Raw genomic sequence first — 115,343 nt, 5'->3', positions numbered from 1 at the left:
TCATTTTTATAAAACGAGTGATCTGCCCGGACAGCTGAATGAAATTAGCAGAATGTTTCCAGGTGAAGAGCAAGGATTCTTACGGTACGTAACGGATATGTACGAGCGTTTTCATCAAGGGAAAACAGCATTCTTAGATCGTTCTTTCGTAAACCGAAGGGACTTTTGGACACCTAAAAACCTGCACACACTCACAAAACTAAAAGCTTATCAATCTGTAAAAAAATTAGCAGAAGCGTATTTCAGCCATCCTAGAATGCAGGAAGCTTTTTCGTTTCAGACCTTGTATATCGGAGGATCCCCTGAAAACTCCCCTGCCATGTATTCACTCGTGCCGTTTAGTGAACACGCTCATGGTATCTGGTATGTAAAAGGCGGATATGGAAGTGTTGTAGACTTGCTGCAAAGAAAGTTAGTTGAGCAAGGGGTGAAGATCCGGTTGAGTACCCCTGTAGAAGCATTGTCATTACAAGGCAATTTGTGTAACGGGGTGGTGACAGAAAAAGGAACTCATCTGCATGATATGGTCATTTATAATGGTGATTTTCCTGGCATTCATAATCTCATTCCAGGACCAAAGCCAGTCAAGAAAAACTACGAATCTTCTTCAGGGTGTTTCCTGCTGTATCTGGGTCTAGACAGAATGTTCGATGAAGCGGACGTTCATCAGTTCTTTATGACGGATCATTTCGATGAACATATGCGAGAAGTGTTTTTACGAAAGAAGCTGCCTCGTGATCCGGCCATTTACACGTTCTATCCTTCAAAAATAGACCCGTCACTTGCGCCAGAAGGAAAAAGCGTATTATACGTACTTGTTCCGGTTCCTTCAGGAGATACAGTAGATTGGGAGTCAGAGAAACAAAGTTATGCAGATTTTATTATTGATTCATTGGAAAAAAGAGGCTATCCAGGGCTGAAGGATTCTATCGTGTGGAGCGAGATCCGCACTCCTAATGACGCACTCACTGATGGACTGTACCAAGGCGGCAGTTTTGGTATTGCGCCAACTTTAAAACAATCTGGTGTGTTTCGGCCTCAAATCAAACCTCTTCCATACGAAAATCTGTACGCGGTCGGTGCATCCATCCATCCAGGTGGTGGCGTTCCCATCGTTATGCAGAGTGCAAAACATCTAGCCAAATATCTTGAAAGGGCGTGAAACAGTTGGTAACGGTTCAGGAATCGTATTCTCATTGTGAAGAGATCATTAAAGTTCATTCTAAAACCTTTTATAAAGCATTTTCATTTTTACCAGAAGATAAGCGACGTGCCGTTTGGGCAGTGTACTCATTTTGCAGAACGGTAGATGACATTGTAGATGAGGGAGATAGCCCGAAGGAAGAGCTAGCTGTCTTTAAGGAAGAGTTCAATCAGTTTCTTAAAGGTGAAATACCTGCAGCCGAGCCAACGTGGATCGCACTGCAGGATGTTTTTCAAAACTTTGAGATGGATCATCAATCTTTTTTAGATATGATCAAAGGCCAAGAAATGGATCTGTATAAGACGCATTATGAAACGGTGGAAGAGCTTCAGTATTATTCTTATCACGTTGCCAGTACAGTCGGATTGATGCTGCTGCCTATTTTAGCTCCTGAACAAAAAGATCTGCTTCGTGAAGGAGCGATCTCATTAGGGATTGGCATGCAGTTTACGAATGTATTGCGAGATATCGCAGAAGATTTGGATCGTGACAGAGTATATCTTCCATCAACAGTGATGGCTGAACATGGATATACAGAGGATGATTTGAAAAAAGAAGTGGTGGATGATCGTTTTATTGCGGCATGGGAGAGTATAGCGATTCGTGCGGAAGTCTTCTATGCAAAATTTAATGAAACACTAGAACATTATCCGATTGAATCACGAATGCCTGTTCAACTAGCGGCGATCTATTACCGAGAGATTCTGAACAAAGTTCGTAAGCAGAATTATAAAGTGTTTAACGGAAGAGCATTTGTATCAAGTGCTGAAAAAGGAGATCTGTTGAAGCAGATTGCTGTGAAATAACTTGATACTAGTAAAAGAGCTGATAAACAGGTCGTTGCCTGTGTTGTCAGCTCTTTTTGTATGCTATTTTGCTTTTAGTTTCTATTTCAGCCGCTCGGGTTTCTGGGTAGAGGGGTATAGAGCTAAGTGTTAGGAGTCGAATAATGTCGACTCGCCGATATATGTGCAAAAATCGCCGTATTCTGGCTGAATCTCGCCGTATTCATTAGGTAATTTGCATACCCCAGTTGGTATACCCTATACAGCCCATATAGCTGTTACAAGTGCAAAAACAGTTCACAATTAAGGAACCAAAGTGACGAAGACAGGTTAATTCTTTGAAAAAGCACTCTAAAAAGGGAAAGCCCTTGAAAATTACTATAAAAACAACACCATGTGTTCTTCGTCGTGAAATTGACCATCTACTTTGAGTGCTTTTTCTTCGTACCCGTATGTCTTGAAACCGAGTGAAGTGTAAAGGTTCTTTGCTTTTTCATTTTTAGCTTCTACCGTTAAGTTCAGTTTTTCAAGAACTGGTATGGTTTTTGCGTGTTGGATAACTGCTTGCATGAGGGAGCGGCCGACGCCAGATTTACGGTTCTCAGCGCTCACATACATGGCATATATGTTGCCGCGGTGCTGCATCTTTAATGCTTTTTCTTGGACTAACGTAACATTGCCAATTAACTTATCTTCATCAAACATACCGAATGTATAACTGCCTTCTTCTTGAAATCTGGTCGATATTTCCTTTATTGGATCTTTTCTTTGGACTGCTTCTTCGTAGCTTGAAGCAAATGCTTCTGGGTTTGATTTTAATGCCTCTAGTCGAAGCTCCCAATACGCTTTTGCGTCTTCAGGTTTTAAGAGTCGGACTTTCATGTGATATCCCCCAATGTTTTTAAAAATTAGTGTACCACAAAATGGAAAGAGTATGAAAGACGGATTGAAAAACGAGCAATCGCCCAGGGTGATTGCTTGTTTTTAGCGATTTATGATAATTGTTTGGGGACTGACCCCTTCAGCAGTTCGCGGGCGACATTGCGGCCGCTCATGATGACCATTGGAGAACCCCCACCAGGATGCGTTGTACCTCCAGCGAAATACAAATTACGGATGTCTTTAGAGCGGTTAGAAGGGCGTAGAAACGTGTTTTTGCGTTCATTCGCTGATATACCATACAATGCTCCTCGAAATGCACCGAACTTAGCTTGTATGTCGTGAGGCGTTATCATCTTCTCATGAAGGATATGTGGCCTTATATGTTGGCCGAACATTTCAAGACGGTCATAAATTAAATTTTTATAACGCTCATAGTCAATCGTGCTTTTTGCTTCACGCCCAGCTCGTATAGGCGGTGCGTTTACCAATATGAACAGGTTGTCTCCGTCAGGGGAGACGGATGGATCGGTTACAGAAGAATTTGAAATATAGATAGTTGGATCATCGGGATATTCTCCGTTGAATAACGTTTCGAATTCTCGTTTGTAATCGCTCGAGAAATACACTTGATGATGCAACAGATTATCTAACCGCTTGTTTAGTCCCACTAAAAGAACGAACGCAGAAATTGAAGGAGAGTAGCTCTCCACTTTTTTGTTCTTCATAGAAGGTCTGTAGCGTTCTTCTACGAGCTTAGGATATGCTTCGAGCAGATCTCCGTTCATCACTACAGCATCGAACTCCACTTCTTCTCCATTTGAAAGGTTCAGAGATTTTGCTTCGGCGTTACTAACGTTAATTTTTTTCACTTCAACACCTGAATGCATATGAACACCAAGCTTCTCTGCTAGACGTACCATACTTTCGGCAATCTTCACGTTACCGCCTTTTACGTAATAAACGCCCTGGATCATCTCTAGATAAGCGATTAGAGAGAATGTAGCAGGTGCTTGAAAAGGGGATGATCCTATGTAGGTGGCATATCGGTTAAAGGTTTGCAGCAATAGCGGGTGCTTGAAGTATTTACGATGAAAGCTGTCCATGGATTGCAGTGGTCTCACTTTTGTAAAAGCATTAAAAAGTGAAGGAGAAAGATAATCTTTCATACTCGTAAAAGTCCTAGGAAAAAATTCTTTTTCTGCTAGATGATATAAACGAGTCACTTCTGCAAGGTAATCTGAATATCGTTGTGCAGCATAGGGATCGAGTTTCTTTAATTGATTCATCACATGATCTGCATCCGTCGACATCTCAAAAACTTCCCCAGTGCTGCTAACATTTCGAGTATGCGTATCTAATTTGATCCACTCAAAATAGTCTCTAGGATCTTCGCCGGCATCTAGAAATACTTCGTCAAATATTTGAGGCATCGTTATGGTGTTCGGTCCGAAATCAAACGTGTGAGAACCTAAAGCTACAGGCATCAATTTACCGCCAAAATGCTCATTTTTTTCATATACGTGAACGTCACAACCATTACTAGCAAGTGAGATGCTTGCAGATAATCCGCCAAGGCCGCCCCCGACAATCGCGATTTTTCTCATTGATAAGAACGTCCTTTCCATTCGAAGCCCTGCTTTTTTAGTGCTTTCCACATAGAGGCATTCACAAGTACGACCAAACCTATTGCAGATAACGGCATAGCTAAGGCAAGATAAACTTTTTGCCCCGTTAAAAGGTCGACATATGCCTTTTGGATGACTGTGATAAAGTAAGGCAGCATCCATAACAGTTGTTCAGTGAATATGCTATATATGAAAAAAAACAAAGGTGCTATGTAAAATCCGGTATAAAAAATAGATAAAAAAACAACGAGAAAGATGGAACGACCCAACCCAGGAAACAGGTTCTTAGTAAATCCGTTCCATACTTCTTTATTGGTATGATACATATAACAAGAAACATAGTTCGTTACGTTAGCGAGGACAACCTCATAACGCGCTCGTTTCATGGCTTTGGCTAAGTCGACATCATCAACTAAAGAGTTCTTAATGCTAGCATGACCACCAATGGCATGGTAATCCTTACTTTTAAACAACATGAACGCACCATGTGCAGCTGTTGCTGGGGGCCATTTTGTAAAGTTTGCAAAAAGAAGCGGAAGATGAAATAAAATAACAAAATGCTGTAACGGTACAATCAGTTTTTCAAAAAATAAGGTTACAGGAAACTTCGGAAACCCAGATAATAGACTAGCTTTTCGCTTCTTCAATAATGCGAGTGAAGTCTCAATCGTATGGGGATGAAGTCGAACATCCGCATCAATAAACAAAAGATAATCACCTGTTGCACTTTGACTAAGCTGGTGACAGGCATGGACTTTTCCTGCCCAGCCAGAAGGAAGCTCCTTTCCTTGTAAAACGCTGAAACGGCTATCGTTATCGATGTGTTTCAACAGAGAGTTATATGTATCATCATCTGAATGATCATCTAGGATGGTAAAGGATATAGAACGATACGTCAGTCCTTTTAAAGTGGCAACGAGACCGGCTACGTTTTTCTCTTCATTCCGCATCGGTACAAAAACAGCAACCCTCTCCGAATGAGAAGCCCCTAAAGAGGGCTTTTTTAGAGAGGGTAAAAAGAGACTATTGATTATGGTAGCTGCTAAAAAGAGAAGGGCAGCTGCAATACATATGAGCACCATGAATATCACCTTTTCCCCGGGCTGTATGCTATATCACGATTTAGAGAAATTGGTTTATTGTTTATACGATATAAACTTAACAGGATGATGCTAGCGAAAGTCACACCAAATGAAGCCAGATACAGCTCTGATGTTAATCCTAGTAAAACAAACATGCTCGTGACCATTAAAAACACAGCGATCGTGCGAAAATGCCAATAGGGGTGCTGAGTTGCCGTCGTTTTTTTCGTTATGTTCAATCCTGTAACTAAAGTGATATGAAAGAAGCTAGCCAAAAGAAACCAGCCAACAAAGTTTTGCAATGGTATTCCATAATATATACCTGTTCCATCCCAGAACCAGTAACCTTTAACAAGGTAAGCGACAGGATCAATAATCCCATCCATTACAACAGCAATCAGACCACCTGTAACGACGTATAGTGGCACTTTTATAGCTGTTTGACCTTTAAATGGTTTAACGATTCCGCCAGCTATTGCGTGAGAGACGGCTAAAATCATCACCCACGCGAATCCGATGGCAACAGGTACGCCTAACCATTGTAAGCCGAGCTGATCGCTATAATTATAGTGACCAAAAATCAGGCCAGTCTTGACGCCAATACTCTCTGCTACGATACTGCCAAACAGAACGAATAAAGTAAAAATTGCGCCAAAGTTACCATAAGTGCGATAAAAATAAAATCCTCCAAGAACACCGCATGCGATTAAAAACACACTGTTTGCCCACTCAAGAGCAGGAGGGAGAATATTAAAAACAAGAAGTATTAGTCCTACGCTATACCAAAAGATAAAGAACCGAAAAAGTACTTTATCGATGGTGCCATGCTGCTGTACTGGTTGCAATATTACCCGATCTCCTTTGAAACATTTTTTATATCTTCACCTATTAAATCGGCTGTCAGCTGTCCTGATAGAGTTACCATTGGAACGCCGCCGCCAGGGTGAGTAGAGCCGCCAACAAAATAAAGATTTGTAAACTGATTGCTTCTGCTCGGAATCTTAAATCCGCCGTTCATCTTGCGGTCAGTTCGAATACCGTAGATGGATCCGCCGTTCGGTCCGTACAGTTCTTTTAAAGTGTCAGGTGTAAACGTGTATTCCCATTCCACATGCTGACGAAGATCTTTAGCTCCCATGCGCTCAAGTTTGTTTAAGACGAGCTCACGATAGCTTTCAAGGTTGCCTTCCCACGTTTCGCCTTCTTTAAGCGGAGGTACATGTGTCAGGACAAACCAGTTGTCTTTGCCTTCGGGTGCTTGAGTTGGATCGGTTTTTGAAGAGATTCCCACATATACAGTAGGATCATCTGCAAGAATGCCAGTGTTAAAGATTTGATCAAATTCTCTTTCCCCACTTTGAGAGAAGAAGAAGTTGTGATGAGCAAACTCATCGTACTCCTTATCAACTCCAAGCAATAAGACGAGACCTGAAACAGTAGGTTCGAATTTACTTAAATCTTCAGCCGCTTTTTTAGCTTGCGGATGATTAGAAAGAAGAGTCTTGTATGCTGGGATGGCTTCTAAGTTAGAAACAACGATATCTGCATACATCTCTTCGCCGTTCTCAAGTTTTACCCCTTTAGCCGTAGTACCTTCTGTTAAGATTCCTACTACTTTTTGATTCGTTCGAACATCAACGTTATATTCGTTTAAAACACTTAAGATCGATTCAGCAATTTTGTACATACCGCCTTCCACATAATAGATACCAAGGCCAAGCTGAACGTGAATCAACTGAGAAAGAACAGCTGGTGCCTGATAAGGGGAGGAACCGATATACATGATGAAGAAATTAAATAGTTGTTGAAGGTGTTTGTCTTTAATGAACTTTTTCGTTGCTTGGTCCATTGATTTCACAGGATCCATCGCAAGAAGTTCTTTGAAGCTGTGAAGAGTGCGCAAATCGTTTAATCCAGATAAACTTTTCTTGTAGAAACTCTTCATGCTTAGTTCGTACATTTGGCTGCAATAATCCAGATACTTAAAGAATGAAGCAGCATCTTGCGGATTCACTTTACTGATCTCTTTTAACATTTCTGGCAGATCGCTCGTCACATCAATAACCGTGCCATCTTCAAAGAACGTTCGCCACTGTGGTTCGATACGCTGGATGTTTATGTAATCGTGGATGTTCTTTCCAGCAGATTCAAACAGCTGTTCAAGTACCCATGGCATCGTTAAGATGGAAGGCCCCGTATCAAATGTATAGCCTTTTCCAGAACGCTGATTCAGTTTACCGCCGATACGTTCATTTTTTTCGAGTACAGTTACTTCGTGTCCATCAGCTGCTAATCGAAGAGCTGCTGATAGGCCTCCAAGTCCGCCGCCTACAACTAACACTTTTTTCTTCATCAAAATCCTCCTCGGTATTGGGAATGAAAGGTTAAGGTTGTTTCTTAGCTGTTGCTGTACGACTGTTCCTCTGTATTGTATAGTTTATGTACAACCATTGTAAAATTATTGAACGCTTTTTCAACATATTCAGAAAGTCATTCTTTATTTTCAGTTCTTGACTGAATATAAAAATTCCTCTTTTTTAAAGAATTGTTTGAAAAAAGAATACAAAGCCCAAGCTGTAACATATAACTTTTTATTCTAAAGGAGACAGTCGACATGTTCTCTACCATTTTGTACCTATCAATCATGTGGCTTTGTGGATGGTTCATGCTATGGAATATAAGAACTCTAAGTTCTAGAGGTCCTCATGAACCACGTTCTGTTTCAGTTATTATTCCCGCAAGGAATGAGGAAGCAAACTTAAAAAATTTATTGCCGACGTTGAGTAACCAAAGTATGAAGCTTCATGAAGTAATTGTTGTTAACGATGATTCTGAGGATCGAACAGAAGAAGTCGCTCGGGAGTTCGGAGTTACCGTTGTAAAGCCAGAACGTCTTCCAATCGGTTGGCTAGGAAAACCATGGGCATGCTGGAATGGAGCCAAACATGCGACAGGCTCTTTATTGTTATTTTTGGATGCCGATCTAGAAATAGAGCAAGACGGAATTGAACGTTTGTGCGGTGAATGGGAAAGAAACAGGGGATTGATTAGTGTTCAGCCGTTTCATCAGATGAAGAGTGCCTCAGAGAAATTTTCTTCTTTATTTAACATAATCGTAATGGCCGCTATGCAATGCTTTACGATTTTTCGTAAAAAACCTGCTGGTGCGTTTGGTCCGTGCCTAATGATCGATCGAGTAACCTATACAGAGATAGGTGGCCATGAAGGGATTAAGCACCAAGTTCTTGAACATATGGAAATGGGAAGAGTGGCTATGAATCAAGATATGAATGTTACTTGTTTCTCAGGATACAAGGCGGTTTATTTCCGAATGTATTCAGAAGGTCTAACAGCATTATTCTTCGGATGGTGTAAAAGCTTCGCACTTGGTTCAGCGAAAACGCCTCTCATGCCCTTAGTACTGACAGTAGCTTGGATTACAGGAGGAATAAGTCTAGCTATTCAGCTTCCTTTCTTATTGGTTCAAGAATTCAACGAGGTTATGATGTGGGGAATCTTCTATCTGCTTTATGCGATTCAGATTAAGGCCTTAATGAAGAAGGTTGGAACGAATTCGATTCTTTCAGCTTTATCACACCCTGCGCACTTCTTGTTTTTTTCTGTGGTGTACATCTGGTCTTTTATTTTGAGTGTAATCAAAAAAGAAGTAAAGTGGAAAGGTAGAGAAATCTCGGTTTCTGAAAAAGGGGATGCGTAAATGCTGATTGAACTTTCACCGTTTTGGACGGTAGTGATCAATATACTTGCCTGGCTCATCTTTCATTTAACTGTAGCTTATATCATTCACCGTATTCCTTTTTCCAACTTTACAAAAGAGGGCAGATGGGATACAGCTTTTGGTTGGGAAAACAGTGGACAATGGTATGAAAAAATAGGAATCCGCAAATGGAAAACCATACTGCCTGATGGTGGTGATTTTTATCGGGGAGGATTTGCTAAGAAAACATTAGAAGGTGATTCTCTAGAGTATTTAGCACGTTTTTTAGCAGAAACACGTCGTGCAGAATTGACGCATTGGCTTTCTATGCCGCCTGCACTATTGTTTTTCTTATGGAACCCTGTATGGATTGGCAACATCATGATTGGGTATGCCGTTTTGTTTAATCTACCGTTTATATTTATCCAGAGATATAACAGGTTCAGGCTGATTCGAATCCTGAATCTTAAAAATAAGACGCTTAAACGAAAGAGGAGGAAAGTTGTTGGATATTTCGAAGGACCTTACGGAAAAGCGGAAAACTGAACATATCCGAATTAGTCTGAATGAAGACGTTGAAGGTAAGAACATTACGACAGGGCTTGAGAATTATCGATTCATACCCAACGCATTACCTGAATTATCATTTGATGAAATTTCGCTTTCAACCACATTTTTAAATAAACAGATGCGGACACCTTTTTTAATCTCTTCTATGACAGGTGGAACTGATACCGCTTATCAAATTAATCAGCATTTAGCATTAGCTGCTCAAGAAAAAGGATGGGCGATCGGGCTAGGTTCGATGAGAGCTGCGGTAGAGAATGAGGATCTTGGCTATACGTTTCAGATACGGAAATGGGCTCCTGATATTCCAATCATTGCGAACATAGGAGCGGTTCAGCTCAACTATGATTTTGGGGTCGATCAGTGTAAACAGGCGGTTGAGATGGCTGAAGCTGATATGCTGGTTCTGCACTTAAACACGTTACAAGAAGTGTTCCAGCCAGAAGGAGATACAAATTTCTCAAATTTGCTTTCTAAGATTGAAGGAATCGCGAATTCCCTTGATGTGCCAGTCGGTGTAAAAGAGGTAGGAATGGGGATTGACGAAAAAACGGCAGATCGACTTACTTCGGCAGGTGTTCAGTTCATTGATGTAGCTGGAGCAGGTGGAACGTCATGGATTCAAGTAGAAAGCTATCGTTCGAACGATAACATCCGGAAAGAAGCAGCGGAGGCTTTTCTAGATTGGGGGCTTCCGACTGCTGAAAGTATCTTCGCGGTCAGGAAGAATAATTTTTCTATCCCGTTGATTGCAAGTGGAGGCCTTAAAAACGGTGTGGATGCCGCAAAGTCGATTGCCTTAGGAGCTGATCTTGCCGGTTTTGGTAGACTGCTTCTGGCATCAGCTGTAGAAAAGGACGTTGAGGCTCTAATTTTACAGATGGAACGAATCGAATTTGAGATGCGCGCAACCATGTTTGGTATAGGTGCTGGTCATATAGAAGAACTTGCACATTCTGAACGACTTGTTAAAAAGGCATAAAAAGCGCTCCTGCTAGTCAGGAACGCTTTTTGTTCACATTATTTTAATTCTTCAAGAGTTTCTTCCATGTTATCAAATTGGTTTTGAACCTTTTTAGATGGATCCTTCGTTATTAAGCTTACAATAATAATTGCGATTAAGCTTAAGAAGAATCCAGGAATCATCTCATACACTTGTTCTTTTAAATCTGGGAACTGAACCCATGTAAGAACGGTAACGGCACCAACGATGATACCAGCTAAAGCTCCCCATTTCGTCATCTTCTTCCAGAATAGACTTAACAGAATAAGTGGTCCGAATGCCGAACCAAATCCTGCCCATGCGTAACCTACAAGGCTAAGAATGGTGTCACTAGGATTCAATGATAGTAAAATGGCGATAACGGCAATAACTAATACTGACATTCTGCTAATAAAAACAAGTTGTTTTTGTGAAGCATCTTTTTTAATAAATTGCTTATAAAAGTCTTCTGTAATAGAAGATGAAGTTACGAGCAGCTGAGATGAGATGGTACTCATGATCGCCGCAAGTATTGCTGCTAGTAAGAAACCTGTAATAAGCGGGTGGAACAGAAGATTCGCAAATTCGATGAATACAGTTTCCGGGTCAGCGAGCTCTCGACCTTCTCTAGCAAACCAAGCAACACCGATCAGACCTGTAAGTGATGCACCAATTAGAGAAATAATCATCCAGCTCATACCGATTCTTCTAGCTGTTTTAATGTCCTTAACAGATGTAATCGCCATAAATCGAACGATAATATGTGGTTGACCGAAATAGCCAAGCCCCCAAGCTAAGAAAGATAACAAACTTAACGTAGTAAGTCCTTTTGTTACTTGAAGCAGTGACGGATCAACACCGCGAACGGTATCAATGACTGTTTGTGTATCACCAATATCTGTAAAAGCCACAATGGGTACTAAAATCAGTGCGATAAACATGATACAACCCTGAACAAAGTCTGTCCAGCTCACAGCAAGGAATCCACCGAATAGCGTATATGCTACTACGACTGCACCTGTTAAAAGCATTCCTGTTGTATAGTCCAATCCAAAGGCGCTATCAAATAGCTTACCACCTGATACAAGACCAGCAGAACAATACAAAGTGAAGAAAATAATGATTACGAGTGCTGAAACGATACGCAAAATTTTCTTTGTATCGTTAAAACGGTTCTCTAAGTAGTCAGGAATCGTAATGGAATCATCTGCGACTTCCGTATAAGTACGAAGTCGAGGTGCCACTAGAATATAGTTCAGAAAGGCACCAATCGTTAACCCCACTGAAATCCAAATACTACTGATTCCGTCAGTAAACATCGCACCGGGTATACCCATCATCATCCAACCACTCATATCAGAGGCACCGGCAGACAATGCAGTAACTGCAGGGCCTAACCCTCTGCCACCTAACATGTAGTCACTTAGATCAGATGTTTTTTTGTAAGCCCAGTATCCGATATATAGCATACCGGCCATGTAAATAACTAATGAAATAATAACTCCTGTTTGCATGTAAAAATTTCTCTCCTTTTCTTTTTTCATGAAATGGGTCATGTTAGTTTGCTCAACGGATGACTTGTTTATGAAAAAGTTGGCAGGTTGTTTCTTAGAGCTTTTTATTTGCAAAAAGAGCTTGCGAGGAATAACAGAAAAAAACTTGAAGTCAAAAGCGCGGTCGATAAACGCATTAAATATCTTGCCGGATTAAATGAACCCAGCAACAACTACAAGAAAAAAGCAAAGCCGATGTGTGTGAATTGAAAATAGGTGGCATCCGTTTTGAGCAAAAAACGTGCCCACTTCTTTTCAGAACATGTTTTACACTATAACAAATATTCCAAAAAGAATGCAAATCATAACCGAAAGATGCTATTCTGACAGGGTTGAGCTACAATAGAATGCAAAGACATTAGCCTAAGGAATGATATGGTTTTGAGTATTTTATTAGTTGAAAATCTATATAAAACATACGGTGAAAAAACGCTGTTTGACGATATCACTTTTTCGATCAGCGACAAGCAAAGAATTGGACTCATCGGACCGAATGGAACGGGGAAGTCCTCGTTATTAAAAGCTATTGCAGGGTTCGAACCAGCAGAACGCGGTACGTTATCGCATGCGAACACGTTCCAAATCGAATATGTGGCCCAAGAGCCCGAACTTGATGAGGATTTATCCGTTTTAGATCAAATCTATTACGGAGATTCTCTCATCATGAAAACGATGCGTGAATATGAACAAGCCCTACTAGATCTAGAATCTGACCCGTCGAACGAAAAGAAGCTGAAGCGTTTGATGAATAGTCAGCAAAAGATGGATGAAAATGAGGCATGGGAAGCAAATACCATCGCTAAAACGGTGCTCACAAAGCTTGGTCTTCGCGACTTTTCTCGTCAAGTGAAGCATTTAAGCGGTGGGCAAAAGAAGCGTGTGGCGATTGCAAAAGCACTCATTCAACCTGCAGATCTGCTGATTTTGGACGAGCCTACAAACCATCTTGATAATGAAACGGTTGAATGGCTAGAAACGTTCTTAGGAAACTATAAAGGGGCCTTATTGATGGTTACCCATGACCGATATTTCCTAAACCGCGTAACAAACAATATCTTTGAGCTCGATAATGGAAAACTTTATGTTTATGAGGGAAATTACGAAAGGTACTTGGAGAAAAAGGCAGAACGTGAAGAGATTGCACTTCAGAACGAAGATAAGCGTCAAAACACTCTTCGCCGCGAATTAGCGTGGTTACGCCGTGGTGCGAAAGCGCGGACTACGAAACAAAAAGCTCGAATTCAACGCGTAGAAAATTTGCAAGAAGAAACAGGACCTACAGTAAAAGGATCTGTTGAGTTTGCGATCGGATCACAACGACTTGGCAAAAAAGTGATTGAAGTTGAAGGGTTGAGTAAAAGTTTAGATGGGAAAGAGCTTGTGAAAAATCTTGACTATCTAATTGTTCCTGGTGAACGACTTGGAATCATCGGGCCAAACGGAAGCGGGAAAACCACTTTATTAAATATGTTAGCCGGCAGAATGGCACCTGATTCAGGTTCTGTTGAAGTAGGGGAAACGGTTAAGATCGGCTACTATACACAAGATCACGAAGAGCTCGACGGAAACTTGCGCGTAGTTGATTATATAAAGGAAACGGCACAGGTCATCACGACGGTAGATGGTCAGACGATCACGGCTGAACAGATGCTCGAACGTTTCCTGTTTCCGCGCTATATGCAGTATACGTATATTCGTAAGTTATCTGGTGGAGAGAAACGCCGCTTGTACATGCTAAAAGTGTTAATGGAAGAGCCGAACGTTCTGTTTTTGGATGAACCCACAAATGACTTGGACATTCAAACGTTAGGGATTTTAGAAGAGTATCTAGAAAATTTTCCTGGCGTAGTGTTGACAGTTTCCCATGACCGCTACTTTTTAGATCGTGTCGTTGATCATCTTCTTGCATTCGAAGGGAACGCAAACATTGTAAGGTTCCAAGGCAGCTATTCTGACTACATGGATGAGAAAAAAGAGCGTGATGAAATGACTGCTGCGGTGAAGAAAGAGGCCTCGTCTGTAGAAGTGACGGAACCTTCTACACAGCATCGTAAAGAAAAGAAGAAAAAGCTTTCGTACAAAGATCAGCAAGATTGGGATACGATTGAAGAGCGAATCATGAACCTTGAAGAGAAAAAAGAGCAATATGAAGCAGAAATTGTTGCTGCAGGAAGCGATTTTGGCAAGATCAGCGAGCTTATGGCTGAGCAGAAAAAAGTGGAGAGTGAGCTTGAAGCTGCGATGGAGCGATGGGAAGAGCTTTCGTTGCTTGTGGAAGAGCTGAATAGTTGATTGGGTGGGCACCTCTTGCTGATAGCAGGAGGTGTTTTTTACGCTAAAAAGTGGAGAATTGGGCTGAAGACTTATAAAAATTTTTGAGGACTTATAAAATCTTTTGAGGACTTATAAATTTTTTTGAAGACTTATAAACCTTTACGAGGACTTATAAAAAAATTCTGCTTTTTCATGAAAGGAAAATTAGTGGCAATTGTTGAATTTTTATAAGGAAATTAAGTGTGAGGTGATGATTTGATAGTAAAAGAAAGAACAAAACTGTTAACACTTTTCAAACTAGATTCATTATTAGAAAGAATGCCTCTGAATTTCTCCAAAAAACCGGATATTTTAAGTGATAGGGCAAAATTTAATGCTGGGTTTAATGGAGAGAAGTCCCTTGATTATCATTTAAGTGATTTACCTGTAGAAAACTATTATATTTTCCACGATTTAAGGCTCCCAAGAGATAAAACGCAAAAACAATACTTCCAGCTTGATTCTCTCATCATAACTCCACACTATTGTTTAATCATTGAAGTTAAGAATTTAATAGGAAACCTGTATTTTGACAATCAATTTAACCAAGTGATTCGCACCAGAAACGGTATTGAAGAAGCGTTTCCAGATCCAATCATACAAGTTGAATTTCAAGCTTCATGTTTTAAGGAATGGCTCTCCTCTCATAAGTTTGCTGGCATACCTATCTTTTATTTAGTAGTGATAACTAATATTCACTCAGTAATTAAAATTTCTCCTTCATATAAGAAAAGTCTTAATAAAATTGTTAGAGGCAAAGACTTGATTCGGGCGATTCATCGTTTAACGCAAAATTATACACACCATCATTTATCTCAAAAAGATATAAAGAAATTGAGTAAACTTTTAATAAAGAATCATAAACAGATAAATAATGATATTTTAAAACAATATGAGATAAAAAAAGAGGATTTAGCCACAGGAGTTATTTGCCCTAATTGTGGTAACTTACCGATGAAAAGAGCAATGAGACACTGGCTTTGTTTAACTTGTTCTAATAAGAATGCTGATGCACATATAAAAGCTATTCATGATTATGGACTCTTGATAAATCCTCAAGTTAAAAATGAAGAATTACGAAACTTCTTGCATCTTAATTCCTCTACTAGCATGTATAAAATTCTCCGTGCTATGGATTTAAAACCAAAGGGCTCAAGAAAAGCCGCAACCTATACCATCCCATTACCAAAATAACTCCCAAATAAAAAACCCCCATCCAAAGATGAGGGCTAGCAAACAGATTTACTTAAAACACTTTCGTCGTCCAGCTTTCACAGTTCCAGACGTCATTTGCAACTTCTTTATAAAATTCAGGTTCATGGGAGATTAACAGCACACTACCTTTGAAGGCCTTCAATGCACGCATTAATTCATCTTTCGCCTCAACGTCTAAATGGTTGGTCGGCTCATCGAGTACAAGAACGTTGTTTTCATGGTTGATCAATTTACATAGACGAACCTTCGCTTTTTCTCCACCGCTCAGCACTTCTACTTTACTCTCGATATGTTTTGTAGTTAGACCACACTTCGCAAGGGCAGCACGAACTTCATGATGAGAGAAACCAGGGAACTCGCTCCAGATTTCGTCGATACATGTATTATAGTTCGCTGACTTTACTTCTTGTTCGAAGTAACCGATCTCTAGGTTTTCACCGCGCTCAACGGAGCCTGATACAGGTGTGATCTCACCTAGTATGCTGCGGAGCAACGTTGTTTTACCGATACCGTTCGCACCGACTAAAGCAATTTTTTGACCGCGTTCCATACGCAGATTCAGCGGCTTAGAAAGTGGCTCGTCATATCCGATTACAAGGTCTTTTGTTTCAAAGATCAGCTTGCTTGGCGTACGCGCCTCTTTAAAGTTGAACTCTGGCTTTGGTTTTTCTTTAGCGAGCTCAATAACATCCATTTTATCGAGTTTCTTTTGTCGAGACATTGCCATGTTTCGAGTCGAAACACGTGCTTTATTACGGGCAACGAAATCCTTCAATCCGGCAATCTCCTGCTGTTGACGCTTAAACGCTGCTTCTAACTGAGATTTTTTCATCTCATGAACGGATTTGAAGTGATCGTAATCCCCAACATAACGGTTTAATTCTTGATTTTCCATGTGATAGATCAAGTTAATGACGCTGTTTAAGAATGGAATATCATGCGAGATTAAGATAAACGCATTTTCGTACTCCTGCAGATAACGCTTCAGCCACTCGATATGCTGCTCATCCAGATAGTTTGTCGGCTCATCAAGTAAGAGAATTTCTGGCTTTTCTAATAAAAGCTTAGCAAGCAATACCTTTGTACGCTGCCCACCACTTAGATCGTGTACGTCACGGTCTAAACCGATATCATCAAGACCAAGTCCACGCGCGATTTCTTCAACTTTAGCATCAATTACGTAAAAGTCGTTGTTTGTTAACGTATCTTGAATAACGCCAACATCTTCAAGCATCTTTTCAAGCTCTTCAGGTGTCGCTTCACCCATCTTTTCGTACATGCTGTTCATTTCATTTTCCATGTCGAGCAAATATTGAAACGCGCTCTTCAACACGTCGCGAATAGACATGCCTTTTTGGAGAACCGTGTGCTGATCTAGATAGCCGACACGTACCTTTTTTGCCCATTCTACTTTACCTTCATCAGGCTTTAATTTGCCTGTAATAATATTCATAAACGTTGACTTCCCCTCACCGTTTGCACCGATTAAACCGATGTGCTCACCTTTAAGCAGGCGGAAGGAAACATCATTAAATATGGCACGATCGCCAAAACCATGGCTTAAGCCTTGCACCGTTAAAATACTCATCTATATAACACCTTTTCTGTCAGTAATTTGTACCCTCTTGATTATAGTATTGAATGGGGAAGGAACTCAATAGGTGCATACGTAATCTTAAAAAAGAAAAAGCACCCATGGAAGATTTTCCAAGAGTGCTATGAATGTCATCTATTCTTGCTCACCCGTTCGGTTCTTGAACGCTTCTTTTGTTGCAAGGTTCACTGAATCTGTTTCATCCGACTTTTCAACCAATCGATTTTGAAGGGTATTATCAGGAAATCTTCCCGGATGACCTTGTTTTTTATGTTCGAACGATTTTCCGCGTGCCATATTTTTCACTCCTCATCTCTTTACAACGTATTGTGTCCAAGAGAAGAGGGAATTATGAAGGTTAAAAAGGTTTCACTACCATTAAAATTATTATAACAACAGCTAAACCATGTAGAGAATAAATATAAGGATCCAGCTGTCTATCAACCGTACGGTAAGATTGAGGAAGGTCATCACCTTCATGCGAATTCAGAATGTTACTCATCTGCTTCTGTTTTTTTGGAATGATGCCAATAACAAGAACTTGTGCAAGGACATAAATAACTAATGAAGAGATATACCAAAATTCACTAAATAGTGAAGTATTTAAATAACCTAATAAAAGTCCAGTTGCAAGAAGTGTTAAACTGCCAATCTTCGGTAGAGTTTCTATATTAGCGTTAACTTGAAGTGCAAAGCGAGCTTGGTTTGTAGTTTTAGCAAATTTAGTAACGACTGGCATCGCGAAGCTTGCGCCGAGTCCAACTATTGCTGCTAAGATGTGCAAAAGTACGATTGATCCGTAAAACGTCATTAAATTTCCCCCTTAAATATGTAAGAATGATTACTCATCTACAATTTATTATGATATGCAGGAAAATAGTCCTTCTTTTAGATGGTTACTTTTATCCTGTTTTCGCATTCGTTAGAGGTTTGGAAATTCATTTATTTTTGATTCAGTGCGACGTTTTATAGTGTGAAACCTGTTGCTCATGTGCTTAGCCACCAGTTTAAAATATCCTCTAGCCAAACTTTAGTACCAAGTCATAAGGATTTGTTACAAAAACAAGCATATCTTAGTTTTAAGTTGAATATATCTGTATCACAACTAAATATTTCACCTGTGACTACGGCATAAACACACTAATGATGGGCTTACTCTTATTAAAAGCTTGTCTTTTTTTGTGTGAGGAGGTGGCGGCTAAAAAACATCCTGCTGGTAATCCTTACTTGACAGATGGGTTTAATTGTATTAATTTTACTTTAGTTAACTAAAGGGGGGCTTGTAGGTGACTACTGGTTTAGTTTTATCGAATATAGCAATTATGCTTATACTATTGGGTGTTTTGTATTACATGCAAAAAAAGCACGTCTCATTCTCAAAGCGTGTGTTTACGGGGCTTGGTCTAGGGATTTTGTTTGGACTGGGACTTCAGTACGGATATGGAGCAGACTCTGAGGTTGCTGCTAAGTCGACTGACTGGTTCAATCTAGTCGGCGGCGGTTATGTGACGTTCTTAAAAATGATCGTTGTTCCACTCGTGTTCATTTCAATCCTTTCAGCGTTTACGCGTCTGAACTTAAAAGGAAACATCGGAAAACTTAGTGGATTGATTATCGGAATATTAATAGGTACGACTGCAATTGCTGCGGTTGTCGGAATTGCAACTTCTACTGTTTTTGATCTTGAAGCTGTACAAATCGAGCAAGGGGATGCAGAAACTGCTCGTGGTGAAGAGATGGAAGGTACATTTGCCGAGGTAAAAGATCTGACACTTCCGCAACAGGTTCTTTCATTATTACCAGCTAACCCATTCTTAGATTTTACTGGAGCTCGTCCGACTTCAACGATCGCTGTAGTAATATTTGCTGCATTCCTAGGCGTGGCTTATCTAGGAGTCAAACGTAAGCAAGAAGAGCAGGCAGAGCTTTTTGCTAAGATTGTTGATGCGTTTTATGCGGTAATCATGCGTGTAGTAACGTTGATTCTTCGACTAACTCCTTATGGGGTTCTCGCGTTGATGACCAAAACAGTTGCACTGAGCAATATGGATGCAATCGCGAAACTAGGTAAGTTCGTAATTGCTTCATATGTCGCCTTACTGATCATGTTCGGAATTCACTTATTGCTTTTAACATTTGCAGGTTTAAACCCGATTACTTATATGAAAAAATCTTTCCCTGTACTATCTTTTGCTTTCACTTCACGTACGAGTGCAGGAGCGCTTCCATTAAATATTCGTACGCAAAAGAGCATGGGTGTACCTGACGGAATTGCAAACTTCTCAGGTTCGTTTGGTCTTTCTATCGGGCAAAATGGATGTGCGGGAATCTACCCTGCAATGCTAGCCGTTATGATCGCTCCAACGGTGGGAATCGATCCGTTGTCACCATCATTCTTGTTGACATTGATTGTAGTTGTAGCGCTAAGTTCGTTCGGTGTAGCAGGTGTTGGTGGTGGAGCAACGTTTGCGGCAATACTTGTACTTTCTGCAATGGATCTTCCTATCGCATTAGCAGGTCTATTGATCTCTGTTGAGCCATTAATCGATATGGGTCGTACGGCTGTTAACGTAAGTGGTGCGATGACATCAGGATTGTTAACAAGTAAGGTTCAAAATCAGCTTGATACAAGTGTATACAATGACACTGAAAATCAAGTTGAAGTAAGTGCATAAAAGTTTAAGAAATAGCGATCTTGTCTTAATCAGGCAAGGTCGTTTTTTATTTGTAAAATTTACATAGGCAGGTGTATGTTGGGTGTAAATAGGGTAAAAAGTAAAAACTGAACTTTTAAAAAGCTCAAGATTGTTTTCCATTGAAAGAAGTCTCTTCCAAAAACGTGAACATTCTATGTCAAAACTGTGATAAAGTTGTGAGCTTTATTTGAAGTAATCGTGACATTTGTTGTGGATAGAGTCACATTTATTAGGATTCTGGTACTATGAAAGCAAAGGTTTTTTGTCATTTAAAATTTGCCTATGTTTTACATTGTGATTTAATTCACAATGCTCTATAATCACTCTTGGTTCGTTTTTTATTAGGCAAAAGTAAATGCTTGTAAATAGAGAAAGGAAGGTGGACCTGGTGATGCGACGGTTGAAGCCGTTTTTTACATTCGGGTTATTGATGGCCGTATTTATGCTTAGCGGCTGCAGCGATATGATTGTTTTAGATCCAAAAGGACCTGTAGGAGCAGAACAGAGGGATCTGATCATGTATTCCATCTGGTTTATGTTATTTATCCTACTAGTTGTTTACGCACTTACTGCTTTTATTGTTTATAAATATCGTGATCGCAAAAACCATAAAGGATATGATCCTGATAATGAAGGAAGTCATCTTCTTGAGACGATTTGGTGGATCATTCCTATTATTATCGTTATCGCATTATCGATTCCAACGGTAAAGAGTATCTATTCTCTTGAAGGACCTCCTGAAGAGTCGAAAGATCAAAAGCCGTTGGTGATTCATGCAACGTCTGTAAACTGGAAATGGGTATTCTCCTATCCAGAGCAAGATATTGAAACAGTTAACTATCTTCACATTCCTGAAGATCGACCTGTATTGTTCAAACTGACTTCAGCTGATTCGATGGCATCGTTCTGGGTACCTCAGTTAGGTGGTCAGAAATATGCGATGGCTGGCATGGAGACAGAGCTTTATCTGCAAGCTGACGAGCAAGGGACTTATGAAGGACGTAACTCTAACTTTACAGGAGAAGGATTTACTAACCATACGTTTGATGTGTTGGCTATGTCTGATGCAGAGTTTGATAAGTGGGCGAGTGAAACAAAAGCTGATGCTCCTGAGCTTTCGAAGGGTCAGTATGACAAGCTTATGCTTCCTGGTCACGTGAAACAAATGACTTTCTCTTCTACTCACTTAGATTGGGTAGATCATGCTAAAAACCCTGAATACGCGTTAGATGCTCGCGAACGTTTAGGTTATGAAGAGAAGCTTCCTCACTCCAAAGCAGGTAAGGAAGAAAAGAAGAAGCGTGAAGAAGAGATGAAGAAGCTTGAAGAATCAGAGTCTCATGGGGATTCTCATGCCCATTAACAGAGGAGGCATTTCAATATGAAATGGGATGAATTTTTCGTAACAGGCGACCCGATGATATATGGTGCTGACGTATCCATCGTACTTACGATGGTGGGTATCCTGTTCTATCTTACTAAATATAAAAAATGGAAATGGTTGTGGGACGAATGGCTTACAACGGTTGACCATAAAAAACTCGGTATCATGTATATCGTATCCGCTGTCTTAATGCTGTTCCGCGGTGGGGTAGATGCCCTCTTAATGCGTACACAGCTAGCGGTTCCAGAGGCTAAGTTCCTCGATTCACAGCACTATAACGAAATCTTTACAACACACGGTACAATCATGATCATCTTCATGGCGATGCCGTTCTTGATCGGTTTGATTAACGTCGTTGTTCCCTTACAAATTGGAGCTCGCGACGTAGCTTATCCTTATTTAAACGCAGTTAGTTTCTGGACGTTCTTTATTGGTGCGATGTTGTTCAACATCTCATTCGTTATCGGTGGATCTCCATCAGCAGGTTGGACGAGTTACATGCCACTTGCAAGTAACGAGCTCAGTCCAGGACCTGGACAGAACTATTATCTGCTCGGTCTACAGATCGCAGGTATTGGTACGCTCTTAACGGGTATTAACTTCTTAGTAACGATCCTTAAGATGCGTGCACCGGGAATGACATTGTTCCGTATGCCGATGTTCACTTGGTCATCTCTTGTAACAATGGTTATCATTATTTTCGCTTTCCCGATTCTTACAGTAGCTCTAGCACTTATGACATTTGACCGTTTATTCGGCAGCCATTTCTTCACTCTGCAAGGAGCAGGAATGGATATGCTTTGGGCGAACCTTTTCTGGTTATGGGGTCACCCAGAGGTTTATATCGTAATTCTACCGGCATTCGGTATGTTCTCAGAGATCATCTCTACGTTCTCTAGAAAAACGCTATTTGGTTACAAAGCCATGATCTGGTCTATGCTTTTAATCGCAGGATACAGTTTCTTGGTATGGGTCCATCACTTCTTTACGATGGGTTCAGGAGCACTTGTTAACTCTGTATTCTCTATCACAACGATGGCGATCGGTATTCCGACCGGGGTTAAGATCTTTAACTGGTTGTTTACCATGTACAGAGGTAAGATTCAATTTACGACGCCGATGCTTTGGTCACTCGGATTTATCGTGAACTTTGTAATCGGTGGGGTTACGGGTGTCATGCTTGCCATGGCAGCTGCTGACTATCAGTACCACAACACATACTTCCTAGTATCTCACTTCCACTATGTGTTGATCGCGGGTACAGTATTTGCTTGTTTCGCTGGTTTAATCTACTGGTATCCGAAGATGTTTGGTTACAAACTGAACGAACGTATCGGTAAATGGGTATTCTGGGTATTTACAATCGGATTTAACGTATGTTTCTTCCCACAATACTTCCTTGGTCTAGACGGTATGCCTCGTCGTGTTTACACGTACAGCGAAGAGTCTGGCTGGGGTCCATTGAACATGGTATCTACAATTGGTGGATTCATGATGGGTATCGCGTTCTTAATCCTTGTTTACAACATGTACTACAGCTTCCGTTACGCGAAGCGCGAAACAACTGGAGATGCTTGGGATGGCCGTACTTTAGAATGGTCTACTCCTACAGCAATGCCTCCATTCTATAACTTTGCTAAGATTCCAGAAGTAACAGGTCTTGATCACTTCTGGAGACAGAAGCAAGCAGGAAAAGTTGAGAAGCTAAAAGCTGAAGATATTAAACCGATTCATATGCCAAGTAACTCTGGTGTTCCGTTCATCATGGCATCCTTCTTCTTTGTTGCCGGATTCGGAATGGTATTCGATTGGATGTGGATGGCGATCGCTGGAATAATCGGTGTATTTGCAACATTGTTCTATCGTTCGTTTGAGTATGATGATGGTTATTATGTAAGTGTTGAAGAAGTAATCGAAACAGAAAAGATTTCTAAATAAGGAGGCGTGAAAAAATGGCACATGCAGAAACACACGACCCCAACACGCCTTTAGAGTATCGTTCGGAGACTGGGCGTTTAAATATACTCGGTTTCTGGATTTTCCTAGGGGCAGAAATTGCGTTGTTCGCGACATTATTTGCAACGTATATGGTTTTATCTCACCGTATCGCTGATGGTCCGGCTCTTGGTGAACTGTTTGAGGTAAAGAGTTTATTAATCCAAACGTTCTTGCTTTTAACAAGTAGTTTCACTTGTGGACTAGCGGTGCATGAGATGCGTCGTCACAATGTAAAAGGTTTGATCACATGGATGGCTATTACACTTGGTCTTGGACTAGGATTCCTTTACTTCGAGATTCAAGAGTTCTTACACTTCATTCATGAAGGTGCAAACATCGGTACAAGTGCAGCATGGTCAGGATTCTTCGTTCTGGTTGGTACCCACGGTGCCCACGTAACATTCGGTATCTTCTGGGTAACGATGGTCTTGATTCAAGTAGCAAAACGTGGATTGACCCCAGCTACTTCTGCAAAAGTTTTCATCACCAGTCTATACTGGCACTTCTTAGACGTAGTGTGGATCTTTATCTTCACAGCCGTTTATCTGATGGGGATGGTGACGCATAATGGCTAATAAAACTGTAGCTAATGAACACCACGGCTTCCCGTGGAAGCATTTAATCGGTTTCGTTTTATCCATCGTGCTCACATTATTCGCACTTTGGATCGCACTAGGAACAGATCTATCATTGACTTGGATCTTAATTATCATTTTTGGTTTTGCGTTCTTACAAGCTGCTCTTCAGCTCTTGATGTTCATGCACGTAACAGAGAACTCGACTAAGAGTAACCTGACGAGCCGTGTACAGATCGGTAACATCCTATTCGCAGCATTCGTTGCGATTGTTATCGTAATCGGTTCTGTTTGGGTAATGACAGCTGGTCACGCGAAGCACGATAAAGATCAGCATGCACCGAAGACTGAAAACCATGAGAATCATGGTGGAGGTAGTGAGCATGATTCGGGTGAACATGGGAGTCATGAATAAGGAATAGTATTTATTTAAAAATGATTTTGAAAGCCTCTTGCTAGGGATGGAATATCCTTTTAGCAAGGGGTTTTTTGTTTCTCGAAGTAAGTATTAAGCATAATTTTATGGCGCGAGTATGAAATCCGAGCACCATATGGTTATACGAGATGAGGGGGGACGAGAATGTGTTATGAAAGAGTATATCAGGATATTTGAATGAGAAAAAATACCAAAGAATGCAAAAACCCCTCTAATAATAGAGGGGATTAAAGTTTGAATTAATATTTTGCTTTTTCCATCTTGCGCTTCGCCAGATATGGACGACCCCATACGATGTATGCTGCATAATGAGCAAAAACGACGTTTGCGATGAATACGGTGATGAAGAAACTGTGTACGAATAAGCTTAAGCTGTCATTAGCCATGAATAACACAACGTAAGTCCATAAAAGGGCGATGAACGGCGTTTGCCATAAGGCTAACTTACGACTATCATTCCATAAAAATAATGGTGTGGCAGTCGCTACAAATAAGTAAACCATAAAAACATCCATTACTAATCAACCCCTTGAAGTATTGTTTACGCTTACAATTTTGACGAATTAGCGTCTAAATTGTGAACGATTTGTTACAATTAGTATACCACAATATTAGGAAAATGCTACATGGATTTGTACATTTTTTTGAAAATTCAAGTATTTACGCATAAAAAATAACCCGAAGCCTAGTTAGGCCAACGGGTTAATTACACCATAATTCTTTATAATGGATAACGCCAAAATCTTTCATTTTTTACCCAAGCCAGCATAGCAGGATCTTTATCAACGCTTTCCACTAGCCATTGTGTTTGAGATCGATGTGCTTTAATGCAGTTCATTTTTTCTTCAAAAACATCGGAGATATCTGTTACAACATGTGGAGCTCCTAAATCTTCCTCAGAATTTTTTGCAAAAGCCACACATAATAACTCCGGACGATCCATCTCAGGCATGCTTCCTACTGCACGCACGACGGCTCTTGCTGTAGCTTCATGGTCAGGGTGTACGCTATACCCTGGATAAAAAGTAATTAGACGTGTTGGTTTAACCTCTTCAATGACAGCTAAGAATTGATCAGCTAAAAACTTCTCATCTTCAAATTCTACAGTTTTGTCACGGAACCCAAATTGCCGCAGATCTTGAATGCCAACTGCGGCACAGGCATCCTCAAGCTCTTTTTGGCGAATCAGAGGAAGCGATTCACGAGTAGCGAATGGCGGGTTTCCCATATTTCTACCCATCTGACCGAGCGTTAAGCAGATATAAGTAACGGGTAAGCCTTTTTTTGTATGTTGAGCAATCGTCCCGGACACCCCGAATGCTTCATCATCTGGGTGGGGGAATATTACGAGTAAATGATCATCCATGAATGTAACCTCCTTATACGTCGAATGGGGAAGAGCTAAGCTGAAGAGCTACTGCAAGGCGACCTTCCGCGTCATGACCGGCCATCAGTAACCTTCCTTCAGTGTCAATTTCCCAATGTGTTAAGCCTTCTGCATAAATCCATCCTAGCTCAATTTTCAAGCCAACACGGTATGGGCCGTTTCCCATAATTTTTCCTGATAAGGGTGTTACTTTACCGTTTCGAATATATGCGTTAACGGTTAGAACACTCTCGTTATTATGATTGGCATATGCGCCATTGGTTGTTTCTAAATGTAGATAAAGTTCTTTTCCAATAAGCTGATCCAGTGTTTTCTGGACTTCGTTGGTTTGTATGAGCTGCATATCTTCACACTCCAGTGCTGAATAGATGTACTTATTATAATTCAAATTCGTAAATAACGTGTATGATATGCCTATCATTTTAAAAGCGGATTGTGAATGTCTGTGAAAGTAGTTGATTTCCGCTCCAGGTGCTCGCTTTCCGTGGGGCAGGCGATGAGCCACATTCGTACGTTTCACGTATAAGTGTCTCACCTGCCCGCCTGTCCCACAGGAGTCTCACACCCTGCGCTCCAATCAACTTGTCATTGAAGCAAAATAAAAGTATAAATCACTATAAAGATTTGTTTTCAAGACTTGAAAGTAGTTGGTCGGAGTAGTCACAAAGATTTTTTTAGAGAACAAAAAAGACCGATCTAAAATGATCAGTCTTCACTAATAATTATTTGTTTAATTTATCACGGTAAGCACCATGCCAAGTTGGTCCTACGTATTGGTTGATTTCAAATCCTGCTGCGATAGCTTCTGTAATGAAATCTTTTGCTGTTAAGATAGCTTCGCGTACTGGCTTTCCTTTAGCAAGTTCTGCTGTAATCGCTGCGGAGAACGTGCAGCCTGCGCCGTGCGTCCACGTTGTTTCAATTCTTTCAGATTCTAAAACTTCAAACTCTTGTCCATCATAAAGAACGTCAACGGCATTTTCGTGTTCAAGTTTTGCGCCGCCTTTAACGATTACATATTTAGCTCCATTTGCTTGAATCTTATGAGCAGCTTCCATCATCTGTTCAACTGTCGTGATCGGTTCCATACCCGCTAGTTGAGCAGCTTCGAATAGGTTTGGTGTTACGACAGTCGCTTTAGGGACCAATACATTTTGAAGGGTGCTAGCAAGTTCAGGGTGTAGAGGTTCTGCTCCTTTACAAACCATAACAGGGTCTACTACCACGTTTTGAAGATCGTGCTTTTCAATAAGATCTGCTGTTATTTGTATAGCTTCTACGGAAGCAAGCATGCCAGTTTTGAGTGCATCAACACCAATTCCGGAAACAACCGTTTCTAATTGAGCTTTGAAAAGATCATTAGGAAGTAAGAACACTTCATGAAACCATTCTCGATGTGGGTCTTGGGCAACCACAACATTTAGAGCAGTCATACCGTAAACGCCTAGCTCTTGAAAAGTTTTTAAATCAGCTTGAATACCAGCTCCACCGCTTGTATCTGATCCTGCAATCGTAAGTGCTTTTTTAGGTGACATCATAAAATCTCCTTTATTCTCGTTTCTCTATATGTAACAGATTATAGCAAAAAATAAGGAGAAAAGAAAAAGTAGCTCACTGCGGTAAATTTCTCCAAGTAATCAAAGCGATTGACATATTTGTATATACAGGTTAAATTAATTTTGTAAGATGTATATACAAGTTTCGTTTTATGAAAACGCTTAGACACATTATAGGAATGAACCAGTTTTCATCAACTGATAGGTAAGGGTATAGAGTTATATAACTTTTTTTTAGGTGAAATGGAAACGGTTTCTAGGAGGGAACAGAATGAGCAAAATACGCGAATCAGCTGAACAAATCGTCGAGGCACTTGGCGGTAAAGAAAATATATCAGCAGCTACTCACTGTGTGACGCGCCTTCGTCTTGCTCTTAAAGATGAAGGAAAAGTAGACGAGAAGGCTCTAGAGAATATTGATCTCGTTAAAGGATCGTTTTCAACAAACGGCCAATTCCAAGTCGTAATTGGGCAAGGAACGGTCGACAAAGTGTACAACGAGTTCATTGATATCACAGGTACAGGCCGTGCGTCTAAAGAAGACATTAAGGATGAGGCGAGTAAGAAGCTCAATCCACTACAACGAGCGATCAAAGCGTTAGCAGATATTTTTATCCCAATTCTTCCTGCGATCGTAACAGCAGGTCTATTGATGGGGATCAACAATATTCTGACTGGCCCAGATATTTTTTATGATAAGAAATCATTCATTGATGTTCATCAGAACTGGGCTGATCTAGCTGGAATGATCAACTTGATCGCGAATACGGCTTTCGTGTTTTTACCAGGTCTGATCGGTTGGTCAGCGGTTAAAAAGTTTGGTGGAAGTCCGTTACTTGGTATCGTTCTTGGACTGATGCTTGTCCATCCAGATCTTTTAAACGCATGGGATTACGGAAAGACAAAAGATATTCCAACGTGGAACTTATTTGGTCTACCGATTGAAAAAGTAGGTTATCAAGGTCAAGTATTGCCTGTTCTAATCGCATCTTACTTTTTAGCGAAAATAGAACTTTTCTTGAAAAAACGCATACCAGATGCGTTACAGCTCTTATTGGTAGCACCAATCACATTATTAGTAACAGGATTTTTAGCGTTTATCGTTATCGGACCGATCACGTTTACGATCGGTAACAGCATTACAGACTTTTTCGTATCAATCTTTGATAACTTTGCCTGGTTAGGCGGATTGATCTATGGTGGGTTCTACTCATTGCTTGTTGTTACAGGTATGCACCATACGTTCTTAGCGGTCGACTTACAACTCATTTCAAATACTGGTGGTACATTCTTATGGCCGATGCTTGCTCTATCAAATATTGCACAAGGATCTGCTGCACTTGCGATGTTTGTAGCATCACGAGATGAAAAGCTTAAAGGACTTGCTGGAACCTCAGCGTTATCAGCATACCTCGGAATCACTGAGCCAGCGATGTTCGGAGTGAACTTACGCTTCCGTTATCCATTTATCTTCGCGATGATTGGTTCAGCGATCGCTGGAATCGTGATTACAGTTGCTGGGGTTCGTGCGTCATCTATTGGAGTAGGTGGTATTCCGGGATTCCTTTCCATCTTGCCAGGAAGCTGGGGTTCATTCTTTATTGGAATGGGAATCGCACTTGTCGTACCGTTTGTATTAACGTACCTTTATGCAAAAGTGAAAAAATCGAAGTAAGACAATTAAACAAAAACGACCGGAATCGCAATAATTTTTTCCGGTTGTTTTCATTACTAAAATATATTTGGCGGTGAAAGTATGAAGAAGGAACCTTGGTGGAAACGATCCGTTGTGTATCAGATCTATCCAAAGAGCTTTAACGATACGACTGGGAACGGAACAGGCGATATCGACGGAATCATTGAGAAGTTAGATTATCTAAAAGATTTAGGAGTAGACGTTTTATGGCTTACTCCGATCTATGACTCTCCTCAACGAGACAATGGATATGATATTCGGGACTATTATAAAATCTTTGAAGATTATGGAACGATGGAAGATTTTGATCGTTTGCTTCATGAGGCACACAAAAGAGATTTGAAGATCATTATGGATATCGTTGTAAATCACACAAGTACAGAGCATGAATGGTTTCAACAGTCGCGACTGTCAAAAGATAATCCATATCGTGATTTTTATATTTGGAAAGATCCTGTTGAAGGTGAGGAGCCCTCAAATTGGGTTTCAAAATTTGGTGGTTCAGCTTGGAAGCTTGATGAGAAAACCGGTCAATACTACCTCCACTTATTTGATGTGACACAAGCTGATCTGAACTGGGAAAACACAGAAGTTCGCCAACGCGTTTACGAGATGATGAACTATTGGTTTGAAAAAGGGGTAGACGGCTTTCGTTTAGATGTGATCAATTTAATCTCAAAAAATCAAGATTTCCCTACTGACGATGGCTCTATAGCACCAGGAGACGGACGGAAATTCTACACAGATGGCCCACGTGTGCATGAATTTATGCAAGAGATGAACAAGGAAGTATTCTCAAAATATGATGTCCTCACAGTAGGTGAGATGTCATCCACAACGATCGATAATTGCATCAAGTATACGAATCCTGAGCGGAACGAATTGAGCATGACGTTCAACTTTCACCATCTAAAAGTCGATTATCCGAACGGTGAAAAATGGAGTATTGCCGACTTTGATTTTCAAAAATTAAAGCAAATTCTTTCGACATGGCAAGTGGAGATGCATAAAGGTGGAGGGTGGAACGCATTATTCTGGTGTAACCACGACCAACCGCGCATCGTATCCCGTTACGGCGATGACGGTGAATACCGTGTACAATCCGCAAAGATGCTGGCGACTACGATTCATATGATGCAAGGAACACCTTATATTTATCAAGGCGAAGAGTTTGGGATGACCAACCCTAAATTTACAACAATCGATCAGTATCGTGATGTAGAGTCGTTGAACATGTTCAATCTTTTAAAAGAAGAGGGTTATTCCGAAGAAGAAGTACTCGAGATTCTTAAGCATAAATCACGTGACAATTCTCGCACTCCTGTTCAGTGGAATGGTAGTGAAAATGCTGGGTTTACGACAGGGGAACCTTGGATACCAGTTGCGTCAAACTTTAAAGAAATAAATGCTGAGGCAGCCGTAAATGATGAAAACTCTATTTTCTATCATTACCAAAAGCTCAATAAATTAAGAAAAGAACTAGATGTTATCACATATGGTGATTATCAACTAATCTTAGAGGACCACCCTGAAATATTTGCTTATGTTCGTAAAGCTAATAACGGTGAGAAACTTCTTGTCGTGAATAATTTCTATGGTAAGAACACAGATTTTGAATTGCCAAGATCCATTGATCTTACAGGGCTTTCTGCAGAAGTTTTAATCAGCAACTATGAAGGAACACCAGAAGATTTTTCTTCCTTCTCCTTACGGCCGTACGAATCTGTCGTTTTTCACTTAAAAAAATAATGCTACACTATATATGGTGAGTAATGATGAGAAAAAATAAATTTCAAGAAATCTATCAGGAAATATCTACTCAAATTCAAGAAGGTGTCATAAAAGCTAATACTCAGCTTCCATCCGAACATGATTTAGCAAACCAATACGAGACCTCTAGGGAAACGGTCAGAAAGGCACTAAACCTTTTATCGCAAAATGGTTTTATTCAAAAAATCCGTGGTAGAGGATCAATCGTCCTTGAGACAAACAAATTTAGTTTTCCTGTCTCGGGATTAGTAAGTTTTCAAGAGTTGTCAGAGACCATGGGGAAAAACAGTGTAACGACTGTTCATGAGTTTGGTTTGATTGAGCCTGATGAGTTTCTTCAACAGCAGCTTCAGTCAGAGCCTGAAGAGCTTACTTGGAAAGTGATTCGATCACGACAGATTGATGGAGAGACCATCATTTTGGACAAGGATTACTTTTTGAAAAAATACGTACCAAAGCTCACGAAAGAAATTGCTGAACAGTCCATCTACTCATATTTAGAGGATGAGTTAGGACTGAAGATCAGTTTTGCAAAAAAGGAAATTGTCGTTGTAGATTGTACAGAAGAAGATAAAGAGTTGTTGGATCTTGGTACTTTTGAACATATTGTCGTTGTAAAAAACTATGTATACCTTGAAGATGCTAGTCTCTTTCAATACACAGAATCGCGCCATCGGTTAGATCGATTCCGATTTGTGGATTTTGCAAGGCGGGGAAGATGAATATTTGAAGCAGTAAAAAACACACGAAAACGCAGAGGAAATGAATATCCCTCTGCGTTTTTATTTTCTACAACCCATTTGGACCATCACCGCTATTCCAATTGCTACCTACTTCCCCTTGCCTTACGCTAGGGTCGACACTACGGGTATGGTTATCACTTCTTTTCTTTCTTCTGTAATCTATGCTAAAAGATAATACTAAAATTAGGATGATAAAAAGCAGCAGCCACCACAAAGCAAACTCCCCCTTATAAAGTTTTTTTCTTAATTTCTAATTTATATCTCCAACATAAGTAAGTTTACTGTGTTTCAAATGGCTCATCTCTTTAATCAATGGAATGATCTCTTTGGGATAGTAATTATAATCTGATAGTCGATCAATAGGGAGCCATTCGATTTCTAGTTGAGTAGAATCTGGAGAAAGCGGTTGAAAGTGTTTCGGGACCTTCTCTAAGGAAGCTTCAAAGATGTGCTCTACAATATGTATTCGGTCCTCTTCTTTTTGATTCTCAACGTGATTTTTGCTGATGAATTCCCGAACCCACAACAATGGACCAACTTCTACCTGTACGCCAAGCTCTTCCAAGCATTCTCTGATCACGGCGTCAGTTAAAGTTTCATTAAACTCCTGTCCTCCACCCGGTATAACATATTTCATTTCTTCTTTATTACCCTTTTTTATTGTTAACACATGATGATTATGAATGATTAATACTTTTACTGAACTTCTAATCTTTTTCAAATGTCTCAGCCTCCAAAAGGTTCTCTTCTTTAATTTACCATGTCTGTAATGTTGACAGCTTCTGTTAAGTTCGTTAGTATAAGAACAGTCACCAACACGCTTCAACGCGTAAAAGCGTTTAAGTGAATAAGTGGAAGAAGATGAACGGAGAGATTTACATGAAAAAACAAATAAGTTTACCGGTGGCTCTTGGATTGTTTACAATGATTTTTGCTGTTATGTTCACGAGTCTCGTATATATAAAAGTAGAACCGCATATTCCATTGTTAGCCTGCTTGATCTTATTAGGAGCAGTTGGTGCTGTTTTTGGAGCACCGTGGAAGACGATTGAAAAAGGAATATTAAATGGTATCATAGCTGGATTGCAGCCGATTATGATTCTTTTAACAGTAGGACTTGTTATAGCAAGCTGGATGTTAAGTGGAACGGTTCCTACATTATTATTTTATGGAATGGATATTATTCAGCCTGAATGGTTTGCAGTAAGTGCACTCATTATTACTGTCCTTGTTTCATCTTTTACAGGAAGTTCTTTTACAACGGTTGGTACAGTGGGTATAGCATTGATGGGGATTAGTCACGTGCTTGGCGTTAACCCTGCATTAGCTGCAGGAGCTATTGTCTCTGGCGCTTGTTTCGGAGACAAGATGTCGCCTTTGTCTGACTCAACGAATTTCGCACCAGGTGTAGTGGGAGTAAATATGTTTGAACATATTCGACACATGATGTGGACAACGGTCCCGGCATTCATCCTAACTGCAATTGCTTTTTTCGTTCTTGGTGGAAGTGGAGGTAATGCCAACCTTCAAGAAATCAAAGAGATTCAATCAGTGCTTTCAAGTGAGTTCCCAATCCATCTATTAACGCTAATATCGCCAGTTGTAGTACTTGTTCTGGCGTTTCGTAAACTGCCAATCATACCTATTCTTTTAGCTGGTGTGACAGTGTCAATCATCGTTGGATTTTTCTTAGTACCTGACCTTACTCTGCAAAAAGTAGTTAATACCATGCAGAATGGTCTGCAAACACAGACAGGGAATGAAACAGTTGATACCATCGTTAATAAAGGTGGATTAATGTCTATGATGTGGTCGATCTCTCTTGTCCTGATTGCACTAGGATTAGGCGGAGTCATCCAAGCCTTAGGAATGTTTGATCTATTGTTTGGGGCTATAAAGAACACCACTCAAAAAGCGAGTAAGCTAATTGCAACTACTCTAGCATCTTCTGTAGGAATCAATTTACTAGCAGGAGAAATGTACCTTTCTATCCTGTTGCCAGGTCAGGCGTTAAAGGACGCATATATTAAATCTGGGGTTCCACTAAAGAACTTATCTAGAACGGTAGAAGATGGAGGTACACTTGTGAACCCACTCGTTCCTTGGAGCGTGAGCGGTGCATTCTTTACATCAACACTTGGTGTATCGGTTATTGACTATATTCCTTACGCTTTATTCTTATGGCTGTCCCCAATGTTTACTCTCCTTCTTGCTTATACAGGTTGGAGCATCGGTCAAAAGACAGATTCATTTGAAAATGATACTGCAGCATAATGATATAGAGGGCGTTAAAGAAGCATCTTTATGGGGTGCTTCTTTTTATTTTGACAAATTTAAGATATAACATTATCATTATCGATAACAATAATAAAAAAAGGATGATTCTGTACCATGCAAAGCAAAGCAGATTTTATCTTACATCCTGTTCGAATGAAAATTATACAGCAGCTTTCCAAAGGTCCCGCTACCGTAATGGAATTAAAAGAATGGGTAACTGAAGTTCCTCAAGCCACACTATACAGGCATTTAAATCTACTTAGTAAAAATGAGATCATTTATGTGATTGAAGAAAAAAAAGTCCGTGGTGCTGTAGAGCGTACGTATGCTATGAATCAAAATTCAACATACATTACCGCTGAAGAGGCAGCAAACTTATCAAAAGAAGAACATATGAAAATGTTTATGACGTTTGTATCAAATGTTACGGGCGAAGTGGAAGCATACTTGAACGGGAATACGAATCTTAAAACAGACATTTTTGGATATAACCAGTTGGATATTTATTTAAATGATGAAGAGTGGGAAGAACTGAGTCGGGGAATGCAAGAAATCATCGGTAAATATGTGCCAAACAGACCTTCACAAGATAAGAAGAAGGTTAAACTCGTTCAGATGTTAGTACCTGAACCTAAGAAGAACGGTTGAGGAAAGGTAACGCTGATATATTTTGTAGAATGCTTTATACTGTATTTATAACAAAATAATCCCAAATATAATAACCGTTATCAATAATGATAACATTCATATTAAATAAAAGTTAGGTGATAGAGTATGAACATGACCAAATTTTATAGAAATCTATTTGAATTGAACGGCCATCCAGTCGTGGCGCGTTCATTAAAAAAATTTGCACAATCTAAAGCAAGTAAACCTTTCATTCCTTCATTCGTGAAACTTTATAAAATAAACATTAACGAAGCAACTCGCGAGTTAAAAGAATACCATTCACTTCACGATGTGTTTATTCGTGATTTAAGAGCTGATGCTCGCCCAGTTCCATCAGAAGCTAATGCATTTGTGAGTCCTTGTGACGCTGTGTTATCAGTAGTGGATCACCTTACTGAAGAGAGCCGTTTTACTGTAAAAGGACAGGAATATACGGTGGCTGAGTTGTTAGGCTCTGAAACGGAAGCAAAAAAATACAGTGGAGGACAAGTATTTGTTTTCTATTTAAGTCCTACTGATTACCATCAAGTCCATGTTCCAGTGGATGCTGAGGTTGAGTCTGTTTACAAACTAGGACGAGAAGCAGCCCCAGTCAACGAACTTGGACTGCGTCATGGACTGCGCCCTTTAACACGTAATTACAGACTAGTTACTCAAATGAATGCAGGTGGTCAACCTCTTGCACATGTTATGGTCGGTGCTTTAAATGTAAACACGATTGAACGTACGAATCATGAGTCTGTTGTAAAAAGAGGAGATTCGTTTGGGTATTTCTCGTTTGGCTCTACTGTTGTTTTATGTATTCCAAAAGGTGCTTTGAAGTTTACAGGTAAAAAAGGCAAAGTTAAAATGGGTGAGCTTCTTGGAGAATGGATACCGAGAGAAGTTAAATAACATTGCAAGTAGGTTGATCTCCGCTCCAGGTTGCTCGCTTTCCATGGTGGAGTCAGCAACCTTACGCTCCAATCAACTTGCATGGGATGAAAAAAAGAGCTATTTCAAGCTTAGAAGCTACCAAAAAAGGATAAAACTTCTCGTCATCGCGAGTTGGTTTTATCCTTTTTTGTTTCATTTATTTGTTCTCACATCAAGCTGCGAGTTCTTTTTTGTCTTCTTGAACTTCTTTTTTCAGCATACCAGCAATAAATGCGGTTACGATTGAACCGATCAGGATCGCTAGTACATATAGCAGTGGATTTCCGTTTACGATTGGAATAACGAACGCGCCTCCATGAGGAGCTGGAAGTCCGATACCGAATACCATAGATAAAGCACCCGCTACAGCGGAACCAATGACAGCTGCTGGAATTACACGACCAGGATCGGCAGCTGCAAATGGAATAGCTCCTTCAGTAATAAAGGAAGCTCCCATAATGTAATTTGTCTTACCTGCTTCTTGCTCGGCTTTTGTATATTTCTTTTTAAATAATGTTGTTGATAGTGCGAGTCCGAGCGGTGGAACCATACCACCGGCCATAATGGCTGCATGAGGTGCAAAGTTACCTGCATCGATCATCGCAATACCAAATGTAAATGCTGCTTTATTGATAGGTCCACCCATATCAACAGCCATCATTCCGCCTAAAATTAAACCTAAGAATACGAGATTTCCAGTTCCCATGCCTTTTAACCACAACGTTAATGCGTCGTTCAATGCTTTAACGGGTTCAATCACAATGAACATCATAATCAGACCGGTTAGAAGAATGCCGAATAACGGATAAAGAAGAACAGGTTTGATTCCTTCTAATGATTGAGGTAAGCTGCTAAACAACTTTTTTAAACCAACAACAAGATAACCTGCTAAGAAACCAGCGATCAGTCCACCAAGGAAACCAGCTCCGCCTGAAGCGGCCATAAATCCTCCGACCATACCAGGTGCAAATCCTGGCCGGTCCGCAATGCTCATCGCAATAAAACCTGCTAAAACTGGGATCATAAGTGCAAACGCGTTCCCGCCACCTATCGTGCTCAGTGCTTCAGCGATCGGATGGTAAGAAGGATCTTTCGGATCAGCCGCATTAATGCCGAAAATAAACGAAATAGCGATTAGAATTCCTCCACCAACAACGAAAGGAAGCATGTTGGACACACCGCTCATCAAGTGTTTATAAAAGCCAGATCTTCCTGGTGAATCGGATTTCTTATTATCAACAGTGGTATCTCCGTTACTTCTATAGATCGGAGCATCTTGATCCAATGCTTGCTGAATGAGCTGTTGAGGCTTTCGGATTCCTTGAGCAACTGGAACTTGAATTACGTGTTTGCCGTTAAAACGCTCCATCTCAACTTGTTTATCTGCAGCGACTATAATCGCATCAGCTTCTTCAATTTCCTCTTTCGTAAGAGCGTTTTTAATTCCACTCGAACCGTTTGTTTCAACTTTTAAATGAACGTCCATTTCCTTCGCTTTTGCTTTTAATGCATCAGCGGCCATATACGTATGAGCAATTCCTGTAGGACAGGCTGTAACTGCTAGTATTTTTCGTTTAGAAGAAGAGGAGGTTGGAGCTTCATCTTTTTCCATCTCTTTTTCTTTAACATCAATCGCATCTAAGATCTCTTTTTCTGTTCTAGCAGATTCAAGTTTCGATCTGAAATTAGGATCCATTAAAAAGCTAGAAAGTCTAGAGAGTGTTTCTAAATGGTCGTTGTTAGCGCCTTCATAAGCGGCGATCATAAAGAACAGATGCGCGTTTTGACCGTCTAGAGATTCATAGTCGATACCGTCTGTTGAACGGCCGAAAGCGATAGCAGGTTCACTTACAGCATTCGTTTTTGCGTGTGGTATGGCGATTCCTTCACCGATCCCCGTGGTACTTTGACTTTCTCTCGCTAAGATCGCTTCTTTATAAGCTTCTTTATCATTTAGTTTTCCAGCTGTATTCAATTTCCCAATTAATTCATCTATTACGGCTTCTTTGGATTGAGACTGTAAGTTTAATAAGATTGTATCTTTTGTTAATAAATCCGTGATTTTCATCATCATTCCTCCTCGTTATCGTGTTACTTCTTCTATAACGATCTGTCTAAGTAAAGATTCCACCTGTTCCAACGTGCACAAGTCTTCTGAAAATGCAGTGGCACTGCCTGAGGCAACTCCGTATTGAAATGCGGTCGAGAAGTCACGCTCCTGAATGATCTGAGAAAGAAATCCTGCTACAACCGAATCACCAGCACCTACTGAATTTTTAACGGTTCCGACCGGTACGTTTGATAAGAGAACGGTGTCTTTGTTGAGAAAGATAGCTCCGTCTCCAGCCATAGAAACGATGACATTCTGTACACCGGCTTCTAACAACTTTTTGCCATAAAAAATAGCATCTTCTTTTCTGGTAATGTTTGCTTGAAAAAGTTCTCCCAGTTCATGGTGATTTGGTTTGATCAAAAAGGGCTGAAACGATAACGTCTTGCGCAGTGCTTCTCCAGCTGTATCAATGACGGCATGTATCCCTTTTTCATTACATTTTTCAGCAATCACTGCATAAAAATCATCTGAGATCGATGGTGGAATGCTTCCTGCAAGAAGGAGGAAATCACCTTCGCTCATGTTGTCGATCTTTTGAAGTAATTTCTGTTGATTTTCTATAGAGATAGAAGGTCCTAGACCATTAATCTCTGTTTCTTTATGAGACTTCAGTTTCACATTAATTCTTGTAACTTCTGAAACATTTATAAAATCATGAAGAATTTGCTCTTCTGTTAAGAAGTCTTTTATAAAAGAACCAGTAAAGCCACCTGTGTAACCGAGTGCAGTACTTTCGATTCCAAGATGCTTCAGGACGCGTGAAACGTTAATGCCTTTTCCGCCTGGATACACAAAAGTATCTGATGTGCGGTTTAAATGTCCTTCTTTAAAATCCTCAACTCGAGCCACATAATCGATGGATGGATTGAGTGTGCAAGTATAAATCATGGTGTCACAACCTTTATTTCTGTCTTGTCTTGAAAGTCATAGATGACGTCTTCATCATTTTCGTTCGTTATAATGATAGCCTCACTCAGTTCAGCTACTTTAGAGAACGAAGTCTCATTAAACTTAGTATGATCAGCTAATATGAATGCTTTTTGTGAAAGGGAGATTGCCAACTCTTTTACTGCTGCCTCTTCAGGATCTGGTGTAGTGAAACCAGCCTCGATGTGAATTCCGTTCATTCCAAGAAACACCTTGTCAAACCGATAGGAACTCAAACTTTTAATCGCGCTGCTTCCGACAAGTGCTTTCGTTTTAGACTTAACGAGTCCACCTATTAAGTACGTTTTAATATTGTGCTCACTCAAGGCTTCAAGGTGAGAGATGGCATTCGTTACAACTGTGATATCTCTGTCCTTTAGATGAGGAATCATCTTTAGTGTTGTCGTACCTGCATCAAGATAGATACAATCTCCAGTCTCGACTAAATCACAAGCATATTGAGCAATTCGTTCTTTTTCTAAAGAGTTTCTATCTGATTTTTCAATTACGCTCAATTCTTCGCTTTTTTGGTGAGTAAGGGAGGCACCACCATGTACACGTTTTAACTTCTTTTCTTTCTGCAACTGACTGAGATCTCTGCGTATTGTAGATTCAGAGGACGCTGTTGCTTCAACAAGTTCTTGTATGGTTACTACTGATTTTTCGCCTAATACTTCAATGATCTTACGATGTCTTTCAGGTGTAAGCATCCTGACACCTCCAAGTGTTCTCTATCTTTGACAACATTGTAACGTAAGCCCTTACATTTTTCAATCAAAAACAACCAAAAGTAATCAAAATCAATCGTAACCAAAGTATTCCATCTTGGTTTGGTATAATGAAGATACATATAAATCTGAAGGTGTGACAAACATGAGTAGTCCAGAATTACATACAGATTATCCGAAAACGAGGGTGTCTTTGGCAGAGGATCTTCGGCTACTAGGACTGAAAAAAGGAATGACCGTTATCGTTCACTCTAGTTTGAAGTCACTAGGTTGGGTAGTAGGAGGACCTGTGGCAGTTGTGCAAGCGTTAATGGACGTTATAACAGAAGAAGGAACATTGATTATGCCTTCCCATACGGCTCATTATTCTGATCCAGCAGGATGGCTGAACCCTCCAGTACCAAAGGATTGGTGGCCAACAATAATAGAAGAGATGCCTGCATTTGATCCAGCTGTAACACCAACATATTTTATGGGAGCGATTGTAGAAGCATTTCGCACGTTTCCGGGTGTTTTAAGGAGCAATCATCCAACAGAATCTTTTGCTGCATGGGGTAAAAATAAAGAAACGATCATAAACGATCATTCAGTGGATTTCGGTTTAGGGGAACAATCACCTCTTGGGAAAATATATGAACTTCAGGGTCATGTTCTTCTGCTAGGTGTAGGCTATGATTCGAATACCTCCATGCACCTTGCTGAACATCGTATCCCGTCACCGAAGACAGAACAAAATGCAGGTCCTTATTTTAGCAATGGACAACGAGTATGGAAGTCGTTCACTCAAATTTCTTACCGAGAAGAATTGTTCGAAGAGATTGGGGAGGTTTACGAGCGAAATAGTTATCCTGTCAAAAAAGGAAAAGTAGGGATGGCTGATTGTCAATTGATTCCACAGAAAGAACTGGTGGATTTTACGGAGAAATGGCTATGTCAGTATGATCAAAGTAATAAACCGATTGAGCATGCTTAATGTTGTGAAAAGAAGGGTATGTTTAGTAGCAAATCCAATGAAATGAGGGAATTGCGATGAGGCGTTCCGTTCCAGCCACAATTATTTCATTCATAGTCGGTATCATTCAGCTAATCTTAATTTTACGTTTTATTTTTCAACTGTTTAATGCAAATGAAGGAGCAGCTTTCGCACAGCTCATATACGGACTGAGCCAACCGCTTCTTTTACCATTTGCAGCGATTTTTCCAAACATCGAACTAGCCAATGGATTTCTGATCGAATTGTCTACGATTGTTGCAATCATTGTGTATGGTGTAGTCGGCATGCTGCTGAAAAGGCTATTCTCAGTAAGAAAGGCAGATCACGTTCATCGTGAAACGGTTATTAGAGAACAACCAGTATTACGAGACGAGGCAACGACTAGAGAAAAGAGAATCATACGAGAAGAAAAAAGATAACACTAGAAAACGTACACCTGCAAGTTAGGTGTACGCTTTTTTAATGCCTCGAAAATTTGTAGAAAAAAGAAGATGGAAAGTAGATACTCTTCTTTTTTTCTTAAGGATTGGGCTATTGAATCTTTTACCCACTGCAAGTTGATTGGAGCGGAAGGTTGCCGACTCCTGCGGGACAAGCGGTCAGGTGAGACCCTTAAGGGCGCAAAGCGGCAAGGGGCTCACCGCCTGCCCCGCGGAAAGCGAGCAACCTGGAGCGGAAATCAACCACATTCAAAACCCACGATAAACACTAAAAAGGAAGTTTGAAAACTTTTATATTATGCAATCGTAATAACTTCATATGTAGCAGAAAGCTCTACAAAGTGTGCCATGCCTGAAATTTCTCCAGCAGCAAGCTCAGTTTCTACGTTATAGTGATCCACACAAGTTTTGCAGGCGAATACTTTAACGCCTTTTTCTTCAATTTCTTTAAGATGCAACGAACATAGAGACTGTTCTGTGAGGCAATATACGCCACGATTCATGAAAAAAATCGCAGCTGGAAGATCGGATTGCTGTTTTAAAACAGTAAAATACGTTTCCATTACGTTTTCTCCAAGAGCAGGATCATTGCCAGTACCAAATGAGTCAGTTGTTACAAGAATGATTTTATTTTGCACGTCTAATCACGCCTCTCTCTTATTCTTTTGGCGTTAGCCAATATCTTTGTGTGAATTATACCACGCTTTGTTTAAACAAAGTCAGAGTTTGTTATGCTAGGAAGAGGAGGATGATGGTTATGAATGAATCTCTTTTTAACGTTATTGAAAAAGAAGAAGGACGTCGAGCAACATTTGAAGTCCTTGAATATAAGCAGTTGCCTGTTACAAGTGCAGGTTCAAGTTCTTCGTACTACGCCAAAGAAACGGGAATATCGTTAAAACAAGTTCGGATCACATTGCGCCAAGGAGCTGTTCAAGCTGAGGCGGGAGCATTGCAGTTTATGAAAGGTGATCTAGGACTAAAAAGCAATGCAGGTGGAGTTGGAGGATTCATGAAGAAGATGGCTTCCAATATATTAACGGAAGAATCTCTGTTTAAACCTTTGTATGAAGGAACGGGAGAAATCTATTTAGAGCCGTCATATGGTCATTATTTATTGTTGAACTTAAATGACGAAGAAGTTGTTGCTGATCGCGGAATGTTTTATGCAGCAGAACCATCTGTGCAATTAGGAGTAGCCAGGCAAAAACTAACTTCTTCTATAAAAGGAGAAGACGGACTGTTTCAAACGAGATTAAGAGGCTCTGGCTTTTGTGTGCTTCAAAGTCCTGTTCCGCTTCAACAGATTATGAAGATACAGCTTCATGATGAAAAACTGCAAGTGGATGGCAATTTTGCGCTATTAAGAAAAGGGGATATCGATTTTTCTGTAAAACGAGCTTCCTCTTCAATCATCGGATCTGCGACAAGTGGAGAGGGTTACCTGCACGTTTTTGAAGGAACTGGCGAGGTTTGGATAGCACCTACATTAGGAAGATAAACGAAAAGCTGACAGGAAAGGTTGAACACATCATCCTTTTCTGTCAGCATTTTTTATTGAAGTAAAAGTACATAACGAAAACGAAATGCTGCATCTATTCTTCAAACTGCCCGTCGTTCGTTGTTACATCAGCTGTGTTGGTGACGTTCATGCTGTTCTCAGCACTATTGCCACTCTGGTTAGTAACGACTTCTATAGGCACAGTCGGATTCATCACTTCTCCGCCATTTTTGTTAACGGATATGGTTAAGATGCCATTCGTATATTGAGCCTTAACATCTTCATTTCGAAACATAAAAGGCAATTGTACGAACCTCTCCGTTCGTTTCATGGACTTTCTTTGTTGAAAATGCCCCGTTCGTTTGTTTTTTGTTGACCGTATTTCTTCGCGCTGTGCTTTAATCTGAAGTCCTTGATTGAGGATTTCAATCTGAAGGTCTTCTGGGTTATAGTCTTTTAGATTTGCACGAATCTTGTAATCGTCTGTTGTCTCTTCTGTATCCACTTCAAACGACATCTGGTCTGCAAATTTCTCAAACTGATTGAGCCCTTTGTTGACGTATTGATCAAAAGAATTTAGCCAGTCATCCATAGAACGGTTATTAAAAAAAGGCATCAATGGACCTTTGCCTAACATCTTTATACCTCCTAAGCATTGCCGGCATTATTAGAATCGAAAATATCAGGATCTAAAGTGTTTGTTGCGTTAACTACGTTTGTTGTTTGTATAAAATTCCCTGTGTTTCCTCCGCCAGAGCCGTTGTATCCTTTGCCTGTTGATTTGGGATTGATGACGAGCGTATCGCCAAAATTCACTACCCCTTCTGCCGCATTAATATTAATAGGAGCTACAATTAAACAGGGCACTTTTAGCACCTCCCTTTTTCTAAAAAGTTACGATTGTGACGTCGTCCTTTACAAATAAGTTATGTAGGTAGAAGCCTAAAGGTGAATGAGACCGTTTAGGCACAAAAGAATGGGCGGATGCATATCATGTGAGAAGTACTTGAAAGTGGGGATGAACGTATATGCCAGCAATTGTGGGATCTGTATCAGTAAACTCCATATCGAGCGGTAGCGTTTTTCATGTGGGAGACGTCCAGACCATATGCCCCGTCAGTTACGCAAAAACGTATGCAGGGGCGGGATCTTTCAATACAGGGGATAATCTTCGTCTAGAGAACGGCTATAATGTAACGTTTACACAAGATCCTGATGTAAATGACAGTAACGCAGCAGCAAATTTTTAAACGACAAGCAAATTCCTTAGGTAGTAGGCATACATCTAACTAAGGAGTTGATTGTATGAATGAAGAGAGCAACTATTACTTGAGCAAGCTACAACAGATGATTCTCGATCAAAATGATAAGATAAGAGACTTAGAAGATCAGATAAAAGCATTAAAGAAACAAGTGAGTGATCTATCGTCCCAACCTCAAAATGTAGAATATAAGTTTGATCAATTAAAGATAGAAAAACTTGAAGGTACCCTACACATTGGGCTCGGGTCTTCGGCTGATAGTAAAGACTTGATCGAACAGTTCAATATTGGTCAGAACACCCTTCAGATGCCAGGAAAGATGGAACGAAGTACGATCGAAAATCCAAACTACCGAGAGATGATTCAAGTGATGGATGGCTTTTTCGAGAAAGAAGCTCCCGTTTATTTACAATCACTTGAAAGTAAAATGAACATTCCGTTAGATGAACCTTATCGAATCTTCATATTAGAAGATGTACAGCGTCAAGTTCCAGGAAGAATCAAACACTATCTCACCAAATATGAGCCTAAAGACGAACGGGGCAGAAGAGATATCATTCAAAAAACAAAAGAGGACATCTATCGTGGCATCGAAACTTTTATCGTGCATTTGAGAGATTCTAAGTCTACTGGAGGGGATGAGAGTGAAATTTTGCGTAACCAATCATGAGTTATATGTCGGAGAGATTCATATCATTGGCGTGGGGCTGTCATCAGTCGTATTAATTGGAGATACAGATTGCATCAGCTTGGGTTCTGCCTTTGACACACCTCCTGAATCGTTGGTTTTAGGCACATCACTCGTTCCCCTATAAGAGGTGAATTATGTATCGTACATCTGTCGTAGACTGTGTCAACTTAAACTCTCTTGCAAACTCAGGTGTACTGCAAACAGGAGATACTGACAAGATCAATAGCTTTTCTGCAGCACTAGCGATTCAGAGAGAAAGTACAAAGTTTGGAACGTTCAATGTTCCATACAGCAAATACAAAGTGTTTTCACAGCCGGTATTAGTTCCTGTGTGTCCCATGTATAAGGTAAAACACACGTATCATGCGAACCCCTACATTAGAGTTGGGAATATAGATATTCTTGGGGTGTCCAGTTCATCGATTCTTCATATTGGATCGGTTAATGATATAAAGCTTCAATCTCGTGTTAAGCATGTTCGAAATTTTTTAACTAATCCTAATCCGGAAAGTGAGGAGGAGGAATCATGAACCTTTTCGTTAGTCAAACGATCGTTATTCAACAGATAAGAGTGGATGGCATACAAAACTCATCTGTGCTCCAAATAGGAAGCGCCGGGGTTATACAGCCGATATCGCAATTATTTAACACAGGCGGTTTTACAGGTCCTGCCCCTCAGATTCCGGATCCGGATACTGCTCCTTCTGTTCCTTTAGGGCCGCCTTCATAAGAGGTGATTGAATTGGACACTTGGAAACAAATGATGGACTGGAAAAGGATGGCCGAAGAATATTTTGGTGATCAGTTCTTTACACCGAATCAAAATCAAAGATCGAACAACAATCAAAACAATGAAAGTCCTCTTTGCAACATTTATGACACACCACAGGAAATTTGCTGTGTATTGGCTCTTCCTGGTCTGAATCGTACAGAGGATGTTGAAGTTATGGTCGATCCGTTTAAGCTGACTGTACGAGGAAAGTTATCGCTTACGTTAGATTCCTATCATTTAAGTTCGGAGGAATTCCAACTCGGTGCGTTTAATCGAGAGATTCATTTACCGGAAAAAGTTCTTCAAGAGCCCGTTCAGGCTTTTTATCGAAAAGGGTTATTATTCATTCGCTTATTAAAAGATACACGACCTGGAGCAAATCAGCGAAAGGTGAATTTAAACTGGGTGCAGGAGTAGCGAGTGGATTCTTGACGACCGGCTATAACTACCTTACAATATAGAAAAACAACGGAAGGAACAGGTGTATACGTCCAATGCGCAATTAATCTGATTTTAGCCATTTACTTGAAGAAAAAAAGTAGAACGCTAGATAGGATTTCTCTGCCCATTTTTAGGACTTCATTACAAGCCTGTTTTTTTGTTGCAAAAAAACTTATTCCTACGTGTTTTTTGTGCTACTTATTTTGGCTTGGGCAGACCTCTCTAGTTAATAGGGGAGGTTTTTTTATGCTTTTATTAGAAGCGAAGCATTTAGAAAAATCATATAACGGAAAATTAATTTTAAAACAAACAGAACCGTTTCAGCTTTTTGCTAACGACCGAGTAGGTCTTGTTGGTTTGAACGGCACTGGAAAGTCAACATTTCTCAAATTACTTGCAGAAACAGAGGATAGAGATGCTGGAACCGTCCAGCATTATGGAACACTAGCGATCGTAAGCCAGTTTGAACAGGAAGAGCAGAGCATAACTTCGAAAAGTGAGGCCGCTTGGAATCTGCAGGGCAAACAGTATGACATGATGAGTGGTGGTGAAAGAACGCGTACTCAAATCGCTGCTGCTCTAGAACAAGATCCAGATATCCTTGTCTTAGATGAACCTACTTCTCATCTCGATGTTGACGGAATGGATCAGCTCGCCGCTGTCCTTCAACATTTTAAAGGAGCGGTATTGCTCGTCTCTCATGACCGAGTATTTTTAGATATGGTTTGTACAAAAATTATCGAACTGGATCAACAAACGTTTACATCCTTTCCAGGCAATTATTCAGATTATCTAGTCCAAAAAGAACAGCAACTCAAGCGAAAACATTTTGAATATGAACAATATGTTAAAGAAAAGACAAGGCTAGAGAAAACGGCTATTGAAAAAGCGGTTAAAGCAAAAGACATGAAAAACAAACCATCACGCATGTCTTATAGTGAAGCAAAGTTAGGCAAAGGAAAACTTCAAAATGCAAAGCGTTCACTTGAGAAAAAATCAAAAGTAATCGAAAAAAGAATTGAAATGCTCGATAAAAAAGAAAAGCCAAAGAAACAGCAAAATGTTGAATTCGACATACAACGATTTTCTAGAATTCATGGAAAACAAGCATTAGCTGTAAAAGATCTCACTCTAGGATTTAATGGGAAGCAGCTGATTAACAATCTTACGTTCTCCGTAAAACCGGGAATGAAGATTGTATTGACAGGCAAGAATGGAACAGGAAAATCAACCTTGCTACAAGAGATCTATAATGGAAATGATACGATTGATAAATCCAATCAGCTTAAAATAGGTTACTTTCATCAGCATCTTAATATCTTAGATCCACAAAAAAGTATTCTTCAGAACGTGATGGAACATAGTTTGTACGATGAAACATGGGTTAGAACAGTCTTAGCTAGATTGTTGTTTAAACGTGAGGATGTATACAAAAGAGTAGAAGTATTAAGTGGTGGCGAAAAAATGAAAACCGCTTTAGCCAAACTTTTTTTAAGTGACTACAATTTATTGTTGTTAGATGAGCCTTCAAATTACTTGGATTTGTTTACAAGAGAAGCGTTAGAAGAAGTCTTGGTAGCCTATCCTGGTACGTTTATCTTGGCTACACACGACAGACGTTTGATGGAAAAGACAGCTACACACATTCTAGAGCTGCAGCCGCCAAAGGCATTTTGGTTCGAAGGGAACTATACAGAGTTTAAGAAGCGAAGCGGAAAGCAGAGCAAGAACGATCACGATGAAGATGAGTTGCTCAAGCTGCAGTTTGAGATGACAGAACTGATCAGTCAGCTTTCCCTCTGTTCAGATATCAGTAAAAAAGGAGAGCTCGATCGGCGATATAATGAGGTACTGCATAGAATGAATAAGTTAAGATCTTAAAAGGAAAAAGCCGTTCAAAATGAGCGGCTCTACTTGTTTTTATCTACTTTTATTGGCGGTTCTTCTTGGGTTTCGATTCCAGAATCATAGCCGATCTGATTTAGATCTTTTTCGTCTGCCACTGTACCCCCGGCCATTCCTTCGTTCATCATTCGGTCAACGTCTAAGTACAGATCTTTTTTACCTTCAATCTCTTTATCTTTTTTTGCCATCATAAATCAGCCTTTCTGTTTTGAACTAGTATTAGATTGTCCCATTTTGAAACTTAATTGCAGCCAACTCGTATAAAAATAAGTGAAAACCAAAGAAATTAGATTCAAATATAGAAGACAAAATAGAAATGAGGAGATCATATGAAAAAAACATTACTGGCTGTTCTTTTATCGTTCAGTGTCCTTACAGGGTGTTCAGCAGTTGAAGACGTAACGAACGGTATTAATTATGTACCAGAAGCAACTGAATACATTAACGATGTACAACAATTTTCAAAAGAAATCCCTTCGTTAGCGGAGAAAGCTGTCTCCGATCAGAATGCACGTGTTGAGCTAGAGAAGGCACTCCAAGATATGAATACAACTATTGAAGAGTTTAATGAACTATCACCACCATCTGTTTTCGAAGATATTCATAATCAGGTGATGGAACAGAATCAAACGTTCCAAGAGGGAATAGATAAATATTTAACTGCGGTAGAGAACGGAGAACTAACTCCTGATATTTTGGAGAAGAGTGGTTTGTTAGATGATGTCAAAGTATACACGGACTTATTGAACGATATTAAGCAATTAGGCCAGTAATACTTTTTTCTTACTTTTACTCATTTTTTATAAAAATTCATGTTACATTTCGACTAAATTCGGGAATATGACAATGAGATAATTGGTGAGGGTGGGTAAAAGAATGAATGACTATCATATTAAGATTGAAGATTATATGCAGCTATTGAAGAAGAGATACAAAAAAGGCAGGCTTCAGGCGAAACAATATCGAAAACGATTAGAGCTCATTCATCTCTGGCACATGCGCGGTGTGATCAAAGTGCCAAAGGAATAACTTGAAAATAACCAGTCTTTGACGATAAATGTATAAACACGACAAGTCTTGGCAGGTGCAACATGATTTTAATAAATAACACGTTAAAAAAAGCTAGGCATACAAAATATGATTATTTCTATCATATTGCGTTTGCCGTTCTTTTCTGTTTATACAGTTTCCTTATGCTTTTTTCCAGCAAACTGCTGGGTTTTTTGTTTTTTATTTATGGCCTTCTCTTATTAGGGCATACCGTATGGAAGGGAATTCGAACTCTCTATTCCATACCTTATATCTTATTCGGCCTAACCATTCTTTTTTTTAGCAGATTGTTTTGGTTGGACGCATTTTCTGTACTACCTGTTTTCTTCTATGAAATCTTTCAAATCTGCTTTTTTCTCGGTGTAGTTATTGGGATTTGTTTGCTTTACGTAGTAATGATTAAAGGAGCACCTTTAACTAACAAATTGCAAACTCACGGTGTCCATGGCATGTACTTTATAACTGGATTCCTTTTGCTTCCATATACATGGATCTTCAGCTATGGAGCAGTCATGCAAGGAAATGATAGCAGCCTCATATGGGCATTGCTGATTCTCATCCTATGGGGAACGTTATATTTTGTGCAGCTGGTTACTCATGATAACAAAGTCATGCTAGCGGCATTATATGCAGTAAATATTGGTATAGGATGCTGGACGATTTATAGATGGATTAACATTCTAACGTAAGAAAAGAGAAGCCTTTTTGCGGGCTTCTCTTTTTTAGTTTCTTCGTAATTTTGCAAGCAGATGCAATATTTCAAAGTACAACCAGACCAACGTGACCATGAGTCCAAAAGCACCGTACCATTCCATATATTTAGGAGCTCCGCGATCTGCTCCATATTCAATAAAATCAAAATCTAAAACTAAATTTAGTGCAGCGATCACAACGATAAACAGTGAAATTCCGATCCCGATCGGACCTGTGCTGTGTAAGTAAGGTACGCTCATACCGAAAAAACCTAAGATAAAGCTAGTGAGATAAACAAGCATGATTCCCATAGTCGCTGAGAAAACAATCAATCGGAAATTCTGAGTCACTTTAATGATCCTGAACATATAAGCGAGCAATAAGGCGAACAACGTTCCAAAAGTTAAAGCGACAGCTTGCAATGTAATGCCATTAAATTGAGCTTCAAAATTAGCGGATATTCCCCCAACAGCAAGTCCTTCTAGTGCGGCATATACCGGTGCAAGTAATGGTGCTGTCTTAGGCACAAATGCAACGATTAATGCTGTCACAAGACCTCCAATCAAACCGATCACAATAAAATGACCAACAGGGTTACCTAGATTGTATTGATACCATGTAAATATAGCAGATGCCATCAAGATAAGAAGCAGAATAAACGTTTTGTTTACTGTACCTGATAAAGTCATTTTCTTGCTAAAAGACGTCCCTCTGAACTTATCAAAAGTGGAGCCTTTTAAAGCAGGATTCGCACTTCTCATGAAAATTCCTCCCTTCATTCCATACTAAAAATACGTGCAATCATCATTAAAGTTTCATTCATTAAAATAATATGCACAACCATCCATCTTTATAAAGGCAGTTTGTAATAATCAATTAACGAATTAGGGAATTATGACTATTTTAGACAAAGACCGACAAAAATTAAATGATATGGAAGTAATATATAAAGGAAAGAAGGGAGGTGAATTTATGCGAATATCAAACCTCATTATGCAGAGTTTAATCGCGGGTGCCGTCCTTTTTATTCCTGTAGAAGTCTTTGCAGAGAAAGAAGATGTAGAGAAACGGAATCAAACAACTGAACGAAGCAATCAGAAAATTGTACAGCAAGGTAAAACAACAGATCGTGTTCCAGTGCGAGCAACAAAACAATTAGGAACAGAATTGAAAACAAAGCCTTCAGAAGTTAAGGATAAGAAACCTGAGATTAAGGGTTCTGAAAAACGATCTGAAACAAAGCTGTCAAAACAAGTTTTGATTTCTAAACAGAAAAATTCTCAGAATGCAAACGACCGAAGCAGGGTAAAAAAACCAGTTCCTCAGAGACAGACTAAAGAACATGTCCCGATGAAGCAGACTGAACGCGTTAATCAAGATCGTTCACATTTGAAAAAAGCTGAATCATCAATTGCTATACATAGAAAAACAGTGATACACAAATCTTTATCACTAAAAGAAACAGAAAAGGTACTTAAAATGAAGCCTATTCCATTGAAGGAGAATGGTAGTCGTCCACATGTGAAAAAGGATGCTTCTCCGTTATCAAATAATGGGTCTTCAAAAGTACCAACACATCCTGTTTCAAAGGTAATCCCTGCAACAACAGGACAAGGATCTAGTCCACCAACGAACCAGACTGATGGTGGGGCGGGAACAGCGTCATTAGCTAACTTTAAAGCTAGCTTAGTGTTGCCGATTATTTTTGAAGAAGGGGAAAAGATATCTGTGTATTTTAGCAGAATGGACCTCTTAAGAAGTCAATGGGTGAACGCACCGCCTGCACGGCCACCGGAAAACGCTCTTTATTTTTTCAAAAAGATTGTGGTGTAACCAACTATCTGAAAATTTAAGGAGCGAATTAAAATGAAAAAAGTCAACCGTACATTCGTAAAATCAATCGTATTTGCTGGAACAATAACTCTTGCAGCTGTCGTAGGTACAGGGGCTGCTGAAGCGGCTGGGCACCAATCAGAAAAGGCTATTGCTGCTCAAAGTACAAAGGGATCTCATGGTAACGTACAAGCTAAGGATGAAAAGTTTGAAAAACCAGCTAAAGTTACTGTGAAAATTCAAAAGCCAGTAAAAGCTGAAAAGCCAGTCAAGTCTGAGAAAGCCGCTAAGCCAGTAAAAGCTGAAAAGCCTGCAAAAGATAAAACTCATTCACAAGCTGCTGAACATGCAAGTGAAACAGCAAAGAAACACGCTGCTCCAAATGCAGCGGTTCATGCTGTTCCGACTAAAACGGATGAGCCTGTTGCAAAACCTGTTACTGAAGAACCTACAGAAGTTGTAATTCCTGTTGAGGAAGAAAAAACGGAAGTCATTGAGATTGAAGTTCCTGTTACAACAAATCCTGAAGAAGGTAAAAAAGAAGATTCAGTGACTGAAGATGAGGATGCCACTCGTAAAGAGGATCTTGACGTTGTTTCTGATGAAGACGCAGTTAAAGAAGACGATGAAGATTCTGAAGGTGAAGCAGTTCAAGAGGAAAATGAAGATAACCCAGTCAAAGAAGAAGAGAAAACAGATGTTATTGCTGACGATGATGCAGTAAAAGAGGACGATGATACTGAGAATGAAGAAGATCATTCTCACGAAGAAGATTCTGAAGACGCAGAAGAAGTTCAAGAAAACAAATCTCTTCAAAATAAAATCAACTCTAATGCATTTGAGCGTTCAAGTGAAAATGCGAAATTGCATGCTGCACCAAGCGCTGCTGTACATGCTGATGTAGAAGTAACTGAAGAAGCACCAGTAACTGAGGAAACTACGACTGAAGAAGAAGTAACGGAAGAAGCTCCGGCAACTGAAGAAACTACGACTGAAGAAGAAGTAACGGAAGAAGCTCCGGCAACTGAAGAGACTACGACTGAAGAAGAAGTGACAGAAGAAGCTCCGGCAGCTGAAGAGGCTACGACTGAAGAAGAAGTGACAGAAGAAGCTCCGGCAACTGAAGAAACTACGACTGAAGAAGAAGTTTCTGCTCTTTTGAACAAAATTCGTTCATTAGCAGTTGAGCACGCTTCTGAAAATGCAAAGCTTCATGCAGCAATCAACGCGGCAATTTTAGCAGTTGAAGATGTTTTAGAAGAAGATGCTTCAAAAGTTGTTGAAGTACCTGCAACTCAAGAAGATAAAACTGAAAACACAGTTGAAATCACAGTAGAAACTGAAACAAAATAGTGAAAATGAAGTCAGGGATTCGCGGTCCCTGGCTTTTTTGTACTGAAATTTTCTTTTATAAGTCTTCGGAAAAATTTATACGTCTTCAAACATTTTTATAAGTCCTCAAAAAAATTTATAAGTCTTGAAATGGTTTTTATAAGTCTTCAGCTTTTTTAGACATCACCATGCAATGACTATATATTCCAACGTTTTCTTTTATATGTTCAGGGAAGTATATTCATAAAGACGCAAGGAGGTGGGATAGTTGCTACAAAAAGGTGATTTTGCACCCGATTTTACGTTACCGTCTACATTAAAAAAAGATATTTCGCTATCAGACTTTAAAGGGAAAAAGAATGTCCTTGTGGCTTTTTATCCGCTAGATTTTACACCTGGTTGAATTAAGGAAATAACCTCTTGGAAAGAGGATTATAAACGCTTTGAAGATGCAAATACAGAAGTACTTGCGATCAGTGTTGATCACATTTACTCACACAATGTATTTGCAGCTGCTTTAGGAACTTTGCCATATCCGCTTCTAGCTGATTGGCATAAAAAAGTAACGCAGAAGTTTGGTGTTCTTAACGAAAAGGATGGAACTGCCATTCGATCCTGTTTTGTTATCGATCAAGAAGGAATTGTCCAATTCAGCAATCATACGTTTGATGCGAATGAAAAGCTTCAGTATGAAGAAGTATTTAAAGCTTGTGAATCATGTGGAAAAGGAGAGTAACTGTGGACAAGGAACATAAGAACCAACAACCTATTGAAGATCCGACTGCTCACGCAGAACAAGAGATCAACGCTTATTTTTATGACCAGAATGAACAAACAGATGGCCATCCTACTGATTACATGAATAGTGAGATGCCTGCTGTTAATATTGCGAAACCTGATGATGAAAAATAAGGCTGCTTTTTAGCAGCTTTTTTATTTTGTGGCTTAATTTAGCACAGCTATTGAAACCGGCAACATACAAGTAATGTTGTGGTACTATATAAGCAGAAGTATGGTGATATAGGAATAGGAAGGAACAGCTCAATGAAAATATTTTTAACCGGAGCAACTGGTTTTCTAGGTGGTCGCTTAATTCAAAACTTGGCGCGTGAAGGTCATACACTTTATGTGTTAGCGCGAAACTTACAAAAAGCGGAACAGCTTCTTCACAAGACAGCTGATTTGAATGGCGTTATTCATATTATTCAAGGGGATATTACCGCTCCTCACTTAGGAATGACGAAGGAAGCGGAGCAAGAGCTTTCAGATAAAATTGATGTATTTTATCACATGGCTGCCCTTGTTAAATTTGACTTGGACCTTAAAGACGAACTTTTTCAAATAAATTATACAGGTACACAACATGCACTTCATGCTGCAAAGAAAATGGGTGTATCGCATTTTTATTATGTAAGCACAGCCTATACTCTTGGCAAAGGCGAATTTGCTAAAGAAGAATTACACAGTGTGAACAATGTCTTTAACAATCCATATGAAGAAAGTAAGTGTAAAGCAGAGCACTTATGTATGGAGTTTACAGATAGTTTTAACGTAAGTATTTTAAGACCGGCAATCATTATTGGCGACTCTAAAACAGGGGAAGCAGATTCAAAGTTTACGCTGTATGGATTACTCCGAAGCCTTGAAGTTTTTAAGAGAAGATTCCAGAGAAAAGGAATGGGAGATCGCGTATTCCACTTATTGTGTGAAGAAGGCAGTACACAGAATCTTGTTCCTGTTGATTATGTAGCAGATGTTTTATCTGGTGTTCTACAAAAGGGAAGAGAAACGAAGATCTATCATATTACAAATAACAATCCACCTCTTAGTGCAGATGTTTTTCAAGTAATGAGGGAAAAAGCTGGACTTGAACTGTTTAAGCTTGCTCCGTATGATTACGAGCCGTCTCTAAATGAAGAAGAACAGCTTCTCAACAGCGTGATTGATGTTTATAAAAATTACTTGAACAGAAACATCACGTTCGATGACAGCAACACTCAACAAATGCTCAAAGAAATAGAAGCAGCACCCCTTCACATGGATATGCCTATGATCAAACGGATCATTGAAGGTTATCAGAATGCTTCTGTTCAAAAATAAAAATATGCATCTATTTACATATTATGCATATACTGCTATAGTGTAGATGTAAAGTAACTAATCTAAATGAAACCCAAGGAGGTATGTATCATGAGACAACTTAATGGATTGACTTCAGAGAGTGTAAATTATGTACAGCCTATTGGGACGATGAAGAAGCGCAAGTAGTTTATTTGCGTATGTAATATCTTCGCTTAAATTTGTCATGTAACCATGGGCTGTACAACAGTGCCATGGTTTTTTATATGAAGAGGGGTATTTGTGTACCCTTCTTTCGGTAAAGAACCTAAGTATATTTAGGTTCTTTTTCTATTTTGTAAACGCTAAAAGGTTGTTGCTTTTAACTCTTGACACCTTTGACAGTTGATTGGAGTGGAAGGTGCGAGACTCCTACGGGACAGGCGGGCAGGTGAGACACTTAAATGTGAAACATTCGAATGTGGCTCACCACCTGCCCCGTGGAAAGCGAGCAACCTGGAACGGAAATCAACACTTTCAGAAGCAACATCATTTGCGGAAAAAAGACTTTTATAAAATGACAACATTTATTCGGAGGGTATTACATTGAATTTAAAATCACTAGGTTGGAATCAAACATTTGAAGAATCGTTTAAATCATATGAAAATCAAGATCTTGTTCCAGGAAGAATTAGCGTAGAGCATAAGGGACTCTATAGTGTTCTGACGGAGCATGGTGAATTATTAGGGGAAATCACAGGGAAGATTCGCTTTCATGCAACAGGACGTCATGATTTCCCAGCAGTTGGAGATTGGGTCGCTGTTCAGGCTATTCCGCAAGAGGGAAAAGCTTACGTCCACGGAATACTGCCGCGCAAAAGTAAGTTTTCTCGAAAAGCAGCCGGCTTAACAACGGATGAACAAATTGTTGCGACAAATGTAGATACGGTCTTTTTAGTCAATGCTCTAAATCAAGACTTTAACCTTCGCAGACTTGAGCGCTATTTGTTAATGGCTTGGGAAAGCGGAGCGACTCCAGTTATTGTTTTAAGCAAGGCTGATCTTTGTGACGATGTTCAAAAGTTTATAGATGAAGTGGAAACCATCGCGTTTGGAGTTCCTACTTTTGCAGTTAGTGCAGAAACAGGCTCGGGTCTTGAAGATCTAGCTGCCTATATTTCAGAAGGTGAAACCGTTGCTCTATTAGGTTCCTCTGGTGTTGGAAAATCAACACTGGCAAACAAGCTTTTCGGGTCAGAGGTATTGAAAACAAACGTTATTCGTGAAGAAGACGGAAAAGGAAAGCATACGACCACTCATCGTGAGCTGCTTGTTCTGGAAAGTGGTGGGATCTTAATCGATACTCCAGGAATGAGAGAGCTTCAATTGTGGGAAGGCGACAGCAGCTTAGGTCAAAGTTTTCAAGATGTTGAAGGGTATGCGGAACTATGCCGTTTTCGCGATTGTACGCATCAAAACGAACCAGGGTGCAAGGTGCAGGAAGCGATTGAAACAGGTGAGTTAAAGGAAGATCGCTATAACAGTTATGTAAAACTTCAGCGTGAATTAGCTTACTTCGCACGTAAGGAAGATCAAAAGCTAGCGAATGCAGAAAGAGCAAAATGGAAAAAGATCGCTGGTGACCGCACACGCGTTCATCGTAAATAAGTGAAATGGAAGAGGAATGGTTTTATGACCACTCCTCTCTTTTTTTTGGCTAACGAAATCTTAAAGTGGCTAACTTCAAGTATTAAAAAGGATTTTCATAGGGAATCATCAAAATAAGAAGGAAGAGGAGGGATAAAATTGGCACAAGTATTTACGATACAAACGCATCAAAGAGATGAGATGTATGAGATTACAAGTACACTGGAGGCTTATCTAGAAGAGCAGCGTGTGAACGATGGGGTCATGTACATATACTGTCCGCACACGACAGCAGGAATTACGATTAATGAAAATGCAGATCCGGATGTTGTCCATGATATGCTCATGCGATTGGACGAGGTATATCCATGGGAACACCCGAAGTATCGCCATGCTGAAGGTAACTCCGCTTCACACCTTAAAGCAAGTACAGTCGGTTCATCTCAAGTTGTATTTATTCAAAACGGCAAGCTTTTGTTAGGAACTTGGCAAGGTGTTTACTTTTGCGAGTTTGATGGTCCACGAACACGAAAGTACCATGTGAAAATTTTAAATAAATGAAAATAAGATTAAAGGTTCACTGGCTATTTCGGTGGAACCTTTTTTTATTTCCTACTAAAGTTCTAGACATCGAACGACAAAGAAATATGTTGAATATTGGGGAAAACTTTTAAATTTAACATAAAAATTCTCTTTTTCCAAAAATTTAGTTGTCTAATCTCTTTTCTTCATGTACTATTTTTTTAAATAGTGGAAATTATCATAATATTCAAAACAAGGGGGATTTTAGGTGGGGATTAAGAGAGGGTTAAAAGTATTAGCGGTTTCTGCATTATCACTAGGACTTTTGGCAGGTTGTAATTCTTCTGGCGGTTCAGAAGGAAGCAATGGAGGGGGCGGAAGCGGAAAAGTAATCAAGATCGCAACGCAAACTCCTTTATCTGGCGGTAGTGCAACACTTGGGGAATCTATTAAGCTTGGTGCACAACTGGCACTAGAAGAAAACAAGAAGAAGTTTGAAGACTTAGGGTACAAGCTTCAGCTTCAGCCGTATGATGATCAGGCCGATCCTAAAAAAGGTGTAGCAAACGCACAGCTAATTGGTTCAGATAAATCAATCCTTGGGGTTGTGGGTCACTTGAATTCAGGCGTATCCATCCCATCATCTGAAGTTTATGAAAAGTATAAAGTGCCAATGGTATCTCCAGCTAATACTGCCACAGAGGTAACGGACCGTGGACTTAAAACAGTTAACCGTATCGTAGCACGTGACGATTTCCAAGGTCCTGCAGGGGCAGATTTTGCGATCAATAAATTAGGAGCGAAGAAAATCTTCGTTATCCAAGACAAGACAGCGTACGGAACAGGTCTTGCTGATGCATTTAAGAAAGCAGCTGAAGATGCTGGAGCTGAAATACTTGGATATGAAGGGATTACCGTTGGTGAGAAAGACTTTAACGGTGTACTTACACAAGTATTATCAAAGAAACCTGATTTAGTGTTCTTCGGTGGATTGTACACAGAAGGCGGTCAATTAATCAGACAAGCTCGTGACAAAGGGATTAAGATTCCGTTCATGGGCGGAGATGGAATGGACTCATCTACTTTAGTTGAAATCGCAGGCGATGCTGTAACAGACGTTTATTATACTTCGGTAGCAGCTGATGCGAGTAAAACAACAGAAGGCAAAGATTTCTCTTCTAAATACAAAGAGAAGTTCAACAAGAACGTAGAGTCTTATTCGGCTTATGGCTATGATTCTATGAGCGTCCTATTAAAAGGACTTGAGGCAGCGATCGAAGGAAGTGACGGAGACCTCCCGGCACGTGAAAAAGTAGCAGAAGAAATCCGCAAGATTCAAGATTTCCAAGGTGTTGTTACGAAGGTCGGTTTTGATGATATCGGTGACAACAAGTTTGCTAAAGTATACATCTACAAGTTCAGTGAAGCTAAATATCCAGGCGTTCAAGAAGGCGAAATCAGTAAGTAAACTTATGTTTACAAGAGAGGGAATGACCCCAACGGCCATGTCCCTCTTCTTTTTTACATACACTCCCCAGACGTGAAAGAGAGGAATATTTATGTTAGCTGACATTTTACAAAGTCTGCCTCAAGTACTCGTAGATGGAATTGCTCTTGGTGCGATATACGCAGTTATTGCACTTGGTTATACGATGGTTTATGGAATATTAGAGCTCATTAATTTCGCCCACGGTGAAATTTTTATGACAGGTGCTTTTATCGGAGTTGCGATGCTGATTCTCATGACAGGCATGGGTTGGTTAGCAGCGATGCCTGCCATTCTAGCTTTAATTCTTGTGTTGGTGGTTACGTCGATCCTAACCGGTTTCATGGGTGTTGGAATAGAGCGGATGGCATACAGACCGCTCCGGAATTCACCAAAACTGATCACGTTGATCTCAGCGATCGGTGTATCGTTTTTGCTGCAGGATCTTGTTCGTTTTATTACAGAATACAAAAGAGGAAATTATATATTAACTGGTCCATCCATGTTTAATGAGCAATTTTCAATTAAATTTTCTAGCATTTCCTCTTCGTTTAGTGATGCGTTCTTTAAAACATCTACTTTGATTCTAATCATTGCAGTAGTGATCATGATGATCGGACTGGACTTTTTCGTAAATAAAACGAAGTGGGGCATGGCGATGAGAGCAGTCGCTCAAGATCGTGAAACGGCTTCACTAATGTCTATCAATGTGAACAAAGTAATTTCGTTAACGTTTTTCATCGGGTCGGCATTAGGTGGAGCAACGGGTGTCCTGTTTGCTGTTCAATACGGAACGATCGATCCGTATATTGGTTTTATCCTAGGATTAAAAGCATTTACGGCTGCAGTCCTTGGAGGCATCGGTAATATTCGTGGTGCTATGGCTGGAGGATTGATGTTAGGGATTCTAGAAATGTTTGCAGCTGCCAACTTGCAACTATTAACGGGTGGTATCTTTGGCGCAGAGTATAAAGATGTATTCGCGTTCGCCATTCTAATCGTCGTTTTAATTTTCAAACCAGAAGGACTGTTTGGTAAAGCAGTTACTGAGAAAGTGTAGGTGAAGAGCGATGAATAAGCTGACAAGTAAATTAAAAGGCAACAAGCTGGCACAAATTATTCTGCTCGTCCTTTATGTACTGGTTACCTCCTTGAGCCTATATCTTGCCCAAGCATCTGTAACAGCTTTTCTGTTGCTGTTGTTCTCATTATTGCTTCTGTATTATACAGAATTGCCAGACCGTCTAAAATGGTTGATCGCAGGTGTCGTACTCATCGGAGTAATACCTTTTGTATCGAGCACTGGACCAGGTTATCAATCTTATATGGAAGTCGCTACGGTTGTCGGAATTTATGTAGCGATGGCATTGGGACTTAATATTGTAGTTGGTTTAGCAGGTTTACTGGATCTCGGGTTCGTAGCTTTCTTTGCAATCGGGGCATATACGTATGGAATCTTTGCAACAGGACAAGCTGCTAACTTTATGCCGTTCGGAACGTTCCCTTTATCCGGTGAAAGCTTTTGGATCTTTATTTTAATCGGATGCTTTGTAGCGGCACTATTCGGTGTCTTATTAGGAATTCCTGTACTTCGTGTAAAAGGAGACTACTTAGCGATCGTTACGCTTGGTTTCGGTGAGATCATTAGAATTGTGTTCAATAACCTGGATAAGCCTGTGAATATCACGAATGGAGCAATGGGCCTAGCGTCTGTTAAACCTCCAGAGATCTTCGGGTATCAGTTTGTATATCCAAACCAATTCTACTTTATTGTTCTTGCTATCTTGTTTCTTGTCATTCTAGCTGTTAGAAGATTTGAGTTCTCAAAAATCGGCCGGTCTTGGAAAGCGGTTAGAGAAAACGAGATCGCTGCACAATCGATGGGTATCCACCTTGTGCGTACGAAGCTTTTAGCATTTGCAATCGGGGCTTCTTTTTCAGGAATGATGGGGGTTGTCTTTGCAGCGAAACAAACATTCGTTGATCCGACGAGTTTCACATTGCTAGAGTCCATCACAATCCTAGTAATGGTTATCTTAGGAGGTATGGGCAGTGTTCCAGGTGTAATTCTTGGTGCAGCCGTGATCACAATATTAAACCTACAGGTACTTACAGAGGTAACGAATTACTTAAATCAATTGAGTCTTGATGGTGTGATCAGTTTTCCAGAAGCACTCGCTCCAGCAAAAATGCAACGTTTTATCTTTGGAGCGATATTAATCATATTTGCCATCTATCGCCCTCAAGGGTTAATACCATCTAAAAATCCTGTGTTTGATGAAGAATCTCTTAAAGAGGGGTCTAAAAAGCACAGAAAAGAACAGATTACGGTTGAACCTGACAAAGGGTTTCAGGCATAGGAGGCGGTATAAAGATGTCGATATTAACGGTTAGTAATCTTACAAAACAGTTTGGCGGACTGGTTGCCGTAAATTCAGTAGATATGACGGTTGAAAAAGGTTCGATAACAGCTGTAATCGGACCGAACGGAGCAGGGAAAACTACCTTTTTCAACTTAATCACAGGAGTATATCAGCCAGACAATGGGAATGTACAACTCGGATCAACTTCTTTAGTCGGGTTAAAGCCACATGAGATCTCCCGGCACGGAATTGCTCGTACGTTCCAGAATATACGTCTTTTTTCAAACATTACTGTTCTCGAAAATGTGATGGTAGGTTTGCATAAACAGTTGAAAGCTGGGATTGTTGGTACCCTGTTTCAAACAAAAAAGGTAAGAGAAGAAGAACAGAGGGCAAAAGAAGAAGCGTACCATTGGCTTGAATATGTTGGCCTCGCTAAGCATTTGAACGAAGATGCTCAAAATCTATCCTATGGAGCTCAACGTAGGCTTGAGATTGCCCGTGCACTGGCTACGAAACCAAAACTTTTGCTTTTAGATGAACCAGCGGCAGGCATGAATCCGAGAGAAACGCGTGAGTTAACAGAGTTCATCCATCGAATGAGAGAGGATCTGGATGTAACGATTGTTTTGATCGAACATGATATGAAGCTAGTGATGCAGATATCTGAACAGATCTTTGTTTTGGATCATGGTGAAAAGATCGCTGAAGGAAAGCCCGCTGAAATCCGTAATAATGTAAAGGTGATTGAAGCTTATCTTGGAAAAAGTGCCGTAACACCAGCGTAAGGAGGAGAACGATGAGTATTCTACAATTAAAAGATATAAACACATATTACGGTGGTATTCATGCGCTAAAAGGTATTAGCATTTCTGTAGAAAAAGGGGAAATCGTTACATTAATCGGATCGAACGGTGCAGGAAAATCCACGACTTTAAAAACAATCAGCGGACAGGTTCTGCCGAAAACAGGTTCTGTTATCTATGAAGGAAAAGATATCTCTAAACAACCTGCCCACATTACCGCTCAAACGGGTATTGCGCACGTTCCTGAAGGAAGAAGGATCTTTCCAAGACTGACGGTAAAAGAGAACTTAGAGATGGGTGCTTTTATCGTAAAAGATAAAAAGGTCATCAAAGAGCGGATGGAACAGGTCTTCGATTATTTTCCAAGGTTGAGAGAACGCCTAACCCAAAAAGGGGGTACAATGAGCGGCGGTGAGCAGCAGATGCTTGCCATGGGTCGTGCATTGATGTCAAAGCCAAGTCTCTTGTTGCTTGATGAACCTTCAATGGGATTAGCTCCTGTTATTGTAGAACAAATTTTTGATATTATCAGTGATCTCAATAAAGAAGGAATGACGATTCTTCTAGTTGAACAGAATGCGTTTCAAGCTCTGCAAATCGCGAATCGAGGGTATGTGCTGCAGACTGGAGAGATCGTGATGGCTGGTCAAGGGAATGAGCTCATTACAAATGAGTCCGTTCGAGAGGCTTATCTGGCTTAACTAGACGGTTATGGCAAACGATGCTTTGTAAGCAGTTGGTTTCCGTTCCAGATGCTCGCTTTCCACGGGGCGTGCGGTGAGCCTCCTGCCGCTTTGCGCCAGTAGGAGTCTCCACCTGTCTAGTTCCAGTGACTAGCCCCTCGAGGTCAAAAGTTGAATGGTCAAGAAGGCAAAGTGCACCTTCCTAGCCCATTCAACTGTTGCTTGTCGGGGCTGAACGAGTCACTTTCACTTTTCGGACTGACCGCTCGTCCCGTAGGAGTCTCCCATCTTGCACTCCAATCAACTAGTCAGTGAAGTGAAAGAAAAGACAGTTAAGAAGAACTTCACATAAAGACCAGTTCATACCAAAGTACGTAGTGATTTCAATCCGTCACAGGATGCTCGTGTTCCGAGGGCAAGCAGCTTTTCGAAACAATCTATTGTAAATTCAACAGCATAATTAACAGAACAAATAAAACCGGGGATCAACCTGGTTTTATTTTTGTGTATATTTTCCCTTTATTATTGGATGAAATTGTTATACCTTTAAAAGGAAGATGAAAGGGGTATGATTCATGATTAAAGTACTCTTTGTATGCTTAGGAAACATATGTCGATCTCCTATGGCTGAGGCTATTTTTCGAGATCTTGTAAATCGAGAAGGTTTATCAGAAAAAATTTCTATTGATTCTGCTGGAACAGGAAATTGGCATGTAGGAGAACCGCCTCATGAGGGAACAAGGAATATCTTGAAAGAAAACCAAATTTCCTATGAAGGTCAGAAGGCGCGCCAAGTTAAGACAAAAGATTTAACAGACTACGATTATATCATTGGGATGGATGCTGAGAATATTGGTAACATGCATAGAATGGCAGGGCAAACGAAAACAGGTATGATTGCAAGGTTAATGGATTTTGTACCTGAAGATGAGAATGAGGATGTTCCGGATCCGTATTTTACAGGTAATTTTCAAGAAGTATATGATCTTGTAACAACTGGCTGTGAGAGGCTTTTAATCGAAATTAAAAATAGAGAATCGTTTTAATCAGGAGGATATCGGATGGGTGAAATTCGTCAATTAACATCAGAACAAGAAGTGCGTGATGCTTTTCCTGTTATGAGTCAACTTCGTACACATCTTTCAGAAGACCTTTTCTATGAACTTTTTTTACAGATGGAGAAGGAAGGATATACGTTATTTGCCAATATACATGAAGGGAAAATCGTTGCTTTGGCGGGGTTTGCGATGCTGACCAATCTTTATGATGGTAAACATATTTATTTGTATGATTTAATCACTGATTCCAACGAACGATCAAAAGGGTTTGGTGAGGAACTTCTTGCATTTTTGGAGTCTTTTGCACTTCAGAATAACTGTAATTGTGTTGCACTAAGTTCAAATGTGAACCGTTTAGACGCTCACCGATTTTATACAGAAAAGATGAATTACGAGATGCCGAGTTATGTGTTTAAAAAAAGATTTTAGTTTAATGGTCGTTAATCGTGACCGAGCATAAATTCCGGCCATCGATCATAATATTCCCGAACGATTATAAATTTCAACGAACGAGCAATAATCAGCACCATCATCTCGACTAAACGAACAAGAAACCTTATGCAACCTAAATGAATTGCATAATTATTGTAACAAAGCAAAAAGCCGGGCAAGGAAGATCATATAATGATCAACTTTGGCCAGCTTTTCTTTTTTGAAAAGGGTTATGTTTTAGTAAATCTTATTAAGCACGGCTACGCATGCTGCGCATGATAAAGCTTACGATAAGTACTACTACAACTGCACCGATAATAGCTGGAACGATTGCAAATCCTGCTACCATTGGTCCCCAATCACCTAATAATAATCCACCTAACCATGCACCAACAAAACCTGCGATGATGTTACCGATGATTCCGCCTGGTACGTCACGTCCTGTTAAAAGACCTGCTAACCAACCGATGATTCCTCCAATTATAAGTGCCCATAATAAACTCATTTAAAATTCCTCCTTTTTTTTTGTAGGTTGTAATATGGAATTATTCTTAAGTTACCCATTATAAAAAATTATAAACTTATCCTGAAAAAAGTTTTTATCACCCTAATGAAGGGGAAAGATAAAGGGAAATGTATAAAAATAAGTAAGGGGTGAGAGGAACTTTGACATTATGGCATATACTCAAACATATGAAAGCCAAAGCATTTGGAATTGAATTCATGCATGGTTTTCAAAGAGGAGATGTAACAGGACTTGCAGCACAGCTTGCTTATTATTTTCTGCTTTCGCTGTTCCCTTTTCTTATCTTCTTATTAACGCTTGGAGCCTTTTTTATTGAACCGAAAGAAGCGCTCGACCTGTTAGAACACTTTGTACCATCAGAAGCGATGGATTCTGTTCGAGAGAATTTACTTGCTGTATTAGAAGGAAGAAGTGGCGGCCTTTTATCAATCGGTATTCTAGCTACGATTTGGTCAGCTTCTAATGCGATTAATGCTGTAATCAAGACTTTGAATGAAGCATATGGCGTTGAAGAATGCCGCAGCTTTATAAAAACAAGGTTATTGGCTATTTTTTTAACGTTTGGCGTTATTTTTGCTTTTGTTGTTGCACTCGTTTTTCCTGTATTCGGTAAGATGCTTGGAAACGCAGCCTTTTCCTATTTAGGATTAAGTGAAGAGTTCCTTCAGATTTGGGGAGTATTACGCTGGTTGATCAGCTTCTTCATCATCGCGACCGTTGTATCTGTTCTCTATTATTTGGCTCCCTGTAAAAAGCTCAAATATAGTGAGATCTGGTACGGTTCACTTGTTGCCACATTCTTTTGGCAGATCGTCTCATTCGGTTTCGCCTTTTACGTTGATCATTTTGGTAATTATTCTGCTACTTACGGGAGTATTGGGGCAATTATTGTTCTTATGCTTTGGTTTTACCTCACGGGTATCGTCTTATTATCTGGAGGCGTCCTAAATGCCACGTTTCATAAGTTCAAGATTGATTTTGCCAAGAAAAGGGGCTTGTTAAAGGCTGAATCCTAGGAAAAACTATACATACCTTGTCGTTAAGGAGGTATTATTGATATGGGAAAAAGCAACAAACAGACCCACAACAATAAGAACAATAAAAATGATAGTCAGCACAAAACGAGCAAATCCTCAAACAAAAAGAATGACTTTCATTAATCTAAACGCGAATAATATGAAGCTGTCCTCTTAGCAGGGCGGCTTTTTTTGTTTGTTCAGAAACGATAGTGAAAAAGTACAAAAGAAGTACATGTTTTGAACGAATACTGCGAAATGTGTATAGGTAACGAAGAAAAGTTTGTGTCTTTTACCTGTATCTCATTAAGAGCTTTGCATGTTACACTAAAAAGGCACTTATGGGAATTTCTTTAAAAGGCAGGAGAAAAGGCAGTATGAAAAAAGTTAGATTCATCTTTAGTATTTTAGGTACACTTGTTTTTATCGTGTACATGGCAGTTCTGATTAAAGCGACTCTTTTCTCATTTAATGAGTATGTTTATGGAAAATCAGCTAATCTCGTTTTGTTTGATAGCATTAGACAGATGTGGAGAAGCGATAATGATTGGCTCATCCTTAAGAACATTATAGGGAATGTGATTTTATTTGTACCATTTGGTTTGTTGCTGCCTTTAATTTACCGAGTGTTTAACTCTTGGCGTTTTATTTTCATTTTTGGTTTTGGTACAAGTTTTATTATAGAAGTTCTTCAATATGAGTATTTTAAACGAATCTTTGATATTGATGATATATTTCTTAATGGTATAGGTGCTATGCTAGGGCTGTTTTTGTATAAGTTTTTAGCGGTGATCTTTCGATGGATCGAACGATTGTTAAAATAATGGCTGTTTTCTTATGTAGAGGATGTTATATAAATAGAGGCAAATAAATAAACCGGGCAGCGATAACAGCTGTCCGGTTTTTGTATACTTACTTTGTTTCTTTTCCTAGCACACGGTTAACACGTTTTGTAAGCATCTTCATGCCATCTCCACCTGCTTGGTAGTGACGAAGCTTACCTTCTGCATCAAAAACATAATAAGCAGGCACGTACTCGTTTTCAAATGCGTCTGTTAGAGCATGATCGTTATCAACAAAGATTGGCTGTGTAATATCATGTTCAGCTGCTACTTCTTTAATTTGATCGATATCCAAATCTTTTTCTGAACGAGGCATATGAACCGCAATAACGTTCAGTTCGTCTTTATAGTCATCGCGAAATTGATTAATGTTAGGCATTGCATCTTTACATAATCCACAGCTTACAGACCAAAAGTGGATAAGTGTGGGTTTATTTCCAATCAAGTCACTTTTAGTAACTTCTCCATTGATCCATTGTGTAGCACCGTTAAGTTCTGGCATATCCGAACGTAGTCTCATCATAAAAATATCTACTCCTTGTTTTTGAAGATAGTTAAAGTTATCTAATTTCTAGTTTAAAGATTGAACCACTAAAGTCAAAAATCCTGCTTTACTAATATGGTGTAAAAAGAAAAATATTATTTCTATGCTGTTTTAGACTTTATCGAGATTTCATTATTATTTTTAATAAACAGTATCGGTAAACAGAGCAAAAATAGCATGCCGCAGATAGCGAATACAAAAGCACCGCCATCAAACCAGCTTATAAAACTTCCCCCAATCATAGGACCTGACATGCTGCCTATGCTAAAGCTGATGCCTGCTAAGATATTCCCTGCAGGCAGGTGATATTTAGGAAGCAGGTCACTCATATATGCGATGCCAAGAGAGAACATCGATCCAACAAACATTCCTGATAAAAAGAACAAACTGATCAGAAGCCAAAAGTTGTTCATGCTCCAGTAGGTTGCCAGGAACGAGAAGAAACCAGAAACGAAAGAAAAGATTAAAATGGGTTTCCGCCCCAATTTATCGCTGAGAATTCCGAGTGGTAACTGGAAAACAAGGCTACCTAACACAAAAGCTGGCAGCAGAACCGCTACCCAATCTAAGCTGATTCCGTTCCGAAGTGCAAAAACGGGAAAAGAGCCATGAAGAGTTGCTTCTAAAAAGCCGTATCCAAAGGGTGGCAATAAAGATACCCATGCTAATTTCAGCACATCTTTATAGCGATCGATGGCTGTGACACCAGAAGTCCGAGCTGATTCTGTTTCAGGTGTTTCGTTTCGTATCGTCGTCATTAAAAGAAAAGAAAGAAAACAAAGACCTGCAGCAAGCCAAAAAGGAAGATTTTCGTTTACTTCTAGTATCTTTGTCATAAGAGGTCCGATTCCAAATCCTGCTCCGAACGCAATACCATATATAGAAATGTTTCTGCCTCTCTTTTTTTCAGGACTACTTGTCGTAATCCAAGTTTGTGTAGAGAAATGAAGCATATGATCTCCAATACCAATCAAGAGCCTTAAAACAAACCAAAACCAGAATACTTTCCAAACAGGAAACATAGCAAAACAGAGTACAACAGCTAAAAGTCCTGCTAAAATGAGTGGTTTATAGCCAAACCTTCTAAGAGGCTTTTCAATAAATGGAGAAGCGATCAAGATACCTATATAAAGAGCTGTAGCATGGAAACCGTTTAAGGAAGCGGATGTACCATCCTGTTCAAAGATGACTGCAATTAAAGGAAGCAGCATACCTTGAGCGAAACCTGAAATAAAAACAATGCTAACTAAAACTGAAAATTTATACGTAGAAAGCTGCATGAGCGTCTCCTTTTCAAAACAAACTAAAACCATTGTACAATGGAAACCAGAAAAAGTTGAGTGTAAGTTTAGGATTAGAGGTGTTTAAATTTGGAATTTAAAATGACTGAAAATGGATTTGAAACCGAGGTAGAATACGGAACACTTGAGATAAGCGGAAACGCCGAATATGGTTATCGGCCATTTCAACTACTCGTTTCTTCTATAGCTGTATGCAGCGGTGGCGTTCTTCGGAAAGTATTAGAGCGTATGAGAATGCAGTATGATGATATCTCTGTGCAAGCAAAGATAAATAGAGTGGAAAAAGAAGCAAACCGAGTATCTGACATTCACCTTCACTTTATGATCAAAGGAAAAGAATTATCAGAAGAGAAGGTTGAGAAAGCATTAAACGTCACTCGAAAAAATTGCTCGATGGTCCAGTCCGTTAAAGATAGTATAAATATCACTGAAAGCTTCGAGATTCATGCTTAATCGGCGCCCTGGTTCATTAAAGAATCAGGGCTTTATATTTTCCAACAATACCCGTGAGAATCAAAGCAGGGAACATGGATAAATTTTATGGCTTAGAAAAAAATAGGGGAAAGGAGGATGTTATGAAAAAGAGAATTTTTATTTTAATTTTTGTCATGCTTTTTGTGTTATCAAACACAGCACTAGCAGCTGAAAAAACAAAACAACAGCCAGAACAAAAACAAAAACAAGCAGAAAAAATAGAAAAAACTGCTCCAAAGGCAGATATTAAAGTACCGAGTTCGGTTCTTAGCATATCAAAAGAAAACACGTATCCTAACTCTGCACAAGATCTTCCGTACTTAGAACCGAGCAAGCTCGCGAAAGCCATGCTTAAAACGTCGGATGTTCCAATCACAAATCCAGATTTAATTCGTTTATTGAATGAGTCGACCATAAATGGATCAAAAGTAGCTTTCTGGTATCGTGCAAAAATTTACTTAGGGCAATGGCCGCTGTCTTATCAATCGACAGAGACGACTGTGAACTGGGAACATCAACAAATTAATTCAAACCGTTTAGACAACAGAGGTGCAAAAGCAATTGCGAAATTGTCTTATAATCAAACGGCTCATAAAAAAGTGAGCGGTGGTCTAACAGCATCGATTCCGAATAGTGAAGCTGTTCAAAAGATGATGCTTATCACAGCAGCAGAAAAATCAAAGCTACCATTGTCGTTTCAGACAGCAGTTGGTGCAGGCACAAAGAAATCCAACGTGTACCATGTGTCACCGAAACAGGTAGGTTATTTAAATAGTTATGTCCCAGCCGTTAATGAAAGAGGAAGAGTTACTTACGGAGAGGTCTATATCGTTCTTAAAGGCGGTAAAAGAGAGATCGTGATTCAAAACGTTACACAGCAAGGAATTGGAGCTTGGATTCCAGTTCAAGACCACGTATCTTTCAGTTTTCATACAAGCAATATGTAAAAAAGGACAGCTCCTTAATCAGCTGTCCTTCTTTTTGTTTAACCTTTGTGTCCTTTGAAAGTAGTTGATTTCCGCTACAGGTTGCTCGCTTTCCACGGGGCGAACGGTGAGCCTCCTGCCGCTTTGCGCCCTTAGGAGTCTCCACCTGACCGCTCGTCCCGTAGGAGTCTCGCACCTTTCGCTACAATCAACTGGCAATGAAGAAAGGCAGAATTAATCCACCTTTTGCTTTATCTACGGATTTAACAATGGTCCACCCATTGTTCGCTCCAGTCTTGAATGGCATTGATGATTGTTTTTAAAGAATTACCTTTATCCGTCAGTGAATACTCAATTCGCACAGGTGTCTCTGGGTATACATTACGTTTCACAATTCCCACAGACTCCAATTCCTTCATCCGTTCCGTAAGCATACGATCGCTCATTTCAGGAATCTGGGATTTGATGTCTTTAAACCGCTTCGGGCCATCCATCAAAACGCGAATGATCAGTCCTGTCCATTTTTTGCCGATAATATCCATGGCTACTTCGTACTTCGGACACATCGTGCTATAATCCATTATCATTCACCTCTATCTATATAAAAAACGATGCTTTTTCTACAGTCTATATTTGCCTCCTATTATACGGTTTAAACTTACTTTTGTAAAGTTTATAACTTTTTAACGCTTTAAAGCTTTGATGTGTTATTTTTGAAATCTACTTCTTTATAGTAAGAATGTTTTACAAGTACGTTAGGCCCTAGACATTGAACGGCAGGACAGTGACAGCTTAGTTCTTTAGCAAGAGCTGATTCGTTCCAAGTTTCATACGCGTCGAGCAAGCTTGTATCTTTAATGTTTCCGAGTGCAGGAGCATCTCCAAAGTCAGTCACGATAATATTCCCATCAAAGAGGTTGATGTTTAATCTTGATCTTCCATCAGGGTCATTACGAACTGTAACATTTTCTTCTGTTTGAAGTCTTCTGATCAAACGCAAGTCCTCTTCGTTTTCAGAGCAAGCATAAAAGGGTAGTGTGCCAAATAGCATCCAAGTGTTCTTATCACGAATATCAAGTAAGTGATGAATACTTTCACGCATTTCTTTTAGAGAGATTGTTTCCAATGTACTCGCGAAATCGCTGGGGTACATAGGGTGAATCTCGTGACGCTGACAGCCCATCTCAAGAACATGGTTATGTATCTCTTCCAAGTAGGGCAACGTCTTTTTATTTAACATCGTTTCAGCAGATACCATCACACCAGCTTTTGTTAAGGCTTGAGCGTTTTCAACTAAGCGGGTAAAGTAAGCTTGGCGTTGGTCAACGGAAGGCTTCTTTTCCATCATGGCAAAACCTGTATCAGAAAATTCCTCCACCGTTCCCCAGTTATGGGAAATGTGAAGCACATCCAAATACGGAATAATTTTTTCGTAGCGTGCTAAATCTAAAGTTAAATTTGAGTTGATCTGAGTACGTGCACCACGTTCTCTTGCGTATTTTAACAATGGCACAACGTAATTATTTACTGATTTTAAGGAAAGCATCGGCTCACCGCCAGTAATACTGAAAGCTCTTAATTGAGGAATCTCATCGAGTCGTTGGATAACAAGATCAAGCGGAAGAGGCTCAGGGTCTTTTGTTTGAAGCGTGTATCCGACAGCACAGTGCGCACATCGCATGTTGCACAATGTGGTTGTCGTTATTTCTATATTCGAAAGCTGAAGTTTTTTATGTTCACTCATATCTAAATAAGCTTCCCACGGATCGTTCTTTGGGGTTATCGCTTTTAATTCGGTTTTTAACACCATCATACATCTCCTTTGCGACCATAAATGGACAGTATCTATCTTAACCGAACCCACATTAAAGAAAAAGGATAATCTTCTGTTGGCAAAACCCGCTGACCTTGTTAAAGTAGAAGGGATGGAAAGGAGAGATCAACATGGGTAACTCTATTCAGGATAAATCCTCTCAAAAAGAATATATTAAAAATCGTATTGACTTATTAGTTGATGTTTTAGATTCTATAGATGCTGAAACAGCAGGAATTGAAGAGATCGACCGAATCATCGGAATGCTGGATGACTTAGAAGAAAAGTGCAAACAGTTCCGTCACGATTGGGAAGAAAAATAAGCTCGAAAACCGTTTCTTTATTAAAGAGACGGTTTTTTTTGTTATAATGAACTCATTAATAATTTTGATTACGCTTACAATAGCAAGTCACAAAGGGGTAGTGAAGAGATGGAGAAATTTCAAGAAAGCATGTACAAGCTCATTGTAGAAACATCAACGAAATTGCCAAAAGACGTTCGCCGTGCCATTCTTGCAGCTAAGCTAAAAGAAAACGCCGGAACACGTGCTGCGATGTCTCTTGATACGATTACAGATAATATTTTAAAAGCAGATGAAAATGTTTCGCCGATCTGTCAGGATACTGGACTTCCGACATTTAAAATCAAAGTTCCTGTAGGAGCGAACCAGATTAAGATGAAAAAAGCGATTCGTCAAGCGATCGCAGATGCAACAAAAGATACGAAATTGCGTCCGAACTCAGTTGATTCAATCACTGGAGACAACAGTGGGGACAACCTAGGAGACGGAACACCTGTTATTAAATTTGAGCAGTGGGAAGAGGATTACATTGATGCTCGTCTGATCTTAAAAGGCGGCGGTTGTGAGAATAAGAACATCCAATATAGCCTTCCTGCTGAGTTAGAAGGCCTAGGACGTGCGGGGCGTGATCTGGACGGTATCCGTAAATGTATCATGCACTCTGTTTATCAAGCTCAAGGCCAAGGCTGCAGTGCCGGTTTTATCGGTGTTGGGATTGGTGGAGACCGTACATCAGGTTACGAGCTAGCGAAAGAAATGTTATTCCGTTCTGTAGATGACGTAAATCCAAACGAAAACCTTCGTAAACTTGAAGAGTATGTGATGGAAAATGCAAATAAACTAGGTATCGGTACGATGGGCTTTGGCGGTGAAACCACTTTACTTGGCTGTAAAGTTGGCGTGATCAACCGTATTCCAGCGAGCTTCTTTGTATCAGTAGCTTATAACTGCTGGGCTTACCGCCGTTTAGGTGTAAAACTGAACGCTGAAACGGGAGAAATTCAAGAATGGTTGTATACAGAAGGCGAAGAAGTGGACTTCACTAAAGCTGAAGAGGAAGCTGCAGCAGCTGTTGAACAGCAGGAAGAAAAAACGAGAAGCGTCACCCTTGAAGCTCCTATTACCGAAGAACAGATCCGAGAGCTAAAAGTCGGAGATGTTGTGACGATCAACGGGATGATGCATACAGGTCGAGATGCTATTCATAAACATTTAATGGATAATCCGGCTCCAATCGATCTGAACGGTCAGATCATCTATCACTGCGGACCAGTAATGGCAAAAGACGCTGAAGGAAATTGGGTCGTAAAAGCGGCAGGACCAACGACAAGTATTCGTGAAGAACCTTACCAAGGCGACATCATGAAGAAGTTTGGAATCCGCGCGGTTATTGGTAAAGGTGGAATGGGTCCAAAAACATTAGCCGCTCTAAAAGAACACGGCGGTGTTTATCTGAACGCTATCGGCGGTGCTGCACAATATTACGCAGAGTGTATGGAGAAAGTAGAAGGTGTCGACCTTATGAAATTCGGAGTTCCAGAAGCAATGTGGCACATCCGCGTTAATGGATTTACAGCCGTTGTAACGATGGACTCACACGGAAACAGTCTTCATGAGCATGTGGAGAAGTCTTCCTTACAAAAGCTAGAGCAGTTTAAAGAACCAGTATTTAAATAAAAATGATGTATGAGTGAGCCACAGTTCTATATGGAACTGTGGTTTTTTGCTTTTTACAGCGTGAGATGAATAAAGAGTGTCGAAAAGTGTCTATCCATGTAGACTCGTGGATAAATCGCAAAAACTTGTGGATTGAAGGAGCAAACTTTAGGATTGGGCATCAAAAGTTGTGGATTGAAGAAGCAAACTTTAGGATTCACCAACACCAGACATTTCGTATCACCAAGTACATTCGTTTCCTTTATATCCCTAGCATGGTTTTCTGCAATATCAACAAAATAAAGGTATAGGTTGTCGCTTGAAGGAGGAAGTTTAATGAGAATCAATCGGCTCCTGTGCCTAATATTGGTTTCAATCATATTTTTTACACAAACACATGTTATTTATGCTCAAAGAGGCGTATCCAATCAAAGACTGGAATGGTATTTTGAGAAAAAAGGGGAAGAGAAGCCTCCGATCACAGATGCAAGATACATGGAGCTTATTCATAAATACGATAGTCTTTTTATTGGAGACCCAGCAAAAAAAGATATCTATTTAACCTTTGATAACGGATACGAAAATGGTTATACCGATAACGTTTTGGATGTGTTGAAGAGAAAGAAAGTACCTGCAGCCTTTTTTGTAACCGGACAATTTATGAAGACTCACCCTCACCTAATAAAACGTATGGCTGAAGAAGGGCATATTGTAGGGAATCACTCCTATTACCATCCAGATCTTACCCAAGTGTCTGATGCACGATTAAAAAACGAACTCGAAAAAGTAAAGCTCAGATACACGGAGATAACGGGAAAAACCAATATGAATTATATTAGACCTCCAAGAGGAGTGTTTAGCGAAAGAACGATTATGCTTGCTAAACAAGAAGGTTATACACATGTGTTCTGGTCACTTGCATTTTTAGATTGGGAAACCAATAAACAGCGTGGTTGGCAATATTCGTACAACCAGATCATGAAGCAGATCCATCCAGGCAGCATCATGCTTCTGCATACGGTGTCTAAAGACAATGCAGATGCACTTGAACGCACGATTGAGGCTCTTCAGAAGAGAGGCTATACATTTAAAAGCTTAGACGACTTACAGCTTAAAAAATCTGTACCCACTCCATTATTATTTAAGTCTTGAAAAAACACTTTTGCATAAATTGCGAAGGTGTTTCTTTTTTTGTACTAAAAAGCATGCAATAAAAAACGCTTAAACCTCTGCTATAAGAAAACAGAGATTCAAGCGTTCCCTATTTATTTAAGTACATTTAGCTGTATGTTATCTAGATAAATCACATGTTTGCCCAGCGGAGATTCGGGACTTTTTCCAAGAAGGAACTTCAATGACATCGTATCTGTTTCAGTAGGAGTAAACTTAAACGTGTATGTGGTTTCTTCATTTCCGATGTCAACTTTTTCAGCAAAATATCGTTTGTATTGTGCATTCTCTAACGTTACCTCTATGTTGCGAGCGATCTGTGAGGAGACCGAAAAACGTAATTCGTAATTCAATCCTTCAACTAACTTTAAATTGCCTTGTTCTAAAAGAACGCTCCAAGGCTCATTTCCTTCAGAGTCGATGCTGATCTTGGCTTGATCGTCTTCACTCACAATTTGAGCATTTGCATCGAAATGGATGTAAGGGTTCCAAAAAGAAAGGCCGGAAAGAAAATCTCCATTTTTTAATGGTTGTATATCCACTTCGTTGTAATCGGGAATATTGGTTAATTTCTTCAAAACCATGTCATCTAAGTAAACATCAGCAGAATTTCCACCTAAATAAAAGATCAACTGGCTATTATAATCTGATGTTTCTCCTTCATACGTAAATCTTACCTCGTGCGTATCACTCTTTTTGTTTAGAGTCACTTTTGCGGGTGCTAAATACGATTTATTGCCGCTCTCATCTAGCACACCAACTTCAATGGATCTAGCTCTATCTGCTTTTCCTTTAAAGGATAGAAGGTACTCGTTTCCCTTTATCAACTGTATTCCTTTTTGAACAAGGTACTTATCTGTTTTCTTAGAAGAATGACTCTTTAAATTAGCATGAAATTCACGAGCTTTCTCGTTAACAACTGCTCTATCTTTTTTGTGATTTGAAACAAACTCCCAATACGTTAAGCGATCCATATCGCCTTGATCAAATGTGCCATTGTATATGTGGTTACCATCTGGAAGTGGAGGCTTTGTGGCAGACTCATTAATAGGTTCATTTGTTATTTCTTCTACACGCACGTTACCGATCCAAACCGGAATGCTTCCGTTGTTCCCTAAATTGAATTCTAATCGAGCGGCAAGATCCGTATCTGCAAGCATATCAAACGTAAAGGAATAGGTTTCAAGTGTATCGCCTAATTTAATCGTTTCTTCATTCGAGTATTTGCCCCAGCCACGCTCTGCGCCACCGCCAACTTTAACAGACATTTGTCGATCAGATGCTGCCTTTGCATCAAAGCTGACTTTGTAACGTCCGCTTTTACCAAGAGAAATAAGTTGGATCGCTTGTACAGAATGTGAAAAAGATCCAGGAACTTGTGGAGTAATCTTAGCAAAATTCTTGTTATCGATCATTTCTTTTTCTGCAGAGGCCGCACCACCAAAGTCAGGAAGAGTGACAAGGTTCCAGTAGAAGGGATCAAATGGTGTTTCATTTTGATCGATACGTGTAAATGACTTTTCAAAGTTTCCATCATAAACGAGGTTTCCGTCTTCAAGTGGTTGTTTAGCTTCTTTAGGCAGTTCTACAGGCTTAGGAGCAGGTTCCACTGGGTAACGATAATCTCGGTTTTTTAATTCATAAACACGAACATAGTCAATCTCCATCTGTTGAGGAAACGTAGTCGTTTCATCGGGATCTCCATCAAACCATCCGCCAACAGCGAGGTTCATGATCAAATAAAAGTTTTGATCGAATGGTGCTGGATACGAAAACTTGATCGGATTATTTTGACTTTTTGCATACCACTCATTTTGGGTTTGATACAGTTCACCGTCTACATACCATCTGATTTCACCAGGTTCCCATTCAATGGCGTATGTGTGCCAAGAATCAATTCCATCGTTAAAAGGAAATTCAAATTCTTTGCCCGTATAGCGATTGTTTGGCCATGTCTCACCATAGTGGAGCGTGCCAGCCACTTTATTTGGTTTACTGCCCCAAGCTTCCATGATATCTATTTCACCTGATGCAGCCCAGCCACCATATCGATCCTTTTCGGGCAACATCCAAACCGCTGGCCATAACCCTTTGCCTGTAGGAGATTTGGCTCGAACCTCATACCGGCCATACGTTTGACTAAATAATCCCTTGGTTTTTAATTTGGCAGACGTATAATCATAAGTACCAGAATTATCAGTTGTGCTCTCTTTTTTAGCACGGATAATCAATTTACCGTCTTTGATAAATGAGTTTTCATCTGAGTTCGTATAATACTGTTTTTCATTGTTTCCCCAGCCTGGTGTAATGAGATTGCCATCTTCATCTTTTATCCAGTTGCCGATATCATATGTCCATTTTTGGGGATCAATTTTAGGCTTGTTGAATTCATCGGACCAGGTAAGAGACCATTTGGTTTTTTCTTTCTTTTTTTGCACTTCTTTATTCACATCATCCTCTGTTGAGGCGTTTACACCACTTGGCATCATTAATAAAGCAGAGACTGCAAAAGCGCAGATTTTTTTCACTGAACATTCTCCTCCTTTGTTATGAACATTGAAACGAAACCGGTTTCGAAATCGATTAAAAAAATAAGAGTTCAATTCACGAAAGCGCTTTCGTTATAGCTATTATAGAGATTTTGAAAAATCTACACAATCTGACTTTAGTATGGTTTTTACAATTCACAAACGAATTTAATTGATTGAATTGAAGAGACAAAAAAGCTTTGCCCCTTCGTAAGTTGAATTTGAAGTTGGTAGAACGAGCAAGTTTCGTCTACAATAAGGAAAGCCACTTTTAGCTAAGAAACGAGTGAAAATAATTATGAAGAATACTAAACAAAATAATCCTATTATGAAGATTGGTGAGACAATCCCTCTATCCATCAAACGATTAGGCATCAATGGAGAAGGGATCGGATTTCATCAACGACAAGTTGTCTTTGTTCCTGGAGGAATTCCTGGTGAAGAAATGTCGGTTATCATTACAAAAGTCTACCCAAATCGAGCAGAAGCAAAGATTAAAAAAGTATTTAAAAAGTCAAAAGATAGAGTAACACCACCTTGCCCGATCTATGAGACGTGCGGCGGATGTCAGATTCAACATATGTCTTATCCAGCTCAACTCAAAGAAAAACGAGATATTGTTGTACAAGCCTTCGAGCGGTACACAAAGATTCATAAAGATAAATTGAATGTGAGAAAAACAATTGGAATGGACGAGCCTTGGGCTTATCGCAATAAGTCTCAATTTCAAGTTGGTAAGATCGACGATACGATCATTGCAGGACTTTACAGCAGTAACTCACATAAGTTGATCAACATAGATCACTGTCTTGTACAACACGAAGATACGAATATTGTCACGAATAAAGTGAAACAAATTATTCGAGATCTAAATCTACCTGTATATGAGGAAAGAAAACAAACTGGCAGCATTCGTACGATTGTTGTTAGGACTGCTTTCCGTACAGACGAAATTCAGCTAGTGATCGTAACCGCAACGAATGAGTTGCCAAAAAAAGAACTCTTTGTTGAAGAAATCAAGAAAAGACTTCCTCAGGTGACATCCTTTGTTCAAAATGTAAACGAAGAGAAAACGTCGCTTATATTTGGTGAACAGACAGAAGGTATTTACGGAAAAGATACGATTACTGAGCATCTTGGCGATCTACGTTTTGAGCTCTCAGCGCGTGCTTTTTTCCAGTTGAATCCTGAGCAAACCGTAAACCTATATAACGAAGTAAAAAGGCTGGCCAACCTCACTGGTAAAGAAAAGGTCGTTGATGCTTATTGCGGTTCGGGTACAATCGGCATGTGGCTCGCAAAAGATGCAGAAGAAGTAAGAGGGATGGACATTATTAAAGATTCCATCATGGATGCCCGAAAAAATGCTGAAAAACATAATATCAAGAATGCTCATTATGAAGCAGGCAAAGCTGAAAAACTTCTTCCAAAATGGGTGAAAGAAGGCTGGCAACCTGACGTTGTAGTAGTAGATCCCCCGAGAACGGGATGTGATCCTGTTTTCTTAGATACGATTATAAAAACAAAACCTAAAAAAATGGTGTATGTATCCTGTAACCCTTCAACATTAGCTAAAGATGTCCACATGTTAATAAGTAATGGATTCGAAGTGGAACAGATCACTCCTGTGGATATGTTTCCTCAAACCTCACAAGTTGAAGCTGTTTGTACGTTAGTACTTAAATAGAAGTAGTTATGAAAGGAACGGTGCTTCATGAAAACGGAAAAAGAAAAAATGATAGATGGAGAAATGTATCGTCCTGATGATCAGCAGCTTGTAAACGAGCGCATTCAAGCGAGAAAGCTGACAAGAGAGTACAACGCCACAACAGAAGAGGAATGGGATAAGCGAACTTCTTTGATAAAAGAATTGTTCGGTTCAACCGGTCAGAATGTTGGAATAGAGCCGAACTTTAAATGTGATTATGGCTATAACATTCATGTTGGTGAAAACTTTTATGCGAACTTCGACTGTACCATTTTAGATGTATGTGAGGTTCGTTTCGGAGACAATTGCATGTTGGCCCCAGGTGTTCATATCTATACAGCGACGCATCCAATAGATCCTTTTGAAAGAAATTCAGGTGCTGAGTATGGAAAACCTATCGAGATCGGAAATAATGTTTGGCTTGGTGGGGGAGCCATTATTAATCCCGGTGTAAAAATTGGCGATAATGCGGTTATCGCTTCTGGAGCGGTAGTGACCAAAAATGTTCCTTCTAATGTAATCGTTGGAGGAAATCCAGCAAAAATAATAAAGACCATTGAAATGAAATAATATATTTAAAGCTTAAAAAATTCAGAAATATACACACTATCCACATGTTTTTCCACAGAAAATGTGTATAAAAAAGAAGTTTTGCACAAAATTGCACAAATTAATTTCATGAGATGGATTAGTTATGCACATTATACACAGACTGTGAATAACTTTATCCACAATGTAAAAAAAGCATTACATTTTCTATATTAAAAAAAGACCTGCTATCCCAGCAGGTCTTTTTGCACTTAGCGACGACCTTTCTTCTGGCGTCGGTCAGCGGCTTGTGCACGTGCTTGTGCTTCAAGATCGTTTTGATCTGCCAATTCACTTGAGTACTCGACATCAAGTCCTTTGGCTTGAGAAGCTTTAGCATTATTGTGCAATGAGGACTTTCGGTTACGTTTTTCCACACAAATACCTCCTTAAAGATATCACGATGTTTTGAAACGTAAATCAAAAGCGATTGAGGAACTTGTCCTCAACTATAGAATGTGCATTTTTCGGCTAAATATTATAGGAAGAATCATCCTTTTATGAAAGCTGTTATATCATTGGTGCTCTATGAAAGTAGTTGATTTCCGTTCCAGATGCTCGCTTTCCACGGGGCGTACGGTGAGCCTCCTGCCGCTTTGCGCCAATAGGAGTCTCCACCTGACCGCTCGTCCCGTAGGAGTCTCGCACTTCCACTTCAATCAACTTGCTCATGAAGCGAATAACAAAAAAGTCAAAAAAGTATTTCTTTAGGAATTATCTTCGTTTGTCATCTCTTGCGTCTCAGCTGTTGATTCAGCAGACTTTAATTCCTCTTTATACAGAATTTCTTGTGTTTTGGTTAGATCGTCATTTCTTTCTTTTGCCTGTTGTTTTTTACTTTCCATAACGTTACCTCCTCACAAAAAAATAAACATCACTCAAAAGGGAGTGATGTTCATTAGTATGCGCAGAGAAGCTGTTCAAGTTACCTGTATTAAGCTTCCTTTAAATGTTCTTCCACAATTTCCAGTGGCTGTGTTTGTGTACGAAGCATGTGCATGAGATAGTTATCTTTTTCAATCTGATAAAGGTTGTAAATATCCTGTCCTTGATTAAGCTGATCATAAACATCTTTTCTTGTTTCGTTAGCTAACGTCACATAAGGAATTTTTTCAGCTGCTTTTTGTGAACGAATATTTTCTTTGCGAATACGCATAAAGATGGTGTGGATATCTTTCTCATAGAATAATTCAGAAAAGAAAGCTTCTTTTGCTAAAGAATTATAACCTTTTCCAAAGTAAGGCTGACCAATCCAGGTGCCAAGAAATCCATAGCCATCTTGGACATCGAATAAATTAATGGTGCCGATTGGATTATACCACTCATCCAAAATCGTTCTGGAAATAATGTTTCCTTGGTCTTCTTCCTCGATCGTTTGCTTCGTTAGGAATAGAAATTCTTCAAATGAAGCCGCTTTTTGACGCACAAAAGGGAAGACGTCTGGGTGCACCATTAAATTGTAAAGAACATGACTCTCTGATAAATCACGCTTTTTCAACAATTTAATCCCTCCTAGAGGGCAGAAGTATCCCCCACCCTCGAATTAAGAATAAAAATTAATTCGGGGTGGGAATCGAACCCACTAGGACCAGTCATAGCTGGTGGCGCACCAATTGCCTTCCCTTGCTTCAATATTTAATTTATGAAAATAATGTTGTATTTGATTCGGGAGCGACTTTTAAACTGTTCCGGATTCATATAATCCGCATGTTGCTCTAATTGTATAATAAGACATTTTTTTAAAAAAGAAAATAGTTATTTTGTAGATTTTTTGTAAATTATTTCTCCGTCGATCATGGTCATGACAGGGGTAGCAGAAAAGTGGAACGGATGCTCAGTCCAGAGGGATAAATCAGCATCTTTTCCTGGCTCAATACTGCCTACCCGATCATGAATTCCAAGGTTTTTGGCTGGAGCGATCGTAATTCCTTCAAGCGCTTTTTTTTCACTCAATCCTTCTCTAACGGCAATTGCCGCGCAAACGTTTAAATATTGAATCGGAATGTAAGGATGATCGGTCGTAATTGAGACCTCAACATTATTTTCGGATAGTATACGATAGGTTTCCCACGATTTGTTCTTCAGTTCGATCTTAGACTTACGTGTTAGTGTAGGACCAACACTTACTTTTAAGTTCAAATCTTTGAACGAGTCTGCAATAAGATGACCTTCTGTACAATGTTCAATACGAAAATCTAAGTTGAATTCCTCAGCAAAGCGGATCGCAGAAAGAATATCATCTGCACGGTGAGCATGGATGCGAACAGGAATCTCACGGTTTAAAGCAGCTGCGATCGGTGCAACACGCAAATTATCTTGATAAGCTGAATCTTTTGCTTGATAAAAAGCTTCACGAAGCATGCCCATAATTCCCATACGAGTGATAGAGTCATTATGGCGCCCACTATGGATCCGTTTTGGATTTTCACCTAACGCGATCTTCAGTCCAGCAGTTTCCTTAATGATCATTTTTCTAATATCGTGCCCATGTGTTTTGATAACAGAAGTTGTTCCACCAATAACATTCGCACTTCCAGGCATGATGTGAGCTGTTGTTACCCCATAACGTACGGCATCTTTAAAAGCGATGTCGAGAGGGTGACAGCCATCGATCGCACGAATATGAGGAGTAAGCACCTCGTGAGTCTCGTTAGCATCATTTCCAGCCCATCCTGTTCCTTCGTCATACAAACCTAGATGAGTATGAACATCAATGAATCCGGGAAGAAGATGAAGGTTTTCAGCTTGGATGATCTCCATGTCAGCTGAGGGTTCTATGTGCGTTTCGACAGCTATGATTTTGCCGTTCTCAACTAGAACATCTCCTTGCGGAAGTTCGCTGCTCGTGATCGGATATACTTTAGCTTTTTGGATTAATGTTTTCATAATGTGTCACCTGATAAATTATTTTTATTATCATTGTAACAAATCATGTAAAGCCCCCTTTAAGTGAGGATAAGAGAACGTATAGCCTAAGTTTTGCGCTTTTTCAGGAAGTACCTGCTGTCCCTTTAGAATCAACATACTCATTTCTCCAAACATAATCTTGAACGCTATGGAAGGGGCAGGCAGCCAGTGTGGGCGATGCATAACGTCTCCTGTTACTTGACCAAATTCTTTCATAGTAACGGGATGTGGGGAAGTTACATTAACAGGACCAGAATATTGTTCATTGTTAATAGCTTCCGTAATGAGTTTTGCTACGTCTTCCACATGAACCCAAGAAACCCACTGCTCTCCTGAACCAACCGTACCACCTGCAAAAAAGCGATAGGGAAGGCTTAGTTGAGGAAGCACTCCACCATCTTTACCTAATACGAGGCCAAATCTTGTAAATACCGTTCTGATGCCAAGAGATTCCGCTTCTGATGCTTTTGTTTCCCATGCTCTTACGACTTCAGCTAAAAAGTCTGTGCCATGCTTCTGTGACCTTTCTGTGAAAACCTCCGTCTCAGAAGTTCCATAATAACCAATAGCAGACGCGTTTATCCAAACGGATGGCTTTTGTGGCATCTCCTCTACAAGCTTTAATAATGCTTCTGTCACTTTTAAACGACTGTTTAAAATCGCCTGTTTCTTTTCGTCGGTCCATCTACCGTTAATGGATTCTCCGGCAAGGTTTACTACAGCATCGATCGGAGGCAGATCTGGTTCATTGTTTCCCATCCATTGTACATATTGAACGCCTTTTTTCTGAGATTGTTTATCTTTTCGTGTAAGAATAAAGACCTCGTTTCCAAGCGATGTAAGGTGGTTGGTCAAAAAGCCTCCTACAAAGCCTGTACCTCCTGTGATTAAAATTCTCTTCAAAATAATCCACCTCTTTCCATTTTATTTATTTAAAAATTAAGAATATTTGTTATAATTCATCTTGTACATATTATATTACCACTATTGAGGAGGAAAGAAGGCTTATGGAGCTCCAAAGAAATGTGCAAGCAAAAAAGAAGAACCCCTTTTTGAAAGCGCTATTATGGATTGGGATTGCTTTAGCTGGGGGAATCGCCTTATCGATCATCGCGCTCCAAAGAGATGAGAAGATCAATGCAATTTGGTTTGTTGTTGCGTCATTGTGTACGTATGCTATTGCTTACCGCTTTTATGCACGATTTATTGCTACAAAAATCTTCAGCCTTAATAAAAACAATGCAACACCTGCAGAAAGATATGCAGATGGTAAGGATTATGTGCCGACAAACAAATGGGTTCTTTATGGACACCATTTTGCAGCCATCGCAGGTGCAGGTCCACTTGTAGGTCCTACATTAGCTGCACAGATGGGATATCTCCCTGGGACCATCTGGATTATTGTAGGAGCCGTTCTTGCTGGTGCTGTACAAGATTTTGTTATTTTAATTATTTCCATGAGACGCAGAGGTAAATCAATTGGTCAGATTGCAAAAGAAGAAATAGGGCCAGTTGGTGGAATGCTAGCGCTTATCGGTGTTTTTGCTATTATGGTTATTTTAATCGCCGTGCTAGCTCTAGTAGTTGTTAACGCACTTAAGTCAAGCCCATGGGGTACATATACGATTGCGATGACCATTCCAATTGCTCTTTTTATGGGTGTTTATATGCGATATCTACGTCCGGGAAGAGTAGGGGAAGCGTCTATTATTGGCTTTGTATTGTTGATTTTCGCTTTAGTCAGCGGCCAATGGGTAGCAGATTCACCAACACTTGCACCTCTTTTTACATTCGATGGTGAGACTTTGGCTTGGATGCTGATCGTTTATGGTTTTCTTGCATCCGTTCTTCCTGTTTGGATGCTTCTAGCGCCAAGAGACTATTTAAGTACGTTCCTAAAAGTAGGGGTAATCGGAATGATGGCACTCGGTATTCTAATCGTAATGCCTGAGATTCAAATGCCTGCTCTTACTAAATTTATTGATGGAACGGGGCCGGTATTCGCAGGAAATCTCTTTCCGTTCTTGTTTATTACGATTGCTTGTGGAGCCATCTCTGGGTTCCATGCTTTGATCTCTTCAGGAACATCGCCTAAACTAATTGCGAACGAGCAGCATGCTCCTATGATTGGTTATGCTGGTATGCTAACAGAATCATTTGTCGCGATCATGGCGATGGTAGCGGCAACCCTCCTGACTCCTGGAATCTATTTCGCGATCAACTCACCAGGTGCTGCGATCGGAACGGATGTCGCGACCGCTGCTACAACGATATCCTCTTGGGGATTCACGGTATCAGCAGACGAGATTAATGAGCTCGCTAAAAATGTGGATGAAGAATCGATTCTTTCTCGAACAGGTGGTGCTCCTTCACTAGCAGTAGGGATCGCACAAATATTCTCACAAGTAATCGGTGGACCACAGCTGATGGCGTTCTGGTACCATTTTGCGATACTGTTTGAAGCCGTGTTCATACTGACAACCATAGACGCAGGGACCCGGGTAGGTAGGTTTATGCTGCAGGATCTTCTCGGACAAATATACAAGCCTCTTCGAAAAACAGACTCTATGCCGGCTGTATATTTCACGAGTGCGTTAGTCGTTGCAGGCTGGGGTTATTTCTTAGTTGTTGGTGTAACTGATCCGTTAGGCGGTATCAATACACTATGGCCATTGTTCGGTATCGTTAACCAAATGTTAGCGGCTATCGCACTTATTGTAGCAACAACTGTAATTTTAAAAATGGGTAAAAAGAAGTTCGTATGGGTTACATTAGTTCCACTTGCTTGGCTGATGATCGTAACGTTCTCAGCTGCTTGGCAAAAGATTTTCTCTGATGTACCGAAAATCGGTTTCTTAAAACAAGCAGAGGTTATGAAGGAAGCTATAGCGAGCGGCAACTTGCCTGCAACTGTACCTTCCATCGAGGCTGCTGAAAAGCTAGTCTTCAACAATACGTTAAACGCTTATTTAACCGCGATTTTTATGTTGCTTATTCTAGGTGTGCTGATTGATGCGATGCGCATCTGGTACAAAGCAGTTAAGAGTGAGAAGCCTTTAGAAACAGTAGAAGAACCATTTGTGCAAACAAAGCTTGGTGATGTTTCGTGACATTTCAAGCAGCTTGGAAATGGGTAAAAGACATCTTTCAGATCCTTTTATATATCGGAAAGGGAATATCAAATCTGCCTGATTATCAAGCTTATGTGAGGCACTTAAAAGAAAATCATCCAGACCGCACACCACCGACTGAAAAAGAGTTTTTTGCTGAATTGCTCGAGAATAAATATGGCGCAAATGCAAAACGCTGTTGATAAACATTTATAAGTGCAGGTTGCACTTTTACCAAAAAAAGCATTCTCTCAAATACGGGAGAATGCTTTTTTATGTGATGAATGAGTGAGCCGCGGGTAGTGGAATCTGCTTTTTACGGTATGTGTTCTTTTATTTATTACGCGTTCGCCGGTAAAGTGAGGTTAATCACCTGTAATGTACGGATTTGCACCTGAGAAAGCTGCGTAAGCACCCGTAACTGCGCTTTTTACACCTGAAAATCAGTTCTAACCACCGATGCTGCTTAAAATCCTCTGCCTCATCCAACGATAAGGTGCTTGTTTTCGTTAACATTCTCTTATAGATACAAATCAATGGTTTGAAGACTGTTCAAACAGTACGAAATTCATTAAATATGGTACACTAATTGGTGAAAGAAGGTGGGTAGATGGCTGTTATAACAAGGATTTCTGCTCAGCAAAAAAACGACGAACGATTTAATATTTTTATACAAAAAGGTCCAAAAGAAGAATTTGCGTTTAGTGTAGACGCAGATGTTTTGATAAAGTTTCAGCTTCAAAAAGGTATGGAGATTGATGAAGAAGAATGGGAAGCCATCATTGAAGAAGATGAATATCGAAAGGCCTTCAATAAAGCTCTTCACTATCTATCTTTTCGGATGCGTACCGCTCATGAAATCGAGGTATATCTAGAAAAGAAGGAAGTTTCTGAAGCGACGATTAAGCGAGTTCTGCAAAAGCTTTCGGAGTATGATTTTGTAAATGACCAAACCTTTGCGAAATCACTCGTGAGAAGTCGTATGAACACATCTTTTAAAGGACCAGGAATGATTCGGCAAGAGCTGAAGAAAAAAGGGATCAGTGATCGTCATACGGAAGAGGCTCTCGATCAGTTCAGTTTTGAGGAGCAACTCGAAGCTAGCATTACATTTATTCAAAAACAGTTTTCAAGCGGAAAGAAACGTTCTGAGAAAGAACAAAAGCAAAGGATTGCTCAACAGCTTCAGCAAAAAGGCTACATGTGGGATGTTATTGAAATGGCGTTTCAAGAAGCTAAGATCAGTCAATCTGCTGAAGATGAAAAAGAAGCCTTGCTTGCACATGCTCGCAAAGCTCACCAAAAATACAAAAAGTATAGTGGATTTGAATACGAGTCACGCATGAAGAAATTTCTTTACAGCAAAGGCTTCGATTCCGGAGTGATTTCAGAACTGCTTAGCGGTGATGAAATTAACGATCTATAAAGATTTCAGGTCTATTGTCATCCTGTTCAACGATTAGTGCAGCAACTTGTTCAGGAGACTTTAATCGAGAGCGATCTGCAATATGAGTAGAATCATCCCAGAAAGGGGTATCCATTCCGCCCATATAAACAGCCGTTGGATAGATGCCAGAGCCATCCCATTCTTTTACGAGGCTCTCTGTAAATCCTCTGACGGCAAACTTTGAAGCACAATACACCGATTCATTTACCTTTCCACGTAAGCCTGCTGTTGAAATGATGTTCATTACCTTGCCAAAGCCTTGCTTTTTAAATAGTTTAAAAGCAATCTTAGTCGGAAAAATGGTACCATAAACATTCGTTTCGAGCATTCCTGTAATATCTATTTTGGATAAGTCTTCTAGAGGGTTGAAAATTCCGATACCCGCATTATTAATCAACGCGTGAACGTTCTCGCTTTGAAAGATGGATTGCAACATGGATTCGGTTTGTTCGTAATTGGTAACATCACAAGCTTTATACGATACCTTGTTTTCACTGTGAGCGAATGATTCTACAGCTTGCTTTAATTTTTGCTCATTACGACCAACAAGATATACGTTGTACTTTTTATTATATTCGCGGGCTAGTGCAAGTCCTAAGCCTGAACCGCCTCCCGTAATAATGACAGTCTTATTCAAAGTTATCACTCCTATGTAGTTAGTTCTTAAGCATATATAGGGTACAGAAAAGAAAGGAAGTAATCAAATGGAAAAAAGATTCAGCGAAATGACAGAACTTGAGATTAAAGGCGAAATTGCTTCCCTTCGAGCAAAAGCACAAAAAGCAGAACAAATGGGCATGGTAAGTGAGTATGCCGTTTATGAACGCAAGATCGCGATGGGCAAATGCTATCTGATGGATCCTTCAACGATTGAAAGCGGGAAAGAATACGGCATACAGGGAGACCCGGGTTCAACCTTTTCAGTGCTGTACCTAAATGGTATTTTTGCCTGGGGTTACAAAAATAAACAAAGTGCACTCGAAGCATTGCCGATTTCTGTTCTTGAATAATTTTGTAGGCTCTTTTCTTTGTTTTTTTAAAGCTTCTCTGCAGTTGATTGGAGTGTAAGGTGCGAGACTCCTGGGGGATCAGCGGGACAGGTGAGACACCTAAGGTCGCAAGGCGGCGAGGTGGCTCACCGCCCGCCCCCCGGAAAGGGAGCACTTGAAACGGAAATCAACCACTTTAAGACTTTTTTGAACAAAAAACAAAATAAAGAAGCGGCACTGGACCGCTCCTTTATTCGCCACTATGAACGCTTACGTGTTTGAATTTCAAGCACATAATTATTTAGTGCTTGCTGGGTCTCCCCATTCACTTGATTGTACGCATGCTTCGAATTGGCACGAGGTGAGTGAAAGGGATCAGAATATTTACCGTTAAATCGCGTTGATGAGAAGTAGTCTTTCTTGTTCAACTGATTCACCCCCCAGAATGAAATTCATAACCGCAAGAGTTACTGATCATCTCGGTGTTGATTGGATAAAAACATTCGTTCCTGCGGATGGTCACGAATGGATCCATCTGGCCGTTTAGAAGAGAATTCTTCTTTTGATCTCGGCTCACCTGAGAAGGAGATCCGATTAGGGAAGTTTTTCGATTTGTTACGCATGTGATTACCTCCTTATTATCGGTTCTCAACTAGTATGAAACGTGAGAGAACCCTTTATGTGACGGGGGTTTCTTTAAAAATTGGTTAAGGAGGGAGAATAATGGAAGAGCGTTTTGACAGATTGGCGAAACTACTGCAAAAAAAGAACCCAGCCCTTACAAATCAAGAAGCAAGGGAATGGGTGGAAGGATTATGGGAAGATTTTGAGTCTACTCGAGCGAAAGCGGGATGGGAATATGAAGGACAAGATGTTACAGAGAAGATGGTAACTCAGCTAATTACTTCATATGGCCATAAACTTCATGAGTATTTTTCAAACAATCCTAAATTTCAGCGATTTGTAAAAAAAGACGGGCCTATTCAATAAGCCCGTCTTCTTCCTATTCATTATTGTTAATGAGATCGAGCGGAGAGAACTCCATTTTCTTTTTCAGGCGGTCTTCAGAATACACCCATCCTGTAAAGGAAGTAATGATGTTTAAGTTCTCATCCAACTGTACCATCGCGACAAAAGGGTAGTGACCTTTACTTCTATACCTAAGATCAATAAATTGAACGAGATGGCCGTGATCATTCTTTTCGACTTCCCATCTGTGTACTGGGGAGAACGAAAGAAAGGCAGATATGTTTTTGTCTTTTTTCGCTGCATCGATTAATTTCGTTTTCGGTATAGCCAGACGATCAAAAGTATCCCAAACGGTTACTTTTCCATTTTTTAAACCGGCTACAAAAAATTCGTGTTTCGATTTAATGGCTAGATGGTACTGTCCCCAACGAATCGTAGGACTTGCATAGATCTCTTCAGCTTCTGGGATCTTTTTCAGGACGATCTTGTTTACTCGTTGTCTGGCTATGATTCGGATGATGTAATAAACGACGAGTATGATGTATACCGTTAGAAACGTGTATCCAGGATCCACACCCATATACCAGAGCAGCAAACCTCCGATATGCAAGAAAAAGATAAAGGGATCAAAGATACTGATGACACCTAGCGCGATCCATTTCTTTGACACCGGGTATAGTGCTTGTGTGCCGTAAGCGTTAAATATATCGACAAACACATGAAGGAATACTGCAATTGCTGTCCATAATAAAAGTTTTCCATTGTCGGCTTCGGGAACAAATAAAGAGATAGCCCCAAATAAAAGCAGTGGCCATATCACAAGAGCAGGCAATGAATGTGTAAGTCCTCTGTGATTGCGGATGTATACCGCATTATTTTTTAGTTTAAGAACTGTGTCAAAGTCAGGAGCTTGAGAACCAATTAGTGTCCCAGCAAGAATGGCTTGTGAGGTCACTGGATCATTTGCAATCGCAGGGTCCAGCATCGCTAATCCACCTAACCCGAGCCCCATTACAATATGTGTGCCTGTATCCAAGGCCATCACCTCCTATGTAGGAATGGAGTGAAATAATATGTTAACGGTTTTTATGGAGTATAAAGTAAGTCAGGATTTAATTCAATATTACGAGTCTCAAATGGATTCTGTAATTAGTGAGCTTAAAGCTTGTGGTGCTACTGATATTCAATGGTATAGGGCGGCAGATCAGCCATCATTATATGTTGAATGTTTCCAAGTTAACGATCAAGCATCATATGATACCATTAAAAAAAATCGAACTTCTTTACAGCATCCTGTTTTTTCAATCCTTAATGAATGTGTAACAGGAGGATTAGAAAAAATTCATTGCTGGGCGTTTGAAAAGCTAAACAAAAAGGAAGATCTGTAAATTGAACACAACAAGTAATAGTATATTTTCCCTCAATGATTCATATGTGAAACAATTTCAAGACCATTTGTTAACTTGGTATGACGAAAACAAACGAACATTGCCTTGGAGAGAAAATCAAGATCCTTATCGTGTCTGGGTCTCTGAGATCATGCTTCAGCAAACGAGAGTGGATACCGTCATTCCTTATTTTGAACGATTTACTCAACTGTTCCCAACGCTGCAAGACCTTGCTTACGCAGATGAAGAAAAAGTCTTAAAAGCTTGGGAGGGTCTAGGTTATTATTCCCGAGTTCGAAACTTACAAACCGCAGTAAAAGAAGTATGCGAATCTTATGGAGGAAAAGTACCGAATACGCCCAAAGAAATCGCTGGATTAAAGGGGGTTGGCCCTTATACAGCAGGCGCAATTCTAAGTATTGCGTATGGTATTCCTGAACCTGCTGTTGATGGTAATGTTATGCGTGTTTTATCACGTATTTTATTGATCGAAGAAGATATAAGTAAACCCAAAACGCGTGTACTCTTTGAAAAAGCAGTGAGAGAACTGATTTCACACGAAGATCCATCTTCTTTTAACCAAGCATTAATGGAGTTAGGTGCACTAATCTGCACACCGAAATCACCAGCTTGCTTGTTATGTCCGATGCGAGAATTATGCAGAGGGTTTGAGAGTGGAAGACAAGCTGAACTTCCTGTAAAGTTAGGAAAAACAAAAGTTCGTAAAGCGAAGATGACTGCAGGTGTTTTGTTAAATCATGATGGGGAAATTCTCATTCACAAAAGACCATCTGAAGGATTGCTTGCTAACATGTGGGAATTTCCGAACACCGAGTATGTTGGGGAGCACAAAGATGCAGAGATTGAGGCATTGGTTGGATATGTACAAGAACAGACGAATTTTGGAGCGGTTGTAGAGGAAAAAGCAGGATACATTGAGCATGTGTTTTCTCACTTAAAATGGGAGATTCAAATATGGCAGGGAAAAATTGAAAGTGAAGATGATTTGGAACAGCTGCCTGCTGATTGGAAATGGGTCCGTGTAGATGAACTTGAAAATTATCCATTTCCTGTCTCACATCAAAAAATCATTCTGCTCATAAAGGAGGCGTTAATCGTATGAATTTAGATCTTGAAGATAAAGTTGTGCTTGTTACAGGTGGATCTAAAGGGATCGGTCAAGGCATCGCTCTTGCCTTTTTAGAAGAAGGTGCAAAAGTGGGGATCGTCGGTCGTAACTTGGCTGATCTGAAAGCTGCACAAAAAGAAGGAATCAAAATTTTCCAAGGTGATGTGACGATTGCTGAGGATCGTGAACGAGTGATGGAAGAGTTCGTTACGAATTTTGGAACGATTGATGTCTTGGTTAACAATGCAGGTGGGAGCAATGGTTCTTCTGTTATGGAGACGAGCATAGAGCAGTTTGAGGAAGCCATGCATTTGAACTTTCTTTCAGCTGTTGATTTGAGTAAAAAAGCGGCAGCGATAATGAGTGGGAAATCTGACGGTGGAGCTATTATTAACATTTCGTCTATTTTTGGCCGGGAATCTGGTGGTAAGCCTACGTACAATGCAAGTAAGGCAGCCATGATTTCCTTTACAAAATCATTTGGTGACGAGATGATTAAGAAGGGGATTCGAGTAAACGGCGTAGCCCCTGGATCGATCTTGCATGAAACAGGAAACTGGAAAAAAAGATTGGAACAAGATCCAGTTAAAATCAATTCATTTGTGGAAGAACATATTTCTGCTGGACGATTTGGTACAGTGGAAGAAGTAGCCAACGTGGTTGTGTTTTTAGCTTCTAAGAAGGCTTCATGGGTTGTAGGAAGCACGCTGAACGTGGATGGCGGACAGTCTTATAGTAATTTTTAATGGATATGAATGAAAACACGCCCCTGCAGAGTGCAGGGGCGTGTTTTTGTTGCTCGTCCAGCGGCTGTTAAGCACGCTGGACGAGCGCCATAGGGAAAATACGAGCGCCAGCCCGACTTTATTCAGCCGTTGCAACAAATCTTCACATCAATCGTACTTGACCTCAGTTCCATGCGTCCAGTCAGCTTCGCCGCGTTTCATTCCGCCTCTTGCTTCGATTTCTTTAATGATCTCCCGGTGCATGCTTGTGCCTTCTTCGTTTAAATAAGGAGCCATCTGCTGCAAAGAATGGTGAAAATAAGCGAGTTCCGCATCCTTCCAATCGTTCTTCTTCGTCATACTCAGTTCTGTCATATCCCTTCCTACATACATGAGTCGTTCCTCCTTTATCAAGAATTAGTTATTCATTCATTTATCCCCTATAACTCAATGTTTTAATACTGGAAATATCTAATAAAAAAAGTGCTTATAAAAATGGACTACCCCGGGTAAATTATATTTCGTGGAGGTGAAAAACATGGACAAACAACAAAAACAACAACAACAACAAGCTCGTCAAAAGCAACAAAACGCTCAACAACAAGCTGGTCAATCTTACGGGACTGAATTTGCTAGCGAAACTAACGCTCAAGAAGTTCGCCAACAAAACCAACAGTCTCAACAAGGTAAAAACCAACAACAAAAATAACCTCTATCCAGGAATGCTCCCTAATCACTAGGGAGCATTTTTTGGGTTTCTCTTCATTTTTTATCTTACCCTCACATCAATTACATACGTTTTCTAAACAAGACCGATGGGAATACTAGTGACGAGTGGAATTATTTGAAAAAAGGCGCTTTATTGAAAAAAACAGGGACAAGTACATTTCCAAACTATTCTTAAAACGATATAATAAAGAAGAGAAAAAAAGCGTGTGTTATGAAAGAAAGTAATGATCGGGAATAAAAACATCGAAAAAAATGAAGAACGAGGTTTATTAATGGAGCTGGTGAATTACCGACAATTGGTTAAAGAGGAAGGAGAATTAACAATTCAATAGGTAACATTAGCTTCCGGAACTCGGGCAGAAAGGAGAGAGAGATGAGTTTTCCTGCAACCGGAAGTATAATCAATATTCAAAGCTATAAGCATAACGGTTATCTTCATAGAAACTGGGAAGATACGGTTATTTTAAAAGGGACTCCTAGTCAGGTGATTTGCGGTAACGACCGGATTCTCGTTACTGAATCTGATGGGCGTCAATGGCGAACGAGGGAACCGGCCATTTGCTACTTTAACGCGAAGCAATGGTTTAACGTGATCGGAATGATACGAGAAGACGGGATTTATTACTACTGCAACCTAGGCTCACCATTCATGTGGGACAAGGAAGCACTGAAGTATATTGATTACGATCTTGATATAAAAGTATTTCCAGATGGCACTTATATCTTATTGGATGAAGATGAATATGAGCTGCATAAAAGAATGATGAGGTATCCGAGTCAGCTCGATACGATCATAAAGAAGAACCTACAAGAATTAATCTTGATGGTCACACAAAAAAAGGGACCGTTTGAACCTGGATTTGTGGAACAATGGTACGAAAGATATTTAGAATTCCGATAAAAAGGAAAACCTGTTGAAGAGTCAACAGGTTATCCTTTTTTTATCTTTGGTTAACTTGGCGCTTTGCCAAGTTTTCTTTTTATGAAGGAAAGAATGGTGAAATGAAATGGATAGTATTAAACGTTATTTGAAATTTGTAAAACCATACAAGTGGCAAATTTTCTGGACGATTTTAATCGGGTTAGCTAAGTTTGGAATCCCGTTGTTAACACCACTGATTTTAAAATATGTAGTGGATGATATCATTCAAGTCTCATTGCCGGTAGATGAAAAACTAAACAAACTTTATTGGCTCATGGGTGGGGCTGCACTCATATTTGTTGTGCTTCGTCCACCGATTGAATACTGGAGACAATATTATGCTCAATGGGTAGGAACAAAGGTTTTATATGATATTCGTGACAAAATGTTTGATCATATACAACGCTTGAGTCTCCGTTTTTATTCGAACAACAAATCTGGTGAAATTATTTCAAGAGTCATCCATGATGTTGAGCAAACAAAAACGTTTGTCATCACCGGTCTTATGAATGTTTGGCTAGATATGGCGACGATTATTATTGCAGCGGCCATCATGTTCTCTATGGATTTTTGGCTTACGATCGTAGCCTTATCCATGCTTCCGGTCTACGGGTTCTCGGTAAAATTTTTCTATGCCCGGCTTCGGCAATTAACGAAGGATCGATCTCAAGCTTTGGCTGAAGTGCAAGGTCACCTGCATGAACGTGTTCAAGGTATGTCCGTGATCCGCAGTTTTGCACTCGAGGATCACGAGCAGGTTCAGTTTGATAAACGAAACCGAAATTTTTTAGATCGTGCAATGGATCACACAAAATGGAACGCGAAAACATTTTCGGTCGTAAATACTGTAACCGATATTGCGCCGCTTCTTGTTATTGGGTTTGCAGCCTATCAAGGGATTCAAGGAAACATTACGATCGGAGCACTAGTTGCATTTGTTGCGTATATGGATAGACTATATAATCCACTGAGACGACTAGTGAATTCATCTACAACACTAACACAATCGATTGCTTCTATGGACCGGATGTTTGAGTTCTTAGATGAGTCATATGATATTGAAGACTCTCCTCATGCGAAACCCTTAAAATCGGTAAAAGGGAAGCTTGATTTCGAAAATGTTTCGTTCACTTACAACGAGCATGAAGCTGATGTGTTACATAATGTTTCCTTATCGGTTGAAGCGGGTGAAACAATTGCTCTTGTGGGGATGAGTGGCGGCGGTAAATCTTCGTTGATCAGTTTGATTCCACGCTTTTACGATGTGTCAGAAGGAAGCATTAAGCTCGATGGAACAGATATCCGTGATTTTCAAGTTCGGTCACTAAGAGATAAAATCGGTATGGTTCTTCAAGATAATATTCTTTTTAGTGAATCCGTTCGAGCGAATATTCTTATGGGTAATCCAGAGGCTTCGGATGAAGAGATGATTGCAGCTGCAAAAGCGGCTAATGCACATGAATTTATTATAAGCTTACCTGAAGGTTATGACACAAAGATCGGAGAACGTGGGGTCAAGCTATCTGGCGGTCAGAAACAGCGTGTGGCTATATCTCGTGTCTTTTTAAAAAATCCACCACTCCTTATTCTTGATGAAGCAACTTCGGCTTTGGATCTTGAAAGTGAACACTTGATTCAAGAAGCTTTGGAAAAACTAGCAAAAGATCGGACAACGTTCATTGTGGCCCACCGACTTTCCACCATCACTCACGCAGATCGAATTATCGTAATCGAACACGGCAGAATTGTAGAGATCGGTAATCATAAAAAATTGATGGAAAAACAAGGCGCTTATTATGATCTATTCATGGTTCAACAATTAAACTAAGATAGTCTAAGACTGGCAGAGATGCCGGTCTTTTTTTTATATAGAAGAAAACATCGTACGAAAGAACTACAACATAAGACATATTTGTCGATTATTCTGAAAATTAAATATTGTCAAATTGTCAGAGTAGTGTCATAATTCTCAACAGAGAAGTAATATTCTAGGAAATTTGGCAGCTTAGAGAAAGGAGTGAGATCTCATGGGAAATCCAGTTCTAGAAGTGAAGAACTTAAGAACTTCTTTCCTTACAGACGATGGCGCAATCCCTGCTGTGGACGGAGTTGATTTCCACGTTAATCCTGGCGAAGTGTTAGGAATCGTAGGAGAATCGGGCTGCGGTAAAAGTGTGACGTCACTATCCGTAATGGGACTAGTACCCACCCCGCCTGGGAAGATTGAAGGAGAGATTCTCTTCAAAGGTGAAAATCTTGCTTCAGCACCAGAAAAAAGGATGCGGCAAATTAGAGGCAATGAAATCGGAATGATTTTTCAGGAGCCGATGACAAGCTTGAACCCGGTAATCACGATCGGGGAGCAGCTTATTGAATCACTGCGCATACATAGAAAATGGTCCAAAAAAGAAGCGATGGGTAAAGCCATTGAGATGCTTAAGCTAGTGGGACTTGCACGAGCAGAAGAGCTTGTAAAAGAATATCCTCATCAATTATCAGGAGGTATGCGTCAGCGTGTCATGATCGCCATGGCCATGATCTGTGACCCTAAACTTCTGATAGCGGACGAGCCTACTACCGCTTTGGATGTTACGATTCAAGCTCAAATTTTAGACTTGATGAAACGATTAAACAAAGAAACAGATACCGCCATCATGATGATTACCCACGATCTTGGTGTAGTTGCAGAGATGTGTGAGCGTGTCGTCGTTATGTACGCTGGAAAAGTGGTCGAAGAAGGTGAAGTGAAAACCATCTTCCAAAATCCGAAGCACCCTTATACGGTTGGGTTGATTAAATCGGTCCCAGACATGAGGGAGAAGGTTGGCCGTTTGTACTCCATTCCAGGAAACGTACCGAAACCCGGTTCGATCACCTCGGGTTGTTCGTTCGCACCGCGTTGTGAGCATGCAGGAACAAGGTGTATATCCGAAACTCCTCATCTTAAAACTCAAGAAGGCAGTCATCAAGTCAGATGCTGGCTTTACGAGGACGGGAAAGGAGTGAATCTGCATGAGTCAGACACAGCCATTAGTTAAAGTTGAAAATTTAAAGATGCACTTTCCGATTAAAGGCGGAATATTGAGCAAGACCGTTGGCGAAGTAAAGGCAGTCGACGGAATCTCTTTTTACATAAAAAAAGGAGAAACACTCGGCCTCGTAGGAGAGAGCGGGTGCGGAAAGTCCACGACAGGACGCATGCTCCTAAGACTTTTAGAACCTACTGAAGGAAAGATCTACTTTGAAGGCGAGGATATAACGAAATTATCTTCGAGTGAGATGAGAAAGAAACGCCGCGAGATGCAGATGGTGTTTCAAGATCCCTTTGCTTCACTCAACCCGCGTCATACAGTTGAGAAGATTTTAGAAGAGCCATTGATCGTTCATGGTGTAAAAGATAAAGCTGAACGCAAGAGACGAGTAAAAGAACTGCTTGAAGTTGTAGGACTCTCAAGCTGGCACGCGAAGCGATATCCTCATCAATTTTCAGGAGGACAAAGACAGCGTATCGGAATTGCACGTGCACTTGCCGTGAATCCGAAGCTTATTATCGCGGACGAGCCGGTATCTGCACTTGATGTTTCCATTCAATCTCAAGTACTGAACCTTTTACAAGATCTTCAAAAAGAGTTCGACCTCACGTATTTGTTTATCGCGCATGATCTTGGTGTAGTCCGCCATATCAGTGACCGAGTGGGAGTTATGTATTTGGGTCATATCGTAGAGCTTGCTGATAGTGAAAAGCTTTATGATGATCCGAAACATCCATATACACAAGCTCTTTTATCAGCCGTTCCTATACCAGATGTGGAGCATCGAAAGGACCGCGTCATCCTGCAAGGAGATGTGCCAAGTCCATCAAATCCGCCTGCTGGTTGTCCTTTCCATACACGTTGCCCTGCAGCGATGGATCATTGTGGGACCGTAAAGCCTGTTTTAAAAGAAGTTGCTGAAGGCCACTACGCTGCCTGCCACCTTTACGAGTAACGGCAGACACGTACATATAAACAAAGGCATAACTAAAATGAGAACTGGGGGAAAGAAGATGAAGAAAAGTTTATTAACTTTATTTGCTTTAATGCTTGCTTTATCTCTAGCGTTGGCAGGGTGTTCATCAGGCGGGGATAGCAGCAAAGGTGGAGACGACGGCAAAGTCGATCCGAACAATGTCATGATCTACGGTCGTGGCGGTGACTCTGTTGCACTTGATCCAGCCGTTGTTACTGACGGTGAATCTTTCATCGTAACGGAACAAATCTATGAGCCACTTGTAAACTACGGAAAAGATAACACAGATATCGTTCCAGGTCTTGCAAAAGAATGGAAGATTTCTGATGATGGCTTGACGTATACATTCACACTTGAAGAAGGCGTTAAGTTCCACGATGGCGAGAAGTTCAACGCTGATGCAGTAGTAAAGAACTTCGACCGTTGGGCACAAAGTAAAGACGGCGAGAAATTCGCATACTACGGATCTATGTTTGGTGGATTTGAAGGTGACGAAGGGCACGTGATTAAAGATGTAAAAGCTGATGGTGAGAACAAAGTAGTTATTACGTTGAACAAGCCTCAAGCACCTTTCTTGAAGAACGTAGCGATGAGCCCATTCGCAATCGCAAGTCCTAAGTCATTAGACGGTGACAAGCTAAGCAAAGAGCCAGTTGGTACAGGCCCTTTCAAATTCAAGAGCTGGAAGCCAAACGATACGATCGTTCTTGAAAAGAACGCTGACTATTGGGTAAAAGATATGCCGAAACTTGATGGCGTAACGTTTAAAGTAATCAAAGACAACTCTTCTCGTCTAAACGCATTAACGAAAGGCGAGATCGACTTAATGGATGCTCTTAATCCATCTGATATGAAAAAAGTTTCAGACAATGGAAAGCTTCAATTGTTCGAACGTCCTTCAATGAACGTTGGTTACCTAGGATTTAACGTCGAAAAGGCGCCATTTGATAAAAAAGAAGTTCGTCAGGCGATCAGCCACTTGATCGACAAGCAAGCGATCATTGACAACTTCTATGAAGGAACAGCTGAGCCGGCTAAAAACCCAATGCCTCCTTCAATCGCTGGATACAACGATGAGATTCAAGATCGTGAATATGACGAAGCAAAAGCAAAAGAACTTTTAGCTAAAGCAGGTATGGAAAAAGGATTTGAAATGGATCTTTGGGCAATGCCTGTAGCACGTCCATACATGCCAAACGGTCAAAAAGTAGCTGAAGCGATTCAAGCGAAACTTGCAAAAGTGAATATTAAAGCGAACATCGTTACATTTGAGTGGGGTACTTACCTTGAGAAAGTTCAAAAAGGTGAAGCGCCAATGTTCATGTTAGGTTGGACGGGTGACAATGGAGATGCGGATAACTTCCTTTATACGCTTCTTGACAAAGACACGATCGACTCTAACAACTACGCTCGTTATGCGAACGAAGATGTTCATAAGCTTTTAGTTGAAGCTCAAACAACGGCTGACGAAGCGAAACGTGAAGAGCTTTACAAACAAGCACAAGTTATCATCCATGAAGATGCTCCATGGGTACCTCTTGTTCACTCTAAGCCTCAACTAGCTGGAGCAAGCAAGATTAAAGGATTCGTTCCACATCCTACAGGTTCTCAATCTTTCGCGGACGTATCTTTCGAATAATGTATGGCGGGGAGTATGGCCTAAAATAGCCTGCTCCTCTTTTTTTGGAAAATGATTCTCTAGAAGGTAGTCTTTCATAACCCCTTTAATACGTTGATTGAAAAGTAAGGTGCGAGACTCCTGGGGGATCAGCGGGACAGGTGAGACTCTTACCAGCGCCTAGCGCTAAGAGGCTCACCGCACGCCCCCCCGGAAAGCGAGCATCCTGGAGTGGAAAGCAACGCCTTTCAAGAATAACAGCTCGTAACCTAACATACTTGTAATTCTTCTTAAGAAAGAGGTGACCCTATGTTTGCCTATACGATCAGACGGTTAGCAACGCTAGTTCCCGTACTCTTAGGGATGACATTTATCGTGTTCATGATGATTCGCGCTATCCCGGGTAATCCAGCACAATTAATTTTAGGGCAACAGGCCACAAAGGAAGCTGTTGCATCTTTAACGAAGCGACTTGGGTTAGACCAACCGTGGTATACGCAATTTATTGATTACTTAACAGGCCTTTTTACAGGAGACCTTGGTGTTTCATTAAAAACAAACGTGCCGATTGCACAAGAAGTTTGGCCATATTTAGCCGCAACGATGGAATTAGCTTTTGTAGCAATGGTAATTGCGATTGTAATCGGAGTTAATGCAGGTATCATTTCCGCATGGTTCCAAAACTCTTGGTTCGATTATACGGCTATGGTTCTTGCGTTAGTTGGTGTTTCTATGCCGATCTTCTGGCTCGGATTGATGGAGCAATATGTATTCTCCATTCACTTTGATCTATTGCCGACTACGGGTCGCGACAACATTCGTGTTCCGGTTGATCCGATCACACATCTGTATTTGATCGACACATTGATTCAAGGAAGAATGGATCAGTTTGCTGAGGTAGTGAAACATCTCATCTTGCCAGGAGTTGCACTAGCTACGATTCCGATGGCGATCATCGCTCGTATGACGCGATCAAGCATGCTTGAAGTAATGCGTTCAGACTACATCCGAACGGCTCGTGCAAAAGGGATGAAAATGTTCTGGGTCGTATACAAGCATTCATTAAAAAATGCGTTAATTCCAGTAGTAACCGTTATCGGTCTTCAGACGGGACTGCTTTTGGGTGGTGCGATTCTGACTGAAACGATTTTCGGATGGCCAGGCATTGGTACATATATTTATGATGCGATCTCGTATCGTGATTATCCGGTTATCCAATCTGGCATCTTAGTCGTCGCAACGATTTTCGTATTAATCAATCTACTCGTTGATTTGCTGTACGCAGCAATTGACCCGAGAATTAAATTCAAGTAGGAGGGATTAGAATGTCAGAACTCACAAGATCAACACCTCCCGTAGTTCCGCAGCCACAGCATATGCCTGTGGAACCGGTGGAAGACAAAGTAATCTCTCCTTGGAAAGATGCTTGGAGAAGCTTCAAAAAGAATAAGATCGCTCTTGTCGGTTTATCAATCGTCTCAGTATTTATTGTGATTGCCATATTCGCGGACCTGATCGCACCTTATGGTATCAGTGAAGGTGAGCTGAGAGATAAACATATCGCACCATCTGCTGAACATTGGTTTGGAACGGATGAATTCGGTCGTGATATATTAAGCCGTATCATCCATGGAGCTCGCGTGTCGCTATGGGTAGGTTTTTTCTCAGTAGCTGGATCGGTAATCGTAGGTTCTTTGCTTGGTATTATCGCAGGGTATTATGGAAGATGGATAGACGGCATCATATCACGCATTTTTGATATTTTGTTGGCGTTTCCAAGTATCTTGCTTGCCATTGCGGTAGTATCTGTACTTGGGCCATCATTAAAAAATGCGTTGATCGCAATTGCGATTATCAATATCCCAACGTTCGGACGCTTGCTGCGATCAAGAGTGCTTAGTGTAAAAGAAGAAGAATACATTACAGCAGCTCGAGCGATCGGAATGAGCGACTTCAGGATTCTGATCCATCACATCCTACCGAACAGTCTTGCTCCAATCATCGTTCAAGGAACGCTTGCCATTGCAACAGCGATCATCGAAGCAGCTGCACTTGGATTCTTAGGTATGGGGGCTCAACCGCCAACTCCTGAGTGGGGTAAGATGCTTGCGGATTCAAAAGACTTTATCATTCAAGCGCCTTGGACCGTTTTGTTCCCAGGTTTGGCGATCATGCTGACGGTACTCGGATTCAACCTGATGGGCGACGGCTTGCGTGATGCATTAGATCCGCGGATGAAGAGTTAGAGATTAATTGTATGTAAGGAGGCTTAGCTTTGGCTAAGCTTCTTTTTTTATGTGGTTTTTTCTAGGAGAGGTTCTAGGTTATAGAGTCTTGATCGATTTGTACCAGTTGAGGGTAGATTTAACGAACGAAGAAGGTGGTAGGCTTGGCTGCTCGATTGTAAATTTAAATACCATGCAAACTCATAATTTGATATGTGATTTGATATTAATAGTGCGTAATCTTGAAGAGCTTCAATGTGGGCAGTTTTTGAAGAAGTATTACAAGTAGCACAGTGCCATTTCCCCCAAGTGTAATTCATGATAGAGTGAGGACAAGTTGGACAAAAAACCCCTTTGGAGAGTTCATTCTTATTTACTTGGAAAAGCTCACAAATATCTGGATCGTACAATGAGCTTAATTTCAGGAGAAGTCTTGCTAGTTTTTTTACTTGTTTTTGAGTAAGTTTAATTTCTGTATATTTCTGTATTAGACTTTCGTACTTGTGTTGTAAACTTGAACTCTTAATGACTATCTCATTAGCTTTTTTATAACCTGGTGCCGCTTCAATAATTGCTGCAGGATGTGTCATGACCACAAGTGTCTCAATAGGTAAGAAATTCATTTTGTGTTGTTCTAATACCCTAGTAAGATGAATTTTTTGGCGAGAAACTTGGTCAATCGGATTTGGGAATGCCTCTTCTTTTCCTGCATGAGTTCGAATGAATTGAAAGAATTGGTCTTCAAAATAAAGATGGCCAGCCATATATTTGATTTCGAGGATTGTAATGAAACTTGGAGTAATGAGAAGAGTGTCCATTTGAAAAAAATATTCATCATCTAATATTCGAAGACCATGTAAGTAAAGAATATCCTTAGGCAGATAACGATAAAAGTATTCCAGTGACTGCTCGCCTTTAAAGCCGGATGAATGGTTCCGCAACAAATCCTGAAATTCTTGTTTCTTAAAATGATTAGGTGGAATTCTCTTAACCAATTTAGATAATTTAGTAATAAAGATGGGTGCTTTTCTTTCTTTTTTCAAATGAAGCGCCTCCTACTATTTTTGTAAGGATATTGGAACTCCATTTTGCCGCATGATTACGTTCGGTTCAAAGAGCAAGATACCTAATATCGCATTGAAAACCAGTTCAATCCACAAATTTCGCCTATGAATCCACAAGAAACAGTGTTTAATCCACGAGTTTTATCCTTGAATCCTAAAGTTTTCGAGGTTTATCCACGAGTCTACAATCCTAGACATATTTCGACATAGACGTACAAGTAATGTCCAGCCACAGACTGGTTTAAACAACAAAATGATACCCACACGCACAAAAAAACCAACCCTCAAAAAGGGCTGGCTTCCAATACATAATATTAGTCTTCTAACCGCTGATCCAACTGAACCTCGCTATCTTCCTGGTGGAAGTTCTTAAAGCTTTCTACCAGGGTGTTCAAGTGTTCCAATTGGTCCGCGTAATCTATGATCAGAGCGAAAACGGGGAACAGCTCGATCCACTCTTCGTTCTCTGGGTTTTTGTAATAGCTCATGATACACGTCATGAGTGCTTTTTTGTTGATGGCCTCATCCATATCCAGCGTGTGCTGCGCACGGATTTTGTCTGTATATTTTAACAGCATCTGTTCATGGAAGTTGGTCAAGCCATCGAGCTTTAATTGGATCAGTTCTTGAAGAGGTTCCGGCATGTTGTTCAGTTCGTTTTCATGTCGGTGAAGACTCTTCAACAGTTCTAGTGCTTTGTTTGTCGTTTGTATCATCTGGCGGTAAAGAACCAGTTTACGTGTTTTGGTGTACTTATTGCTTCTGAAATAGGTTCGTTCTTCTTTATACAATAAGTAATATTGATCCATCTTAAAGCGATTTTCCTTTAGATGGGTCAGATCTTCTTTCATGGCGCTATGTTCTGTAGCATGACGGGTAATCATGCGGATCCATTTTATGATTTCGTCCGTGTGATCGGAAATTTTATAATACAGTTTCGTTTCGTATCTAGGCGGCACGAATACCAGGTTAACTAAAAACGCTGATAATACACCGAGCATGATTAATAAGAAACGGTCGATCGCAAAACCGATAAAGTTCTCCGTATGGCTTTCCATGATCACGATCACAGTAACGATGGATAGCGGGATCGTTTTCTCAATCTTTATTTTTAAGTTTGCTGCAATGACAAGTACGACAACGAATCCGATAACAAATGGGTTATTGCCTAATAAGATTACAAAAATAATAGCAAAAATGGCACCAACCACGTTACCTTGAACTTGTTCTAAAATGGTTTGATACGATCTATAGATGGATGGTTGAATCGCAAATGTCGCGGCAATCGCGGCAAAGGCTGGCTGATCCAATTGAAACAACATCGCTAAGTAGATCGATAAAGAAATGGCTAAACCCGTTTTAATCATTCGGGCTCCTAGTTTCATAACTGCGATAATTCCTTTCTCATAAAGAATGTTAATAATCTCAAACACTATAAACTGTTTCGTCCTTTTAATCAAGTAAATATCTGTTAACAAATTGTGAATAGTACCAGACCTATATACCTTATGAAAAACAAATATCCTCTATTACAGGTTTTCCCTTAAACTAAAAAAAGAATCCGTGCGTTGACGGATTCTTTCCACTTACCTATAAAACCTACAGAGAGCTGAATGCTCTTCCGGCCGCTTCGATCGTAGCTTGAACGTCTTCTTCCGTATGTGCGGTAGTTAAGAACATCGCTTCATATTTAGATGGAGCGAGATTAATTCCTTCATGAAGCATATGTTTGAAGTATCTTCCGAAGATCTCACCATCTGTCGCTTCTGCTTGTACATAGTTCTCAATCTTTTCATCTGAAAAATAAAGCGTCAAAGCACCTTTCAAGCGGTTAATCGTTACGGAAACAGCATGTTTTTCAGCTTGTTCAAGCAAACCTTTTTCAAGAATCGCACCTAAGCGGTCCATTTCCTCGTAAACGCCTTCTTGCTTTAAAACTTCTAAACATGCGATACCTGCTGAGATCGATGCTGGGTTTCCTGCCATCGTCCCTGCTTGGTACGCTGGCCCGAGCGGTGCTACTTTTTCCATGATCTCTTGCTTACCGCCGTATGCGCCAATCGGCAGACCTCCGCCAATAATCTTTCCGAGGGCTGTCATGTCAGGTTTTACACCTAGAAGATCTTGTGCCCCTCCATACATGAAACGGAAAGCGGTAATGACTTCATCATAGATCACAAGAGCGCCATGCTCATGGGTAATGTCGTTAACAGCTTGTAAAAAGCCTTCTTTCGGCTTAACGATTCCAAAGTTTCCAACGATCGGCTCTACTAAAACAGCAGCGATCTGATCACCCCATTTATCCATCGCCGCACGATAGGCGTCAACATCATTAAATGGAACAGTGATCACTTCTTGTGCGATAGATTTCGGTACACCAGCTGAGTCAGGGGTACCTAGTGTCGAAGGACCAGAGCCAGCTGCGACTAAAACTAAATCGGAATGACCGTGATAGCAGCCAGCGAACTTGATGATTTTATCGCGGCCAGTGTAAGCACGGGCAACGCGGATTGTTGTCATGACCGCCTCTGTTCCAGAGTTTACGAAACGAACTTTATCCATAGCAGGCATCGCTTCTTTTAACATCTTCGCGAATTTAACTTCAAGAGAAGTAGGGGTTCCATAGAGAACACCGTTTTCTGCGGCTTTCACAATCGCCTTTGTGATATGAGGATGAGCATGTCCGGTAATAATAGGACCATAAGCAGCTAGATAATCGATGTAACGATTGCCGTCTTCATCCCAAAAGTATGCACCTTGTGCGCGTTCCATAAAAACAGGTGCACCACCGCCAACCGCTTTAAAAGAACGTGACGGACTGTTTACACCGCCAACAATATGTAGAAGCGCTTCATCATATAGAGCTTCAGATTTCGTGTGTTTCATCTATAAATACCTCCTGTAAACGATACGTCAGTTAAGTTCAATTCATATTGTAGCATGAATACGCGTGAGGGACAGGGGTGGGAATCTATGACAAAACAGTCGAAAGCAGTCTCAACTATTTGAGTTTATGAATGGGATTGGAGTAAACTATTCGAGTGCCTTGAGTTTCTCTTGCATGAAATTGGCAAAATTGTTGCTCTTGAAAGTAGTTGATTTCCGCTCCAGGATGCTTGCTTTCCGCGGGGCAGGCGGTGAGCCACATTTGAACGTTTCACTCTTAAGTGTCTCACCTGCCCGCCTGTCCCGCAGGAGTCTCGCACCTTGCGCTCCAATCAACTTGTCATTGAAGAAAGATGCTTCAAACGTCAAGCAGCATCTTACAAAAAGAGTCTAATACCTATATTTTACGGAGGCATTCTTATGCAGAACGTTATAGATGTACAAGGTTTAAAAAAAGAGTTTAAATCCTTCTCCAGCCGATCAGGTCTGAAGGGGGCATTTCGTGATCTTTTTACACGAAACTATACGATTAAGACAGCAGTAGACGATATCTCTTTTACGATAAAAAAAGGAGAGATGGTAGGTTATATTGGTGAAAACGGTGCTGGTAAATCGACTTCCATCAAAATGCTGACAGGTATACTCACACCTACTGACGGAAAGATTGTCGTCAACGGCATGAATCCACATAAAGAGCGGGAGAAGTTCGTAAAAACGATCGGTGTCGTCTTTGGACAAAGGTCGCAGTTATGGTGGGATATAGCGGTTCAAGAGTCATTTAGATTATTGAAGAAAATCTACAATGTTCCGGATCAGCAGTACGAAGAACATATGAAAGACGTAATCGAGACGCTTGATATTGGGCCGTTGCTTGATAAGCCTGTTCGAAAGCTTTCACTCGGACAACGTATGCGCTGTGAATTAGCTGCAGCCCTTATTCATAATCCACCGCTGCTCTTTCTAGACGAGCCGACAATCGGACTTGATGTATTAGTAAAACTAAAGATTCGTGAGTTTTTAAAGAGAATTAATGAGAAGTACGGTACGACGATTCTTTTAACAACGCATGACCTTTCTGATATAGAAGCGCTTTGTGAACGAGTGGTTATGCTCGATGAAGGAAAAATCATCTATGATGGACCACTAAAAGAGCTTCGTGAAAATTGGGCAGAAGGAAAACAGATTCAGTTTCAGTTTAGTGAAGAAGCGACGTTGGAAGAGTTGCAGCATCTTACGCAAGAACATCTCGTGGTTTGGGAAAAAGGCGAAAGTGATCTTGTTTGGGTGGCATCTGTTGAAGCCGAAGAAACTGTCATCTCAGGTGTGATCGGAAAAGTTACTGCGGCTAAAAAGATTGCTGATTTGAAGATTCTCGAGATCTCAACAGAAGAGATCATCCGAAATATTTATGTTGAAGGTGCTGTTCGTCATGGGTAAGTATATCGAGATGATTCGCATCCGTTTCCTAATGATGCTCGCATACCGAACGAACTATTACAGCGGAATACTCATTTACAGCATCAATATTGGTGCGTATTACTTTTTGTGGAGTGCCATTTATGGTGGGAAAGAAAACATTCAAGGTCTGTCTATCACACAGATGACAACGTATATTGCTGTTGCGTGGATGGCTCGAGCCTTTTACTTTAACAACATCGACCGAGAGATTGCGATGGAGATCAAAGAAGGAAAAGTGGCTGTTGAGATGGTTCGTCCTTATCCGTATTTAAACATGAAGATGATGCAAGGATTGGGTGAGGGGATCTTTAGACTTTTATTCTTCTCTGTTCCTGGCATGATTATCGTAGCGCTCGTGTTTCCTATTGAACTCTCAACGAATGCTAGTACATGGTTGTTATTCTTCCTATCGATTACGTTTAGTTTTATTATCAACACACAGATCAATCTATTAGCTGGAATTGCCACTTTCTTCTTATTTAACAATGATGGCTTGATTCGTGCAAAACGTGTTGTGATCGACTTATTTTCAGGACTTATCTTACCGCTCAGTTTCTATCCGATGTGGGCTCAGAACGTGATGAGCTACTTGCCTTTCCAAGGCATCAGCTATATCCCGAGTATGATTTTTACGGAAGGGTTCAAAGGCTCACAAATCTATGAAGCCCTTCTCAATCAAGCGATATGGTCGCTGCTCTTGATCATTCCCGTGTATGGTCTTTGGATTTTGGCGAAGCGTCAGCTTGTGGTTCAAGGGGGTTAATAGCAGATGGAGTACATTTCAATCTTTTTTCAATACGTCGGACAATATTTAAAAACAAGACTTACGTATCGTGCGGATATGGTAGTCGAAATTTTTTCAGATCTATTGTTTCAAGCGGTTAATCTCGTTTTCATCCTAGTCGTTTTCGGACATACAAATTTACTGGCAGGATGGAGTAAGGATGAGATGATCTTCATTTACGGATTCTTCTTGGTTCCATTCTCGATCTTTGCTTCATTCTTTAACATTTGGGATTTTACAGACAGATATATTGTAAAAGGCGAGATGGACCGTATCTTAACAAGACCTGTTCATAGTCTTTTTCAAATCGTGCTTGAACGGATGGAGTTAGAATCACTTTTCGGTGTAGTGACAGGATTAGTTGTGATGTTCTATGCAGGTGATAAGCTTGGTCTAGAGATGAGCTGGTACGATCCGTTTATTTTTATCTTGTTAGTTATAGGCGGTGCGCTCGTATATGCAGGAATATTCATCTCACTTGCCACGATTGGTTTTTGGTCTGATTCCAGAACAGATATTATGCCTATGATGTACAACATTGGAAACTACGGAAGATATCCTGTTGATATTTACAACAAAGTAATCAAGTATGTGTTAACGTGGATCCTTCCATTCGCGTTTGTCGGTGTATATCCATCTTCCTATTTCTTAGAACGTGAAGAGTGGTATACGTATGCCTTCTTAACGCCAGTTGTTGGACTCGTGTTTTTCTTAATCGCTGTAACGTTATGGAACGTTGGAGTAACAAAGTATAGAGGCGCTGGTAACTAGTCATTTATGATGTTGAACGTCTTTCAAGAAGTGGGTCCTGGTATGTAGGAATTCACTTCTTTTTTCGTCTAAAATGTTCACCCGGACTTAAGACCTGTTTATGATCTCGTAATTCCTTATGCTATATATAACGATTGGAATCTTGTAAAATAGGAACATACTAAATAATGCATCCAGAAATGAGGAAATACATATGAAAATCATGGTAATCGCAGGAAGTCCGACAGCAGAATCAAGAACAAGAGGAATTGCGCAGTTCGCTGCTGAAACGTTGAAACAGATGAATGTTGAAGTGTTGTATTTTGATGTAGGAATCGATAAGTTACCTCTATTTACAGGAGATGCTACGACAGCTCAGAATGATGCGGTAAAAAAATTAGCTGAGTATGCTGAACAAGCAGATGGATTTTTTGTAACGAGCCCAGAGTATCACAGTGGAATAAGTGGTGCTTTGAAAAATGCCCTTGATTTCTTAGGAGGAAAACATTTCAAGAATAAACCGTCAGCAATTGCTGTTGCTGCAGGAGGCGGGAAAGGCGGAATGAACGCATTGACCAACCTTCGCACTGTGCTTCGTGGCGTATATAGCTTAGTACTGCCCGATCAATTTATTGCAGATCCCGTTAATTTTGATGAAGGCAACGTACTCGTTGATGAATTGGCACAAACGCGTGTGCGTGAATTAACCATCCAGTTAAAAGAATTAACAGAAGTCGTTTCAGTAAACCAAGCAAAATAATAAATCGGAAAGACAGTCTGTGAAAAAGCAGACTGTCTTTTTTAATCATAAGGCTGTCCTATTCAATCCCTTTTTTTCATAAGATAAAGAGAGGTGGACAGAATGGAAAATGCTGTTTTAGTAATCTTGATCATAACAACGGCTAGTCTCATTATCCGTAGTATATGGATGCTCTTTAAACATCCTGGAATTAAAGAACATCTGATGCCAGCAAGTCATCTGCTGATTTTGTTCATCGTGTACGGAACAATCATCTCGGGATTCGGACTCATTTATGCCCTTATCTCTTTAATGGGCTATCCCGTCATCAAACTAGAATTGAATCAGAGTGACTTTTTCTCTTTTATAGAAGCATGTATCTATTTCAGTAGCACGACGATTCTGTCCGTAGGTTATGGAGACATCGTACCTGTTGGAGCAGGAAGGTGGATAGCCGCTCTTCAAGCATTGATCGGGTACTTGCTCCCGATTGCTTTCGTACTATCTTCTGTTGTTCACCATAACAGAACAGCAAAATAGTTGTTGAAAAATAACGAAATAGGCTACCCTTAAGGAAGATGAATCTTTAAGGAGGTCTCAATGCGATGACAATAGAAACAGGAAGCAAAGCGCCAGATTTTAAATTGCCGGCAAGTAATGGAGAAGAAGTTACATTAAAAGATTTTAAAGGAAAAAATGTAGTTCTCTACTTTTATCCAAAAGATATGACGCCAGGCTGTACCACGCAAGCATGTGATTTCAGAGATCGTCACGAAGACTTTAAGAAACAAAATACCGTAATTCTAGGCGTAAGTCCTGACCCATTAGCTCGACATGACAAATTTATTGAGAAGCATGGTCTGCCGTTCATCCTTTTAGCTGATGAAGAGCATAAAGTGGCTGAGCTTTACGATGTGTGGAAACTGAAAAAGAATTTCGGTAAAGAATACATGGGGATCGAACGCTCTACGTTTATTATCGATGGAGAAGGAAACATCGCGAAAGAATATCGAAAAGTGAAAGTGAAAGATCACGTAGAAGAAGCATTGCGGTTTATTCAAGAAAACTTAGTATAGAAAAAAGCCCTCGAGAAATCGGGGCTTTTTTACTTTTAATTCAAGGTTCAGCTCTCCTGAAGTTCTGTAACAGGAATGTCCATCTCTTGATCGGGTTGTTCTCTTGTGTAAGCTCTAGCAGTTTGATTGTTTTCATCAACAGATTGAAGCCATACAGGGGTTCCGTTATGAAGCACTATGATCTCTTTTTCCGACTCAATGATCTGTTGAGCACGTGATACGTTCATGAATTCATTCACCTCCACGCCAACTAGTATGCAACAGAGACTGATAGACTATGCTTTTCCTTCTTAATAAATAGGCATGATGGCTTATGCGTGATAAAATGAAATAGTGTGAATTTTATAACAGATAATTTCGGGGGTTATACATAATGAGAGATGAACGTTTAACAACGTTGGCAAAAACATTGCTGACTCATTCACTTAAGGTTGAAAAAGGGCAAAAAGTACTTATTACTTCATTCTTAGCAGGGAAGCCACTCGTAAAAGAGCTCGTTCAAGAAACATATAAACTAGGAGCTTTTCCTTACGTTCAACTTGCGGATGAAGAGATTTCACGTGCGTTAATGATGGGTTCTTCGAGAGAACACTCTGAGGCACAATTGAAATGGGATCTTGCACGCATTGAAGATATCGATGCGTATATCTCGATTCAATGTAAAAACAATGATGCAGAGTTCTCGGAAGTTCCAAGTGAGATCTTCCAAATGAAAGCAGAAATCAATAAGCCTGTTCAAAACATGATCATCAATGACCGTCAATGGGTATTATTAAACTACCCAACTACAGGTCTCGCACAAATGGCTAAAATGAGCTTAGAAAAGTTCACAGATTTTGTACTTGATGTGTGTAACGTGGATTATAAGGCGATGGCTGAAGCACAAAAACCACTTCATGCTTTAATGGAAAAAACAGATAAAGTACGCATCACAGCTCCGGGAACTGATTTAACGTTCTCAATAAAAGGAATTCCTGCTGTAATGTGTGCAGGTGAAAATAACATTCCTGACGGAGAAGTATTTACGGCACCAGTAAAAGACAGTGTGAATGGAACCATTACATATAACACACCTTGTCCTTATCACGGTACAACGTTTAACAACGTAAAACTTACTTTCAAAGATGGAAAAATCGTTGAAGCCACTTCAGACAACACCGAAAAATTAAACGAAATCTTTAATACAGATGAAGGTGCTCGTTATGTTGGGGAATTTGCGATCGGTGTAAATCCTTTGATCCAACATCCAATGGGAGATATCTTATTCGATGAAAAGATTGGCGGCAGCATTCACTTCACGCCTGGAAGAGCGTATCAAGATGCATACAACGGAAACGAATCAGGCATCCACTGGGATATGGTATTGATTCAGCGTCCAGAGTATGGCGGCGGGGAAATCTACTTTGATGATGTATTAATTAGAAAAGACGGTTTGTTCGTTCTGCCAGAACTTCAAGGTCTTAATCCAGAGAACCTTAAGTAAGATCTGTTTTGGATAGCTTTGTTGCTCTATGAGGGTTGTTGATTTCCGTTACAGGTTGCTCGCTTTCCGGGGGGCGTGCGGTGAGCCTCCTAGTGCTCTGCACTATTAGGAGTCTCACCTGTCCCGCTGATCCCCCAGGAGTCTCGCACCTTTCACTCCAATCAATTTCCATGAAGATAGAGAACAAACAGACTCAAAGTAATTCCATTAGTAAACAACCCAAACAAAACAGCAACAACTTAAAAAGCGGGGAGCACGTCCCGCTTTTTCTATTCCATGAAAAGAAGGTGTTTCTTATGATTCTTTCAAGTGCACGATTACGAGATGAGATAAAGGACGAGCTAAAGAAACGGTTTCCGAATGAAGAATTTCATTTTTACAACAACATGAAAGAAGCTAAGACGTATCTTAAACAAGCTGAAGTCTTAGTATCCTATGGAGAAGACCTGACTGATGAGTTGGTTGCTGAAGCAAAAGAACTAAAATGGATCATGGTCATTTCAGCTGGTCTTGATAAAATGCCTTTTGAAGCTTTAGAAAAACAAGATATTTTGATTACGAACGCAAGAGGTATCCACAAAACACCTATGGCGGAATATACGCTTTCCATGATGCTGCAAGTTTCACGCAAAGCAAGTCTGCTTTTAGAAAATCAAAAACAGCACACGTGGGATCGAAAAGTGCCGATGACTGAGATCTCAGGAAAGACGCTTGGTATACTAGGAACAGGTTCAATTGGATGCGAGATAGCAAGACTCGCGAAAGCTTTTAACATGAAAACCATCGGATTTAATAGAAGTGGTCATCCGGCGGAAAACTGTGATGTGATCGTGGATAAAGAAGGAATCTCCACTCTGTACGCAGAAAGTGATTTTATCGTGAATGTTCTCCCATCGACACCACAAACGTATCATTTCGTCGGAGAGAGTGCGTTTTCTGAAATGAAACAGCACGCGGTGTTCATTAATATTGGTAGAGGGAAAACGGTAGATGAAAAAGAGCTGATTCGTGTGCTGCGTGAAGAGCGGATTGGCCACGCAGTTCTAGATGTGTTTGAAAAAGAGCCATTAGCAGAAGAAAGCCCATTATGGGACATGAAGAACGTAACGGTTACACCGCATCTTTCAGGGATTTCACCTCAGTACCAAGAAAGAGCGATCGAGATCTTTTGTGATAATCTAACTCTATATAGAAATGATAACCGTAAAGATATGATCAATATCATTCCATATGACCGGGGGTATTAATATGAAAATCTACACAAAAACTGGAGATAAAGGAACAACATCCTTAATTTTTGGTGAACGGGTGTCTAAAAACGATGTGCGCGTAGACGCGTATGGCACATGTGATGAAGCGAATAGTATGATTGGATTTGGCGTAAGCTTGTTTCCTAAGGAAAAATGGGCAGAAAATGCAACGACTGTAATGCAAAAAGTGCAGACTGTTTTGTTTCATGTTGGAGCTGAGCTAGCGACTCCAGCGGGTAAGGAAGTAGCATGGAAATTAAAAGAAGAAGATATCTCATTTCTTGAAGAGACGATTGATCAATGGCAGGTTGGACTGAAACCTTTAAAGCAGTTCATACTTCCTGGAGGATCTCCATCTGCTAGTGCACTCCATACCGCACGAACGATCGCGAGGCGAGCAGAACGTATTGCTGTAGAAATTGAAGGTGTGAATCCACTTGTATTGTCTTATCTAAACAGACTCTCTGATTTTCTATTTGTTGCTGCACGTTATGTAAATGAACAAATGAAAGTGAATGAACCAGTTCTACACGAAGATCATTCATGATTGAGTACTGCATACATACACTTCAATTGACAAAACCTGTAGATAAGCAGTAGACTAATTATAACGATTATAAAGTAAGAATTCTTAAAGAAATGGGGTGCATGACGATGTCAAGCGCTAAGATAAATGCGGCAATCGACAACTTAAAATCAGTAGGTGTACGGATTACACCTCAGCGTCATGCTATCTTAGAGCATCTTATCCAATCAATGTCCCATCCGACTGCTGATGAGATTTACAAAGCGCTGGAGGGGAAATTTCCAAATATGAGTGTAGCAACAGTCTACAATAACCTTAGAGTATTTAAAGAAGCGGGTCTTGTAAAAGAACTGACTTATGGGGATTCATCAAGCCGATTTGATTGTGTGACGACTGATCACTACCATATCATCTGTGATTCATGCGGAAAGATAGTGGATTTTCATTATCCCGGTTTAGATGAGGTCGAGAGTCTAGCAGAATCTGTAACAGGTTTTGATGTAGGACGACACCGTATGGAAATTTACGGAGTATGCCCGGATTGCAAAAGAAAACATTAAAAAAAAGCTGACTTTCCATTACGGTAAGTCAGCTTTATCTATTCTCTTTGCGCATTTGGCGTTTAGAGTTGTATTTTTCATCGAATTCTTCGCCCTCAAGACCCTTATCCATCGTAAGTGGCTGGTTACATGACATGCATGCATCTACACGACCTAGTACTTTCGTTACTTTTCCACAGTTTGGACAGACAACCTGCACAGCCTGAGTAGATATCATACCAATCCAAAAGTAAACACCAGCACTGGCGATCGTTGCGATAAACCCAATCACCATAAAAATAGACATAACGACAAAACTTGTCTTGAAAAACAGGCCTGCATACATGATGATAATACCTATAAACACAAGGCTTAACGCGAACGTACGTATTTTATTGATTTTGCTCGTATACTTTATCATACCTGTCCCTCCTCCGTTCATTAGTATAACATATGAACTCTTAGGAAAAGAAAAAGGATTTCTTTATTTGATGTTGAAAGTAACAAACAGGATTTTGTTAAAATGGGAGATGACCTTCATGGAAGATATTTTACGCCCGCTGTATCAAGAGAGAGCAAGCAACGAAAACACATTAGGAGTGCTTTTTGTTGAAAAAAATAAACCATTCAGCCCTGGCACGGATCACTTTGATTCAATACTTCTTATTATAGTTAAAGAATCTGATCAGCCTTTGATGATTAAACACTATGAGTTTGAGACAACTTCAGCTGCGCTTCACATTGTGACTGAACAATTGCTTAATTCTTGGTTGATGCTCGGTACAAACAAAAGAGCGGTTGATTGGGTGATGAACGGGAAAGTTCTATTTAATAGAAATGAGTACATAACGAGATTGAGGGACCGACTTCACGAGTTTCCGGCTGAAGAGAGAACACATAAGATTGGTCTTGAGTTTGCAAAACTACTCCGCCGTTATAACGACGGAAAAGAACTTTTCCACTCCGGCCATTATTTAGATGCATTCAACAACATCATGCATGCTCTTCATCATCTAGCTCGTTTATCTGTTATTGAACATGGATACTATCCAGAAGTTACAGTTTGGAACCAGGTGAAGATGATTCAGCCTGAAATCTTTAAGTTGTATGAAGAGCTTGTAACTGGAGAAGAGACGATTGATAAAAGAATTGAACTTCTATTATTAGCATCAGAGTTTTCTCTTTCTTCTAAAACTAAATTAGGTGCCCATCATCTGTTGGGTATTATCAAAGAGAAAGATGAATGGGCATATCATGAATTAATGGAACATGATGAGGTTCAAGACTATGCGATCGATCTTCCTATGATTCTTACACACTTAAAAGACAAAGGTTATATAAAGGCTATCAAGCGGGAAACCAAGAGCAAAAATCTGTATCATCGTTACTACTCAATAAAAGAATAAACTTTTTTCTAAAAAGGTGTTGACCTGTTTATCTATATCGTGCTATATTATTTCTTGTCGCTGCGACACACAGAAACAATGTTGCAGTCGGGAAACACGATAAAAAAACAGGTTGACATCTTGTTTTTAAGATGATATACTAATAAAGTCGCCAAAACGAGCGACACACGAAACACACAGTTCTTTGAAAACTGAACAAAAGAAATAGGTAAGGAATTAAGAATTAATTCCGTCAGTTTTAAAATCGAGCAAGACAAACACTTTTATGGAGAGTTTGATCCTGGCTCAGGATGAACGCTGGCGGCGTGCCTAATACATGCAAGTCGAGCGAATGATGAGGAGCTTGCTCCTCTGATTTAGCGGCGGACGGGTGAGTAACACGTGGGTAATCTGCCTGTAAGACGGGGATAACTCCGGGAAACCGGGGCTAATACCGGATAATAAGAGAAGAAGCATTTCTTCT

General features: G+C 40.1%; 123 protein-coding genes and 1 rRNA gene (1 of these 124 running past the window's edge). 81 read left to right on the top strand and 43 right to left on the bottom strand.

What is annotated here, in order from left to right:
- Positions 1-1,162 carry the 3' portion of a phytoene desaturase family protein gene (locus I5J82_RS17850; protein WP_198769150.1) on the top strand. The gene continues 278 nt to the left of window position 1, outside the view, so the window shows 1,162 of its 1,440 coding nt (coding positions 279-1,440); its start codon lies off the left edge, out of view; its stop codon occupies positions 1,160-1,162.
- A 5-nt stretch (positions 1,163-1,167) separates the two neighbouring features.
- Positions 1,168-2,010, top strand: coding sequence for a phytoene/squalene synthase family protein (locus I5J82_RS17845; protein WP_198769149.1), 843 nt, complete (start codon positions 1,168-1,170; stop codon positions 2,008-2,010).
- Positions 2,011-2,367: 357 nt separating this feature from the next.
- Here I5J82_RS17845 and I5J82_RS17840 read toward each other — a convergent pair whose 3' ends face one another.
- The 5 genes from I5J82_RS17840 to I5J82_RS17820 form a co-directional block, all read right to left on the bottom strand.
- Positions 2,368-2,871: a GNAT family N-acetyltransferase gene (locus I5J82_RS17840; RefSeq protein ID WP_198769148.1), complete on the bottom strand. Its 504-nt coding sequence runs from the start codon at positions 2,869-2,871 to the stop codon at positions 2,368-2,370.
- A 110-nt stretch (positions 2,872-2,981) separates the two neighbouring features.
- The gene (locus I5J82_RS17835; protein ID WP_332873687.1) at positions 2,982-4,496 is read right to left on the bottom strand and encodes a phytoene desaturase family protein; all 1,515 of its coding nucleotides are present in this window, start codon (positions 4,494-4,496) and stop codon (positions 2,982-2,984) included.
- Positions 4,472-5,578: a glycosyltransferase family 2 protein gene (locus tag I5J82_RS17830; protein ID WP_198769147.1), complete on the bottom strand. Its 1,107-nt coding sequence runs from the start codon at positions 5,576-5,578 to the stop codon at positions 4,472-4,474. The genes I5J82_RS17835 and I5J82_RS17830 overlap by 25 nt, the downstream gene beginning before the upstream one ends.
- A 5-nt stretch (positions 5,579-5,583) precedes the next feature.
- The gene (locus tag I5J82_RS17825; RefSeq protein ID WP_198769146.1) at positions 5,584-6,423 is read right to left on the bottom strand and encodes a carotenoid biosynthesis protein; all 840 of its coding nucleotides are present in this window, start codon (positions 6,421-6,423) and stop codon (positions 5,584-5,586) included.
- A 2-nt stretch (positions 6,424-6,425) separates the two neighbouring features.
- Entirely contained in the window at positions 6,426-7,931 is a 1,506-nt protein-coding gene (locus tag I5J82_RS17820; RefSeq protein ID WP_198769145.1) for a phytoene desaturase family protein, read from the bottom strand.
- 261 nt (positions 7,932-8,192) lie between these two features.
- Between I5J82_RS17820 and I5J82_RS17815 the strand changes: the two genes are divergently transcribed.
- The 3 genes from I5J82_RS17815 to fni are packed head-to-tail and all read left to right on the top strand — an operon-like array spanning position 8,193 to position 10,845.
- Positions 8,193-9,296 (top strand): glycosyltransferase family 2 protein, encoded by a 1,104-nt coding sequence (locus I5J82_RS17815; protein ID WP_198769144.1) that lies wholly within the window; start codon positions 8,193-8,195, stop codon positions 9,294-9,296.
- Complete coding sequence (locus I5J82_RS17810) at positions 9,297-9,842, top strand: glycosyl-4,4'-diaponeurosporenoate acyltransferase CrtO family protein (protein ID WP_198769143.1); 546 nt, start codon at positions 9,297-9,299, stop codon at positions 9,840-9,842.
- The gene (fni, locus tag I5J82_RS17805; protein ID WP_198769142.1) at positions 9,802-10,845 is read left to right on the top strand and encodes a type 2 isopentenyl-diphosphate Delta-isomerase; all 1,044 of its coding nucleotides are present in this window, start codon (positions 9,802-9,804) and stop codon (positions 10,843-10,845) included. The genes I5J82_RS17810 and fni overlap by 41 nt, the downstream gene beginning before the upstream one ends.
- 38 nt (positions 10,846-10,883) lie before the next feature.
- Here fni and putP read toward each other — a convergent pair whose 3' ends face one another.
- Positions 10,884-12,359 carry a sodium/proline symporter PutP gene (gene putP, locus I5J82_RS17800; protein ID WP_198769141.1) on the bottom strand — a complete coding sequence of 492 codons (1,476 nt, stop codon included), beginning with the start codon at positions 12,357-12,359 and terminating at the stop codon, positions 10,884-10,886.
- A 420-nt stretch (positions 12,360-12,779) separates the two neighbouring features.
- Between putP and I5J82_RS17795 the strand changes: the two genes are divergently transcribed.
- Both I5J82_RS17795 and I5J82_RS17790 read left to right on the top strand, forming a co-directional pair.
- Positions 12,780-14,690 carry an ABC-F family ATP-binding cassette domain-containing protein gene (locus I5J82_RS17795; RefSeq protein ID WP_198769140.1) on the top strand — a complete coding sequence of 637 codons (1,911 nt, stop codon included), beginning with the start codon at positions 12,780-12,782 and terminating at the stop codon, positions 14,688-14,690.
- Positions 14,691-14,927: 237 nt separating this feature from the next.
- Positions 14,928-15,905, top strand: a complete 978-nt coding sequence (locus tag I5J82_RS17790) for a nuclease-related domain-containing protein (protein WP_198769139.1) — start codon at positions 14,928-14,930, stop codon at positions 15,903-15,905.
- A gap of 52 nt (positions 15,906-15,957) precedes the next feature.
- Here the strand turns inward: I5J82_RS17790 and I5J82_RS17785 are convergent, their stop codons facing one another.
- The 3 genes from I5J82_RS17785 to I5J82_RS17775 form a co-directional block, all read right to left on the bottom strand.
- Complete coding sequence (locus I5J82_RS17785; RefSeq protein ID WP_144704074.1) at positions 15,958-17,514, bottom strand: ABC-F family ATP-binding cassette domain-containing protein; 1,557 nt, start codon at positions 17,512-17,514, stop codon at positions 15,958-15,960.
- 141 nt (positions 17,515-17,655) lie between these two features.
- Complete coding sequence (locus I5J82_RS17780) at positions 17,656-17,817, bottom strand: hypothetical protein (protein ID WP_186320646.1); 162 nt, start codon at positions 17,815-17,817, stop codon at positions 17,656-17,658.
- Between the two features lie 61 nt (positions 17,818-17,878).
- Complete coding sequence (locus I5J82_RS17775) at positions 17,879-18,331, bottom strand: DUF2269 family protein (protein ID WP_198769138.1); 453 nt, start codon at positions 18,329-18,331, stop codon at positions 17,879-17,881.
- A gap of 511 nt (positions 18,332-18,842) precedes the next feature.
- On the opposite strand from I5J82_RS17775, the gene I5J82_RS17770 reads away from it, so the two are divergent.
- From I5J82_RS17770 to qoxD, 5 genes are all read left to right on the top strand, one after another.
- On the top strand, positions 18,843-20,195 hold the full coding sequence (locus I5J82_RS17770) for an L-cystine transporter (protein WP_198769279.1): 1,353 nt from the start codon (positions 18,843-18,845) through the stop codon (positions 20,193-20,195).
- Between the two features lie 409 nt (positions 20,196-20,604).
- Positions 20,605-21,579, top strand: coding sequence for a cytochrome aa3 quinol oxidase subunit II (qoxA, locus tag I5J82_RS17765; protein WP_408610414.1), 975 nt, complete (start codon positions 20,605-20,607; stop codon positions 21,577-21,579).
- Between the two features lie 18 nt (positions 21,580-21,597).
- Positions 21,598-23,538 carry a cytochrome aa3 quinol oxidase subunit I gene (gene qoxB, locus I5J82_RS17760; RefSeq protein WP_198769136.1) on the top strand — a complete coding sequence of 647 codons (1,941 nt, stop codon included), beginning with the start codon at positions 21,598-21,600 and terminating at the stop codon, positions 23,536-23,538.
- Positions 23,539-23,552: 14 nt separating this feature from the next.
- On the top strand, positions 23,553-24,173 hold the full coding sequence (gene qoxC, locus I5J82_RS17755; RefSeq protein ID WP_198769135.1) for a cytochrome aa3 quinol oxidase subunit III: 621 nt from the start codon (positions 23,553-23,555) through the stop codon (positions 24,171-24,173).
- Positions 24,166-24,588 carry a cytochrome aa3 quinol oxidase subunit IV gene (qoxD, locus tag I5J82_RS17750; RefSeq protein WP_198769134.1) on the top strand — a complete coding sequence of 141 codons (423 nt, stop codon included), beginning with the start codon at positions 24,166-24,168 and terminating at the stop codon, positions 24,586-24,588. Before qoxC ends, qoxD begins: the two co-directional genes overlap by 8 nt.
- Positions 24,589-24,848: 260 nt before the next feature.
- On the opposite strand, the gene I5J82_RS17745 is transcribed toward qoxD, so the two are convergent.
- The 4 genes from I5J82_RS17745 to pdxK all read right to left on the bottom strand — a co-directional run bounded on the left by I5J82_RS17745 (position 24,849) and on the right by pdxK (position 27,531).
- Complete coding sequence (locus I5J82_RS17745; RefSeq protein ID WP_066243203.1) at positions 24,849-25,124, bottom strand: spore morphogenesis/germination protein YwcE; 276 nt, start codon at positions 25,122-25,124, stop codon at positions 24,849-24,851.
- 206 nt (positions 25,125-25,330) lie between these two features.
- Positions 25,331-25,975 (bottom strand): bacillithiol biosynthesis deacetylase BshB2, encoded by a 645-nt coding sequence (bshB2, locus tag I5J82_RS17740; protein ID WP_198769133.1) that lies wholly within the window; start codon positions 25,973-25,975, stop codon positions 25,331-25,333.
- Between the two features lie 13 nt (positions 25,976-25,988).
- Entirely contained in the window at positions 25,989-26,339 is a 351-nt protein-coding gene (locus tag I5J82_RS17735) for a YojF family protein (RefSeq protein ID WP_198769278.1), read from the bottom strand.
- A 379-nt stretch (positions 26,340-26,718) separates the two neighbouring features.
- Positions 26,719-27,531 carry a pyridoxine/pyridoxal/pyridoxamine kinase gene (gene pdxK, locus I5J82_RS17730; protein ID WP_137791524.1) on the bottom strand — a complete coding sequence of 271 codons (813 nt, stop codon included), beginning with the start codon at positions 27,529-27,531 and terminating at the stop codon, positions 26,719-26,721.
- A gap of 292 nt (positions 27,532-27,823) precedes the next feature.
- Here pdxK and treP point away from each other — a divergent pair, with 292 nt between their 5' ends.
- The 3 genes from treP to treR all read left to right on the top strand — a co-directional run bounded on the left by treP (position 27,824) and on the right by treR (position 31,740).
- Positions 27,824-29,227, top strand: coding sequence for a PTS system trehalose-specific EIIBC component (treP, locus tag I5J82_RS17725; RefSeq protein ID WP_198769132.1), 1,404 nt, complete (start codon positions 27,824-27,826; stop codon positions 29,225-29,227).
- A gap of 81 nt (positions 29,228-29,308) precedes the next feature.
- Positions 29,309-30,997 (top strand): alpha,alpha-phosphotrehalase, encoded by a 1,689-nt coding sequence (gene treC, locus I5J82_RS17720; RefSeq protein WP_198769131.1) that lies wholly within the window; start codon positions 29,309-29,311, stop codon positions 30,995-30,997.
- Positions 30,998-31,023: 26 nt separating this feature from the next.
- Positions 31,024-31,740: a trehalose operon repressor gene (gene treR, locus I5J82_RS17715; protein WP_198769130.1), complete on the top strand. Its 717-nt coding sequence runs from the start codon at positions 31,024-31,026 to the stop codon at positions 31,738-31,740.
- Between the two features lie 271 nt (positions 31,741-32,011).
- On the opposite strand, the gene I5J82_RS17710 is transcribed toward treR, so the two are convergent.
- Positions 32,012-32,482: an NUDIX domain-containing protein gene (locus I5J82_RS17710; protein ID WP_198769129.1), complete on the bottom strand. Its 471-nt coding sequence runs from the start codon at positions 32,480-32,482 to the stop codon at positions 32,012-32,014.
- Positions 32,483-32,640: 158 nt separating this feature from the next.
- Here I5J82_RS17710 and nhaC point away from each other — a divergent pair, with 158 nt between their 5' ends.
- From nhaC to I5J82_RS17695, 3 genes are all read left to right on the top strand, one after another.
- A complete protein-coding gene (nhaC, locus tag I5J82_RS17705; protein ID WP_198769128.1) occupies positions 32,641-34,035 on the top strand; it encodes a Na+/H+ antiporter NhaC in 1,395 nt (464 codons plus the stop codon).
- A 117-nt stretch (positions 34,036-34,152) separates the two neighbouring features.
- The gene (locus I5J82_RS17700) at positions 34,153-34,686 is read left to right on the top strand and encodes a helix-turn-helix domain-containing protein (protein ID WP_198769127.1); all 534 of its coding nucleotides are present in this window, start codon (positions 34,153-34,155) and stop codon (positions 34,684-34,686) included.
- Positions 34,687-34,812: 126 nt separating this feature from the next.
- Entirely contained in the window at positions 34,813-35,601 is a 789-nt protein-coding gene (locus I5J82_RS17695; protein WP_198769126.1) for a phosphatidylserine decarboxylase, read from the top strand.
- Positions 35,602-35,794: 193 nt separating this feature from the next.
- Here the strand turns inward: I5J82_RS17695 and I5J82_RS17690 are convergent, their stop codons facing one another.
- From I5J82_RS17690 to I5J82_RS17680, 3 genes are read right to left on the bottom strand one after another with little or no spacing between them, the layout of a single operon-like run.
- Entirely contained in the window at positions 35,795-37,690 is a 1,896-nt protein-coding gene (locus tag I5J82_RS17690; RefSeq protein WP_198769125.1) for a PTS fructose transporter subunit IIABC, read from the bottom strand.
- A 15-nt stretch (positions 37,691-37,705) separates the two neighbouring features.
- A complete protein-coding gene (pfkB, locus tag I5J82_RS17685; protein ID WP_198769124.1) occupies positions 37,706-38,623 on the bottom strand; it encodes a 1-phosphofructokinase in 918 nt (305 codons plus the stop codon).
- A complete protein-coding gene (locus I5J82_RS17680) occupies positions 38,620-39,372 on the bottom strand; it encodes a DeoR/GlpR family DNA-binding transcription regulator (protein ID WP_198769123.1) in 753 nt (250 codons plus the stop codon). Before I5J82_RS17680 ends, pfkB begins: the two co-directional genes overlap by 4 nt.
- A 163-nt stretch (positions 39,373-39,535) precedes the next feature.
- Between I5J82_RS17680 and I5J82_RS17675 the strand changes: the two genes are divergently transcribed.
- A complete protein-coding gene (locus I5J82_RS17675) occupies positions 39,536-40,363 on the top strand; it encodes an AAC(3) family N-acetyltransferase (RefSeq protein WP_198769122.1) in 828 nt (275 codons plus the stop codon).
- Between the two features lie 56 nt (positions 40,364-40,419).
- Entirely contained in the window at positions 40,420-40,803 is a 384-nt protein-coding gene (locus I5J82_RS17670) for a YggT family protein (RefSeq protein ID WP_198769121.1), read from the top strand.
- A 317-nt stretch (positions 40,804-41,120) separates the two neighbouring features.
- Here the strand turns inward: I5J82_RS17670 and I5J82_RS17665 are convergent, their stop codons facing one another.
- Positions 41,121-41,462: a DsrE family protein gene (locus I5J82_RS17665; protein WP_198769120.1), complete on the bottom strand. Its 342-nt coding sequence runs from the start codon at positions 41,460-41,462 to the stop codon at positions 41,121-41,123.
- A gap of 119 nt (positions 41,463-41,581) precedes the next feature.
- On the opposite strand from I5J82_RS17665, the gene I5J82_RS17660 reads away from it, so the two are divergent.
- Entirely contained in the window at positions 41,582-42,325 is a 744-nt protein-coding gene (locus tag I5J82_RS17660) for an AIM24 family protein (protein ID WP_066391059.1), read from the top strand.
- A 94-nt stretch (positions 42,326-42,419) separates the two neighbouring features.
- On the opposite strand, the gene I5J82_RS17655 is transcribed toward I5J82_RS17660, so the two are convergent.
- Both I5J82_RS17655 and I5J82_RS17650 read right to left on the bottom strand, forming a co-directional pair.
- Positions 42,420-42,962, bottom strand: a complete 543-nt coding sequence (locus tag I5J82_RS17655; RefSeq protein WP_198769119.1) for an Hsp20/alpha crystallin family protein — start codon at positions 42,960-42,962, stop codon at positions 42,420-42,422.
- An 11-nt stretch (positions 42,963-42,973) separates the two neighbouring features.
- Entirely contained in the window at positions 42,974-43,192 is a 219-nt protein-coding gene (locus tag I5J82_RS17650; RefSeq protein ID WP_066391061.1) for a spore germination protein, read from the bottom strand.
- Positions 43,193-43,353: 161 nt separating this feature from the next.
- On the opposite strand from I5J82_RS17650, the gene I5J82_RS17645 reads away from it, so the two are divergent.
- From I5J82_RS17645 to abc-f, 6 genes are all read left to right on the top strand, one after another.
- On the top strand, positions 43,354-43,575 hold the full coding sequence (locus tag I5J82_RS17645; RefSeq protein WP_066391062.1) for a spore germination protein: 222 nt from the start codon (positions 43,354-43,356) through the stop codon (positions 43,573-43,575).
- A 55-nt stretch (positions 43,576-43,630) separates the two neighbouring features.
- Positions 43,631-44,257 carry a spore germination protein GerPC gene (gerPC, locus tag I5J82_RS17640; RefSeq protein ID WP_198769118.1) on the top strand — a complete coding sequence of 209 codons (627 nt, stop codon included), beginning with the start codon at positions 43,631-43,633 and terminating at the stop codon, positions 44,255-44,257.
- 155 nt (positions 44,258-44,412) lie between these two features.
- The gene (locus tag I5J82_RS17630; RefSeq protein WP_198769117.1) at positions 44,413-44,808 is read left to right on the top strand and encodes a spore germination protein GerPE; all 396 of its coding nucleotides are present in this window, start codon (positions 44,413-44,415) and stop codon (positions 44,806-44,808) included.
- On the top strand, positions 44,805-45,008 hold the full coding sequence (locus I5J82_RS17625; protein WP_066391066.1) for a spore germination protein GerPB: 204 nt from the start codon (positions 44,805-44,807) through the stop codon (positions 45,006-45,008). The genes I5J82_RS17630 and I5J82_RS17625 overlap by 4 nt, the downstream gene beginning before the upstream one ends.
- A 12-nt stretch (positions 45,009-45,020) precedes the next feature.
- Positions 45,021-45,467, top strand: a complete 447-nt coding sequence (locus tag I5J82_RS17620; protein ID WP_198769116.1) for an Hsp20/alpha crystallin family protein — start codon at positions 45,021-45,023, stop codon at positions 45,465-45,467.
- 270 nt (positions 45,468-45,737) lie between these two features.
- Positions 45,738-47,372 carry a ribosomal protection-like ABC-F family protein gene (abc-f, locus tag I5J82_RS17615; protein ID WP_198769115.1) on the top strand — a complete coding sequence of 545 codons (1,635 nt, stop codon included), beginning with the start codon at positions 45,738-45,740 and terminating at the stop codon, positions 47,370-47,372.
- 29 nt (positions 47,373-47,401) lie between these two features.
- On the opposite strand, the gene I5J82_RS17610 is transcribed toward abc-f, so the two are convergent.
- Positions 47,402-47,584, bottom strand: coding sequence for a hypothetical protein (locus I5J82_RS17610; protein ID WP_198769114.1), 183 nt, complete (start codon positions 47,582-47,584; stop codon positions 47,402-47,404).
- A 141-nt stretch (positions 47,585-47,725) separates the two neighbouring features.
- Between I5J82_RS17610 and I5J82_RS17605 the strand changes: the two genes are divergently transcribed.
- From I5J82_RS17605 to I5J82_RS17595, 3 genes are all read left to right on the top strand, one after another.
- Entirely contained in the window at positions 47,726-48,169 is a 444-nt protein-coding gene (locus I5J82_RS17605; RefSeq protein WP_198769113.1) for a DUF6376 family protein, read from the top strand.
- 103 nt (positions 48,170-48,272) lie between these two features.
- Entirely contained in the window at positions 48,273-48,425 is a 153-nt protein-coding gene (locus I5J82_RS17600) for a hypothetical protein (protein ID WP_198769112.1), read from the top strand.
- A 62-nt stretch (positions 48,426-48,487) separates the two neighbouring features.
- Positions 48,488-49,135, top strand: coding sequence for a hypothetical protein (locus I5J82_RS17595; protein ID WP_198769111.1), 648 nt, complete (start codon positions 48,488-48,490; stop codon positions 49,133-49,135).
- Between the two features lie 33 nt (positions 49,136-49,168).
- On the opposite strand, the gene I5J82_RS17590 is transcribed toward I5J82_RS17595, so the two are convergent.
- Positions 49,169-49,900: a Bax inhibitor-1/YccA family protein gene (locus tag I5J82_RS17590; protein ID WP_198769110.1), complete on the bottom strand. Its 732-nt coding sequence runs from the start codon at positions 49,898-49,900 to the stop codon at positions 49,169-49,171.
- 211 nt (positions 49,901-50,111) lie between these two features.
- Between I5J82_RS17590 and I5J82_RS17585 the strand changes: the two genes are divergently transcribed.
- The 14 genes from I5J82_RS17585 (at position 50,112) to I5J82_RS17515 (ending at position 63,356) form a co-directional block, all read left to right on the top strand.
- Positions 50,112-50,972, top strand: a complete 861-nt coding sequence (locus tag I5J82_RS17585; RefSeq protein ID WP_198769109.1) for a hypothetical protein — start codon at positions 50,112-50,114, stop codon at positions 50,970-50,972.
- 33 nt (positions 50,973-51,005) lie between these two features.
- Positions 51,006-52,325, top strand: coding sequence for a hypothetical protein (locus tag I5J82_RS17580; protein ID WP_198769108.1), 1,320 nt, complete (start codon positions 51,006-51,008; stop codon positions 52,323-52,325).
- A 247-nt stretch (positions 52,326-52,572) separates the two neighbouring features.
- Complete coding sequence (locus I5J82_RS17570; protein WP_233096678.1) at positions 52,573-53,040, top strand: redoxin domain-containing protein; 468 nt, start codon at positions 52,573-52,575, stop codon at positions 53,038-53,040.
- A 2-nt stretch (positions 53,041-53,042) separates the two neighbouring features.
- The gene (locus I5J82_RS17565) at positions 53,043-53,216 is read left to right on the top strand and encodes a hypothetical protein (RefSeq protein WP_198769106.1); all 174 of its coding nucleotides are present in this window, start codon (positions 53,043-53,045) and stop codon (positions 53,214-53,216) included.
- 132 nt (positions 53,217-53,348) lie between these two features.
- On the top strand, positions 53,349-54,404 hold the full coding sequence (locus I5J82_RS17560) for an SDR family oxidoreductase (RefSeq protein ID WP_198769105.1): 1,056 nt from the start codon (positions 53,349-53,351) through the stop codon (positions 54,402-54,404).
- Between the two features lie 564 nt (positions 54,405-54,968).
- On the top strand, positions 54,969-56,030 hold the full coding sequence (gene rsgA / locus I5J82_RS17555; RefSeq protein WP_198769104.1) for a ribosome small subunit-dependent GTPase A: 1,062 nt from the start codon (positions 54,969-54,971) through the stop codon (positions 56,028-56,030).
- A 138-nt stretch (positions 56,031-56,168) separates the two neighbouring features.
- Positions 56,169-56,570, top strand: coding sequence for a secondary thiamine-phosphate synthase enzyme YjbQ (locus I5J82_RS17550; RefSeq protein ID WP_137791554.1), 402 nt, complete (start codon positions 56,169-56,171; stop codon positions 56,568-56,570).
- 229 nt (positions 56,571-56,799) lie between these two features.
- Complete coding sequence (locus I5J82_RS17545; RefSeq protein ID WP_198769103.1) at positions 56,800-57,999, top strand: branched-chain amino acid ABC transporter substrate-binding protein; 1,200 nt, start codon at positions 56,800-56,802, stop codon at positions 57,997-57,999.
- 91 nt (positions 58,000-58,090) lie between these two features.
- Complete coding sequence (locus tag I5J82_RS17540) at positions 58,091-59,077, top strand: branched-chain amino acid ABC transporter permease (protein ID WP_198769102.1); 987 nt, start codon at positions 58,091-58,093, stop codon at positions 59,075-59,077.
- Between the two features lie 10 nt (positions 59,078-59,087).
- Positions 59,088-60,377, top strand: coding sequence for a branched-chain amino acid ABC transporter permease (locus I5J82_RS17535; protein WP_198769101.1), 1,290 nt, complete (start codon positions 59,088-59,090; stop codon positions 60,375-60,377).
- A 14-nt stretch (positions 60,378-60,391) separates the two neighbouring features.
- Complete coding sequence (locus I5J82_RS17530) at positions 60,392-61,168, top strand: ABC transporter ATP-binding protein (RefSeq protein ID WP_198769100.1); 777 nt, start codon at positions 60,392-60,394, stop codon at positions 61,166-61,168.
- Between the two features lie 11 nt (positions 61,169-61,179).
- Positions 61,180-61,887 (top strand): ABC transporter ATP-binding protein, encoded by a 708-nt coding sequence (locus I5J82_RS17525; protein ID WP_198769099.1) that lies wholly within the window; start codon positions 61,180-61,182, stop codon positions 61,885-61,887.
- A gap of 557 nt (positions 61,888-62,444) precedes the next feature.
- The gene (locus I5J82_RS17520) at positions 62,445-62,915 is read left to right on the top strand and encodes a low molecular weight protein-tyrosine-phosphatase (RefSeq protein WP_198769098.1); all 471 of its coding nucleotides are present in this window, start codon (positions 62,445-62,447) and stop codon (positions 62,913-62,915) included.
- Positions 62,916-62,930: 15 nt separating this feature from the next.
- Complete coding sequence (locus I5J82_RS17515; protein ID WP_198769097.1) at positions 62,931-63,356, top strand: GNAT family N-acetyltransferase; 426 nt, start codon at positions 62,931-62,933, stop codon at positions 63,354-63,356.
- Between the two features lie 253 nt (positions 63,357-63,609).
- Here the strand turns inward: I5J82_RS17515 and I5J82_RS17510 are convergent, their stop codons facing one another.
- On the bottom strand, positions 63,610-63,864 hold the full coding sequence (locus I5J82_RS17510; RefSeq protein ID WP_137791560.1) for a GlsB/YeaQ/YmgE family stress response membrane protein: 255 nt from the start codon (positions 63,862-63,864) through the stop codon (positions 63,610-63,612).
- 161 nt (positions 63,865-64,025) lie between these two features.
- Here I5J82_RS17510 and I5J82_RS17505 point away from each other — a divergent pair, with 161 nt between their 5' ends.
- Both I5J82_RS17505 and I5J82_RS17500 read left to right on the top strand, forming a co-directional pair.
- A complete protein-coding gene (locus I5J82_RS17505; protein WP_233096677.1) occupies positions 64,026-64,901 on the top strand; it encodes a YihY/virulence factor BrkB family protein in 876 nt (291 codons plus the stop codon).
- A 377-nt stretch (positions 64,902-65,278) separates the two neighbouring features.
- On the top strand, positions 65,279-65,725 hold the full coding sequence (locus I5J82_RS17500) for a VanZ family protein (RefSeq protein WP_198769096.1): 447 nt from the start codon (positions 65,279-65,281) through the stop codon (positions 65,723-65,725).
- 88 nt (positions 65,726-65,813) lie between these two features.
- Here I5J82_RS17500 and I5J82_RS17495 read toward each other — a convergent pair whose 3' ends face one another.
- Entirely contained in the window at positions 65,814-66,263 is a 450-nt protein-coding gene (locus I5J82_RS17495; protein WP_198769275.1) for a TlpA disulfide reductase family protein, read from the bottom strand.
- 125 nt (positions 66,264-66,388) lie between these two features.
- Complete coding sequence (locus I5J82_RS17490) at positions 66,389-67,567, bottom strand: MFS transporter (RefSeq protein ID WP_233096676.1); 1,179 nt, start codon at positions 67,565-67,567, stop codon at positions 66,389-66,391.
- A gap of 90 nt (positions 67,568-67,657) precedes the next feature.
- Here I5J82_RS17490 and I5J82_RS17485 point away from each other — a divergent pair, with 90 nt between their 5' ends.
- Together I5J82_RS17485 and I5J82_RS17480 are read left to right on the top strand one after the other, a co-directional pair.
- Positions 67,658-68,041, top strand: coding sequence for an OsmC family protein (locus I5J82_RS17485; protein WP_198769094.1), 384 nt, complete (start codon positions 67,658-67,660; stop codon positions 68,039-68,041).
- 122 nt (positions 68,042-68,163) lie between these two features.
- Positions 68,164-69,009 (top strand): YfkD famly protein, encoded by an 846-nt coding sequence (locus tag I5J82_RS17480; RefSeq protein WP_198769093.1) that lies wholly within the window; start codon positions 68,164-68,166, stop codon positions 69,007-69,009.
- Positions 69,010-69,251: 242 nt separating this feature from the next.
- On the opposite strand, the gene I5J82_RS17475 is transcribed toward I5J82_RS17480, so the two are convergent.
- Both I5J82_RS17475 and yfkAB read right to left on the bottom strand, forming a co-directional pair.
- Complete coding sequence (locus I5J82_RS17475; protein WP_066243338.1) at positions 69,252-69,569, bottom strand: winged helix-turn-helix transcriptional regulator; 318 nt, start codon at positions 69,567-69,569, stop codon at positions 69,252-69,254.
- Positions 69,570-69,679: 110 nt separating this feature from the next.
- A complete protein-coding gene (gene yfkAB / locus I5J82_RS17470) occupies positions 69,680-70,798 on the bottom strand; it encodes a radical SAM/CxCxxxxC motif protein YfkAB (protein ID WP_198769092.1) in 1,119 nt (372 codons plus the stop codon).
- Positions 70,799-70,932: 134 nt separating this feature from the next.
- On the opposite strand from yfkAB, the gene I5J82_RS17465 reads away from it, so the two are divergent.
- The 3 genes from I5J82_RS17465 to pdaA all read left to right on the top strand — a co-directional run bounded on the left by I5J82_RS17465 (position 70,933) and on the right by pdaA (position 73,911).
- The gene (locus I5J82_RS17465; protein WP_066243343.1) at positions 70,933-71,124 is read left to right on the top strand and encodes an SE1561 family protein; all 192 of its coding nucleotides are present in this window, start codon (positions 70,933-70,935) and stop codon (positions 71,122-71,124) included.
- A gap of 108 nt (positions 71,125-71,232) precedes the next feature.
- Positions 71,233-72,780, top strand: a complete 1,548-nt coding sequence (locus I5J82_RS17460; protein WP_198769091.1) for a fumarate hydratase — start codon at positions 71,233-71,235, stop codon at positions 72,778-72,780.
- Positions 72,781-73,101: 321 nt separating this feature from the next.
- Positions 73,102-73,911, top strand: a complete 810-nt coding sequence (gene pdaA / locus I5J82_RS17455) for a delta-lactam-biosynthetic de-N-acetylase (RefSeq protein WP_408610423.1) — start codon at positions 73,102-73,104, stop codon at positions 73,909-73,911.
- Between the two features lie 113 nt (positions 73,912-74,024).
- On the opposite strand, the gene I5J82_RS17450 is transcribed toward pdaA, so the two are convergent.
- On the bottom strand, positions 74,025-76,457 hold the full coding sequence (locus I5J82_RS17450; RefSeq protein WP_332873685.1) for a carbohydrate binding domain-containing protein: 2,433 nt from the start codon (positions 76,455-76,457) through the stop codon (positions 74,025-74,027).
- Positions 76,458-76,755: 298 nt separating this feature from the next.
- Between I5J82_RS17450 and rlmD the strand changes: the two genes are divergently transcribed.
- Complete coding sequence (gene rlmD, locus I5J82_RS17445) at positions 76,756-78,144, top strand: 23S rRNA (uracil(1939)-C(5))-methyltransferase RlmD (RefSeq protein ID WP_198769089.1); 1,389 nt, start codon at positions 76,756-76,758, stop codon at positions 78,142-78,144.
- A 27-nt stretch (positions 78,145-78,171) separates the two neighbouring features.
- Positions 78,172-78,735: a maltose acetyltransferase domain-containing protein gene (locus I5J82_RS17440; RefSeq protein ID WP_198769088.1), complete on the top strand. Its 564-nt coding sequence runs from the start codon at positions 78,172-78,174 to the stop codon at positions 78,733-78,735.
- Positions 78,736-78,965: 230 nt separating this feature from the next.
- Here I5J82_RS17440 and I5J82_RS17435 read toward each other — a convergent pair whose 3' ends face one another.
- From I5J82_RS17435 to I5J82_RS17415, 5 genes are all read right to left on the bottom strand, one after another.
- On the bottom strand, positions 78,966-79,130 hold the full coding sequence (locus tag I5J82_RS17435) for a YfhD family protein (RefSeq protein WP_082861253.1): 165 nt from the start codon (positions 79,128-79,130) through the stop codon (positions 78,966-78,968).
- 330 nt (positions 79,131-79,460) lie between these two features.
- Positions 79,461-79,598: a hypothetical protein gene (locus tag I5J82_RS17430; RefSeq protein ID WP_153238255.1), complete on the bottom strand. Its 138-nt coding sequence runs from the start codon at positions 79,596-79,598 to the stop codon at positions 79,461-79,463.
- An 89-nt stretch (positions 79,599-79,687) separates the two neighbouring features.
- On the bottom strand, positions 79,688-80,254 hold the full coding sequence (locus I5J82_RS17425) for a GNAT family N-acetyltransferase (RefSeq protein ID WP_198769087.1): 567 nt from the start codon (positions 80,252-80,254) through the stop codon (positions 79,688-79,690).
- Positions 80,255-80,508: 254 nt separating this feature from the next.
- Positions 80,509-81,639: an amidohydrolase gene (locus I5J82_RS17420; RefSeq protein ID WP_198769086.1), complete on the bottom strand. Its 1,131-nt coding sequence runs from the start codon at positions 81,637-81,639 to the stop codon at positions 80,509-80,511.
- Positions 81,640-81,669: 30 nt separating this feature from the next.
- Positions 81,670-82,563 (bottom strand): TIGR01777 family oxidoreductase, encoded by an 894-nt coding sequence (locus I5J82_RS17415; protein WP_198769085.1) that lies wholly within the window; start codon positions 82,561-82,563, stop codon positions 81,670-81,672.
- Between the two features lie 104 nt (positions 82,564-82,667).
- On the opposite strand from I5J82_RS17415, the gene I5J82_RS17410 reads away from it, so the two are divergent.
- The 3 genes from I5J82_RS17410 to recX all read left to right on the top strand — a co-directional run bounded on the left by I5J82_RS17410 (position 82,668) and on the right by recX (position 86,196).
- The gene (locus tag I5J82_RS17410) at positions 82,668-84,770 is read left to right on the top strand and encodes a carbon starvation CstA family protein (RefSeq protein ID WP_198769084.1); all 2,103 of its coding nucleotides are present in this window, start codon (positions 82,668-82,670) and stop codon (positions 84,768-84,770) included.
- Entirely contained in the window at positions 84,767-84,973 is a 207-nt protein-coding gene (locus I5J82_RS20630) for a YbdD/YjiX family protein (RefSeq protein ID WP_198769083.1), read from the top strand. The genes I5J82_RS17410 and I5J82_RS20630 overlap by 4 nt, the downstream gene beginning before the upstream one ends.
- Positions 84,974-85,380: 407 nt before the next feature.
- Positions 85,381-86,196 (top strand): recombination regulator RecX, encoded by an 816-nt coding sequence (gene recX / locus I5J82_RS17400; RefSeq protein ID WP_198769082.1) that lies wholly within the window; start codon positions 85,381-85,383, stop codon positions 86,194-86,196.
- On the opposite strand, the gene I5J82_RS17395 is transcribed toward recX, so the two are convergent.
- On the bottom strand, positions 86,183-86,863 hold the full coding sequence (locus tag I5J82_RS17395) for an SDR family NAD(P)-dependent oxidoreductase (protein ID WP_332873684.1): 681 nt from the start codon (positions 86,861-86,863) through the stop codon (positions 86,183-86,185). The two genes, recX and I5J82_RS17395, sit on opposite strands and share 14 nt — an antisense overlap.
- 58 nt (positions 86,864-86,921) lie before the next feature.
- Here I5J82_RS17395 and I5J82_RS17390 point away from each other — a divergent pair, with 58 nt between their 5' ends.
- Entirely contained in the window at positions 86,922-87,227 is a 306-nt protein-coding gene (locus I5J82_RS17390; protein ID WP_198769080.1) for a YfhH family protein, read from the top strand.
- 239 nt (positions 87,228-87,466) lie between these two features.
- Here I5J82_RS17390 and I5J82_RS17385 read toward each other — a convergent pair whose 3' ends face one another.
- Both I5J82_RS17385 and sspK read right to left on the bottom strand, forming a co-directional pair.
- A complete protein-coding gene (locus I5J82_RS17385; RefSeq protein WP_077364736.1) occupies positions 87,467-87,634 on the bottom strand; it encodes a YpzG family protein in 168 nt (55 codons plus the stop codon).
- A gap of 39 nt (positions 87,635-87,673) precedes the next feature.
- Positions 87,674-87,829 (bottom strand): small, acid-soluble spore protein K, encoded by a 156-nt coding sequence (gene sspK / locus I5J82_RS17380; protein WP_066242730.1) that lies wholly within the window; start codon positions 87,827-87,829, stop codon positions 87,674-87,676.
- A gap of 100 nt (positions 87,830-87,929) precedes the next feature.
- Here sspK and I5J82_RS17375 point away from each other — a divergent pair, with 100 nt between their 5' ends.
- Positions 87,930-88,196 (top strand): YfhJ family protein, encoded by a 267-nt coding sequence (locus I5J82_RS17375; protein WP_198769079.1) that lies wholly within the window; start codon positions 87,930-87,932, stop codon positions 88,194-88,196.
- 13 nt (positions 88,197-88,209) lie between these two features.
- Here I5J82_RS17375 and I5J82_RS17370 read toward each other — a convergent pair whose 3' ends face one another.
- Positions 88,210-89,211 (bottom strand): metal-dependent hydrolase, encoded by a 1,002-nt coding sequence (locus tag I5J82_RS17370; protein ID WP_198769078.1) that lies wholly within the window; start codon positions 89,209-89,211, stop codon positions 88,210-88,212.
- A 37-nt stretch (positions 89,212-89,248) separates the two neighbouring features.
- On the opposite strand from I5J82_RS17370, the gene I5J82_RS17365 reads away from it, so the two are divergent.
- Genes I5J82_RS17365 through I5J82_RS17355 form a run of 3 tightly spaced genes read left to right on the top strand, consistent with a single transcriptional unit; the run spans position 89,249 to position 91,438 of the window.
- Entirely contained in the window at positions 89,249-89,563 is a 315-nt protein-coding gene (locus tag I5J82_RS17365; RefSeq protein WP_198769077.1) for a hypothetical protein, read from the top strand.
- A gap of 1 nt (position 89,564) precedes the next feature.
- On the top strand, positions 89,565-90,686 hold the full coding sequence (gene mutY, locus I5J82_RS17360) for an A/G-specific adenine glycosylase (protein ID WP_198769076.1): 1,122 nt from the start codon (positions 89,565-89,567) through the stop codon (positions 90,684-90,686).
- Complete coding sequence (locus I5J82_RS17355) at positions 90,683-91,438, top strand: SDR family NAD(P)-dependent oxidoreductase (protein WP_198769075.1); 756 nt, start codon at positions 90,683-90,685, stop codon at positions 91,436-91,438. The genes mutY and I5J82_RS17355 overlap by 4 nt, the downstream gene beginning before the upstream one ends.
- Before the next feature lie 147 nt (positions 91,439-91,585).
- Here I5J82_RS17355 and I5J82_RS17350 read toward each other — a convergent pair whose 3' ends face one another.
- The gene (locus I5J82_RS17350) at positions 91,586-91,810 is read right to left on the bottom strand and encodes a hypothetical protein (RefSeq protein ID WP_198769074.1); all 225 of its coding nucleotides are present in this window, start codon (positions 91,808-91,810) and stop codon (positions 91,586-91,588) included.
- 145 nt (positions 91,811-91,955) lie between these two features.
- On the opposite strand from I5J82_RS17350, the gene I5J82_RS17345 reads away from it, so the two are divergent.
- From I5J82_RS17345 to I5J82_RS17310, 8 genes are all read left to right on the top strand, one after another.
- Positions 91,956-92,126: a gamma-type small acid-soluble spore protein gene (locus I5J82_RS17345; RefSeq protein ID WP_198769073.1), complete on the top strand. Its 171-nt coding sequence runs from the start codon at positions 91,956-91,958 to the stop codon at positions 92,124-92,126.
- Between the two features lie 393 nt (positions 92,127-92,519).
- Positions 92,520-93,047, top strand: coding sequence for a nucleoside tri-diphosphate phosphatase (gene ntdP / locus I5J82_RS17340; RefSeq protein ID WP_066242704.1), 528 nt, complete (start codon positions 92,520-92,522; stop codon positions 93,045-93,047).
- A 106-nt stretch (positions 93,048-93,153) separates the two neighbouring features.
- The gene (locus I5J82_RS17335; RefSeq protein ID WP_198769072.1) at positions 93,154-94,896 is read left to right on the top strand and encodes an ABC transporter ATP-binding protein; all 1,743 of its coding nucleotides are present in this window, start codon (positions 93,154-93,156) and stop codon (positions 94,894-94,896) included.
- Between the two features lie 199 nt (positions 94,897-95,095).
- Positions 95,096-96,106 (top strand): ABC transporter ATP-binding protein, encoded by a 1,011-nt coding sequence (locus tag I5J82_RS17330; protein ID WP_198769071.1) that lies wholly within the window; start codon positions 95,096-95,098, stop codon positions 96,104-96,106.
- Positions 96,081-97,055: an ABC transporter ATP-binding protein gene (locus tag I5J82_RS17325; protein ID WP_153238269.1), complete on the top strand. Its 975-nt coding sequence runs from the start codon at positions 96,081-96,083 to the stop codon at positions 97,053-97,055. Before I5J82_RS17330 ends, I5J82_RS17325 begins: the two co-directional genes overlap by 26 nt.
- A gap of 58 nt (positions 97,056-97,113) precedes the next feature.
- Positions 97,114-98,715, top strand: a complete 1,602-nt coding sequence (locus tag I5J82_RS17320) for an ABC transporter substrate-binding protein (RefSeq protein WP_198769070.1) — start codon at positions 97,114-97,116, stop codon at positions 98,713-98,715.
- A gap of 288 nt (positions 98,716-99,003) precedes the next feature.
- Positions 99,004-100,008, top strand: coding sequence for an ABC transporter permease (locus I5J82_RS17315; protein WP_198769069.1), 1,005 nt, complete (start codon positions 99,004-99,006; stop codon positions 100,006-100,008).
- An 11-nt stretch (positions 100,009-100,019) separates the two neighbouring features.
- Complete coding sequence (locus tag I5J82_RS17310) at positions 100,020-100,940, top strand: ABC transporter permease (protein WP_198769068.1); 921 nt, start codon at positions 100,020-100,022, stop codon at positions 100,938-100,940.
- 47 nt (positions 100,941-100,987) lie between these two features.
- Here the strand turns inward: I5J82_RS17310 and I5J82_RS17305 are convergent, their stop codons facing one another.
- From I5J82_RS17305 to I5J82_RS17295, 3 genes are all read right to left on the bottom strand, one after another.
- A complete protein-coding gene (locus tag I5J82_RS17305; RefSeq protein WP_198769067.1) occupies positions 100,988-101,962 on the bottom strand; it encodes a nuclease-related domain-containing protein in 975 nt (324 codons plus the stop codon).
- 335 nt (positions 101,963-102,297) lie between these two features.
- Positions 102,298-103,368: an FUSC family protein gene (locus tag I5J82_RS17300; RefSeq protein WP_198769273.1), complete on the bottom strand. Its 1,071-nt coding sequence runs from the start codon at positions 103,366-103,368 to the stop codon at positions 102,298-102,300.
- A 214-nt stretch (positions 103,369-103,582) separates the two neighbouring features.
- Positions 103,583-104,869: a glutamate-1-semialdehyde 2,1-aminomutase gene (locus I5J82_RS17295; RefSeq protein ID WP_198769066.1), complete on the bottom strand. Its 1,287-nt coding sequence runs from the start codon at positions 104,867-104,869 to the stop codon at positions 103,583-103,585.
- Positions 104,870-105,289: 420 nt separating this feature from the next.
- Here I5J82_RS17295 and I5J82_RS17290 point away from each other — a divergent pair, with 420 nt between their 5' ends.
- The 6 genes from I5J82_RS17290 (at position 105,290) to bcp (ending at position 109,676) form a co-directional block, all read left to right on the top strand.
- Entirely contained in the window at positions 105,290-106,306 is a 1,017-nt protein-coding gene (locus I5J82_RS17290) for an ABC transporter ATP-binding protein (protein WP_198769065.1), read from the top strand.
- A complete protein-coding gene (locus tag I5J82_RS17285) occupies positions 106,299-107,090 on the top strand; it encodes an ABC transporter permease (RefSeq protein ID WP_144703842.1) in 792 nt (263 codons plus the stop codon). The genes I5J82_RS17290 and I5J82_RS17285 overlap by 8 nt, the downstream gene beginning before the upstream one ends.
- Positions 107,091-107,096: 6 nt before the next feature.
- Positions 107,097-107,882: an ABC transporter permease gene (locus I5J82_RS17280; RefSeq protein WP_198769064.1), complete on the top strand. Its 786-nt coding sequence runs from the start codon at positions 107,097-107,099 to the stop codon at positions 107,880-107,882.
- Positions 107,883-108,075: 193 nt separating this feature from the next.
- Entirely contained in the window at positions 108,076-108,621 is a 546-nt protein-coding gene (locus I5J82_RS17275) for an NADPH-dependent FMN reductase (RefSeq protein WP_198769063.1), read from the top strand.
- A gap of 102 nt (positions 108,622-108,723) precedes the next feature.
- A complete protein-coding gene (locus I5J82_RS17270; protein ID WP_144703833.1) occupies positions 108,724-109,140 on the top strand; it encodes an ion channel in 417 nt (138 codons plus the stop codon).
- Positions 109,141-109,205: 65 nt separating this feature from the next.
- Entirely contained in the window at positions 109,206-109,676 is a 471-nt protein-coding gene (bcp, locus tag I5J82_RS17265) for a thioredoxin-dependent thiol peroxidase (RefSeq protein WP_144703830.1), read from the top strand.
- Between the two features lie 47 nt (positions 109,677-109,723).
- Here bcp and I5J82_RS17260 read toward each other — a convergent pair whose 3' ends face one another.
- Positions 109,724-109,903, bottom strand: coding sequence for an H-type small acid-soluble spore protein (locus I5J82_RS17260; RefSeq protein WP_144703827.1), 180 nt, complete (start codon positions 109,901-109,903; stop codon positions 109,724-109,726).
- A 146-nt stretch (positions 109,904-110,049) separates the two neighbouring features.
- Here I5J82_RS17260 and I5J82_RS17255 point away from each other — a divergent pair, with 146 nt between their 5' ends.
- From I5J82_RS17255 to perR, 4 genes are all read left to right on the top strand, one after another.
- On the top strand, positions 110,050-111,159 hold the full coding sequence (locus I5J82_RS17255; RefSeq protein WP_144703823.1) for an aminopeptidase: 1,110 nt from the start codon (positions 110,050-110,052) through the stop codon (positions 111,157-111,159).
- Between the two features lie 296 nt (positions 111,160-111,455).
- Positions 111,456-112,406 (top strand): D-2-hydroxyacid dehydrogenase, encoded by a 951-nt coding sequence (locus I5J82_RS17250; protein ID WP_198769062.1) that lies wholly within the window; start codon positions 111,456-111,458, stop codon positions 112,404-112,406.
- A gap of 1 nt (position 112,407) precedes the next feature.
- Positions 112,408-112,956 (top strand): cob(I)yrinic acid a,c-diamide adenosyltransferase, encoded by a 549-nt coding sequence (locus tag I5J82_RS17245; RefSeq protein ID WP_144703817.1) that lies wholly within the window; start codon positions 112,408-112,410, stop codon positions 112,954-112,956.
- Between the two features lie 107 nt (positions 112,957-113,063).
- The gene (gene perR, locus I5J82_RS17240) at positions 113,064-113,495 is read left to right on the top strand and encodes a peroxide-responsive transcriptional repressor PerR (protein WP_137792276.1); all 432 of its coding nucleotides are present in this window, start codon (positions 113,064-113,066) and stop codon (positions 113,493-113,495) included.
- Between the two features lie 34 nt (positions 113,496-113,529).
- Here perR and I5J82_RS17235 read toward each other — a convergent pair whose 3' ends face one another.
- Entirely contained in the window at positions 113,530-113,895 is a 366-nt protein-coding gene (locus tag I5J82_RS17235) for a YgzB family protein (RefSeq protein WP_066286256.1), read from the bottom strand.
- A 118-nt stretch (positions 113,896-114,013) separates the two neighbouring features.
- Between I5J82_RS17235 and I5J82_RS17230 the strand changes: the two genes are divergently transcribed.
- Positions 114,014-114,880, top strand: coding sequence for a nucleotidyltransferase-like protein (locus I5J82_RS17230; RefSeq protein WP_144703814.1), 867 nt, complete (start codon positions 114,014-114,016; stop codon positions 114,878-114,880).
- Between the two features lie 262 nt (positions 114,881-115,142).
- Positions 115,143-115,343 (top strand): 16S ribosomal RNA (locus I5J82_RS17225); the annotation flags it as partial.

The organism is Fictibacillus halophilus, from assembly GCF_016401385.1.
In the GTDB taxonomy this organism is placed as follows: domain Bacteria; phylum Bacillota; class Bacilli; order Bacillales; family Fictibacillaceae; genus Fictibacillus; species Fictibacillus halophilus.
The sequence above is the reverse complement of the archived record's forward strand: the minus strand, read 5'-3'. Positions and strand labels throughout refer to the sequence as shown.

Bases quoted from the DNA above. Each gene is read 5' to 3' on its own strand.
- I5J82_RS17500 (WP_198769096.1), top strand. From the start codon at position 65,279: ATGAAAAAAGTTAGATTCATCTTTAGTATTTTAGGTACACTTGTTTTT.
- I5J82_RS17290 (WP_198769065.1), top strand. From the start codon at position 105,290: ATGCAGAACGTTATAGATGTACAAGGTTTAAAAAAAGAGTTTAAATCC.
- I5J82_RS17375 (WP_198769079.1), top strand. From the start codon at position 87,930: ATGGAAGAGCGTTTTGACAGATTGGCGAAACTACTGCAAAAAAAGAAC.
- I5J82_RS17530 (WP_198769100.1), top strand. From the start codon at position 60,392: ATGTCGATATTAACGGTTAGTAATCTTACAAAACAGTTTGGCGGACTG.
- I5J82_RS17780 (WP_186320646.1), bottom strand. From the start codon at position 17,817: ATGGCACGCGGAAAATCGTTCGAACATAAAAAACAAGGTCATCCGGGA.
- I5J82_RS17480 (WP_198769093.1), top strand. From the start codon at position 68,164: ATGAAAAAGAGAATTTTTATTTTAATTTTTGTCATGCTTTTTGTGTTA.
- I5J82_RS17235 (WP_066286256.1), bottom strand. From the start codon at position 113,895: ATGATAAAGTATACGAGCAAAATCAATAAAATACGTACGTTCGCGTTA.
- I5J82_RS17460 (WP_198769091.1), top strand. From the start codon at position 71,233: ATGGAGAAATTTCAAGAAAGCATGTACAAGCTCATTGTAGAAACATCA.
- I5J82_RS17300 (WP_198769273.1), bottom strand. From the start codon at position 103,368: ATGAAACTAGGAGCCCGAATGATTAAAACGGGTTTAGCCATTTCTTTA.
- treP (WP_198769132.1), top strand. From the start codon at position 27,824: ATGAGCAAAATACGCGAATCAGCTGAACAAATCGTCGAGGCACTTGGC.
- I5J82_RS17820 (WP_198769145.1), bottom strand. From the start codon at position 7,931: ATGAAGAAAAAAGTGTTAGTTGTAGGCGGCGGACTTGGAGGCCTATCA.
- treR (WP_198769130.1), top strand. From the start codon at position 31,024: ATGAGAAAAAATAAATTTCAAGAAATCTATCAGGAAATATCTACTCAA.
- I5J82_RS17430 (WP_153238255.1), bottom strand. From the start codon at position 79,598: ATGGAAAGTAAAAAACAACAGGCAAAAGAAAGAAATGACGATCTAACC.
- I5J82_RS17280 (WP_198769064.1), top strand. From the start codon at position 107,097: ATGGAGTACATTTCAATCTTTTTTCAATACGTCGGACAATATTTAAAA.
- qoxD (WP_198769134.1), top strand. From the start codon at position 24,166: ATGGCTAATAAAACTGTAGCTAATGAACACCACGGCTTCCCGTGGAAG.
- I5J82_RS17695 (WP_198769126.1), top strand. From the start codon at position 34,813: ATGAACATGACCAAATTTTATAGAAATCTATTTGAATTGAACGGCCAT.
- I5J82_RS17645 (WP_066391062.1), top strand. From the start codon at position 43,354: ATGCCAGCAATTGTGGGATCTGTATCAGTAAACTCCATATCGAGCGGT.
- I5J82_RS17590 (WP_198769110.1), bottom strand. From the start codon at position 49,900: ATGAGAAGTGCGAATCCTGCTTTAAAAGGCTCCACTTTTGATAAGTTC.
- I5J82_RS17335 (WP_198769072.1), top strand. From the start codon at position 93,154: ATGGATAGTATTAAACGTTATTTGAAATTTGTAAAACCATACAAGTGG.
- I5J82_RS17745 (WP_066243203.1), bottom strand. From the start codon at position 25,124: ATGGATGTTTTTATGGTTTACTTATTTGTAGCGACTGCCACACCATTA.
- I5J82_RS17325 (WP_153238269.1), top strand. From the start codon at position 96,081: ATGAGTCAGACACAGCCATTAGTTAAAGTTGAAAATTTAAAGATGCAC.
- I5J82_RS17815 (WP_198769144.1), top strand. From the start codon at position 8,193: ATGTTCTCTACCATTTTGTACCTATCAATCATGTGGCTTTGTGGATGG.
- I5J82_RS17605 (WP_198769113.1), top strand. From the start codon at position 47,726: ATGAAAAAAACATTACTGGCTGTTCTTTTATCGTTCAGTGTCCTTACA.
- I5J82_RS17560 (WP_198769105.1), top strand. From the start codon at position 53,349: ATGAAAATATTTTTAACCGGAGCAACTGGTTTTCTAGGTGGTCGCTTA.
- I5J82_RS17495 (WP_198769275.1), bottom strand. From the start codon at position 66,263: ATGAGACTACGTTCGGATATGCCAGAACTTAACGGTGCTACACAATGG.
- I5J82_RS17465 (WP_066243343.1), top strand. From the start codon at position 70,933: ATGGGTAACTCTATTCAGGATAAATCCTCTCAAAAAGAATATATTAAA.
- ntdP (WP_066242704.1), top strand. From the start codon at position 92,520: ATGAGTTTTCCTGCAACCGGAAGTATAATCAATATTCAAAGCTATAAG.
- I5J82_RS17810 (WP_198769143.1), top strand. From the start codon at position 9,297: ATGCTGATTGAACTTTCACCGTTTTGGACGGTAGTGATCAATATACTT.
- I5J82_RS17260 (WP_144703827.1), bottom strand. From the start codon at position 109,903: ATGAACGTATCACGTGCTCAACAGATCATTGAGTCGGAAAAAGAGATC.
- I5J82_RS17345 (WP_198769073.1), top strand. From the start codon at position 91,956: ATGGACAAACAACAAAAACAACAACAACAACAAGCTCGTCAAAAGCAA.
- I5J82_RS17285 (WP_144703842.1), top strand. From the start codon at position 106,299: ATGGGTAAGTATATCGAGATGATTCGCATCCGTTTCCTAATGATGCTC.
- rlmD (WP_198769089.1), top strand. From the start codon at position 76,756: ATGAAGAATACTAAACAAAATAATCCTATTATGAAGATTGGTGAGACA.
- I5J82_RS17785 (WP_144704074.1), bottom strand. From the start codon at position 17,514: ATGAGTATTTTAACGGTGCAAGGCTTAAGCCATGGTTTTGGCGATCGT.
- qoxC (WP_198769135.1), top strand. From the start codon at position 23,553: ATGGCACATGCAGAAACACACGACCCCAACACGCCTTTAGAGTATCGT.
- I5J82_RS17610 (WP_198769114.1), bottom strand. From the start codon at position 47,584: ATGGCAAAAAAAGATAAAGAGATTGAAGGTAAAAAAGATCTGTACTTA.
- I5J82_RS17690 (WP_198769125.1), bottom strand. From the start codon at position 37,690: ATGAAAATCACGGATTTATTAACAAAAGATACAATCTTATTAAACTTA.
- I5J82_RS17535 (WP_198769101.1), top strand. From the start codon at position 59,088: ATGAATAAGCTGACAAGTAAATTAAAAGGCAACAAGCTGGCACAAATT.
- yfkAB (WP_198769092.1), bottom strand. From the start codon at position 70,798: ATGGTGTTAAAAACCGAATTAAAAGCGATAACCCCAAAGAACGATCCG.
- I5J82_RS17515 (WP_198769097.1), top strand. From the start codon at position 62,931: ATGGGTGAAATTCGTCAATTAACATCAGAACAAGAAGTGCGTGATGCT.
- I5J82_RS17580 (WP_198769108.1), top strand. From the start codon at position 51,006: ATGAAAAAAGTCAACCGTACATTCGTAAAATCAATCGTATTTGCTGGA.
- I5J82_RS17840 (WP_198769148.1), bottom strand. From the start codon at position 2,871: ATGAAAGTCCGACTCTTAAAACCTGAAGACGCAAAAGCGTATTGGGAG.
- I5J82_RS17770 (WP_198769279.1), top strand. From the start codon at position 18,843: ATGCTTATACTATTGGGTGTTTTGTATTACATGCAAAAAAAGCACGTC.
- I5J82_RS17410 (WP_198769084.1), top strand. From the start codon at position 82,668: ATGGAGCTCCAAAGAAATGTGCAAGCAAAAAAGAAGAACCCCTTTTTG.
- I5J82_RS17320 (WP_198769070.1), top strand. From the start codon at position 97,114: ATGAAGAAAAGTTTATTAACTTTATTTGCTTTAATGCTTGCTTTATCT.
- I5J82_RS17775 (WP_198769138.1), bottom strand. From the start codon at position 18,331: ATGACGTTTTACGGATCAATCGTACTTTTGCACATCTTAGCAGCAATA.
- I5J82_RS17700 (WP_198769127.1), top strand. From the start codon at position 34,153: ATGCAAAGCAAAGCAGATTTTATCTTACATCCTGTTCGAATGAAAATT.
- I5J82_RS17245 (WP_144703817.1), top strand. From the start codon at position 112,408: ATGAAAATCTACACAAAAACTGGAGATAAAGGAACAACATCCTTAATT.
- I5J82_RS17625 (WP_066391066.1), top strand. From the start codon at position 44,805: ATGAACCTTTTCGTTAGTCAAACGATCGTTATTCAACAGATAAGAGTG.
- nhaC (WP_198769128.1), top strand. From the start codon at position 32,641: ATGAAAAAACAAATAAGTTTACCGGTGGCTCTTGGATTGTTTACAATG.
- qoxB (WP_198769136.1), top strand. From the start codon at position 21,598: ATGAAATGGGATGAATTTTTCGTAACAGGCGACCCGATGATATATGGT.
- I5J82_RS17835 (WP_332873687.1), bottom strand. From the start codon at position 4,496: ATGGAAAGGACGTTCTTATCAATGAGAAAAATCGCGATTGTCGGGGGC.
- I5J82_RS17255 (WP_144703823.1), top strand. From the start codon at position 110,050: ATGAGAGATGAACGTTTAACAACGTTGGCAAAAACATTGCTGACTCAT.
- I5J82_RS17440 (WP_198769088.1), top strand. From the start codon at position 78,172: ATGAAAACGGAAAAAGAAAAAATGATAGATGGAGAAATGTATCGTCCT.
- pdxK (WP_137791524.1), bottom strand. From the start codon at position 27,531: ATGTCACCTAAAAAAGCACTTACGATTGCAGGATCAGATACAAGCGGT.
- I5J82_RS17355 (WP_198769075.1), top strand. From the start codon at position 90,683: ATGAATTTAGATCTTGAAGATAAAGTTGTGCTTGTTACAGGTGGATCT.
- I5J82_RS17600 (WP_198769112.1), top strand. From the start codon at position 48,273: ATGAATGACTATCATATTAAGATTGAAGATTATATGCAGCTATTGAAG.
- bshB2 (WP_198769133.1), bottom strand. From the start codon at position 25,975: ATGGATGATCATTTACTCGTAATATTCCCCCACCCAGATGATGAAGCA.
- I5J82_RS17390 (WP_198769080.1), top strand. From the start codon at position 86,922: ATGGAAAAAAGATTCAGCGAAATGACAGAACTTGAGATTAAAGGCGAA.
- I5J82_RS17310 (WP_198769068.1), top strand. From the start codon at position 100,020: ATGTCAGAACTCACAAGATCAACACCTCCCGTAGTTCCGCAGCCACAG.
- sspK (WP_066242730.1), bottom strand. From the start codon at position 87,829: ATGCGTAACAAATCGAAAAACTTCCCTAATCGGATCTCCTTCTCAGGT.
- I5J82_RS17230 (WP_144703814.1), top strand. From the start codon at position 114,014: ATGGAAGATATTTTACGCCCGCTGTATCAAGAGAGAGCAAGCAACGAA.
- I5J82_RS17490 (WP_233096676.1), bottom strand. From the start codon at position 67,567: ATGCAGCTTTCTACGTATAAATTTTCAGTTTTAGTTAGCATTGTTTTT.
- I5J82_RS17675 (WP_198769122.1), top strand. From the start codon at position 39,536: ATGAGTAGTCCAGAATTACATACAGATTATCCGAAAACGAGGGTGTCT.
- I5J82_RS17680 (WP_198769123.1), bottom strand. From the start codon at position 39,372: ATGCTTACACCTGAAAGACATCGTAAGATCATTGAAGTATTAGGCGAA.
- abc-f (WP_198769115.1), top strand. From the start codon at position 45,738: ATGCTTTTATTAGAAGCGAAGCATTTAGAAAAATCATATAACGGAAAA.
- putP (WP_198769141.1), bottom strand. From the start codon at position 12,359: ATGCAAACAGGAGTTATTATTTCATTAGTTATTTACATGGCCGGTATG.
- I5J82_RS17420 (WP_198769086.1), bottom strand. From the start codon at position 81,639: ATGAAAACATTAATCCAAAAAGCTAAAGTATATCCGATCACGAGCAGC.
- I5J82_RS17595 (WP_198769111.1), top strand. From the start codon at position 48,488: ATGATTTTAATAAATAACACGTTAAAAAAAGCTAGGCATACAAAATAT.
- I5J82_RS17275 (WP_198769063.1), top strand. From the start codon at position 108,076: ATGAAAATCATGGTAATCGCAGGAAGTCCGACAGCAGAATCAAGAACA.
- I5J82_RS17585 (WP_198769109.1), top strand. From the start codon at position 50,112: ATGCGAATATCAAACCTCATTATGCAGAGTTTAATCGCGGGTGCCGTC.
- bcp (WP_144703830.1), top strand. From the start codon at position 109,206: ATGACAATAGAAACAGGAAGCAAAGCGCCAGATTTTAAATTGCCGGCA.
- I5J82_RS17655 (WP_198769119.1), bottom strand. From the start codon at position 42,962: ATGTTAGGCAAAGGTCCATTGATGCCTTTTTTTAATAACCGTTCTATG.
- I5J82_RS17250 (WP_198769062.1), top strand. From the start codon at position 111,456: ATGATTCTTTCAAGTGCACGATTACGAGATGAGATAAAGGACGAGCTA.
- I5J82_RS17540 (WP_198769102.1), top strand. From the start codon at position 58,091: ATGTTAGCTGACATTTTACAAAGTCTGCCTCAAGTACTCGTAGATGGA.
- I5J82_RS17330 (WP_198769071.1), top strand. From the start codon at position 95,096: ATGGGAAATCCAGTTCTAGAAGTGAAGAACTTAAGAACTTCTTTCCTT.
- I5J82_RS17510 (WP_137791560.1), bottom strand. From the start codon at position 63,864: ATGAGTTTATTATGGGCACTTATAATTGGAGGAATCATCGGTTGGTTA.
- I5J82_RS17365 (WP_198769077.1), top strand. From the start codon at position 89,249: ATGTTAACGGTTTTTATGGAGTATAAAGTAAGTCAGGATTTAATTCAA.
- recX (WP_198769082.1), top strand. From the start codon at position 85,381: ATGGCTGTTATAACAAGGATTTCTGCTCAGCAAAAAAACGACGAACGA.
- gerPC (WP_198769118.1), top strand. From the start codon at position 43,631: ATGAATGAAGAGAGCAACTATTACTTGAGCAAGCTACAACAGATGATT.
- treC (WP_198769131.1), top strand. From the start codon at position 29,309: ATGAAGAAGGAACCTTGGTGGAAACGATCCGTTGTGTATCAGATCTAT.
- perR (WP_137792276.1), top strand. From the start codon at position 113,064: ATGTCAAGCGCTAAGATAAATGCGGCAATCGACAACTTAAAATCAGTA.
- I5J82_RS17735 (WP_198769278.1), bottom strand. From the start codon at position 26,339: ATGCAGCTCATACAAACCAACGAAGTCCAGAAAACACTGGATCAGCTT.
- I5J82_RS17525 (WP_198769099.1), top strand. From the start codon at position 61,180: ATGAGTATTCTACAATTAAAAGATATAAACACATATTACGGTGGTATT.
- I5J82_RS17520 (WP_198769098.1), top strand. From the start codon at position 62,445: ATGATTAAAGTACTCTTTGTATGCTTAGGAAACATATGTCGATCTCCT.
- I5J82_RS17830 (WP_198769147.1), bottom strand. From the start codon at position 5,578: ATGGTGCTCATATGTATTGCAGCTGCCCTTCTCTTTTTAGCAGCTACC.
- I5J82_RS17270 (WP_144703833.1), top strand. From the start codon at position 108,724: ATGGAAAATGCTGTTTTAGTAATCTTGATCATAACAACGGCTAGTCTC.
- I5J82_RS17295 (WP_198769066.1), bottom strand. From the start codon at position 104,869: ATGAAACACACGAAATCTGAAGCTCTATATGATGAAGCGCTTCTACAT.
- pfkB (WP_198769124.1), bottom strand. From the start codon at position 38,623: ATGATTTATACTTGCACACTCAATCCATCCATCGATTATGTGGCTCGA.
- I5J82_RS17475 (WP_066243338.1), bottom strand. From the start codon at position 69,569: ATGGATTATAGCACGATGTGTCCGAAGTACGAAGTAGCCATGGATATT.
- I5J82_RS17315 (WP_198769069.1), top strand. From the start codon at position 99,004: ATGTTTGCCTATACGATCAGACGGTTAGCAACGCTAGTTCCCGTACTC.
- I5J82_RS17350 (WP_198769074.1), bottom strand. From the start codon at position 91,810: ATGTATGTAGGAAGGGATATGACAGAACTGAGTATGACGAAGAAGAAC.
- I5J82_RS17660 (WP_066391059.1), top strand. From the start codon at position 41,582: ATGAATGAATCTCTTTTTAACGTTATTGAAAAAGAAGAAGGACGTCGA.
- I5J82_RS17630 (WP_198769117.1), top strand. From the start codon at position 44,413: ATGTATCGTACATCTGTCGTAGACTGTGTCAACTTAAACTCTCTTGCA.
- I5J82_RS17670 (WP_198769121.1), top strand. From the start codon at position 40,420: ATGAGGCGTTCCGTTCCAGCCACAATTATTTCATTCATAGTCGGTATC.